At 61.3% G+C, this 115,343-nt stretch carries 97 protein-coding genes and 3 pseudogenes (2 of these 100 cut by a window edge); 45 read left to right on the top strand and 55 right to left on the bottom strand.

The window, feature by feature from the left end:
* The 7 genes from AACU78_RS09265 to aspA all read right to left on the bottom strand — a co-directional run.
* A protein-coding gene (locus AACU78_RS09265; RefSeq protein ID WP_106575914.1) for a dermonecrotic toxin domain-containing protein crosses the window boundary here: on the bottom strand, positions 1-2,506 show its 5' portion. 2,087 nt of this gene lie to the left of the window's left edge; only the first 2,506 of its 4,593 coding nucleotides appear in the window; its start codon is at positions 2,504-2,506; its stop codon lies beyond the left edge, outside the window.
* A gap of 301 nt (positions 2,507-2,807) precedes the next feature.
* Positions 2,808-3,899, bottom strand: coding sequence for a polyamine ABC transporter substrate-binding protein (locus tag AACU78_RS09260; protein WP_106575913.1), 1,092 nt, complete (start codon positions 3,897-3,899; stop codon positions 2,808-2,810).
* The gene (locus AACU78_RS09255) at positions 3,896-4,930 is read right to left on the bottom strand and encodes a histone deacetylase family protein (RefSeq protein WP_106575912.1); all 1,035 of its coding nucleotides are present in this window, start codon (positions 4,928-4,930) and stop codon (positions 3,896-3,898) included. The genes AACU78_RS09260 and AACU78_RS09255 overlap by 4 nt, the downstream gene beginning before the upstream one ends.
* 132 nt (positions 4,931-5,062) lie before the next feature.
* Entirely contained in the window at positions 5,063-6,055 is a 993-nt protein-coding gene (locus AACU78_RS09250; protein WP_106575911.1) for an AraC family transcriptional regulator, read from the bottom strand.
* 50 nt (positions 6,056-6,105) lie between these two features.
* Complete coding sequence (locus AACU78_RS09245; RefSeq protein WP_106575910.1) at positions 6,106-7,083, bottom strand: asparaginase; 978 nt, start codon at positions 7,081-7,083, stop codon at positions 6,106-6,108.
* 86 nt (positions 7,084-7,169) lie between these two features.
* Complete coding sequence (locus AACU78_RS09240; RefSeq protein ID WP_106575909.1) at positions 7,170-8,621, bottom strand: alanine/glycine:cation symporter family protein; 1,452 nt, start codon at positions 8,619-8,621, stop codon at positions 7,170-7,172.
* Between the two features lie 393 nt (positions 8,622-9,014).
* A complete protein-coding gene (gene aspA, locus AACU78_RS09235) occupies positions 9,015-10,439 on the bottom strand; it encodes an aspartate ammonia-lyase (RefSeq protein WP_053258714.1) in 1,425 nt (474 codons plus the stop codon).
* A gap of 182 nt (positions 10,440-10,621) precedes the next feature.
* Between aspA and AACU78_RS09230 the strand changes: the two genes are divergently transcribed.
* The 5 genes from AACU78_RS09230 to AACU78_RS09210 all read left to right on the top strand — a co-directional run bounded on the left by AACU78_RS09230 (position 10,622) and on the right by AACU78_RS09210 (position 14,447).
* Positions 10,622-11,545: a LysR substrate-binding domain-containing protein gene (locus AACU78_RS09230; RefSeq protein WP_106575908.1), complete on the top strand. Its 924-nt coding sequence runs from the start codon at positions 10,622-10,624 to the stop codon at positions 11,543-11,545.
* A gap of 346 nt (positions 11,546-11,891) precedes the next feature.
* Complete coding sequence (purE, locus tag AACU78_RS09225) at positions 11,892-12,383, top strand: 5-(carboxyamino)imidazole ribonucleotide mutase (RefSeq protein ID WP_003195648.1); 492 nt, start codon at positions 11,892-11,894, stop codon at positions 12,381-12,383.
* A gap of 12 nt (positions 12,384-12,395) precedes the next feature.
* Complete coding sequence (locus tag AACU78_RS09220) at positions 12,396-13,481, top strand: 5-(carboxyamino)imidazole ribonucleotide synthase (protein ID WP_106575907.1); 1,086 nt, start codon at positions 12,396-12,398, stop codon at positions 13,479-13,481.
* Positions 13,482-13,587: 106 nt separating this feature from the next.
* Positions 13,588-13,833 carry a GlsB/YeaQ/YmgE family stress response membrane protein gene (locus AACU78_RS09215; RefSeq protein WP_010168336.1) on the top strand — a complete coding sequence of 82 codons (246 nt, stop codon included), beginning with the start codon at positions 13,588-13,590 and terminating at the stop codon, positions 13,831-13,833.
* Positions 13,834-13,910: 77 nt separating this feature from the next.
* Complete coding sequence (locus tag AACU78_RS09210; protein ID WP_106575906.1) at positions 13,911-14,447, top strand: DUF3299 domain-containing protein; 537 nt, start codon at positions 13,911-13,913, stop codon at positions 14,445-14,447.
* A 119-nt stretch (positions 14,448-14,566) separates the two neighbouring features.
* Here AACU78_RS09210 and AACU78_RS09205 read toward each other — a convergent pair whose 3' ends face one another.
* Complete coding sequence (locus AACU78_RS09205) at positions 14,567-15,466, bottom strand: D-hexose-6-phosphate mutarotase (protein ID WP_106575905.1); 900 nt, start codon at positions 15,464-15,466, stop codon at positions 14,567-14,569.
* Positions 15,467-15,523: 57 nt separating this feature from the next.
* Positions 15,524-15,928 (bottom strand): acyl-CoA thioesterase, encoded by a 405-nt coding sequence (locus AACU78_RS09200; protein ID WP_003176975.1) that lies wholly within the window; start codon positions 15,926-15,928, stop codon positions 15,524-15,526.
* A gap of 454 nt (positions 15,929-16,382) precedes the next feature.
* On the opposite strand from AACU78_RS09200, the gene AACU78_RS09195 reads away from it, so the two are divergent.
* The 7 genes from AACU78_RS09195 to AACU78_RS09165 all read left to right on the top strand — a co-directional run bounded on the left by AACU78_RS09195 (position 16,383) and on the right by AACU78_RS09165 (position 26,105).
* Positions 16,383-17,672 carry an MFS transporter gene (locus AACU78_RS09195; RefSeq protein WP_106575904.1) on the top strand — a complete coding sequence of 430 codons (1,290 nt, stop codon included), beginning with the start codon at positions 16,383-16,385 and terminating at the stop codon, positions 17,670-17,672.
* A 263-nt stretch (positions 17,673-17,935) separates the two neighbouring features.
* A complete protein-coding gene (locus AACU78_RS09190; protein WP_106575903.1) occupies positions 17,936-18,922 on the top strand; it encodes a phosphate ABC transporter substrate-binding protein PstS in 987 nt (328 codons plus the stop codon).
* A gap of 485 nt (positions 18,923-19,407) precedes the next feature.
* Complete coding sequence (locus AACU78_RS09185) at positions 19,408-21,441, top strand: ABC transporter permease subunit (protein ID WP_177410060.1); 2,034 nt, start codon at positions 19,408-19,410, stop codon at positions 21,439-21,441.
* 15 nt (positions 21,442-21,456) lie between these two features.
* Positions 21,457-23,127, top strand: a complete 1,671-nt coding sequence (pstA, locus tag AACU78_RS09180) for a phosphate ABC transporter permease PstA (protein WP_106575901.1) — start codon at positions 21,457-21,459, stop codon at positions 23,125-23,127.
* Between the two features lie 206 nt (positions 23,128-23,333).
* The gene (pstB, locus tag AACU78_RS09175) at positions 23,334-24,167 is read left to right on the top strand and encodes a phosphate ABC transporter ATP-binding protein PstB (RefSeq protein WP_056860879.1); all 834 of its coding nucleotides are present in this window, start codon (positions 23,334-23,336) and stop codon (positions 24,165-24,167) included.
* 111 nt (positions 24,168-24,278) lie between these two features.
* Positions 24,279-25,040: a phosphate signaling complex protein PhoU gene (gene phoU, locus AACU78_RS09170; RefSeq protein ID WP_053258703.1), complete on the top strand. Its 762-nt coding sequence runs from the start codon at positions 24,279-24,281 to the stop codon at positions 25,038-25,040.
* 168 nt (positions 25,041-25,208) lie between these two features.
* Complete coding sequence (locus tag AACU78_RS09165) at positions 25,209-26,105, top strand: response regulator (RefSeq protein ID WP_106575900.1); 897 nt, start codon at positions 25,209-25,211, stop codon at positions 26,103-26,105.
* Positions 26,106-26,284: 179 nt separating this feature from the next.
* Here the strand turns inward: AACU78_RS09165 and AACU78_RS09160 are convergent, their stop codons facing one another.
* The 3 genes from AACU78_RS09160 to phoB form a co-directional block, all read right to left on the bottom strand.
* A complete protein-coding gene (locus AACU78_RS09160; RefSeq protein ID WP_010207573.1) occupies positions 26,285-27,625 on the bottom strand; it encodes a hemolysin family protein in 1,341 nt (446 codons plus the stop codon).
* Between the two features lie 269 nt (positions 27,626-27,894).
* Complete coding sequence (phoR, locus tag AACU78_RS09155) at positions 27,895-29,181, bottom strand: phosphate regulon sensor histidine kinase PhoR (protein WP_256586901.1); 1,287 nt, start codon at positions 29,179-29,181, stop codon at positions 27,895-27,897.
* Positions 29,182-29,315: 134 nt separating this feature from the next.
* Entirely contained in the window at positions 29,316-30,005 is a 690-nt protein-coding gene (gene phoB / locus AACU78_RS09150) for a phosphate regulon transcriptional regulator PhoB (protein WP_003195617.1), read from the bottom strand.
* 153 nt (positions 30,006-30,158) lie between these two features.
* Here phoB and AACU78_RS09145 point away from each other — a divergent pair, with 153 nt between their 5' ends.
* Positions 30,159-30,539, top strand: coding sequence for a COG4315 family predicted lipoprotein (locus AACU78_RS09145; RefSeq protein ID WP_106575898.1), 381 nt, complete (start codon positions 30,159-30,161; stop codon positions 30,537-30,539).
* 233 nt (positions 30,540-30,772) lie between these two features.
* Here the strand turns inward: AACU78_RS09145 and ubiA are convergent, their stop codons facing one another.
* Positions 30,773-31,663 carry a 4-hydroxybenzoate octaprenyltransferase gene (gene ubiA, locus AACU78_RS09140; protein WP_106575897.1) on the bottom strand — a complete coding sequence of 297 codons (891 nt, stop codon included), beginning with the start codon at positions 31,661-31,663 and terminating at the stop codon, positions 30,773-30,775.
* Entirely contained in the window at positions 31,663-32,226 is a 564-nt protein-coding gene (locus tag AACU78_RS09135) for a chorismate--pyruvate lyase family protein (RefSeq protein ID WP_106575896.1), read from the bottom strand. The genes ubiA and AACU78_RS09135 overlap by 1 nt, the downstream gene beginning before the upstream one ends.
* A gap of 195 nt (positions 32,227-32,421) precedes the next feature.
* On the opposite strand from AACU78_RS09135, the gene AACU78_RS09130 reads away from it, so the two are divergent.
* The 3 genes from AACU78_RS09130 to AACU78_RS09120 all read left to right on the top strand — a co-directional run bounded on the left by AACU78_RS09130 (position 32,422) and on the right by AACU78_RS09120 (position 34,241).
* The gene (locus AACU78_RS09130) at positions 32,422-32,589 is read left to right on the top strand and encodes a rubredoxin (protein WP_003213373.1); all 168 of its coding nucleotides are present in this window, start codon (positions 32,422-32,424) and stop codon (positions 32,587-32,589) included.
* A gap of 36 nt (positions 32,590-32,625) precedes the next feature.
* Positions 32,626-33,774, top strand: a complete 1,149-nt coding sequence (locus AACU78_RS09125) for an NAD(P)/FAD-dependent oxidoreductase (protein WP_106575895.1) — start codon at positions 32,626-32,628, stop codon at positions 33,772-33,774.
* A 191-nt stretch (positions 33,775-33,965) separates the two neighbouring features.
* Positions 33,966-34,241: an HU family DNA-binding protein gene (locus tag AACU78_RS09120; RefSeq protein WP_003213368.1), complete on the top strand. Its 276-nt coding sequence runs from the start codon at positions 33,966-33,968 to the stop codon at positions 34,239-34,241.
* Between the two features lie 81 nt (positions 34,242-34,322).
* Here AACU78_RS09120 and AACU78_RS09115 read toward each other — a convergent pair whose 3' ends face one another.
* From AACU78_RS09115 to tssA, 17 genes and pseudogenes are all read right to left on the bottom strand, one after another.
* Positions 34,323-34,679 (bottom strand): DUF7716 domain-containing protein, encoded by a 357-nt coding sequence (locus AACU78_RS09115; RefSeq protein WP_106575894.1) that lies wholly within the window; start codon positions 34,677-34,679, stop codon positions 34,323-34,325.
* 396 nt (positions 34,680-35,075) lie between these two features.
* Positions 35,076-36,314: pseudogene (locus AACU78_RS09110) on the bottom strand (RHS repeat-associated core domain-containing protein); the annotation flags it as partial.
* 55 nt (positions 36,315-36,369) lie between these two features.
* Positions 36,370-36,960, bottom strand: coding sequence for a hypothetical protein (locus AACU78_RS09105; RefSeq protein ID WP_106575893.1), 591 nt, complete (start codon positions 36,958-36,960; stop codon positions 36,370-36,372).
* The gene (locus tag AACU78_RS09100) at positions 36,960-41,306 is read right to left on the bottom strand and encodes an RHS repeat-associated core domain-containing protein (RefSeq protein WP_106575892.1); all 4,347 of its coding nucleotides are present in this window, start codon (positions 41,304-41,306) and stop codon (positions 36,960-36,962) included. Before AACU78_RS09100 ends, AACU78_RS09105 begins: the two co-directional genes overlap by 1 nt.
* A gap of 12 nt (positions 41,307-41,318) precedes the next feature.
* A pseudogene (locus tag AACU78_RS09095) lies at positions 41,319-41,459 on the bottom strand (DUF1795 domain-containing protein); the annotation flags it as partial.
* A 39-nt stretch (positions 41,460-41,498) separates the two neighbouring features.
* On the bottom strand, positions 41,499-42,098 hold the full coding sequence (locus AACU78_RS09090; protein WP_106575891.1) for a hypothetical protein: 600 nt from the start codon (positions 42,096-42,098) through the stop codon (positions 41,499-41,501).
* A gap of 18 nt (positions 42,099-42,116) precedes the next feature.
* The gene (locus tag AACU78_RS09085; RefSeq protein ID WP_106575890.1) at positions 42,117-46,583 is read right to left on the bottom strand and encodes an RHS repeat-associated core domain-containing protein; all 4,467 of its coding nucleotides are present in this window, start codon (positions 46,581-46,583) and stop codon (positions 42,117-42,119) included.
* Positions 46,584-46,595: 12 nt separating this feature from the next.
* Complete coding sequence (locus tag AACU78_RS09080; protein ID WP_106575889.1) at positions 46,596-47,030, bottom strand: DcrB-related protein; 435 nt, start codon at positions 47,028-47,030, stop codon at positions 46,596-46,598.
* A 15-nt stretch (positions 47,031-47,045) separates the two neighbouring features.
* Positions 47,046-48,986, bottom strand: coding sequence for a type VI secretion system Vgr family protein (locus tag AACU78_RS09075; RefSeq protein ID WP_106575888.1), 1,941 nt, complete (start codon positions 48,984-48,986; stop codon positions 47,046-47,048).
* A gap of 156 nt (positions 48,987-49,142) precedes the next feature.
* A complete protein-coding gene (tssH, locus tag AACU78_RS09070) occupies positions 49,143-51,806 on the bottom strand; it encodes a type VI secretion system ATPase TssH (protein ID WP_106575887.1) in 2,664 nt (887 codons plus the stop codon).
* Positions 51,799-52,842 (bottom strand): type VI secretion system baseplate subunit TssG, encoded by a 1,044-nt coding sequence (gene tssG / locus AACU78_RS09065; protein ID WP_106575886.1) that lies wholly within the window; start codon positions 52,840-52,842, stop codon positions 51,799-51,801. Before tssG ends, tssH begins: the two co-directional genes overlap by 8 nt.
* Positions 52,806-54,665 carry a type VI secretion system baseplate subunit TssF gene (tssF, locus tag AACU78_RS09060; RefSeq protein ID WP_106575885.1) on the bottom strand — a complete coding sequence of 620 codons (1,860 nt, stop codon included), beginning with the start codon at positions 54,663-54,665 and terminating at the stop codon, positions 52,806-52,808. Before tssF ends, tssG begins: the two co-directional genes overlap by 37 nt.
* On the bottom strand, positions 54,662-55,177 hold the full coding sequence (tssE, locus tag AACU78_RS09055; protein ID WP_106576075.1) for a type VI secretion system baseplate subunit TssE: 516 nt from the start codon (positions 55,175-55,177) through the stop codon (positions 54,662-54,664). Before tssE ends, tssF begins: the two co-directional genes overlap by 4 nt.
* A gap of 93 nt (positions 55,178-55,270) precedes the next feature.
* Positions 55,271-55,759 (bottom strand): Hcp family type VI secretion system effector, encoded by a 489-nt coding sequence (locus AACU78_RS09050; RefSeq protein WP_005792512.1) that lies wholly within the window; start codon positions 55,757-55,759, stop codon positions 55,271-55,273.
* Between the two features lie 169 nt (positions 55,760-55,928).
* Positions 55,929-57,425, bottom strand: a complete 1,497-nt coding sequence (gene tssC, locus AACU78_RS09045; RefSeq protein WP_106575884.1) for a type VI secretion system contractile sheath large subunit — start codon at positions 57,423-57,425, stop codon at positions 55,929-55,931.
* 2 nt (positions 57,426-57,427) lie between these two features.
* Positions 57,428-57,934, bottom strand: a complete 507-nt coding sequence (tssB, locus tag AACU78_RS09040; RefSeq protein ID WP_017135823.1) for a type VI secretion system contractile sheath small subunit — start codon at positions 57,932-57,934, stop codon at positions 57,428-57,430.
* Positions 57,935-57,988: 54 nt separating this feature from the next.
* Positions 57,989-59,008 (bottom strand): type VI secretion system protein TssA, encoded by a 1,020-nt coding sequence (gene tssA, locus AACU78_RS09035; RefSeq protein ID WP_106575883.1) that lies wholly within the window; start codon positions 59,006-59,008, stop codon positions 57,989-57,991.
* 404 nt (positions 59,009-59,412) lie between these two features.
* Here tssA and tagH point away from each other — a divergent pair, with 404 nt between their 5' ends.
* The 13 genes from tagH (at position 59,413) to AACU78_RS08970 (ending at position 76,943) form a co-directional block, all read left to right on the top strand.
* Positions 59,413-60,777, top strand: a complete 1,365-nt coding sequence (gene tagH / locus AACU78_RS09030; RefSeq protein WP_106575882.1) for a type VI secretion system-associated FHA domain protein TagH — start codon at positions 59,413-59,415, stop codon at positions 60,775-60,777.
* A 56-nt stretch (positions 60,778-60,833) separates the two neighbouring features.
* Positions 60,834-61,343 carry a type VI secretion system lipoprotein TssJ gene (gene tssJ / locus AACU78_RS09025; RefSeq protein ID WP_106575881.1) on the top strand — a complete coding sequence of 170 codons (510 nt, stop codon included), beginning with the start codon at positions 60,834-60,836 and terminating at the stop codon, positions 61,341-61,343.
* A gap of 18 nt (positions 61,344-61,361) precedes the next feature.
* The gene (gene tssK, locus AACU78_RS09020) at positions 61,362-62,696 is read left to right on the top strand and encodes a type VI secretion system baseplate subunit TssK (RefSeq protein ID WP_106575880.1); all 1,335 of its coding nucleotides are present in this window, start codon (positions 61,362-61,364) and stop codon (positions 62,694-62,696) included.
* 6 nt (positions 62,697-62,702) lie between these two features.
* A complete protein-coding gene (locus AACU78_RS09015; protein WP_106575879.1) occupies positions 62,703-63,992 on the top strand; it encodes a DotU family type VI secretion system protein in 1,290 nt (429 codons plus the stop codon).
* Positions 63,989-67,489: a type VI secretion system membrane subunit TssM gene (gene tssM / locus AACU78_RS09010; RefSeq protein WP_106575878.1), complete on the top strand. Its 3,501-nt coding sequence runs from the start codon at positions 63,989-63,991 to the stop codon at positions 67,487-67,489. Before AACU78_RS09015 ends, tssM begins: the two co-directional genes overlap by 4 nt.
* On the top strand, positions 67,486-68,139 hold the full coding sequence (tagF, locus tag AACU78_RS09005; RefSeq protein ID WP_106575877.1) for a type VI secretion system-associated protein TagF: 654 nt from the start codon (positions 67,486-67,488) through the stop codon (positions 68,137-68,139). The genes tssM and tagF overlap by 4 nt, the downstream gene beginning before the upstream one ends.
* Entirely contained in the window at positions 68,140-68,859 is a 720-nt protein-coding gene (locus AACU78_RS09000) for a PP2C family protein-serine/threonine phosphatase (RefSeq protein ID WP_106575876.1), read from the top strand.
* The gene (locus AACU78_RS08995; RefSeq protein WP_106575875.1) at positions 68,856-71,843 is read left to right on the top strand and encodes a serine/threonine-protein kinase; all 2,988 of its coding nucleotides are present in this window, start codon (positions 68,856-68,858) and stop codon (positions 71,841-71,843) included. Before AACU78_RS09000 ends, AACU78_RS08995 begins: the two co-directional genes overlap by 4 nt.
* On the top strand, positions 71,843-72,547 hold the full coding sequence (locus AACU78_RS08990; protein ID WP_106575874.1) for an ABC transporter ATP-binding protein: 705 nt from the start codon (positions 71,843-71,845) through the stop codon (positions 72,545-72,547). The genes AACU78_RS08995 and AACU78_RS08990 overlap by 1 nt, the downstream gene beginning before the upstream one ends.
* Positions 72,547-73,731 carry an ABC transporter permease gene (locus AACU78_RS08985; RefSeq protein WP_106575873.1) on the top strand — a complete coding sequence of 395 codons (1,185 nt, stop codon included), beginning with the start codon at positions 72,547-72,549 and terminating at the stop codon, positions 73,729-73,731. Before AACU78_RS08990 ends, AACU78_RS08985 begins: the two co-directional genes overlap by 1 nt.
* Positions 73,724-75,436 carry a formylglycine-generating enzyme family protein gene (locus tag AACU78_RS08980; protein ID WP_106575872.1) on the top strand — a complete coding sequence of 571 codons (1,713 nt, stop codon included), beginning with the start codon at positions 73,724-73,726 and terminating at the stop codon, positions 75,434-75,436. The genes AACU78_RS08985 and AACU78_RS08980 overlap by 8 nt, the downstream gene beginning before the upstream one ends.
* A gap of 84 nt (positions 75,437-75,520) precedes the next feature.
* Entirely contained in the window at positions 75,521-76,444 is a 924-nt protein-coding gene (gene tagQ, locus AACU78_RS08975) for a type VI secretion system-associated lipoprotein TagQ (protein ID WP_106575871.1), read from the top strand.
* A gap of 124 nt (positions 76,445-76,568) precedes the next feature.
* The gene (locus AACU78_RS08970; protein ID WP_106575870.1) at positions 76,569-76,943 is read left to right on the top strand and encodes a helicase; all 375 of its coding nucleotides are present in this window, start codon (positions 76,569-76,571) and stop codon (positions 76,941-76,943) included.
* A 148-nt stretch (positions 76,944-77,091) separates the two neighbouring features.
* Here AACU78_RS08970 and AACU78_RS08965 read toward each other — a convergent pair whose 3' ends face one another.
* The 6 genes from AACU78_RS08965 to exbB form a co-directional block, all read right to left on the bottom strand.
* Complete coding sequence (locus tag AACU78_RS08965; RefSeq protein WP_106575869.1) at positions 77,092-78,486, bottom strand: aminoacyl-tRNA deacylase and HDOD domain-containing protein; 1,395 nt, start codon at positions 78,484-78,486, stop codon at positions 77,092-77,094.
* Between the two features lie 77 nt (positions 78,487-78,563).
* A complete protein-coding gene (recG, locus tag AACU78_RS08960) occupies positions 78,564-80,639 on the bottom strand; it encodes an ATP-dependent DNA helicase RecG (RefSeq protein WP_106575868.1) in 2,076 nt (691 codons plus the stop codon).
* Positions 80,640-80,647: 8 nt separating this feature from the next.
* Entirely contained in the window at positions 80,648-81,568 is a 921-nt protein-coding gene (locus AACU78_RS08955) for a hydrogen peroxide-inducible genes activator (RefSeq protein WP_015886540.1), read from the bottom strand.
* A gap of 246 nt (positions 81,569-81,814) precedes the next feature.
* Complete coding sequence (locus tag AACU78_RS08950; RefSeq protein ID WP_106575867.1) at positions 81,815-82,564, bottom strand: energy transducer TonB family protein; 750 nt, start codon at positions 82,562-82,564, stop codon at positions 81,815-81,817.
* Entirely contained in the window at positions 82,561-82,986 is a 426-nt protein-coding gene (exbD, locus tag AACU78_RS08945) for a TonB system transport protein ExbD (protein WP_003195519.1), read from the bottom strand. The genes AACU78_RS08950 and exbD overlap by 4 nt, the downstream gene beginning before the upstream one ends.
* A 6-nt stretch (positions 82,987-82,992) precedes the next feature.
* Positions 82,993-83,985, bottom strand: a complete 993-nt coding sequence (gene exbB / locus AACU78_RS08940; protein WP_106575866.1) for a tonB-system energizer ExbB — start codon at positions 83,983-83,985, stop codon at positions 82,993-82,995.
* 189 nt (positions 83,986-84,174) lie between these two features.
* Between exbB and AACU78_RS08935 the strand changes: the two genes are divergently transcribed.
* Complete coding sequence (locus AACU78_RS08935) at positions 84,175-85,032, top strand: SDR family oxidoreductase (RefSeq protein WP_106575865.1); 858 nt, start codon at positions 84,175-84,177, stop codon at positions 85,030-85,032.
* A 33-nt stretch (positions 85,033-85,065) separates the two neighbouring features.
* Here AACU78_RS08935 and AACU78_RS08930 read toward each other — a convergent pair whose 3' ends face one another.
* The 7 genes from AACU78_RS08930 to AACU78_RS08900 form a co-directional block, all read right to left on the bottom strand.
* Complete coding sequence (locus tag AACU78_RS08930) at positions 85,066-85,803, bottom strand: hypothetical protein (protein WP_106575864.1); 738 nt, start codon at positions 85,801-85,803, stop codon at positions 85,066-85,068.
* Between the two features lie 77 nt (positions 85,804-85,880).
* A complete protein-coding gene (locus tag AACU78_RS08925) occupies positions 85,881-86,624 on the bottom strand; it encodes a hypothetical protein (protein ID WP_106575863.1) in 744 nt (247 codons plus the stop codon).
* 56 nt (positions 86,625-86,680) lie between these two features.
* Positions 86,681-87,061, bottom strand: a complete 381-nt coding sequence (locus AACU78_RS08920) for a RidA family protein (protein ID WP_003176922.1) — start codon at positions 87,059-87,061, stop codon at positions 86,681-86,683.
* A gap of 24 nt (positions 87,062-87,085) precedes the next feature.
* Complete coding sequence (spoT, locus tag AACU78_RS08915; RefSeq protein ID WP_083356111.1) at positions 87,086-89,191, bottom strand: bifunctional GTP diphosphokinase/guanosine-3',5'-bis pyrophosphate 3'-pyrophosphohydrolase; 2,106 nt, start codon at positions 89,189-89,191, stop codon at positions 87,086-87,088.
* 60 nt (positions 89,192-89,251) lie between these two features.
* Positions 89,252-89,515, bottom strand: a complete 264-nt coding sequence (rpoZ, locus tag AACU78_RS08910; protein WP_003176920.1) for a DNA-directed RNA polymerase subunit omega — start codon at positions 89,513-89,515, stop codon at positions 89,252-89,254.
* A gap of 167 nt (positions 89,516-89,682) precedes the next feature.
* Positions 89,683-90,303 (bottom strand): guanylate kinase, encoded by a 621-nt coding sequence (gene gmk / locus AACU78_RS08905; RefSeq protein ID WP_106575862.1) that lies wholly within the window; start codon positions 90,301-90,303, stop codon positions 89,683-89,685.
* Positions 90,304-90,313: 10 nt separating this feature from the next.
* A complete protein-coding gene (locus AACU78_RS08900) occupies positions 90,314-91,177 on the bottom strand; it encodes a YicC/YloC family endoribonuclease (protein ID WP_106575861.1) in 864 nt (287 codons plus the stop codon).
* Positions 91,178-91,394: 217 nt separating this feature from the next.
* Here AACU78_RS08900 and rph point away from each other — a divergent pair, with 217 nt between their 5' ends.
* Positions 91,395-92,117: a ribonuclease PH gene (rph, locus tag AACU78_RS08895; protein WP_106575860.1), complete on the top strand. Its 723-nt coding sequence runs from the start codon at positions 91,395-91,397 to the stop codon at positions 92,115-92,117.
* 22 nt (positions 92,118-92,139) lie between these two features.
* Entirely contained in the window at positions 92,140-92,508 is a 369-nt protein-coding gene (locus AACU78_RS08890) for a DUF4870 domain-containing protein (RefSeq protein ID WP_106575859.1), read from the top strand.
* 58 nt (positions 92,509-92,566) lie between these two features.
* Here the strand turns inward: AACU78_RS08890 and AACU78_RS08885 are convergent, their stop codons facing one another.
* Positions 92,567-93,346: an exodeoxyribonuclease III gene (locus AACU78_RS08885; RefSeq protein WP_003195493.1), complete on the bottom strand. Its 780-nt coding sequence runs from the start codon at positions 93,344-93,346 to the stop codon at positions 92,567-92,569.
* A gap of 82 nt (positions 93,347-93,428) precedes the next feature.
* Here AACU78_RS08885 and pyrE point away from each other — a divergent pair, with 82 nt between their 5' ends.
* Positions 93,429-94,073 carry an orotate phosphoribosyltransferase gene (gene pyrE, locus AACU78_RS08880; protein ID WP_106575858.1) on the top strand — a complete coding sequence of 215 codons (645 nt, stop codon included), beginning with the start codon at positions 93,429-93,431 and terminating at the stop codon, positions 94,071-94,073.
* Positions 94,074-94,271: 198 nt separating this feature from the next.
* Here pyrE and argB read toward each other — a convergent pair whose 3' ends face one another.
* From argB to coaBC, 4 genes and pseudogenes are all read right to left on the bottom strand, one after another.
* The gene (gene argB / locus AACU78_RS08875; protein WP_015886532.1) at positions 94,272-95,177 is read right to left on the bottom strand and encodes an acetylglutamate kinase; all 906 of its coding nucleotides are present in this window, start codon (positions 95,175-95,177) and stop codon (positions 94,272-94,274) included.
* Positions 95,178-95,196: 19 nt separating this feature from the next.
* Positions 95,197-96,618, bottom strand: a pseudogene (locus AACU78_RS08870) (phosphomannomutase/phosphoglucomutase); the annotation flags it as partial.
* 240 nt (positions 96,619-96,858) lie between these two features.
* Positions 96,859-97,314, bottom strand: coding sequence for a dUTP diphosphatase (dut, locus tag AACU78_RS08865; RefSeq protein WP_106575855.1), 456 nt, complete (start codon positions 97,312-97,314; stop codon positions 96,859-96,861).
* Between the two features lie 5 nt (positions 97,315-97,319).
* Complete coding sequence (gene coaBC, locus AACU78_RS08860; protein WP_010207499.1) at positions 97,320-98,528, bottom strand: bifunctional phosphopantothenoylcysteine decarboxylase/phosphopantothenate--cysteine ligase CoaBC; 1,209 nt, start codon at positions 98,526-98,528, stop codon at positions 97,320-97,322.
* 142 nt (positions 98,529-98,670) lie between these two features.
* Between coaBC and radC the strand changes: the two genes are divergently transcribed.
* Positions 98,671-99,345: a RadC family protein gene (gene radC, locus AACU78_RS08855; RefSeq protein ID WP_106575854.1), complete on the top strand. Its 675-nt coding sequence runs from the start codon at positions 98,671-98,673 to the stop codon at positions 99,343-99,345.
* 27 nt (positions 99,346-99,372) lie between these two features.
* Here radC and AACU78_RS08850 read toward each other — a convergent pair whose 3' ends face one another.
* Complete coding sequence (locus AACU78_RS08850) at positions 99,373-100,965, bottom strand: ABC transporter substrate-binding protein (protein WP_106575853.1); 1,593 nt, start codon at positions 100,963-100,965, stop codon at positions 99,373-99,375.
* 458 nt (positions 100,966-101,423) lie between these two features.
* On the opposite strand from AACU78_RS08850, the gene rpmB reads away from it, so the two are divergent.
* Both rpmB and rpmG read left to right on the top strand, forming a co-directional pair.
* On the top strand, positions 101,424-101,657 hold the full coding sequence (gene rpmB / locus AACU78_RS08845) for a 50S ribosomal protein L28 (protein WP_003176907.1): 234 nt from the start codon (positions 101,424-101,426) through the stop codon (positions 101,655-101,657).
* An 11-nt stretch (positions 101,658-101,668) separates the two neighbouring features.
* Positions 101,669-101,824, top strand: a complete 156-nt coding sequence (gene rpmG / locus AACU78_RS08840) for a 50S ribosomal protein L33 (RefSeq protein WP_003176906.1) — start codon at positions 101,669-101,671, stop codon at positions 101,822-101,824.
* Between the two features lie 71 nt (positions 101,825-101,895).
* Here the strand turns inward: rpmG and AACU78_RS08835 are convergent, their stop codons facing one another.
* A complete protein-coding gene (locus tag AACU78_RS08835; protein WP_106575852.1) occupies positions 101,896-102,258 on the bottom strand; it encodes a cupin domain-containing protein in 363 nt (120 codons plus the stop codon).
* A gap of 230 nt (positions 102,259-102,488) precedes the next feature.
* Here AACU78_RS08835 and AACU78_RS08830 point away from each other — a divergent pair, with 230 nt between their 5' ends.
* Positions 102,489-103,982 (top strand): aldehyde dehydrogenase, encoded by a 1,494-nt coding sequence (locus tag AACU78_RS08830; protein ID WP_106575851.1) that lies wholly within the window; start codon positions 102,489-102,491, stop codon positions 103,980-103,982.
* Positions 103,983-104,169: 187 nt separating this feature from the next.
* Positions 104,170-105,312, top strand: coding sequence for an MFS transporter (locus tag AACU78_RS08825; RefSeq protein WP_106575850.1), 1,143 nt, complete (start codon positions 104,170-104,172; stop codon positions 105,310-105,312).
* Positions 105,313-105,436: 124 nt separating this feature from the next.
* Here the strand turns inward: AACU78_RS08825 and AACU78_RS08820 are convergent, their stop codons facing one another.
* Together AACU78_RS08820 and AACU78_RS08815 are read right to left on the bottom strand one after the other, a co-directional pair.
* Positions 105,437-107,005, bottom strand: coding sequence for a phospholipase D family protein (locus tag AACU78_RS08820; protein WP_106576074.1), 1,569 nt, complete (start codon positions 107,003-107,005; stop codon positions 105,437-105,439).
* Positions 107,006-107,065: 60 nt separating this feature from the next.
* Complete coding sequence (locus tag AACU78_RS08815) at positions 107,066-108,490, bottom strand: aminotransferase-like domain-containing protein (protein ID WP_106575849.1); 1,425 nt, start codon at positions 108,488-108,490, stop codon at positions 107,066-107,068.
* A gap of 165 nt (positions 108,491-108,655) precedes the next feature.
* On the opposite strand from AACU78_RS08815, the gene AACU78_RS08810 reads away from it, so the two are divergent.
* Complete coding sequence (locus AACU78_RS08810) at positions 108,656-108,880, top strand: DUF1127 domain-containing protein (RefSeq protein ID WP_106575848.1); 225 nt, start codon at positions 108,656-108,658, stop codon at positions 108,878-108,880.
* Here the strand turns inward: AACU78_RS08810 and AACU78_RS08805 are convergent, their stop codons facing one another.
* Positions 108,881-110,173, bottom strand: a complete 1,293-nt coding sequence (locus AACU78_RS08805) for an NAD(P)/FAD-dependent oxidoreductase (RefSeq protein WP_106575847.1) — start codon at positions 110,171-110,173, stop codon at positions 108,881-108,883. It lies immediately after the preceding gene.
* A 115-nt stretch (positions 110,174-110,288) separates the two neighbouring features.
* Between AACU78_RS08805 and AACU78_RS08800 the strand changes: the two genes are divergently transcribed.
* The gene (locus AACU78_RS08800) at positions 110,289-110,642 is read left to right on the top strand and encodes a YkgJ family cysteine cluster protein (protein ID WP_106575846.1); all 354 of its coding nucleotides are present in this window, start codon (positions 110,289-110,291) and stop codon (positions 110,640-110,642) included.
* A gap of 109 nt (positions 110,643-110,751) precedes the next feature.
* Here AACU78_RS08800 and AACU78_RS08795 read toward each other — a convergent pair whose 3' ends face one another.
* A complete protein-coding gene (locus tag AACU78_RS08795; RefSeq protein ID WP_003176896.1) occupies positions 110,752-111,240 on the bottom strand; it encodes an Lrp/AsnC ligand binding domain-containing protein in 489 nt (162 codons plus the stop codon).
* A gap of 156 nt (positions 111,241-111,396) precedes the next feature.
* On the opposite strand from AACU78_RS08795, the gene dadA reads away from it, so the two are divergent.
* The 5 genes from dadA to AACU78_RS08770 form a co-directional block, all read left to right on the top strand.
* Entirely contained in the window at positions 111,397-112,698 is a 1,302-nt protein-coding gene (dadA, locus tag AACU78_RS08790; protein ID WP_106575845.1) for a D-amino acid dehydrogenase, read from the top strand.
* Positions 112,670-113,023 (top strand): RidA family protein, encoded by a 354-nt coding sequence (locus AACU78_RS08785; RefSeq protein ID WP_016970573.1) that lies wholly within the window; start codon positions 112,670-112,672, stop codon positions 113,021-113,023. The genes dadA and AACU78_RS08785 overlap by 29 nt, the downstream gene beginning before the upstream one ends.
* 80 nt (positions 113,024-113,103) lie before the next feature.
* A complete protein-coding gene (alr, locus tag AACU78_RS08780) occupies positions 113,104-114,177 on the top strand; it encodes an alanine racemase (RefSeq protein ID WP_106575844.1) in 1,074 nt (357 codons plus the stop codon).
* Positions 114,178-114,293: 116 nt separating this feature from the next.
* Positions 114,294-114,842, top strand: coding sequence for a cupin domain-containing protein (locus AACU78_RS08775; RefSeq protein WP_106575843.1), 549 nt, complete (start codon positions 114,294-114,296; stop codon positions 114,840-114,842).
* Positions 114,843-115,024: 182 nt separating this feature from the next.
* Positions 115,025-115,343 carry the 5' portion of a c-type cytochrome gene (locus tag AACU78_RS08770; protein ID WP_099488297.1) on the top strand. It continues 98 nt past the right edge of the window, so the window shows 319 of its 417 coding nt (coding positions 1-319); its start codon is at positions 115,025-115,027; the stop codon falls past the right edge of the window.

Raw genomic sequence — 115,343 nt, 5'->3', positions numbered from 1 at the left:
CCAGGCTGAAACTGTCCAGTGTCGCGTCCAGGCTGTTGCGGCTATGCGTGAGGGCGCCGCGGGTGTGAAGGTTGATTTCATGCTCAGTCGGCAGATGGGCGGTGTCGAGCGTGGGGTGCTGGATGATCGACGGTTTGGCCGGTAACGGCGGTGCCGGCGGCGGGCTTTTTTCAGGCGCACGCGCCGGCGCGTGCTGCAGACTGATGTGCAGCGCCAGGGCCATGCCCAGGGTCAGAAAAAGGTCCACGGCAGCACTCACGCCCGCCGTTTGATCGCCGCTTTCTCGGGCTTCGATAACCTGCTGCAGGTCATCCATGAGCTGCCAGATCCAGGCTGCGGCGCCCGCTGTGCGGCCCATGAACGGCAGGGCCGCATTCAGAACAATCCAGCCGGCATGCTTGAAGCTTTCCCAGCGAGCCTCGGCATTGGACACCGATTGACGGTCGGCCAGTGTCACCAGGGCGCGGGCGTTGGCGGTGTACAGCACCGCCAGGCTGTCCGCGCCCAGCGCCTGGGTGCCGAATTCAATCGGGCCGCTCATTACCATCGAACTCACCGGCTCGCTGAGCAGCGTCGGCAGGACCCAGGGCGAAGGCAGGCTGCCGGGGAAGACAAACTGGGCATAATCCGGGCGCACAGCGTCGGGCAACCAGGCCAGTACCGACTGGCGTAATGGTGTGTCCTGCTTGATGGCGTAAAGCAGGTTGGCCTGTGAGGGAAACTGCATCAAGGGTTCGTTGGACAGTGGTCGATACAACAGGCAAGGACCATTCGCAGGGTCCTGTGGCCCAATGAGGAACATATTATCGACGCTGTCGGTGGCCCCGCTCGCGCGCCACTTGGGGCGCAGTGCCAGCGGCCGGATCACCACGGTGATGCCGTCCACGCGGCGGTGTTGCGCGTTGCTGGCCATGACCGCGTGCGCGTAGCGATAACCCTGTTCGTCAACGTTGAACAGGCCGCGAATCTTGTACTGCAACGCCAGCAAGGGCAGTTGCAGGCGCAATTGTCCGGCGTACAAGTGTTGGCGCCGCAACGCTTGCTCGGGATTGTCCAGCAGCAGCGTGCTGACCCGCTCGGGGTAGTGCTTGCCGATGTCTGCCTGGGTGATCAGTTGCTCCAGGTAGTCTGCGGTCATCCACGCGGGTGTCGGGCTGGCGTCCTGGTAACTCACCGTCTTGTTGCCCAGCGGCAGCGCGACGAGGTTTTGCAAGGCCAGCTCGACCAGGCTCAAGGTCAGGGTTTGCGTCTGGCCCGGCAGCGCGACGGTTCCCCACACGACTTGGCTGGTGATGGTTATCGTCACGCGGTCGAGGTCCAGCCTGGAGGCCTGCGGCTGATCCTTGATCAGCGCCGTGCGTAAGGCCGTGCGGGTGAAGTCGGTGAGGGTTGGCAACTCGTCCATGAAGGTCTTGCCTTTGCTTTGAAGGCTCAGCGCGGCCAGGTCCATCATGTAGCGCCCGTAGGCTGACTGGTCGGTTTCCGAGGCCTGCAGCAGCCACGCCGGCAACGCCCGTCGCGCGCTGCCAATACGCGACTGATCGAGAAGCGCCAGCTCGACCCCTTGCACGCCGACAGTGCGGGTGGGCAGCAGCGATTTGGGGTCCGCATCGGCAAGGTCGAGATCGCCCATGGCTTCGATTTGCAAGCTGATCAGGCTGAAGGCCTGGTGTTCGAAAAAGTTGCCGTCCGGCTCCAGCAAGCGCCAGTTCAGGGTTTTGCCGGGCAAGTCGGCTATATAGGGCAGCAGTGTCTGGCCGAAGGCCTCCAGGCTGGCAAATTTTGCATAGCCGGTATCAATCGAGTAGCTGAGGATGAGGGTCTGTTCACCGTGACGCGCGATCAGCACGGCCATCGCCATGACGCTGATGTGCTGGGTGCCGCTGCTGTCCTGCGCATCGATGTCCACCAGGTAGGCGCGTGTCGCATACGGGTCGTGGGGCTGGCGCTCGATGAACTCGGGATAGTGAAACACCGCCCGCGCCACGGCGCAGTCGTCGGCGTCCCAGCCATGAACCTCTTGCACGTTCCACACCTCACGCAGCGACTGGGAAAATATCCGCCAGCGTGGGCCGCTGGTGCCTGCGCTCTGGTTCCAGAAATCTATCTGTTGCTCCTGGAAGGCCACGATCAGCAGCGGCGCGAGCTCATTGATGAGTCGGCCTATCGCGTCGATCCTGACGGGCAGGTGCACGTCAGGACCATTGCCTGAGGGGTACGTAAGGTAGTGTTCGCGATCAAGGTAAGTCACGGGCACGCGGGAGATTGCACAGCGTGTCAGGGCGCCGGTGAGGGTGTCCGTCGCCGGCTTGGCGGGGATGATGTCGCCGCCCAGTTCGAGCCATTGCGGGGCGTTGACGATGGCCAGGTCCGGGTTGATATCCAATTCCGGATACAGCTCGCGCAGCGCCGCACGCAAGGTGGTGCAAGCCACTTCACGCAGGGACGGGCCGGTAGCCAGCTGCGCTACTAATCCGCTGTTTTCGGTTGGAACGAGGTCTTTCATGGGCACTCCTTGGCCTTGAGAAATACGCGAGGTCGCCCGTGGGCCTCAGCGCGCAGATCCCTGGCTGTAGCGGCTCCTGGCTGATTTCGCGGCGACAATCGCGCTCACGTTAGGCGCGATGAGGAGGGATCGGGCTTTACTTAGTTAGCGGCGGCGGGGTGTGGGCGTTGCCTGTGGTCGATGGGCCCAGCAACCAGGCGGGCAGGCGTGCAGTGCTGCGCAGGCGGCAGGTTCTCTTGCGAGCAGCTCGGTGGCGGACAGTCAGTCCTGTGGTCACTGACTGTCCGTTGGCGGTGGGGTGTCAGGTGCCCGACTTGATCTTGGTCCAGGCCCGCGTGCGAGCGCGCTCGGCGTCGCGCCCCAGCGGTTTCAAGGTGTAGAGCGTGGCCATGGCCGCTTCGGTCGGGTACAGGTTGGGGTTGTTGCGAATCGATGGGTCCACCTGCTCGGTCGCGTCTTTGTTGGGGTTGGGGTAGCCGACAAAATCGCTGATCGGCGCGATCACCTGCGGTTGCAGCAGGTAGTTGATAAAGGTGTAGGCGTCCTGCGGGTTCTTGGCGCCTTTGGGGATGGCGAGCATGTCGAACCAGATCGGCGCACCTTCCTTGGGCAGGCGCATGTCCACGGTCACACCGTTCTTCGCCTCTTTGGCGCGGTTGGCGGCCTGGGAAAAGCTGCCGGAATATCCAACGGCCACACAGATGTCACCGTTGGCGATATCGGCCATGTACTTGGAGGAGTGAAAGTACGTGATGTAGGGGCGGATTTTCATCAGCAGCGCCTCGGCTTTTTCATAGTCCTTGGGGTTGCTGCTGTTAGGGTCAAGGCCCAGGTGTTGCAGGGCCAGCGGCAGAATCTCTGAAGGCGAGTCCAGCAGGGCGACGCCGCACTGCTTGAGCTTGCTGAGGTTTTCTTCCTTGAAGATCAGGTCCCAGCTGTCCACCGGCGCGTTGTCACCCAGCGCGGCCTTGACCTTGGCCGGGTTGAAGCCGATGAGGATGGTGCCGTACATGTAGGGCACGGCGAATTTATTGCCTGGGTCGTTGGCTTCGATCAGCTTCATCAGCTTGGGATCGAGGTGGTTCCAGTTCGGCAGCTGGCTGCGGTCCAACGGCTGGAATACGCCGGCTTCGATCTGTTTGGCCAGGAACACGTTGGACGGCACCACCACGTCATAGCCGGAGTTGCCGGTAAGCAGCTTGGCTTCCAACGCCTCGTTGGTGTCGAAAATGTCGTACACCAGCTTGATGTCGGAGTGCTGTGCCTTGAAGTCATCCAGCGCTTTGGGCGTGATGTAGTCGAACCAGTTGTAAACCCGCAGGGTTTTCTCTTCGGCCTGCGCCGCGCCGCTGATAACGGCGGCGCAGAGCACGAGTGACTTGAGCATGTTCATTGGGCTGCCCCTTCAAAACCTTCGAGAACGTTGACGGCGTTGATGCCGATTTCTTCCACCGCATAGCCGCCTTCCATCACAAACAGCGTGGGCTTGCCCAGCCGGGCGATACGCGCGCCCATGGCCAGGTAGTCCGGGCTGTCGAGCTTGAACTGCGAGATCGGGTCGTCCTTGAAGGTGTCCACACCCAGGGACACGACGATGATGTCGGCGCCGTAGCGTGTAATTTCCTGGCAGGCCTGCTCCAGCGCGGCGCTCCAGGTGTTCCAGCCGGAGCCGGCGGGCAGCGGATAGTTGAAGTTGAAACCTTGACCCGCGCCGTCGCCCAGCTCATCGGCATAACCCAGGAAAAACGGAAATTCCGCTTCCGGGTGGCCGTGGATCGAGGTGAACAGCACATCGCTGCGCTCATAGAAAATCGATTGGGTGCCGTTGCCGTGGTGGTAATCCACATCGAGAATCGCGACTTTTTTGTGGCCCTGATCCACAAAGGCCTGGGCCGCGATGGCGGCGTTATTGAGGTAGCAATAGCCGCCCATCAAATCGCTGGCGGCGTGATGCCCCGGCGGGCGGCACAGGGCGAAGGCGCTGTGGGCGCCCTGTTGGATGGCGGCCTGGGCGGTGAGGGCGACTTGCGCCGCGCTGTAGGCCGCTTGCCAAGTGCCGGCGGTAATCGGTGCGCCGCCGTCGAAGCTGTAGTAACCGAGCTGCCCGTGCAGGCTGGTGGGCAACACGCGGCGCAAGGTGCGGGCGGGCCAGGTGTAGGGCAGCAGGTCGCCGTCCTGGCCAAACTCGGTCCAGCGCTCCCAGGCACCTTTGAAAAAATCCAGGTAGTCACGGCTGTGAATGCGTTGCAGCGGTGCCAGCCCAAAGTCCTGTGGCGCGTTGACCGGCCCCAGTTCACGGTCCTTGACCCGTTGCAGCACGTGGTCGGCACGCGAGGGCATCTCAAAGCAGGGCATCAATTGCCCGTCCATCAGTTCGCAACGGCCGTGGTGCAGGTGGTGATCGTCCGAGTAGATCGTCAGCATTTGTTGTTCTCCGCAGGCTGTATCGGTGGATGCAGTCTTGCGGCGGACGCGGTTTATGAGAATGGCAGGAGCGGCCAAAAGGGGATGAATATGGCCAAATTGTCTGTCCGAAATTCGCCCCTCAATGGGGCGTCATGGTCGAAATTGGCTCGGCGCCACGCCGCTCCAGCGAACAAACGCATGCCTGAAACTCGCGGTTTCGCTGAAGCCCAAGGCCTCGGCAATCCGATAGATCGGCCATTGGTTTTCAGCCAACAGCTGCTTGGCGCGCTCAAAGCGCAGCTCGTCCAGCAGTTCCTGATAGCTGCAGCCCAGGTCGTGCAGATGCCGACGCAGGGTGCGCGCCGAACAGTTCATCTGCTCGGCCAGGCCTTCCAGGCCAGGTGCTGCGTTGAGTTGGGCGGTGAGCAGCTGGCGAATCCTGCCCAGCCAGGCCTGGCGCCCGGTGAACTCCAGGTTCTGTTTGCGGCAGCGCTCGGCCATGGCCTGGTGGGTAATTGCATCGGCCAGCGGCAGCGGCCGGTCGAGCCAGTGCTTGTCGAAGGCAAAGGCATTGGCGGTGGCCTGAAACTGCAACGGGCAAGGGAAGCGCTCGGTGTAGCGCGGGCGGTAGTCCGGGGCGTCATGTTCAAAGCGCGCGGCGAGCAGCGGCAAGGGCTGGCCGAGCAGGTCATCGCAGATCACCTTGAGCGAGGCCAGGCACAGTTCGACGTTGAACATTTCCAGCGCAGGGTTTTCGCGGTAGTCGCTGGCGGTGAACCAGATGCGATCGCCGTCCTCTTCAAGGCTCAGCTCGAAAAGTGTTCCCAACAGCGCCGGATAACGCAGGGCCAGGCGCAAAGCGTCACCGAAGGTGGCACTGGTGAGCAGGGCGTAACCGAGCATGCCATAGGCCGAAACATGCATTTGGCGACCCAGCTCCAGGCCGACATCCTGGCGCAGGGCCACGGCATTGGCACACACGCGCATCTCCTGATTGGTGGTGATGCGCGTGTCGGAGCGGCTCAGGTCCGCCGCGCAGATGCCACTGCCGGCCAGCAGCGCCTCAAACGGCAAACCTTCGGCCTGGAAGGTGTTGAGCACCAACGAAACCGCATTGAGGGTGGTGAGGTGGGAGTGCAGCATGGGAACTTCCAGCCAGGGGATGGCTGGAAGGGGAGCAAGTTACATGCCGGTCAGCTCAGTTCGCCGCACAGGTCCAGTTCCACCAGGCGGCGGACTTCACTGGTCGCAAGCCCGGCACCAAGCAGGGCCTGCAATTTGCCGAACACCGCCTCGCGGGTCATGCCACCGCCAGACAGGACGCCCACGCCGCGCAAACGGCTGCCGGCTTCGTACACATCCAGCTCCACGCCGCCTTCATGGCATTGGGTAATTGCCACCACGACCACGTTCAGCGCCTGCGCCCGCTCAAGGCTGGCGAGGAACGCCGGGTTATCGCTCGGCCCGGTGCCGCTGCCGAAGCATTCCAGCACCAGTGCCTGAATGCCGCTGTCGATCAGCGCGTCCAGTTGGCCCGCGGCGATGCCCGGCACCAGCGGCAACACACCGACGTTGGCCAGGGCCTTGGGTTGGCGATAATCCAGGGCGGCGGGAATGGCCTGGGCCTTGGCGACGCCACCGTTACGCTGCAGCGCAGCGAACGGGTGACGACCGAAGCTGCGGACCTTTGCGCAACGCGTCGGCGCCATCAGCGCGCCATGGAAATACAGCTGAACGCCCGGCGACAGGCCTTCGCCCAACGCGCGCAGGGCGCCACTGACGTTCTCCCAGGCATCGCTGTCGGGCACGCCGGCGGGCAACATGGAACCGGTGAACACAACCGGCGCCGGCAGGCCGAGCAACTGGAAGCTCATGGCCGCCGCGCTGTAAGCCAGGGTGTCGGTGCCGTGCAGGATCAGTACTGCATCGCAGCCCTCGTCCACGGCTTCAATCACCGCGACGCGCAGGCGCTGCCAGTAGGCCGGGGTCATGTTGGCGCTGTCGATCAGGGGCGACATTTCCCGGAAGCGCCAGGCAGGCAGTGGCAGGGTGGCAAGCTGTTCGCGCATGCGCGCTTCAAAACCGGATGCCGGGGCCAGGCCGTTGGCGCTGGCTTGCATGCCGATGGTGCCGCCGGTGTAGAGCACCATGATGGTGTTAGCTGTGGACATCGAGACTTCTCCTGAACGAAAAACGCCGCCGGGCCCAGAGCATGCCCAAGGCCGGGCGGCGTGTCATCTATCTAGGCTTGCGACGCTCAGCGTTGCGCTTGAGCGTTCAGTTCAGCCGAGGCTTGAGCGCCAGGCTCAGGCTTCACCGGGTTCGCAGGCCAGGCCTTGCGGTCCAGGTCCAGGTCAGGGAACTGGCTGGAGTCGAACACCGGGGTCTTGATGCCCGCCGCGCGCTGGCCGTCGTAGTCGTTCAGGATGCGCATGGCGATCTTGAACAGGAACGCTAGGGCGAACAGGTTGACGAACGCCAGCAGGGTCATGGTGATGTCGGCGAAGGCGAACACGGTGCTCAGGTTCTCGATGGAACCCCAGAAAATCAGCACCAGCACCAGCGCGCGGTAGCCCATCAGCACCTTGCGGTTGTCGCCCACGATGAAGCGCAGGTTGCTCTCGCCGAGGTAGTAGTTGTACATGATCGAGGTGAACACGAACAACGCCAGGGCCACCGAGATGAACATCCGGCCCCAGTCGCCGACTACCGCCGCCAGGGAGTTCTGGGTCAGGGCAATGCCGTCGCCTTCAAAGCCTGGGGTGTAGAAACCGGAGAGCAGGATCAGCAACGCGGTGCAGGTGCAGATTACGAAGGTGTCCAGGAACACGCTGAACGCCTGCACTACACCTTGGGCGATCGGGTGTTCTACCGAGGCCACTGCCGCCACGTTAGGCGCACTGCCCAAACCGGCTTCGTTGGCGAACACGCCGCGCTTCACACCCATGATGATCGCGCTGCCCACCAGGCCACCGAAGGCCTGGTCGAGGCCGAAGGCGCTCTTGACGATAGTCGCGAGCATGGCCGGCACGTGGTCGAATTGCAGCACGATCACATACAGGGTCACGGCGATGTAGACCAGGGTCTTGACTGGCACCAGCAGGTCGGCGATCGAGGCGATACGCTTGATCCCGCCGATGAACACCAGGCCCAGCAATACCGCCAGCGCGAGGCCGGTGTAGGTGGTGTCCAGGCCGAACGCGTTGTTCAGCGAGTGGGTCACAGCGTGGGCTTGCAGGCCGTTGAAGGCGAAACCGAAGGTCACCAGCAACAGGAACGCCATGACCATACCCAGCCAGCGCTTCTGCAGGCCGTGCTGAATGTAGTACGCCGGGCCGCCACGGTAGGTGCCTTCAGCGTCGGTGCGTTTGTACAGCTGGCCGAGGGAGCACTCGATAAAGCTCGAAGACATGCCCACCAGCGCGGTGACCCACATCCAGAACACGGCACCGGGGCCACCCAGCGTCACGGCGATACCGACGCCTGCGATGTTACCGGCACCCACACGGCCGGCCAGGCTGAGCATCAGCGCCTGGAACGAGCTGAGCTGGCCGGAGCTGCTCTTCAGGCTGTCTTTGAACACCGAGAACATGTGGAAAAAGTGGCGCAACTGAACGAAACGCGAGCGAATCGTGAAATAGCCGCCGAGCCCGACAATGAGCACGATCAGTACTTTCCCTGAGAGGAAGTCGTTGATGACTTCGAGCATGGAGTGTTCCTCGCTGATTTTTCTAATGGCAAAAACGCAGGACGGTGCGACGCATCGCTCGGCACCAGGCAGTGCACGACGCTTCGACCCCAATCCTTTTGCGGGTGTTGTTATTCATGCGGTTTCGCGCTGTCCAGGACCTCGTTACCGACGATCTCTGACGCGAAGAGGGGCGGCACTATACCTAGGAGAGCGTGATCCGTCTGCACGGGGCGATTAAAGGTTTCAGCCAAGCTGTTGCAGGCAAGGAGGGTTTGCAGGGCGATATTGGATTTTTTATGGGCGTCATTTCGCAACCTTGAGGCAAAAAAAAGGGCCTGAAGAACGAGCCTTCAGGCCCTCAAAAGGTGAGAGGTGTCTAGTCCCTCAACCTGGTGAGCGGTGCAACAAACGTCAGGCCTTCAGTGGTACCAGACGTGGGGCAATCATGTTTTCGGGGCGCAGGATGTCGTCGAGCATGGCGTCGTCGAGCAAGCCTTCTTCACGCACCAGTTCCAGCACGCCGCGGCCGCTTTCAAGGGCGATACGCGCAATGCGGGTGGCGTTTTCATAGCCGATGTACGGGTTCAGCGCGGTCACCAGGCCGATGGAGTGCTCCACCAGCTCGCGGCAACGGGCTTCGTTGGCGGTGATGCCGACGATGCAGTGCTCGCGCAGCATGTCCATGGCGCGTTGCAGCAGGCGGATCGAGTCGAAGATCTTGAAGGCGATCAGCGGCTCCATCACGTTCAGCTGCAGTTGGCCGCCTTCGGCTGCCATGGTCAGGGCCAAATCGTTGCCGATTACCTGGAACGCCACTTGGTTCACGGCTTCCGGGATAACCGGGTTGACCTTGCCGGGCATGATCGAGCTGCCTGGCTGGCGTGCCGGCAAGTTGATCTCGTTGATGCCGGTGCGTGGGCCGCTGGACAGCAGGCGCAGGTCGTTGCAGATTTTCGACAGCTTCACCGCGGTACGCTTGAGCATGCCGGAGAACAGCACGAACGCGCCCATGTCGGAGGTGGCTTCGATCAAGTCGGCGGCCGGTACCAGCGGCTGGCCGCTGATCAGCGCCAGGCGTTGCACGGCCAGTGCCTGGTAACGCGGGTCGGCGTTGATGCCGGTGCCGATGGCGGTGCCGCCCAGGTTCACTTCGGTCAGCAGCTCTGGCGCCAGGGTTTTCAGGCGGGCCAAGTCTTCACCGAGGGTGGTGGCGAAGGCGCGGAATTCCTGGCCGAGGGTCATCGGCACGGCGTCTTGCAATTGGGTGCGGCCCATTTTCAGCACGTGGCTGAACTCAACACCTTTGGCGGCGAACGCCTGGATCAGGCTGTCGAGGCTGGCCAGCAGCGCGTCATGGCCCAGCAGCAGACCCAAACGGATCGCGGTCGGGTAGGCGTCGTTGGTCGACTGCGCCATGTTCACGTCGTTGTTGGGGTGCAGGTACTGGTATTCGCCCTTGTTGTGGCCCATGGCCTCCAACGCGATGTTGGCGATGACTTCGTTGGCATTCATGTTGGTTGAAGTGCCAGCGCCGCCTTGAATCATGTCCACCACGAACTCTTCGTGGAAATCGCCGCGGATCAGACGGGCACAGGCTTCGCTGATGGCAGCGTGCTTGGCTTCGCTGAGCTGGCCCAACTCGCGGTTGGCGTCAGCAGCCGCTTGCTTGACCATTGCCAGGCCGACCACCAATTTCGGGTAATGCGAAATCGGAACGCCCGAGAGGCGGAAGTTGTTCACCGCTCGCAGGGTCTGGATGCCGTAATACGCTTGAGCCGGTACTTCGAGTACGCCAAGCAGGTCTTTTTCTGTGCGGAATGATGCAGCGGAGGACATGACGGAAATCATCTCGATATGGACCCGGAACTGGCCGGAACGCTGCGAATGCTAGGCTTGTGGGAGTTTTTGGGCCAATGCTGTTAAACACTGGCCTATGCACAAACGGCATAATGTAGGTGTGACCCGGTTATCATGGCGGGCGTGTGTGCCAAAATGGTGCGTACCCGTGGGAGGAAGTGATGAACCTTGAGAGCAAATGGCTGGAAGACTTCAGCGCCTTGGCGGCGACACGCAGCTTTTCCCAGGCGGCGGAGCGGCGCTTTGTCACCCAGCCGGCATTCAGCCGGCGTATTCGCAGCCTTGAAGCCGCGCTGGGCCTGACCCTGGTCAACCGCTCGCGCACGCCAGTCGAACTGACGGCGGCGGGGCAGTTGTTTCTGGTGACCGCGCGCACGGTGGTCGAGCAGCTCGGCGAAGTGCTGCGCCATTTGCATCATCTGGAAGGCGGGCAGGGCGAGGTCATGCAAGTGGCGGCAGCGCATTCCCTGGCGCTGGGCTTCTTCCCGCGCTGGATCGCGCAACTGCGCAACGAAGGCCTGAACATCGCCACGCGGCTGGTTGCCACCAACGTGGGCGACGCGGTGCATGCACTGCGCGAAGGCGGCTGCGATTTGATGCTGGCGTTCTACGACCCTGACGCGGCCATGCAGATGGACCCGGAAATCTTCCCATCGCTGCACCTGGGCAACACCGAAATGCTCCCGGTGTGTGCCGCCGATGCCGACGGCAAGCCGCTGTTCGACCTGGAAGGCGAGGGCAGTGTGCCGTTACTGGCCTACAGCGCCGGAGCGTTTCTGGGGCGCTCGGTAAACCTGCTGCTGCGCCAGCGCTCCCTGCGCTTCACCACCATCTACGAAACCGCCATGGCCGATAGCCTCAAAAGCATGGCGCTGGAAGGGCTGGGCATTGCCTGGGTGCCGCAACTGAGTGTGCGTGCCGAATTGGCGCGGGGCGAACTGGTGGTGTGCGGCGGGCCGCAATGGCATGTGCCGTTGGAGATTCGCCTGTATCGCTGCGCGTTGGTGCGCAAGGCCAACGTACGGTTGTTGTGGCGCAAGTTGGAAGGCGGGGCGGCGCAGTCCCCTCCAGTTGAACGCGGTTAGTGTGGGAGCTGGCTTGTCGGATCGCCGCACCGCTGCGATGCAGACGCCTCGGTACATCAGGCATATTCAGGTGATGCTATCGCAGGCAAGCCAGCTCCCACATTGATCCAGTTTCCATGGTTTATCGGCAGTGTTTTCGCTGACCTGAAAGTCAATAAAACCGCTGGTTTGCGCCACTGGACAGATGGTCATTCCAGGGGCTGTTTATCTGGATTATTACGGTATACTGCGCGGCCTTCGGCCGGTCCAACCGGCCAAATTTCGTACAACAAGCCACGCCGGATTTCCCGCGTGGCTTGTTGTTTTTTGACGCGCCTGCGGGCGCCCAGAGAGAAGAGGCACGACGATGAGTGCATTGGTTGGCGTGATCATGGGCTCCAAGTCCGATTGGTCCACCCTTAGCCACACCGCCGATATGCTGGAAAAACTCGGCATTCCGTATGAAGTGAAAGTGGTCTCTGCCCACCGCACGCCGGATTTGCTGTTCCAGTATGCCGATGAAGCAGAATCCCGTGGCATCGAGGTGATCATCGCCGGTGCCGGCGGTGCGGCGCACCTGCCAGGCATGTGTGCGGCCAAGACCCACCTGCCGGTGCTCGGTGTGCCGGTGCAGTCGTCGATGCTCTCGGGCGTGGATTCGCTGTTGTCCATCGTGCAGATGCCGGCCGGTATCCCGGTGGCCACCCTGGCGATCGGCAAGGCCGGCGCGATCAACGCCGCTTTGCTGTCTGCCAGCATCCTGGGCGCCAAGCATCCGCAGTTCCACGCGGTGCTGAAAAAATTCCGTGCTGAGCAGACAGACAGCGTGCTGGACAATCCAGACCCACGCATCGCCTGAGGTTATTGATTGATGAAAATCGGTGTAATCGGTGGCGGCCAATTGGGTCGCATGCTGGCCCTGGCGGGAACACCGCTGGGGATGAACTTCGCTTTCCTGGACCCGGCGCCGGACGCCTGCGCGGCGGCCCTCGGTGAACACCTGCGGGCTGACTACAGCGACGCGGATCACCTGCGCCAATTGGCCGATGAAGTCGACCTGGTGACCTTCGAATTCGAAAGCGTCCCAGCCGAAACCGTGGCCTTCCTGTCGCAGTTCGTACCGGTTTACCCGAGCGCCGAAGCCTTGCGCATCGCGCGTGATCGCTGGTTCGAAAAGAGCATGTTCAAGGACCTGGGCATTCCGACGCCGGCCTTCGCCGACATCCAGTCCCAGGCGGATCTGGACGCTGCCGTTGCCAGCATCGGCCTGCCGGCTGTGCTGAAAACCCGCACCCTGGGTTATGACGGCAAGGGCCAGAAAGTGCTGCGCACCGCCGCCGATGTGGTCGGCACCTTTGCCGAGCTGGGCAGCGTCGCCTGCCTGCTGGAAGGCTTCGTGCCGTTCACCGGTGAAGTTTCGCTGATCGCCGTGCGTGCCCGCGATGGCGAAACCCGCTTCTACCCGTTGGTGCACAACACCCACGACAGCGGCATCCTCAAGCTGTCCGTGGCCAGCACCGATCACCCGCTGCAGGCCCTGGCCGAAGACTATTCCAGCCGTGTGCTCAAGCAGCTGGATTATGTCGGTGTGATGGCGTTCGAGTTCTTTGAAGTCGACGGTGGCCTCAAGGCCAACGAAATCGCGCCGCGTGTGCACAACTCCGGGCACTGGACCACCGAAGGCGCCGAGTGCAGCCAGTTCGAAAACCACCTGCGCGCGGTGGCGGGCTTGCCATTGGGCTCCACGGCCAAGGTCGGCGAAAGCGCCATGCTCAACTTCATCGGCGTTGTGCCGCCGGTTGAGCGCGTGATCGCGATCGATGATTGCCATCTGCATCACTACGGCAAGGCCTTCAAGGCCGGACGCAAGGTCGGCCACGCTAACCTGCGCTGCAAAGACCGTGCGACGCTGCAGGCCCAGATCCTCAAGGTCGAAGCGCTGATCGCCGAGCAATAACCCGAGGATCGGCGGGAACCATTGGTCACCGCCGTCTCTCTGATTGCAGGATGGCAAAGCCTGACTAGGCTTTGGCATGACTCACATTCAATCAGAGGGAAATGCCATGGGTATCATCGGAACCATCTTTATCGGCTTGATCGTCGGCCTGCTGGCGCGTTTCCTCAAGCCAGGCGACGACAGCATGGGCTGGATCATGACCATCCTGCTGGGTATCGCAGGTTCTCTGGTCGCCACCTACGGTGGTCAGGCCCTGGGCATCTACCAGGCAGGTCAAGGCGCAGGCTTTATCGGTGCGCTGATCGGCGCCATCGTGCTGCTGGTGATCTACGGCCTGCTGCGTAAAAAGTAATTAAGCGACAAAGCCCTCTGCGCTGCGCAGGCGCAGAGGGCTAGAATGCTCGCCACCTGTACTTGCCGAGCCTCACCATGCGCCGTCTTCTGTTGACTCTCCTCTTGCTGGGCTCTGGCCTGGCGCACGCCGGCGAACTGCCGGAAACCGACTGGCTCGACCTGATGCCGCTGTCGGACCAGAAAGCCCTCGAAGCCATGCCCGAGATCGACCACAACTCCCCCGAAGCCCAAGGCACGTTCACCGACAAAGGTGGCCTCAAGCAAAGCAAGGGCTTGCCGGCGGTGATGTATTCGACCAAGACCGTGGCCGCCATGAATGGCAAGAATATCCGCATCGGCGGTTACCCGGTGCCGCTGGAAACCGACGCCAAGGGCCGCAGCACGCTGTTCTTCCTGGTGCCGTACCCAGGCGCCTGCATCCACGTGCCACCGCCGCCGCCCAACCAGTTGGTGCTGGTGCGCTATCCCAAGGGGTTGAAGCTGGATGACATCTACACGCCGTTGTGGGTTACCGGCACGTTGAAAGTCGAGAAGGTTAATAACGATTTGGCGGATGCGGCGTACGCGCTGGACGCGGGCAAGGTGCGGGCGGTCAAAGAGTCCGATCTTTAATTTGCCGCAGAACCCAATGTGGGAGCGGGCTTGCTCGCGAATGCAGGGTGTCAGTCAGCGCATATGTGGCTGACACTCCGTATTCGCGAGCAAGGCCGCTCCCACATTTTTGATTGGGTTTACACGGCGAGAGGGGTGATGCTTACGCCAAGCGTATGGCTTTCACCGGGCGCCAATGCCACCACATCATCCAGCACATTCGCCGTCTCGATGCACAGCATGCCCTGCCAGCCATCATCGGCCATGTCGTCGAACGCCTTGGCGCGTTCGGTCCATGGGTTCCAGATCACGGTCGAGTTCGAGCCTTGGCTGGTGAGCTGGAGACGACGCTGCCAGTCTTTATCGACAATGCTCAACTGCGCCGGAGTGTTCAGGTAGATGCGGTCGGTCTCGGCGGTGAAGTGCAGCAGGCCGGATTGCTGTTTGTGGCTCCAGCCGTCGGCGGTGTCGATATAGCCCAGCCCGTCCAGGCCTTCGACCTGCACATTGCGCACGTCGCTCACGGCGAAATAGGTGTGCAGCGCCTGGCTGAGGGTCACGGTGTCGGTGCCACGGTTGTGGCTGGTCAGGCGGATATGCAGTTGATCGTCCAGCAGCAGGCTCAGCTTCAGGTCGACCTGATGCGGCCAGCCGGGGAAGCCGCCCTCGGGCACCGGCAATACCAGATCGACGCGCAATGCATCGCCTTCGAGTTCGGTCGCGGCCAATTCCCACAGTGCCGTGCGCACAAAACCATGGGCCCCCGCGGGTTGGTCACTTTGGCGCATCGCCTTCACGCTTTGCGGGTTACGGTCGAATACGCCAAACCACGGCCAGCACACCGGCACGCCGGTACGAATGCCTTTGCCCTGTTTAAACACCGCCTCAGGGTTCGGCCAGATCACTGGCTGCTCGCCCTGGCGCTGGTAACTGAAGATGTGCGCGCCCTGTTGGGCCACCATCACTTCGGCGCCGTTGTGGCGGACGCGCCAGCAGTCCAGCTCGTCGATTTTCACGGTTTCAACGTGGGGCGTAGGCATAGCAGTGCTCTCTCATGGCAGGCAATGGGGCAATTGACCGTCAAAACCCGGCGATGTTTAACGCGCGCGCGACGGCACCGAGCGGGTACGGCCGCTGCCGTCGATGGCGACAAACACAAATACCGCCTCGGTCACCTTGCGCCATTCGCTGGACAGCGGGTCGTCGCTCCACACCTCGACCATCATCTGGATCGAGCTGCGGCCGATTTCCAGGGCCTGGGTATAGAAGGACAATTGCGCGCCGACCGCCACCGGCACCAGGAACGCCATGCGATCGATCGCCACCGTGGCGACACGTCCGCCGGCCACTTTGCTGGCCATGGCGGTGCCGGCCAGGTCCATCTGCGCGACCAGCCAGCCGCCGAAGATATCGCCAAAACCGTTGGTTTCACGCGGAAGTGCGGTGATTTGCAGGGCGAGATCGCCTTGCGGGATAGGATCTTCTTGTTCGAGTTCGATCATGCCGAGGGTGCCTCTGACCCGTGACGCTTCATGGGTATTTCAAGTGGATAGCCGTCTCTGGAAAAGCGTTTCAGCACCAACATACACCGCTCGATGCGTTTCTCGTAAGGCGTACTAAAGGGAAACTCTGCCAAATCGGCTGGATGGCACCCAACGACGTTTTGGCACAGCAGCCCCTCAAGACAGCGGGTTTGGCGCTTGCACGGGCCGAGTATATCGAGACGCTGGCGCCACGACGACCTCCCAGCGCTCATTTGGTCGGCAAATCCCGGCTGTAACGCGGCTTTTTCCTGCAACTGTGCTTCTGATGGCTAATAAAGGGAAGAAACGGGGAATAACGCGCGCCTGCGAAGTGTTATTCGGTGGACGCTGTGCTTTTTCAAACGATTTGCTATCTTGCCAGACCCGCCGCAAGTCCCGGGCTTGCCGTCATTACTATAAGAGAACCCTCCCCATGTCCTCCGTGCCCGCAAGCAGCGCGCAACCGTCGCGCCCGCTGACCCGCAACGACTACAAAACCCTGTCGCTGTCTGCCTTGGGCGGGGCGCTGGAATTTTATGACTTCATCATTTTCGTGTTTTTCGCCACCGTGGTCGGAAAACTGTTCTTCCCCCTTGATATGCCGGAATGGCTGCGCATGATGCAGACCTTCGGCATCTTCGCCGCCGGCTACCTGGCTCGTCCGTTGGGCGGCATCATCATGGCGCACTTTGGCGACCTGCTCGGCCGCAAGAAAATGTTCACCCTGAGCATCTTCATGATGGCCGTGCCGACCTTGATCATGGGCCTGCTGCCGACCTACGCGCAGATCGGCCTGTGGGCGCCGCTTCTGCTGCTGTTGATGCGCGTCATCCAGGGCGCGGCCATCGGCGGCGAAGTACCGGGCGCCTGGGTGTTCGTCTCCGAACACGTGCCGCCGCGCCACATCGGCTATGCCTGCGGCACCCTGACCAGCGGCCTCACCGCCGGCATCCTGTTGGGGTCGCTGGTGGCCACCGCCATCAACTCGCTCTACAGCCCGGAACAAGTGTCCGACTACGCCTGGCGTATCCCGTTCCTGCTGGGCGGCGTGTTTGGCCTGCTCTCGGTGTACCTGCGCCGCTGGCTGCATGAGACGCCGATCTTCGCCGAGATGCAGCAACGCAAAACCTTGGCCGCCGAGCTGCCATTGCGCGCGGTGTTGCGCGACCACCGTGGCGCCATCGTGCTGTCGATGCTGTTGACCTGGTTGCTGTCGGCCGGCGTTGTCGTGGTCATCCTGATGACCCCGACCGTGCTGCAAACCGTCTACCACTTCAGCCCGACCATCGCACTGCAAGCCAACAGCCTGGCCATCGTGACCCTGAGCCTGGGCTGCATCGCTTCCGGCGCCCTGGCTGATCGTTTTGGCGCTGGCCGTGTGCTGGTCATCGGTTGCCTGTTGTTGTTGGCAACATCGTGGACGCTGTACCACAGCTTGATCGATCACCCGAACTGGCTCTTCCCGCTGTACACCCTGACCGGCCTGTTTGTCGGGGTGATCGGCGTGGTGCCTTACGTGATGGTGAAAGCCTTCCCGCCAGTGGTGCGTTTCAGCGGGTTGTCGTTCTCCTACAACGTCGCCTACGCCGTGTTTGGTGGTTTGACGCCGCTGGCGGTGTCGCTGCTGATGAAGGAAAGCCCGATGGGCCCTGCCTACTATGTCGCCGTGCTGTGCGTAATGGGGATGCTGGTGGGTGGCTATCTGTGGAAGCGCGGGCGCTAAAACCTTGTGATGACGCTGTGGCGAGGGCACTCGCTCGCCACAGGGTTTATGGTTGGCCAACGATTACAGAGTGTTTCTGAAACACCGCTTCATGCGCTTCAACCTCCTCGCAAGTCCCGGATTTACTGATCTTTCCCCTTCCTGTCAGGTTTTTCACAAATGCTGGCCTTTCATCTAATTGTCACATTGCGGACATAGAGTGTTCACACGGCCTACCGATACTTGGCCCCGATCCAACTATCCCTATCTGCTAGGAGCAAGGCATGAAACTGAAACGTTTGATGGCGGCAATGACTTTTGTCGCTGCTGGCGTTGCCACCGCTAACGCGGTAGCCGCTGGTGTTGACCCGGCAATTCCGGCTTACGCCAAGACCACCGGTGTATCGGGCAACCTGTCCAGCGTTGGTTCCGACACCCTGGCTAACCTGATGACCCTGTGGGCTGAGTCCTATAAAAAGGAATACCCGAACGTCAACATCCAGATTCAGGCTGCCGGCTCCGCCACTGCTCCTCCTGCGCTGACTGAAGGCACCTCCAACCTGGGCCCGATGAGCCGCAAGATGAAGGACACCGAACTGGCGGCCTTCGAGCAGAAGTACGGCTACAAGCCAACCGCGATCCCGGTGGCTGTGGATGCCCTGGCTGTGTTCGTGCACAAGGACAACCCGATCCAGCACCTGACCATGGAACAAGTCGACGCGATCTTCTCCTCGACGCGTCTGTGCGGTGCCAAAGCTGACGTTAAAACCTGGGGCGACCTGGGTGTGACCGGCGACCTGGCCAACAAGCCGGTGCAACTGTTCGGTCGTAACTCGGTATCCGGCACCTACGGCTACTTCAAAGAAGAAGCCCTGTGCAAAGGCGACTACAAGCCAAACGTGAACGAACAACCAGGTTCGGCGTCGGTTGTGCAGTCGATCAGCTCCTCGCTGAACGGCATCGGTTACTCGGGCATCGGTTACAAAACCGCCAGCGTGAAGACCGTGGCCCTGGCCAAGAAAGGCAGCACTGATTTCATCGAAGACAGCGAAGAAAACGCCCTGAACGGCAAATACCCGCTGTCGCGCTTCCTCTACGTGTACGTCAACAAAGCCCCGAACAAGCCTCTGGCGCCGCTGGAAGCTGAGTTCGTGAAGCTGGTTCTGTCCAAACAGGGCCAGGAAGTTGTCGTCAAAGACGGCTATATCCCGCTGCCAGCCAAAGTGGCCGCCAAAGCCCTGGCTGACCTGGGTTTGAAAGAAGGCAACTAAGCCTGCGATACCTGGTGTAGATGCATGCTTTTTTGTGGAGCGGGCCCTGCCCGCGATGCTGGCGACACGGTGTAGCGTTGAAACCGTATTGATGCCATCGCGGGCAAGCCCGCTCCCACATTAACCGTCTACACCCCTAATTTTTTAGTCCGCTGCCAGCTCTGCTCCGCGGCGGATTTCTTGCGTCACTGCATTGTCATCTTTCTGTCATACAGGATCGCTAGGGTGTGCGCATGAATGATCTGGCCAATTCCACCATGACGACGACTTCTCCCCCCAAGCGCATTGATTTCAATACGCCTGAGCTGCAACGCAAGCGCCGCATTCGCGCGCTCAAAGATCGCCTGACCCGTTGGTACGTGTTGATCGGCGGCCTCGCCGTCCTCGGCGCCATCACCCTGATTTTCTTCTTTCTTGCCTACGTCGTCGCGCCACTGTTCCAGGGCGCCTCGCTGACCAAGGAAGATGCACTGACGCCCGCCTGGATGCAGGACGCCGGCAAGCCGTTGATGATCTCCCTCGAAGAGCAGAACCAGGTCGCCATGCGGGTTTCCGACAAGGGCCAGGCGCTGTTCTTTGATGTGGACACCGGCGCCGAGCTCAAGCGTGTCGATTTACCGCTGCCCGCCGGTGCCAGTGTTGCGTCCATTGGTGAAGACCAGCCGGGCAGCCCGCTGGTGATCCTGGGTTTGTCGAATGGCCAGTCCCTGGTGTTCCGCCACACCTATAAGGTGTCTTACCCGGATGGCAAGAAAACCATCACCCCGGCGATTGAATACCCTTACGGCGAAACGCCGATCGTGCTCGACGAGCAGGGTCGCCCGCTGGAGCACGTCGCACTTAATGCCACCGATTCCTCGCTGGTCGTTGCCGGTTCCGCAGGTTCCTACTTGAACGTGCTGAGCCTGAGCCGCGAAGAAAACATGATGACTGGCGAAGTCACCAGCGAGCAGAAGCGTATCGAGCTGCCGCAAATGACCGAGCCGGTAAAGGCGATCTTCATCGACCCACGCCAGCAGTGGCTGTACGTGATCAACGGTCGTGCCCTTGCCGACGTCTTCAGCCTGCGCGACAAGAGCCTCAATGGTCGCTACAAACTGCTCGAAGACGGTAATGCCGAGATCACCGCCAGCACTCAGCTGGTGGGCGGTATCTCGCTGATCGTGGGTAACTCCAAAGGCGGCCTGGCCCAGTGGTTCATGGCCCGTGACCCGGACGGCGAGCAACGCCTGAAGCAGATCCGTACCTTCCAGATGGGCACCGCGCCCATCGTGGAAATCACCGCTGAAGAACGTCGCAAAGGCTTCACCGCCCTCGACGCGTCCGGCAAGTTCGGCGTGTTCCACAGCACCGCGCACCGCACGCTGCTGGTCGACCCGGTGGTCGATGGCCAAGGCGTATTCGGCCTGTCGCCACGCGCCAACCGCGTCATCGTCGAAGCGGGCGGCAAGCTGCAACCGCTGCTGCTGGACAACCCGCACCCGGAAGTGTCCTGGAGCGCGTTGTGGAGCAAGGTCTGGTACGAAAACTACGACGAGCCTAAATACGTCTGGCAATCGACCGCCGCCAACACTGATTTCGAACCCAAGATGAGCCTGGCGCCGCTGACCTTCGGTACCTTGAAGGCCGCGTTCTACGCCATGCTGCTGGCCGCACCGCTGGCCGTTGCTGCGGCGATCTACACCGCCTACTTCATGGCCCCGAGCCTGCGCCGCAAGGTCAAGCCGGTGATCGAACTGATGGAAGCGATGCCGACGGTGATCCTCGGCTTCTTCGCCGGCCTGTTCCTGGCGCCGTATGTCGAAGGGCACCTGCCGGGGATTTTCAGCCTGCTGATGTTGTTGCCGATTGGCATCCTGGTCGCCGGCTTCGTGTTCAGCCGCTTGCCTGAGTCGATCCGCCTGCGCGTTCCGGATGGCTGGGAAAGCGCGATCCTGATCCCGGTGATCCTGTTTGTGGGCTGGCTCTCGCTGTACATGAGCCCGTACCTGGAAACCTGGTTCTTCGGCGGCGACATGCGCATGTGGATCTCCCACGACCTGGGCATCACCTACGACCAGCGCAACGCTCTGGTGGTCGGCCTGGCCATGGGTTTCGCGGTGATCCCGAACATCTACTCCATCGCCGAAGACGCCGTGTTCAGCGTGCCGCGCGGCCTGACCCTGGGCTCCCTGGCCCTGGGCGCCACGCCATGGCAGACCATGACCCGCGTCGTCATCCTGACCGCCAGCCCGGGGATTTTCTCGGCGCTGATGATCGGCATGGGCCGTGCGGTCGGTGAAACCATGATCGTGTTGATGGCCACCGGTAACACGCCGGTGATGGAGATGAACCTGTTCGAAGGCCTGCGCACCCTGGCGGCTAACGTCGCGGTGGAAATGCCCGAGTCGGAAGTCGGCGGCAGCCACTACCGCGTGCTGTTCCTCTCGGCGCTGGTGCTGCTGTTGTTCACCTTCATCATGAACACCCTCGCCGAGCTGATTCGTCAGCGTCTGCGCAAGAAATACTCGTCGCTTTAAGAAAGGTAGAAGTCTGTGAAACAGAACTCCCTGAATGGATGGTTCAAGAGCGGCGCCCCCGGCGTCTGGATCAGCGGTGGCGCGGTGTCCATCGCGGTCATCATGACCATTGGTTTGCTGGCCGTGATTGCCGTGCGTGGCCTGGGCCACTTCTGGCCGGCTGACCTTATCCAGGCCAACTACAACGTGCCGGGCCAGGAAAACCATATCGTCATCGGCGAAGTGGTGCAGAAAGAAGAAGTGCCACGCGAGCGCCTGAAAAGTGCTGGCCTGCCGGTGCCCGACCAAGGCCCGGAATTCATGACCCGCGAGCTGATCAAGGTCGGCAACCGCGACCTGAACGGCAACGACTTTACCTGGATCGTCGGCGAGTGGCTCAAGGACCAGACCAAGCCGGCCAACCTGATGGCCATCGAACGCCGTGAATGGGGCAACTTCTACGGCACCCTGGTCAACGTCAAACAGGACGGCAAGGTCATCGCCGAAGGCGAGGCCGCATGGCCGGAGCTGCAGGCCCGCGTTGACCGCGTGAACAAGCTGGCGGCGCAACTCAAGAGTCTGGAAAAAACCGACATCGGCGCGATCAACGCCGGGCTGGAGCGTATCCGCCTGCACGGTCGCAAGCTGGAGCTGGAAGGCAAGCTCGACGCTACCGCCCAAGCTGATATGGACTCGGACCGCGCAGAACTGAACAACCGCTACAAGGACATCGAAGCGCGCCTGGCGGACCTGCACACGCAGTTCAACCGCGACAGCCTGACGGCGCGCGACGCTAACGGCAAAGAAGTGGAAATCGGCATCGGCAAGGTGGTGCACGCCTACCAGCCGAACGCCATGGGCACGATGACCAAAATCGGCTTCTACTTCAGCAAGGTCTGGGAATTCCTCAGCGATGACCCACGGGAAGCCAACACCGAAGGCGGGATCTTCCCGGCGATTTTCGGCACCGTGATGATGACCCTGATCATGGCGATGATCGTGACGCCGTTCGGCGTACTGGCGGCGGTGTACCTGCGTGAATATGCCAAGCAGAACACCCTGACGCGCATTATCCGCATTGCGGTGAACAACCTGGCGGGCGTACCGGCCATCGTCTACGGCGTGTTCGGCCTGGGCTTCTTCGTGTATGTGCTGGGTGGCTCGGTTGACCGTCTGTTCTTCGCCGAGGCTCTGCCGGCACCCACGTTCGGTACGCCGGGCCTGTTGTGGGCCTCGCTGACGCTGGCGCTGCTGGCGGTGCCGGTCGTGATCGTGGCCACCGAAGAAGGCCTGGCGCGGATTCCCCGCACCGTGCGCGAGGGTTCGTTGGCACTGGGCGCGACCAAGGCAGAAACGCTGTGGAAGATCGTGCTGCCGATGGCCAGCCCGGCGATGATGACCGGCATGATTCTCGCCGTGGCCCGCGCCGCCGGTGAAGTGGCGCCGCTGATGCTGGTGGGTGTGGTGAAACTGGCGCCGTCGCTGCCGGTGGACGGCAACTACCCGTACCTGCACCTGGACCAGAAGATCATGCACCTGGGCTTCCATATCTATGACGTCGGCTTCCAGAGCCCCAACGTCGAAGCTGCGCGGCCGTTGGTGTACGCCACCGCCTTGTTGCTGGTGCTGGTGATCGCCACGCTCAACTTGTCGGCGGTGTGGATCCGTAACCACCTGCGCGAAAAATACAAGGCGCTGGACAGCTAATTGAAGTGAACGCGTACTAAATGTGGGAGCGGGCTTGCTCGCGAATGCGGTGTATCGGAAACACTTGGGCTGGCTGACAGACCGCATTCGCGAGCAAGCCCGCTCCCACACTGAACCGCGCCGGACACAGATTTGAGATAAACCGCCAGGCCCAATCATGGGGCCATCGGTTCAATGAAACGAATTGGTAGCACAGGGAGCATCCCATGCAACACGAAACCCACACCCACGGCATTAACATGTCGGCCCTGGGTCGCGACAAGCAGAGCCTGAGCCTGGCCCAGGAAACCGTGGCCATCGAAGTGCCGGGCCTGAGCCTTTACTACGGTGAGAAGCAGGCGCTGTTCGACGTCAGCATGAACATCCCCAAGCAGCGCGTGACCGCCTTCATCGGCCCGTCCGGCTGCGGCAAGTCGACGTTGCTGCGCACCTTCAACCGCATGAACGACCTGGTCGACGGTTGCCGTGTAGAAGGCGCGATCAACCTCTACGGCACCAACATCTACCGCAAGGGCGAAGACGTGGCCGAACTGCGCCGCCGGGTGGGCATGGTGTTCCAGAAGCCCAACCCGTTCCCCAAGACCATCTACGAAAACGTGGTCTACGGCCTGCGCATCCAGGGCATCAATAAAAAACGCATCCTTGACGAAGCCGTTGAGTGGGCGCTCAAAGGCGCGGCACTGTGGGATGAGGTCAAAGACCGTCTGCACGAGTCGGCCCTCGGTTTGTCCGGCGGCCAGCAGCAACGTCTGGTGATCGCCCGCACCATCGCCGTGGAGCCGGAAGTGCTGCTGCTCGACGAACCGTGCTCGGCACTCGACCCGATCTCCACATTGAAAGTCGAAGAGCTGATCTACGAACTGAAATCCAAGTTCACCATCGTCATCGTGACCCACAACATGCAACAGGCGGCGCGGGTTTCCGACTACACCGCGTTCATGTACATGGGCAAGCTGGTGGAATTTGGCGACACCGATACCCTGTTCACCAACCCGGCGAAGAAGCAGACCGAAGACTACATCACCGGTCGCTATGGCTAGCCCCAGCTGCACGCCGCACGTTTCAAGCGGCAAGTAAAAGCAGTTTGATCAACGACACACATCAGCTTGCAGCTTGTAGCCTGCGGCTTACAGCTTTTGCGGAGCAAACCCATGATTAGCAAAGAAGGCCTTACCCATCACATCTCCGCGCAGTTCAACGCCGAGCTTGAGGAGGTGCGCAGCCACCTCCTGGCGATGGGCGGGCTGGTGGAGAAGCAAGTCAACGACGCCGTCACCGCGCTGATCGAGGCCGACTCGGGCCTGGCCCAGCAAGTGCGTGAGATCGATGACCAGATCAACCAGATGGAACGCAACATCGACGAAGAATGCCTGCGCATTCTGGCGCGGCGCCAGCCGGCGGCGTCTGACCTGCGTTTGATCATCAGCATCTCCAAGTCGGTGATCGACCTGGAGCGCATCGGTGACGAAGCCACCAAGATCGCCCGTCGCGCCATCCAGTTGTGCGAAGAAGGCGAAGCGCCGCGCGGTTACGTGGAAGTGCGCCACATCGGCGACCAGGTGCGCAACATGGTGCGCGACGCCCTCGACGCTTTTGCCCGCTTCGACGCCGAGCTGGCATTGTCGGTAGCGCAGTACGACAAGACCATCGACCGCGAATACAAGACCGCACTGCGCGAGCTGGCGACCTACATGATGGAAGACCCGCGCTCTATCTCGCGGGTCTTGAACATCATCTGGGTGCTGCGTTCGCTGGAGCGTATCGGCGACCACGCGCGCAATATCTCGGAACTGGTGATTTACCTGGTACGCGGTACCGACGTGCGGCACATGGGCCTCAAGCGCATGAAAGCCGAAGTTGAAGGCACAGCCGATCAAATCCCTAATGTTCCGGGCGAATCTGACGATAAGTAAGGTTGCCCGAGAAATTAACGCCCGGCCTTTGGTCGGGCGTTTTCGTTTGCGGCATCTGAATTTTTTGCGCGGCAGGAACAATAAAGTCCTTCTGTGACCCGCGAGTTTTGGCAAAATGCCATCAGTCAGGCGTTTTGCGTGCCGAAGTTTTTATAGGATGAAGGGTCGATGAGTAAAGTCAGTGTATTGGTGGTGGACGATGCCTCGTTTATCCGCGACCTGGTGAAGAAGTGCCTGCGCAACTACTTTCCGGGGATCAAGATCGAAGATGCGGTGAACGGCAAAAAGGCGCAATCCATCCTGATGCGCGAGACCTTCGACCTGGTGCTGTGCGACTGGGAAATGCCCGAGATGTCAGGCCTGGAGTTGCTGACCTGGTGCCGCGAGCAGGCCCATCTCAAAGCCATGCCGTTCGTGATGGTGACCAGCCGTGGCGACAAGGAAAACGTGGTGCAGGCCATTCAGGCCGGCGTCTCCGGCTACGTCAGCAAGCCGTTCACCAACGAGCAATTGCTGAACAAGGTCAAGCAGGCGCTGCACAAGATCGGTCGCCTCGACGCGCTGATCGCCAGTGCGCCGACCAAAATGAATTCAGCTTTTGGCAACGACTCCCTGAGCGCCCTGACCGGCGGCAAGCCTGAAGCCGTGAAACCGGCGCCGGTGGCTGCGCCAAGCAAAGGCCTGCTCAACAGCCCGCCGGTGCAAACGCCAGCGGCATCGCCGGCCGGCGGCCGTGGCCAAGGCCAGCTGCGCCTGTCCAGCGGCACCCAGCAATGCGTGATCAAAGCGCTGAGCATCAAGGAAGCGCTGCTGGTGGTGCGCCGTGGTGAAGTCCTGCCGCAGGTACTGGAAAGCGCGGTGCTCGACCTTGAGCAAGGCGACAACGCCGAAGTGGCACGCCTCAACGGCTACCTGCACGCCGTCGTCGCCTACGAGCCCAAGCCCGACAGCGACTGGCTGCAGCTGACCTTCCGGTTTATCGACCAGGACGCGCAGAAACTCGACTACATCTCCCGCCTGATCGCACGCGGCACGGCGCAGAAGCACTTTGTGCCGGGTGCGTGATGACAGCGCAGACGCTGTCGATAAACATCACACACTAAATGTGGGAGCGGGCTTGCTCGCGAATGCGGACTATCAGTCATTGAATAAATCGACTGAACCAGCGCTTTCGCGAGCAAGCCCGCTCCCACAGGTTGATTTTCATTGTTTGGCCGAAGGTGCACGGCCATCACCTTTGCAGATCAATCCAGCAACAGCACCTTGGCCAGCACGATCTTGGGCCCTTTCATCTTCTTGATGATGATTCGCAAGCCTTCAACCTCCAACACTTCTTCCTCTTCCGGCACGCGTTTGAGGGTGTCGTAGATCAGCCCGGCGAGGGTTTCGGCTTCGATGTGGTCCAGGTCGACGCCCAGCAGGCGTTCCACCTTGAACAGCGGCGTGTCGCCACGTACCAGCAGTTTGCCCGGTTGGTAGGCGAGAATGCCGCGTTCGGCCTTGCGGTGTTCGTCCTGGATATCGCCGACCAGCACTTCCAGCACGTCTTCCATGGTCAGGTAGCCGATGATCTTGCCGTCGGCTTCCTCTACCAGAGCAAAGTGCGCGCCGCCTTTGCGGAACTGCTCCAGCAACTGCGACAACGGCATATGGCGCGATACGCGCTCCAGCGGGCGGGTCAGCTCGGCCAGGTTGAACGACTCGGGGATGTGGTCCAGAGCCGCCAGTTCCAGCAGCAAGTCCTTGATGTGCAGCAGGCCGACAAACTCGTTGCGCACCGCGTCATACACCGGGTAGCGGCTGAATTTGTGGCGGCGGAACAGCGCGAGGATTTCCTTGAGCGGGGCGTTGAAGTCGAGGGTGACCAGGTCTTCGCGAGAGTTGGCCCAGTCCACCACTTCCAGTTCGCCCATTTCCACGGCGGAGGCGAGTACACGCATGCCTTGGTCGCTCGGGTCCTGGCCACGGCTGGAGTGCAGGATCAGCTTCAGTTCTTCACGGCTGTAATGGTGCTCATGGTGCGGGCCAGGCTCGCCTTGGCCGGCAATACGCAAGATGGCGTTTGCGCTGGCGTTGAGCAGGTAAATCGCCGGGTACATCGCCCAGTAGAACAGGTACAACGGCACTGCGGTCCACAGCGACAGCAACTCGGGTTTGCGGATGGCCCAGGATTTAGGCGCCAATTCACCCACCACGATGTGCAGGTAGGAGATCACAAAGAAGGCGGCAAAGAACGACACGCCCTTGATCACTTCCGGCGACTCTACGCCCACCGCGCCCAGCAACGGCTCGAGGATATGCGCAAAAGCCGGCTCACCGACCCAGCCCAGGCCCAGGGAGGCGAGGGTGATACCCAGCTGGCAGGCCGACAGGTAGGCGTCGAGCTGGCTGTGCACGGTGCGCAGGATCTGCCCGCGCCAGCCGTTCTTGTGGGCGATGGCCTCGACCCGGGTGGCGCGCAGTTTGACCATGGCGAATTCCGCCGCAACGAAGAAACCGTTGAGCAGTACCAGGATCAGTGCAAAAAGAATCATGCCGAAGTCGGCGAAGAGTGTAGCGAGGGTGATGCCAGGGGAAGGGTCCATGATGGGGTTTTGCAGGTTCCGTGTGTTCAATAAAGGGTGACAGAAGTGCCTGAAAGGCAGGCGCAAGTCGGCCAATGTAGCGGCTGACGGGGCGCTTGCCTAGTGCCCGCTGCCGGGCGGGGCCTGGAATACGTTCGTCAACACGCTGCATGTCCAATGTGGGAGCGGGCTTGCTCGCGAAGGCGTTGGGTCAGTCAACACGTTCATAACTGACCCACCGCCTTCGCGAGCAAGCCCGCTCCCACACTTAGTTCAGCGTCGCTTTCGGGTTATTCATCTGTGCCGATCACCCGCGAACGCGTCACCTGCGTCGGCGCAAAGTGGCAGGTAAACGTGCTGCCATGCCCCAGCACACTGCTGATTTCCAGCCGTGCGCGATGGCGCAACAGCACATGCTTGACGATGGCCAGGCCCAGCCCGGTGCCGCCGGTATTGGAGTTGCGGCTGGAGTCGACGCGGTAGAAGCGCTCGGTCAGGCGCGGCAAGTGTTTGGCGTCGATGCCGATGCCGGAGTCCTGCACGCTCAGGTGTGCGCCGTGTTCATCGGCCCACCAGCGAATGCGGATATTGCCCTTGTCCTGGGTGTACTTCACGGCGTTGAACACCAGGTTGGAAAACGCGCTGCGCAACTCGCCCTCGCTGCCTTTGAGCAGCACCAGCGGGTCGGCGTCCAGGCTGATCTGCTGCCCACGCTCGCCGGATAGCGCCTGGGCGTCATTCTTGATGGTCTGCAACAGGCTCTGCACGGCGACGGGATGGTTGTCCGACGGGTAATCGGTGGCCTCGAGCTTGGCCAGCAACAGCAGGTCGTTGAGCAGGGTCTGCATGCGCGAGCCCTGTTGCTGCATTTGCTGCAGGGCGCGGCTCCAGCGCGGGTTGATCTCGTCGACGTTGTCCAGCAGCGTCTCCAGGTAGCCGCAGATCACCGTCAACGGCGTGCGCAGTTCGTGGGAGACGTTGGCGACGAAGTCTTTGCGCATCTGTTCCAACTGGTGGATGCGAGTCACGTCGCGCACCAGCATCAGGTGCTCGTTGTTGCCGTAGCGCGTCAGGTACAGCTGGATGCGCACGCGGTCATTGGTGGGCGAGGGGATTTCCAGGGCTTCTTCGTAATTGTCCTGCTCGAAGTATTCCTTGAAGCGCGGGTGGCGCACCAGGTTGGTCACCGGCTGGCCGCTGTCCTGGGGCGTCTTGAGGCCCAGCAGGGTTTCGGCGGCGCGGTTCCACCATTCCAGGTTGCCGTCGCTGTCGAGCATGATCACCGCGTCCTTGAGCGCGGCGGTGGACTCCTGCACCCGGTCGATCACCGCCTGCAGGCGCCCGCGAACCCGTTGGTCACGACGTTGCAAGTGGTAGATGCTGTCGAACACCTCGCCCCACAGGCCGTAGCCGTCAGGCGGTGCTTCGTCGGGTTTGTGCTGGCGCAGCCATTCATGCAGGCGCAGCAGCTGTTTGAGGGTCCAGCCCAGGTACAGACCGATGCCGACGGCCAGGCTCCAGCCGTATTGGCCGCTGACCAGGCCGACCACCAGGCAGCCGGTGATCAATAACAGCATGTGGCGGATCAGGGTGCCATGCCAGTTCTGGTTCACAATCGGTCCTTCGGACAGTGAAAATTTTCAGGCTGCAAGCTTCAAGTCAGAGCGGATGGGCTTCAACTCCGCTTGTAGCTAACTGCTTTTAGCTGCTTTCAACCTTTGGTTGAAAACCGATAGCCGGTGCCGCGCACGGTTTGTACCAGATTCTCGTAGGCGTCGCCCAAGGCTTTGCGCAGGCGGCGGATGTGCACGTCGACGGTGCGCTCTTCCACGTACACATTGCCGCCCCACACCTGGTCCAACAGTTGGCCACGGGTGTAGGCGCGTTCCTGGTGGGTCATGAAAAATTGCAGCAGACGGTATTCGGTCGGGCCCATCTCGGCTGGCTTGCCATCGATGGTCACGCGGTGGCTGATCGGGTCCAGGATCAGGCCGTCGACTTCGATCGGCGCTTCGCCATCGGTAGGGCCAGCACGGCGCAGCACGGCCTTCAGGCGGGCAACCAGCTCGCGTGGGGAAAATGGCTTGGTGATGTAGTCATCGGCGCCGACTTCCAGGCCCTGGATCTTGTTGTCCTCTTCGCCTTTGGCCGTGAGCATGATGATCGGGATGTCCCCGGTCAGCTCGTCACGCTTGAGGCGGCGGGCCAGCTCGATGCCGGAGGTGCCGGGCAGCATCCAGTCCAGCAGGATCAGGTCCGGCTTGCGGTCGACGATAATGGCATGGGCCTGCTGGGAGTTCTCCGCCTCCAGGCAGTCATAGCCGGCCATTTCCAACGCAACGGCGATCATCTCGCGAATGGGCGCTTCGTCGTCAACGATCAGAATGCTCCTGCCAACCATGCCTAAATCCTCTTGTCATTTAACTGTCTTGCGCCGCATTAGATAACGGAATTATTGCAGTCGTGTGACAGTAATTTAGTCGCTTGGGCAATTCTCGGCACTCTGGACTACCCTTTGGGTCCGAATCCTGACAACCACAAAAGGAAGGTTCCGATGACTCACAGTACTTTTTCCTGGAAAGCCCTGCTGGTAACGGCCGCGTTGACGCTGCCGACACTGGCGTTTGCGGCGGAGCCGGCGATGACCAAAGACGGCATGCTGGTGGACCACAAGGGCATGACGCTCTACACCTTTGCCAAGGACTCGGGTGACAAGTCCATGTGCAACGACAAGTGCGCCACCAACTGGCCGCCGTTGATGGCCGAATCCACCGACAAGCCGATGGGCAAGTGGACCGTCATCACCCGTGATGATCAAAAAAGCCAATGGGCCTACAGCGGCAAGCCGCTTTACACCTTCGTGATGGACAAGAAGGCCGGTGACATGACCGGTGACGGCAAAATGGACGGTGCCTGGAAGGTCGCCAAGCCCTGACCACCTGACGGCCAGCGAGCTGGTTGTGGCGAGCAGGCCGGTCAAAGCAACGGGCTTGTCGTGGGCTGAGGACCTGTCGTGGCGAGCGGGCTTGCCCCGCGTTGAGCTGCGAAGCAGCCCTGAAACCTGACGCCTCGGTCTGTGTGACAAAACACAGTGGCCCTGCGAGGGGCCGCTACGCGGCCCAACGCGGGGCAAGCCCGCTCGCCACAACCAGCCCGCTCCCCACAGGGTCAACGAAACGCGTAATCCGCCACGATCCCGACAAAAATTGCCAACCCGGCCCAGTGGTTGTGCAAAAACGCCTTGAAGCATTTCAGCCGGTCCTTGTCGCGGGTGTACCAGAACTCCCAGACAAAGCAGCCTGCCGCCGCCAGCAACCCCAGGTGGAACCAGCCGCCCAACTCGAACCGCATACCCGCCAGCACCAGGCAGACCAGCGACAGGCCTTGCAATGTGAGAATGATCACGCGGTCGGCATCGCCGAACAGAATGGCAGTGGATTTCACGCCGATCTTCAAGTCGTCGTCGCGGTCGGTCATCGCGTAATACGTGTCATAGCCCACCGTCCACAACAGGTTGGCGATGTACAGCAGCCACGCCGTGGCAGGCAGGTGACCGGTCTCAGCGGTGAACGCCATCGGCATGCCCCACGAAAATGCCGCGCCCAGTACCACTTGCGGGTAATAGGTGTAGCGCTTCATGAACGGGTAGCTCGCCGCCAACGCCAGGCCGCCGAGTGACAGCAGGATGGTGGTGGCGTTGGTCAGCAACACCAGCAGGAAGCTGATGCCCATCAGCACCGCAAAAAACACCAGCGCCTCTTTGGAACTGATCTTGCCGCTCACCAATGGGCGTTGTTCGGTGCGTTTCACGTGGCCGTCGACCTTGCGATCGGCCCAGTCATTGATCACACAGCCACCGGCGCGGGTCAGCACCACGCCGAGCACGAAAATCACGATATTGAGCAAGGACGGCGAGCCCTTGCCGGCAATCCACAGCGCCCACAGCGTCGGCCACAACAGCAGGTAAATGCCGATGGGCTTGTCCATGCGGGTCAACTGAATGAAATCCCAGGCCCTGGGGTTCAGGTGGTTCAGGGATTTGAGCAGACGTTGATACATCAGCAGTTCTCCGCACGGTCATGCAACGCCTGCCAGAAGCCCGGCAGGAAAATTTCCGCCACCAGCACGCTCAGCGACCCGCGATCAAAGCGCGAGCGGCGTCCCCACAACCCGTCGGCCTGATCCGCAGTCGGCAGCCATTGCCGTGGGTAGTGGCACACCTCGATGGCCTGGCGGGTGAAGGCGTGGTCGCAAAACAGCAACTCGCCCAGCGAACGGCTGCCCAGTTCGTCCATGTGCAGCCCGTCGCCTTGCAAGGCACTGCGCGCCGCCACGCTGCGCGCGAACACCCACGGCTGACCATGGCCGCGCAGATACACCTCGCGCACCCAACCGACAGTGGCCGGGGCCAGGTTCAGCGCCGCGCATTCATCGTCGCGCAGCGGTTGCCAACCTTCGAACAGCGGCGTCACGCTGAAGCCATCGTCGGACAGGCCCGTCAGCCGGCGCGTCAACGAGCCTTCGTCGAACAGCCAGTCAAGGGTCAAGGGCGCGGGCAGTGGGCTCAGGAGGCTCTGGGTCAGCCATTGGCAAGCATCGGGAGGGGCGATTGAGTGCGGCACGGTGAGTCAGTATTGGCAGCAAAAGAGGCGGCGAGCTTACCATGGCATCCTGAGCTTTTGCCGGGCTGAACCGGCCGTTTGCGCCGAACATGCTTGCATCTGCCGGCTCCGATCAGTACAAAACGCCCTGAGCCGCACGGCAACGTTGGTCTATCGACCGTCGGCCAAGATGCCTGGACCCTGAGGAAGCAAGTAATGAAGAAGTGGCAATGTGTAGTCTGCGGCCTGATCTATGACGAAAAAGACGGCTGGCCGGATGACGGTATCGCACCGGGCACCCTGTGGCAGGACGTTCCGGAAGACTGGCTGTGCCCGGACTGCGGCGTGGGCAAAATGGATTTCGAAATGATCGAAATCGGTTAATCATCGATTTTTGAAACGTACTTCAAGGAGAAAGGAATGAACGCACCTGTCGTGATCATCGGCACAGGATTGGCCGGTTACAACGTGGCCCGGGAGTTTCGCAAGCTCGACAGCGAGACCCCGTTGCTGCTGATCACCGCAGATGACGGGCGCTCCTACTCCAAGCCCATGCTCTCCACCGGCTTTGGCAAGAACAAGGAAGCCGACGGCCTGAGCATGGCCGAACCGGGCGCCATGGCCGAGCAACTCAAGGCCGAAGTGCGCACCCACACCCGCATCAGCGGCATCGACCCGGGCCACAAACGCCTGTGGATCGGCGAGGAAGCGGTGATCTACCGCGACCTGATCCTGGCCTGGGGCGCAGAAACCGTGCGTGTCCCGGTCGAAGGCGACGCGGCTGAGCTGATTTTCCCCATCAACGACCTCGAAGATTACGCACGCTTTCGTGCCGCCGCCGCTGGCAAACGCCGGGTGCTGCTGCTCGGCGCCGGGCTGATCGGCTGTGAGTTCGCCAACGACCTGATCCTTGGCGGCTACGAAATCGACCTGGTGGCGCCGTGCGAGCAGGTCATGCCGACCCTGCTGCACCCGGCGGCAGCCGCCGCCGTGCAGGCCGGGCTGGAAGGCCTTGGCGCGCGTTTCCACCTGGGCCCGGTGCTCAACCGCCTGCAGCGCACGGCTGATGGCCTGGAAGCGCACCTGTCCGACGGTGAAGTGATTCACTGCGACCTGGTGGTTTCGGCTATCGGCCTGCGCCCACGGGTGGACCTGGCCGCCGCCGCCGGCCTGCAAATCAACCGTGGAATCATGGTCGACCGCCACCTCAAGACTTCCCACGCCAACATCTACGCGTTGGGCGACTGCGCCGAGGTCGATGGCCTGAACCTGCTCTATGTGATGCCGCTGATGAGCTGCGCCCGCGCCCTGGCCCAGACCCTGGCCGGCAACGCCACGGCCGTGAGCTACGGGCCGATGCCGATCACCGTGAAAACCCCGATCTGCCCGCTGGTGGTTTCCCCACCGCCACGCGGCACCGAAGGCGTGTGGAGCGTCGAAGGGCAGGGCGCCGACATCAAGGCCTTGTGCCGCGACGCCAGCGGCCGCCTGCTCGGCTACGCGCTGACCGGCAGCGCCGTGATGGAAAAACTGGCCTTGAACAAAGAACTTCCGCCGTTACTGGCGTAAATACCGGTCGTTCTGTCGGAATCAGCACGTTCTTACCTCTATAAAGGTCGCCACGAGACTGGCGGAGCGTGCGAGGGCATGCCATCCTCACTCCCGTCTGCCGCAGAGTAGAGCCTGCGGCGCCTTGGGCGCTGCTCCATAAGAGAGCAGCACGGACATAACAACAAAAAACCGTCAAAGAGGCTTCACTTATGCGTAAACCAGAACTCGCAGCCGCCATCGCTGAAAAAGCGGATCTCACCAAAGAACAGGCCAACCGCGTACTCAACGCCGTTCTCGAAGAAATCACCGGCGCCCTGCACCGCAAGGACAGCGTCACCCTGGTTGGCTTCGGCACCTTCCTGCAACGCCACCGCGGCGCCCGCACCGGCAAAAACCCGCAAACCGGTGAGCCGGTGAAGATCAAGGCGAGCAACACCGTTGCGTTCAAGCCGGGCAAGTCGCTCAAAGACAGCGTCAACCCGTAAGAGCGGTACCGTCTGAAGGGAGGCGGGTTGGAAAAAAATGGGCACGCCGACTGGGTCGGGTGCCCATTTTTTGGATAGGAATCAGGCTTCCATGAAGTAGTCGTATTCCCGATAGTGATTGATTGCTCGGATCAAAATATCACTATCTGGCGCCTTAACCTTCTTTTGAATAACTTCGAATATGGCTTGAAGCGTTTGCACATCCAGCCAGGTTTCGACGTTTTCTTTTTCCAAGGACTTGGGGATAAGCTCGCCGGCAGAATTCTCGACTGTTTTATCGTCTTCCTCGAGATCGTCAATTTCGTCCTCGGAAATGAGGTAGAAAATTGCTTTCTCTGGTTCTTCTTCCCATTTATCCAGGTTGGTATAGACCCAGTCGTTATCGGTATGGGAGTTGACGGTGCTGAACAGGTTGGTGATGCCTTGCATCTTTTTCATCAGTAACTCCTCATTTTCTACAAGATGACCCGCCACCCCAGGTTTTTCTGCCGCCTACTCGTTTTCCGTTACGGCCTTTCGGGTGGTAGTCGCCGTGACGGTTTTTGTGGTCTTCGTGACTGACCAGCTGCAAATTGCCACCTACTACAGGGTGGTGATGCCAGGTCGAGCCCTTCATTGCTGTTGTTCTGAACTTGCCATTTTTCTTCGGCGCAGCCCATTTTGAGATGCCTGGGTGTTTTGCTTCGACACTTGCTTGCAATGCGGGATCGTTCTTCATCGCGTAATGCAGTTGTCTGTTGGATTCGGCGAAATGTACAGAGTCCTTTGAGCGCCAGATTTCTTTGTTGATGTGGGCTTCGTACGATACGTCATAGACCCCGGGATTTGAGCTGGCCCATCCCCAAGGGTCGATCCATGAGACCGGGTTCGGCCCATATTGATAGAAGTTATGACCCCCGGCTAGCCCGATGGGATCCGGCGTCGTAAACCGCCCCACATCCGGATCATAAAACCTGAACGTATTGAAATGCAGCCCCGTCTCCCGGTCCAGATACTGTCCCTGAAAGCGTAGATTTTGTTCCTCGATGTAATAAGGTTCGCGCGCCTCTTCCAGCGTGTTGCCCCACACCCGATAAGTCGCTTGCCAGACGCTGTGTCCGTCAGCTTCGGTCAGTTGCTCCGGCAACCCGTTCAGGTCGTTGTGGTAGTAACGAATCTTCTGCAACGGCCCGGCACCGTCGACGCGAGCCAAAGGTTGGTAGCCTTCGTCTTCATAGACGTAAAGGCTCGTCTGACTGTGTTTGTGCTCCTGCAACAACCGCAGCCCATCCCACATGAACCGGGTTTCCCCCAACGGATACCCATCGCTGCCATGCTCGGTTTTTTCAACCCGCCGCCCCAGCGGGTCGTAGACCATTCTGACCACGCTGCCGCTTTCATTACGCACTTCAACCAACCGGCTTTCTGCGTCATACGCAAACCGCTGCACGCCGCGCTTGGCGCTGCGTTTTTCGATCATCCGTCCAAACGCATCGTAGCGATAACGCTTGTCCTGATAGGTCAGCAGCTTGTTATGCACCACTAACCCGGCGCCCGTCTGCGGGCCGTCGAGCAGGTTGGCGGCGGCGTCGTAGGCGAAGGTTTCGCGCTGGCCGTGCAGGTTGTCCTGGCTTGCGATGATGCGGCCGGTGGCGTCGTAGTGAAGCAGTCGGCGGTGTTGCGCGACGGGTTGCTGGTCGAGTTTGCCGATCAGGTTGTCGGCGGGGTCGTATTCGAACTGCTTTTGCGTCGCCGCAGGCATCAGCGATGGCTGGCTGTTAAGGCGGCGTTGGCGTGAGCGCAGGCGGCCGCTGCGGTCGTATTCGCTGCGGGTGCTGAGCTGGCCTTGGGTGCGCAGCACTTCGCGGTGCAGGCGGTCGCGTTCGAAGTCGCTGATGACCTGGCCGTCGAGGTTTATCTGGTGCAGGTGGCCGCTGCCGTAGTACAGGCGATTGAGCCAGCGCCCGTCCGGCAGTTGGGTCTGGATCAGGTTGCCGAGTTCGTCGTAGTGGTGTTGCAGCTTGCCGCCGGCACTCGCTCGGCGAGCAACTGACCGTGGACGTCGTAGGCGAAGCGCAGGGCTTGGGAATTGCCAAAGGGTAGGGATTTATTTGATTGTAAATTTAAATGTTTCCCACTTAACTGCTCATCAGCAAGCTTGGGTGATGGTATGGAAGGTCTTTTTATCTTCATCAAAAAAAAGGTAAGCCTGTGCGCTGTCGTGGCTCAATTCGCTAATGTCGAGCTGCCCCACGAAAACCATCGGCTTTCCGCTTTCTATTGGCCATTCGGGGCTTTGAAGCCATTTTGGCTGTGTTTTCAAACACCGAAAATCAGTTTTTATTTTTTCCTTCAACCACGACTGCAAATCTTTCGGACTCAGACTTTTTTGCTCTTCGATTAGGTTCGATAGATAGTCGGATGATAGGGACAGCCACTTTGGTTGAACTTTTAGCGTCAGGTTAAATAGATTTTCGTACTTTTTTTCCACCGTGTGAGTAATGCCATGCTTGCTCAGAACACCCGACAGAAGCGTTTGAACATTGTAAATGCACTCAAAATTTCCAAAGTCCTGACTGATTGCATAGGTATAGAGATCAGGTTCACTGACGTACGCTGGCAAGTTTTTCTCATCTTTCAGCAACGCTTCGACAGTTGCATCTGCGTAGACTTTTTCTTCGAATTCCTTGGGTGAAATAGAGCCTTCGACGAATTTTTTAATGATGTCTATAGCGGTCATTACTTGCTTCCTAACTGTCTGAATTCATCCAGTGCTGCGTGCTGCTCGCGAGTGACCTCACGCAGGTTTCGAGGATGGTTCACATCCCTACCACCGTTTCTTTGAGGGTTGTGGTGATGCAATTCCATTGAGTTGCCGTTGGCGTCCAGGGGTGCCGAACCACGCTTCATACGGCTCATGTTAGACGGACTGAATTCGCCAGATGTTTTTGAAGCTTCATAGCGGTTTTTCCAATACCGATTTCTTACCACATCCCAAGCCGGAGCTTTGCCGTTAGGCAACGGTTTGTCTATGGCTTGGCCGCGTTTCCAGCGTTTGAACTGAACGCAACTCCAACCCCAAGGATCGATCCAGCCGACGGGATTTGGGCTGTATTGATAGAAATTCAGTCCTCCCGCCAACCCAATCGGATCCGGCGTCGTAAACCGCCCCACATCCGGATCATAAAACCTGAACGTATTGAAATGCAGCCCCGTCTCCCGGTCCAGATACTGGCCCTGAAACCGTAGATTTTGTTCCTCAATGTAATAAGGCTCGCGCGCCTCTTCCAGCGTGTTGCCCCACACCCGATAAGTCGCTTGCCAGACGCTGTGTCCGTCAGCTTCAGTCAGTTGCTCCGGCAACCCGTTCAGGTCGTTGTGGTAGTAACGAATTTTCTGCAGTGGGCCGTCACCGTCGACGCGGGCCAACGGTTGATAGCCGCCGTCGTCTTCATACACATAAAGACTGGTTTGACTGTGCTTGTGCTCTTGCAACAACCGCAGCCCATCCCACGTGAACCGGGTTTCCCCCAACGGATACCCATCGCTGCCATGCTCGGTTTTTTCAACCCGCCGCCCCAGCGGGTCGTAGACCATCCTGACCACGCTGCCGCTTTCATTACGCACTTCAACCAACCGGCTTTCTGCGTCATACGCAAACCGCTGCACGCCGCGCTTGGCGCTGCGTTTTTCGATCATCCGTCCAAACGCATCGTAGCGATAACGCTTGTCCTGATAGGTCAGCAGCTTGTTATGCACCACTAACCCGGCGCCCGTCTGCGGGCCGTCGAGCAGGTTGGCGGCGGCGTCGTAGGCGAAGGTTTCGCGCTGGCCGTGCAGGTTGTCCTGGCTTGCGATGATGCGGCCGGTGGCGTCGTAGTGAAGCAGTCGGCGGTGTTGCGCGACGGGTTGCTGGTCGAGTTTGCCGATCAGGTTGTCGGCGGGGTCGTATTCGAACTGCTTTTGCGTCGCCGCAGGCATCAGCGATGGCTGGCTGTTAAGGCGGCGTTGGCGTGAGCGCAGGCGGCCGCTGCGGTCGTATTCGCTGCGGGTGCTGAGCTGGCCTTGGGTGCGCAGCACTTCGCGGTGCAGGCGGTCGCGTTCGAAGTCGCTGATGACCTGGCCGTCGAGGTTTATCTGGTGCAGGTGGCCGCTGCCGTAGTACAGGCGATTGAGCCAGCGCCCGTCCGGCAGTTGGGTCTGGATCAGGTTGCCGAGTTCGTCGTAGTGATGTTGCAGCTTGCCGCCGGCACTTTGTTCGGCAAGCAACTGGCCGACAGCGTCGTAGGCGAAAGCCAACGCCTGGGCATTGCCTTGCAGATCAGTGAAGGTGACCGCCGTGAGCTGATCCACCGCATCGTAGCTGTACTCAGTGCGGCCATCGTCGGTGGTCTTGGCGACCAGTCGGCCGACCGCATCACGCTCCAGCCGATGAACGATGGGCGCTGGCGGCGTTTCGGGGACCACCGCCAAGCCATTGCCATAAGGCGCCGGAACGGCAGTCACCGCTGTGATGTTGTCCAGCCGGTCGTAGTCGTAGCGCTTGGCGCTGCCGTCGAGGTCTTGCTGTTCAGCCAGCCGATCGCCGGCATCCCACGCAAACCGATAGCTTTCACCGTTTTCATTGACCAACGCTTGCAGACGCCCGTAGCTGTCGTAGCCGAACTGCACCTGGCGACCATGGGCGTCGGTGCGCTGGCGCACCTGGCCGCGCCGGTTATGTTGATAGAGCGTGGTGTGCCCGGCGGGATCGGTATAGCCCACCAACTGCCCGCTGGCATCGCGCTGGAAATGTTCGGTGCGGCCGTCCGGCAGTTGGCTGCTGAGCAATCGGCCCTGGGCGTCGTAGCTGAATTGGGTACGTTCACCGAGGGCATCGGTGATGAGCTGCAAATAACCGCGCTCGTCGTAGCTGAAGCGCGTTGGGTAGCCCGAGCAATCAATATGCTCGACCAGTTGCCCGAACGGGTTCCAGCGCAGTTGTTTGCTTTTGCCGGTGGCATCGATGATTTCCACGACCTGGCCGTGGGCATCATAACGATAGCGGGTGATGTAACCCAGCGGATCGGTCTCGGCGATGCAGTTACCGCGTGGGTCGTAGCGATACTGCCAACTGTTGTCGGCGGCGTCGGTCTCCACCAGCGGTAACGCCCAATGTTCCAGCCATAAGGTGGAGTCGCTGCGCCCGAGCGGGTCGGTTTCGCCGATCAGGTTGCCGCTCTCATCGTAGCTGTACTCATAGCGGCCGCCTTGCGGGTCGGTGGCGCTGAGTAACTGGCGTTCGTCGTTCCATTCGAACAGCCAGGTCTGACCGAGATTGTCGCTGTATTGAATGATCTGGTACTGAGTGTTCCAGTGCCGAGTGCTGACACGTTGCAAACCGTCGGTGATGCAGGTCAGGCCCGCCTGCAAGTCGTAGTCGAACTGGTAGGCGTCGCCCTCATCGGTCCAGTGCCGGACCACGCGCCATTCCAGGCCTTCAACCAACGCCCACTCATAGAAGCAGCGCAAGCCGGTGGGCAATTGATGCTCCACCATGCGGCGCCCGGCGTCGTAGGCGAAGCGCCGCTGCACCTGGCCGGTGGCGTCGCGCACCTGTGCCAGATTGCCCTCGGCGTCATAGCCGTAGCTCACGAGCACTTCGCGACGTTGATCCGGGTAGAGGCGCTCAATATGAGCCACATGACCCTGATCACGGATCAGCTCAACCTGAACCAGATCGAACGTATCGCGCAGTCGCACCAAGTGGCCGGTTTCGTCATAGTCGAGGTAGATGCGGTTGTCGTTACGATCACCCAGTTGGGTCAGACGCAGTCGCGACGGGTCTGCTGGAGCAGCTTCGAACAAGCGGTACACGCCGTCGTCGCTTTCGATCAGCAATTGCCCGTTGAGGTGTCGCCGCACCGCAAGCCCTTCACCGGCGCTGAACACCGCGCCGCCCAACGGAATCGAACCCATGTCGATGGGCCGGCCCTGCTCGTCGGTATACACGAGCGTTTCGCCGCCCTCGGGATGCGGCTGAATGTCGACGCACACTTCGTAGGCCACGCTCCAGCCGACGCCAAACAGGCTGCCCTGGCGTTCATCGCGGCTGTTGTAAAAGCGCTGCCAGTCAATCGGGAGGATACCCGGCAGCACGAAATCCAGTTCCTCGACATCGCCGAGTATCTTCGCGCCCGTTGCAGCATGCACCGGGTTCGACGAGCCCATCGCGGCGTTGGCCGCAGCGCCCATCGCGCTGCTGATGGCCATCGACGTCGCGCCGCTGACCAACATGCACGGCAACTTGCTGAAGAACTTGCCCTTGCTGCCCTTGAGCATCAACAGTGCCGTGACCGCCAGCCCGACGCCTGGCGTCTTGCCGCTGCGAATTTCACGCACCACCACCGAACCGCCGCCGATGGCCACGTTGGATGAGATCAAGCCGGACGACACCACCGTCGCATCGCAGGTGCTGCGATCACCACTGCGCACGGCGGGTTGGCCGTTGATCGTGACCTTTTCCGAACCTTCGGCAAGAAACTGCGGCGGCATTGGCGGGTGCTTCATGCACACGACCAGGTCCAGCGGCTTCGGCACAGCGCCCGGTGCGGGCGTCGCGACGGTGGGGCGCCACATCTGCGAGAAGAAACCTTCGGCCATGTCCAGGTAGCTGGGTTCTGGTTCAGGCTTGGACGCTTCCAGCTCGGTGCCGGCCGGTGTGACATGGGAGCTGATCGCCCCGGCCGCGCGGGCGGCAGGCAGGTTATTGGTGAGGGTATCGGTGGAACCGGTGAGAATGTTCGCCTGCACCGAGGGAGGAAACAGGGCGTTGCTAAAGGCATCGCATATCTTGGTCAGGCCTTTGTCCGCGCCACTCTTGCTCATGGCAAGGCCGACAATCGTGCCCACTACCGCGCCCAGCACGAAGCAGCCGAGGCCGCCGGTGGCCACAGTAATGCCGGTGGCTGCCACCACGGCAGCGGTCGCCACCGCAGTGAGCGCGATATTGGCCGCCACTTCCAACACACCACCGAGGATGTCCGCCATCATCGAGGTGTGGGACAGCGCATCGCCCATTCGGGCCGCCCATAACGCGTCAGACATGCAGGCTGCTCATCAAGAAATAGCGTCGAACGACAGTGAGTTCTTAATCGTCGCCCAATGCGCCGCCTCGGCATCCCCAAGCGTGTCCGCCTTCACATAACTCAAGGCGAGCATCTTGCGTGTGCTCGGCAGCACTGGAACACCCTGGTATTGCCCAGCTGGACTTATCAGCGCCATAGCCTTGGGCAACCCTTAGCCATAGAAGTAATCAAAAAAGCGTTCGAAATTTTCCGTTCCGAGCAAAGGGCTGACCTCCTCAATCAACCGCTCTCTAAAGGCCGTCGATAGCGTATCGTCATCGTTATAGATACCAAAAATATCGTACTCGCCATGGACGATCTCAATCAGTTTGGCAAACGCCAAAAAGAAATCGGCCAGTGTATCGGCGATCTTGAAAGGGTCGACCGCGTCGTAGCTCGCCCACACGGGTGTACCAATGGTGCTCGTGATTGCAATGATGGGTTTACCGCCACCCATATCATCCATAAGCACTAAGTAATCATCGAGCCAGTCCTCGTTGATTTCTGTTTTGTTCGAATCGCCCATCCATTTATAGCCAACCTGGGCATCTTCTATCTTGCTCAAATCGAAGAAGCAGATTGGCGTGGTACCGGTTTCAATCTCCACGTCGACCGGTTCGCAATTATCGTAGAAATAGTCGATCTCGGCAGAGTGGGCCAGTGTCTTTGGCCATTTGGCGTTTGCCTGTCGGTTGGTTTCAAAGCTGCCCTCAAGATCAAATTTCTTGTGGACCCGGCGCAGTTCATTGAGTGAATTATCCAGTGCGCTCATGTCTTCTCCAGCAGAAAATTATTTACCACAGCCCGGCTTTCCGGGAGTGTTAACACGGTCGATCAATCGTCCCTTGCTTGCCCTGGTATAGCTCTTACGGTGTCCTTGAGGGCTATTCATATGCTCGTCTACACCACTGGGGTGTTTGGCGTTCTGCAAGAATACGATGTTCCTCGGGTCACCTTTCCACGCTGGGCCCAATGCACCATTGCCCTTGACGCTATTGATATGGTGTCCGGTATACCCTGCTTTTGACATCTTAGAATTGAGTTGAGCGTTGTTCGTGGTGTTCTTGATCATATCGCGTTCGGGGGCTGTCCAATTTCTTGATCCGCCACCACGTGCTACCAACTCTCGTTCCTGCCCCCATGCCCGGTTGATCGCCGTTGCACGATCACCGGCTTCCGGTGTGATAGATGCCTTGGGTTTGTAACGCATCAAGTCTTCGGGACTTAATCCGTAAGGGTCGATCCAGGTCTGTGGATTGGTTGAGTACAGGTAAAGGTTTAGCCCCCCTGCGAGCCCGATGGGATCGGGAGTAGTGAAGCGGCCGATATCCGGGTCATAGAAGCGGAATATGTTGTGATGCAGGCCGGTTTCTCTGTCCAGGTACTGGCCTTGGAACCTCAGGTTTTGTTCTTCGATATAGTAGGGTTCACGTGTTTCCTGAACTGTATTTCCCCAAATCTGATAGCTGGCATGCCAGACGGTCTGACCTTCTGCTTCCGAGAGCAGCTCGGGCAGGCCATTGAGGTCATTGTGGTAATAGCGGACTTTCTGCTGGGCGCCGCTACCATCAACGCGTGCCAGCGGTTCGTGGCCTTCGTCCTTGTAGATGTAAAGGCTGGTCTGGGCATGCTTGTGTTCCTGGAGCAAGCGCAGTCCGTCCCAGGTGAAGCGGGTCTCGCTCAACAAATAGCCATTCCCATCGTGGGTGGCCTTGGCTGTTCGTCTTCCTAAGGGGTCATAGGTCATCCTGACGACTGACCGCTGCCCGCCGTGCTCGTTGTGCACTTCAATCAAGCGATGTTCGGCGTCATAGGTGAAGCGCTGGACACCACGATTGGCGCTGCGTTTTTCGATCATTCGACCGAAACCGTCGTAACGATAACGTTTGTCCTGAAACGTCAGGAGTTTGTTGTGCTGCACCAGCCCCGCCCCAGGTCGCGGGCCGTCGAGAAGGTTCGCGGCTGCATCGTAGGAATAGGTTTCGCGCTGGCCCACGAGATTGTCTTGGCTGGCGACTACCCGGTCGGTGGCGTCGTAGTGCAGCAGTTGTCTGCGCTGGCCGCTAGACTGTTGCTCAAGTTTGCCAATTAAATTATCGGCGGGGTCGTACTCGAACTGCTTCTGTACCGCTGCAGGAAGTACGGATCCCCGAGTGATCTGGCCTCGCTCACGAGCGCGCAAGCGCCCACAGCGGTCATAATGGTGACGAGTGCTGAGGTGGCCCTGGGTACGCAGTACTTCGCGGTGCAGGCGGTCGCGCTCGAAGTCGCTGATGACCTGCCCGTCGAGGTTGATCTGATGGAGGTGCCCACTGCCGTAGTGCAGCCGATTGAGCCAGCGTCCGTCAGGCAAGTGAGTTTGGCTCAGGTTTCCAAGTTCGTCGTAATGATGCTGAAGTACTCCTGCGGCGCTCTTCTCTTCGATCAGTTGACCAACCGTGTCGTAGCCGAAGTTGATCGTTTGGTGCTCACCGGCATTGTCGGTAAACGTGATGGCCTTGAGTTGGTCCAGCGAGTCGTAGGTGTATTCCGTTCGTCCATCATCGGTGACCTTTGCCACCAGACGCCCTGACGCGTCGCGCTCAAAGCAATGCACGATAGGTGCTTCGGGCGTTGTTGAGACCAGTGCCATCCCGCTACCGTGAGGTGCTGGAATAGCTTCCATCCGTGTGATGTTGTTCAGTGCGTCATAGTGATAGCGGCGCACGCTACCATCCAAGTCTTGCTGTTCAGCTACGCGGTCGTTGGCATCCCAGGCGATGCGATATCGCTCACCGTTTTCGTTGGTCAGGGTTTGAAGGCGGCCATAGCTGTCGTAGGCAAAGTTAACTTGGCGCCCGTGCGCATCGAGGCGTTGGCAAACCTGCCCCTGGCGATTCCGTTGATAGTACGTAGAGTGCCCGGCGAAGTCGGTATGGGCGATCAATTGACCGCTGCCATCGCGTTGGAAATGTTCAACGCGGCCGTCAGGCAGCTCGGTACTCAGCACCAGGCCCCGCACATCGCAAACAAAGGTCGTTCGTTCACCCAGTGCATCGGTGATGGCTTGCAAATAGCCTCTTTCGTCGTAATTGAAACGAGTCGGGTAACCGGAGCAGTCAATATGCTCAATGAGCTGGCCGAAGGGGTTCCAACGCAGCTTTTTACTTTTTCCGGCCGCATCGATGATCTCCACCAATTGCCCGCAATTGTCATAACGATATTGCGTGACGTGGCCCTGAGGGTCCGTCTCAGCGATGCAGTTACCTCGTTGGTCGTAGCGCAACTGCCAGGAGTTTCCCTCACTGTCAGTGCCTGATACCGGCAACGCCCAATGTTCCAGCCAGGTTGTGGACTCGTTGCGCCCCAGTGGATCGAGGCTGCCAGTCAAGTTACCGGTATCGTCATAACTGAGTTCGTAGCACCCACCTTGGGGATCCGTTGCACCGATGAACTGGCGTTCTTCGTTCCAATCGAAAAGCCAGGTCTGATCGAGCGCATCGGTGAACTGGATAATTTGAAACTGACGATTCCATTTGCGCGTACTGACCCGGCCAAGGCCGTCGGTGATACGGGTAGTTCCCGACTTCAGGTCATAGTCGAAGCGATAGAGGTCGCCATCCTCTGTCCAATGCTGGACAACCCGCCACTCCAAGTCGTCTATGCAGGCCCATTGGTAAAAACAGCGTAGGCCAGCTGGCAGTTGATGCTCAATCATCCGTCGCCCGGTGTCGTAGGCAAAGCGGCGCTGGACCTGGCCGCTCGCATCACGGACTTCAGCCAAATCCGTGCTGGTAGTGTAGGAATAGTTAACCAACACCTCGCGTCGTTGATCGCTATAGAGGCGTTCGACTTGGCTCAGGCGGCCCAGGTGATAGCTCAACTCGATACGAACTTGGTCCAGCGTGTCACGAAGGTGTTTCAGTCGACCGCTATTGTCATAGTCCAGGTAAATACGGTTGTCGTTGCGGTCGCCCAGTTGCGCCAGCCGCAGCCGTGCAGGCGCCTGCGGGGTGGGTTCGAACAGGCGATACACACCATCGGCGCTTTCAATCAGCAATTGACCATTGCTATTCCTTCGTACGGCAAGCCCCTCACCTGTGCTGAATACTGCACTTCCAAGAACAATTGAGCCCATGTCGATGCGGCGTCCCTGCTCATCAATGTAGAGCAATCGGTCGCCACCATCCGGATGCTCAAGAACCTGCACGCTGATTTCGTAGGCAACGCTCCAGCCTGCGCCAAACAAACCGTCTCGTCGCTCGTCGCGACTGTTGTAGACGCGCTGCCACTCAATGGGCAGTGTTCCCGGCAAGACAAAGTCCAGTTCATCTTCGGCGCCGAGAACTTTGGCGCCTGTTGCCGCATGAACAGGATTGGGTGAGCCAATGGCGGCATTGGCCACGGCGTTGACTGCCTGGCTGACTGCATAGGAACTCACGCCACCAAGCAACATGCAGGGTAGGTTGCTGAGAAACTTGCCTTTGCTACCTTTAAGCATCATTAGCGCGGTAACAGCCAGACCGACACCTGGCGTCTTACCACTGCGTATTTCACGCACAACGACTGAACCGCCGCCGATGGTCACGTTTGGCGATATAAGACCGGACGATACGACGGTCGCATCGCATGTACTGCGGTCGCCGCTACGTACGGCGGGCTGGCTATTGACCGTAACCTTTTCTGAGCCCTCGGCGAGGAGCTGCGGTGGCATCGGCGGATGCTTCATGCAGGTCACCAGGTCCAGCGGTTTTGGTACAGCACCGGGTGCAGGAGTTGCGACCGTGGGGCGCCACATCTGCGAGAAAAAACCCTTGGCCATATCCAGATAGCTCGGATCTTCGGGGTTCTCCTGAGCGGCTGGCGGTTGCTCACTTTCCGTGCCCGAGGGGGAGACATGGGACGGCACCGCTCCAGCCGCTCTGGCAGCGGGTGTCGAATTGATCAACGTATCGGTAGAACCGCTAAGTATCGTGGCCATGACCATGGGGGGAAACAGCGCGTTAGCGATGCCCTCGCACATGTTACTTAGACCTTTGTCAGCCCCTGTCTTACTCATGGCAAGGCCAACCACCACACCAACCACTGCGCCAAGTAGGCAGGCACCCAGGCCTCCCGTCGCGACGGTGATACCGGTAGCGGCCACCACGGCAGCCGTCGCCACCGCAGTGATCGCGATATTGGCCGCCACTTCCAGCACACCGCCGAGGATGTCCGCCATCATCGAGGTGTGGGACAGCGCATCGCCCATTCGGGCCGCCCATAACGCGTCAGACATGCAGGCCGCTCATCAAGAAATAGCGTCGAACGACAGCGAATTTTTTATCAATGCCCAATGCGCCGCTTCCGCATCACCAAGCGTGTCAGCCTTCACATAACTCAAGGCGAGCATCTTGCGCGTACCCGGCAGCACCAGCGCCAGCTGGTACTGGAACACCTTGTCATTGCCCTTGTTGAACTGGCTGCGCAGCTCAATACCTTCCACCTCTTGGGTGGCGCCCAAACGCACGGTCACGCTCGGTTGGCAGCGCAAGTCCTGCACCTGTTTTTCCAGGCGCTTGAGCTGGTCGTCGAAATTGCTGTGCAGGGTTTCGCCGTCGGTGAGGAAGCTGCGGCTGATGATCAAGGACGTGCCCAGCTCAGGGAACTTGAGGATGTTGATCGACGCGTCTTGCAGCTCGCCGGCAGGCAGTTGGAACTGGAATTCATTGATTCGGTACGTCATGGCAAACGGGTCTCGTCAGGAGCTTTTAGGCGCGGGGAAGACGGCTTCAATATTGGCGTCGATGCTTTTTTTGATGCCCTGGCCATCGGGCGTGGCGCCGGGGCCGTGGTCGTTGTTCAGATGCAGTACGCCGCCGGTGTTGAACTCGGCATCGCCGCTGGCATAAAAGCTGATATTCACGCCGGTGAGGTTGATCTGCCCACTGGCGTTCAGCTCCAGGATGCTTTTGCCGCAGACCAGGCGCAGGTTTTCACCCACTTCGATGATGTAGCTCTGGCTGATGCTGTCGGTCTTCCTCTGACCGACCAAGAGGACGTCCTGCTGCTTGACGATGCGCGTACGGTTATTCCCGATGGTCACCGTCTCGTTATGCCCGATGCTCTTGTTGCGGTCATGCCCCACCGAGTGGCTTTCATCCACCTCCACCACGATGTCCTGATTGCGCTCGGCATGGATGTACAACTGCTCCAGACCCTTCTTGTCCTCCATGCGGATTTCATTGAAGTTGGCCGGCGTGCCGCCCTTGCTCGAACGGCTTTTCATGCCGCTCTGTGTGGCGTTTTCCGGCAGGTCGTAAGGCACCGTCTGCTCGGCGTTGTACACCCGGCCGGTGATGATCGGCCGGTCCGGGTCTCCTTCCAGAAAGCTCACGATCACTTCCTGGCCGATGCGCGGGATCTGCATCGAGCCCCAGTTTTTACCGGCCCAGGATTGCGAGACACGAATCCAGCACGAGCTGTTTTCGTTGGATTGGTCGTGGCGGTCCCAGTAGAAGTGCACCTTCACGCGGCCGTATTGGTCGGTCCAGATTTCTTCGCCTTTGGGGCCAACCACCAACGCGGTTTGCGGGCCTTTGACGATGGGTCTGTGGGTGTTTGCCAGCGGGCGGAAGCTTTGCTGGGCGTCGATGCACGTCAGGCTGCTTTCGAATTGCGCCGAACCCGAGCCGCCGCCGCTTTCCAGGCTTTCCTGAACGATGTAATAGCGACAGCCGACGATCAGGTATTCGCGGTTCTGGTCCTGGCGGCTGAAGCCGGTCAGGCTGAACAGGTGGCCTGAGCCGAGGCCACGCGCGTTGCCGCTGAACTCGATCTGTTCATGCAGGGTTTGCAAGGCTTCGATGCGAGTGCGCGCATAGTGCTCGCCGTCTTCGCTTTGCACATAGGTGCCGGGGTAGTCGTACAGCGGATAGTCGCCGGCAGTGTGCGGGCGCGGCATCGCCGAGCGCACGTCGATGCTGGCGCTGGGGCGCTGGAAGTCATAGTCATTGAGCTCCAGCGAGCCCGGTTGCACTTCGTGCGCCAGGTGCCAGTTGTGCATGTGGTCGCGTTCGCGCTGCTGCTCGTCCTTGGGGTAATACGGAATCGACGCGTAGCCCGGCACCGTGGTGTGGGCGCCATAGGCGTCGGCCAGCACCAGCACATGGCGGTCCGGTTCATGCCGGAAGAAGTAGTAAATGCCTTCCTGTTCCATCAAGCGGCTGACGAAATCGAAGCTGGTCTCGCGGTACTGCACGCAGTATTCCCACTCGCGGTACGGCCGGCTCAGGGCGTCTTCGAAGTCGGAAAAACCCAAGTCGCGAAACACCTGCTTGATGATCTGCGGGATGCTCAGGTTCTGGAAAATCCGGCAGTCCGAGGTGCGGCTGAGCAACCAGAACCACGGGCGCAGCGTCACCTGATAACTGGCGAACTGGCCTTGGTCGATGTTCTGACTGCACCGTGCGACGATGCCGTGGAAGTGCCGCTCGCCACCGTCCGCCAGTTGCAGGCCGACGCTCATCGGCTTGCCCAGCAACTGATTGAGGTCGATGTTGGCGTCCAGCGAGGTCAGTTGCAGCTCATAGTTGAACAGCCGCCCCAGCTCTTCGCCGCCGCCCATTTCATTGAGCAGCAGCACATCCGGCCCGAGAGGGCTGGTGACTTTGGCCAGGCGTGAGGCTTGGTTGAATAACATCGGTTAACCCGTAAATTGCCTAGTAACTGAAGAAATCAGCTCTAAATGTGGGAGGGGGCTTGCCCCCGATAGCAGTGTGTCAGTTGATGCATGCAGTGACTGATTCACCGCCATCGGGGGCAAGCCCCTCCCACATTTGGACTGCCTCTCGTCAGGTCAATCGGCGTCGCTGAAGTCGTAGTGCAATTCATTATCCCGGGTGCTGATACGCACACCCGCCAGTGCCTTGCCTTCGAGCATGCGCGTGAGGAACTCACGGCTCATGTCCGGCAGCAGGCTGTTGGTGAGGAGGGTGTCGATCATGCGCCCGCCACTTTCGGTTTCGGTGCAGCGCGAGACGATCAAATCGACCACCGCGTCGTCGTAGTCGAAGGCGACTTTGTGCGTCGTCTCCACACGCTTTTTGATGCGGTTGAGTTGCAGGCGGGTAATAGCCTTGAGCATCTCGTCGCTCAGCGGGTAGTAAGGAATCGTCACCAAACGGCCGAGCAGCGCCGGCGGGAAAATTTCCAGCAATGGCTGGCGCAACGCCTTGGCGATTTCTTCCGGCTCGGGAATATTCGCCGGGTCTTTGCACACCTGAGAAATCAACTCGGTGCCGGCGTTGGTGGTCAGCAGGATCAGGGTGTTCTTGAAGTCGATCACCCGACCTTCGCCGTCTTCCATCACGCCCTTGTCGAACACCTGGAAGAAGATCTCGTGCACGTCCGGGTGGGCTTTTTCCACCTCGTCCAGCAGCACCACACTGTAGGGTTTGCGCCGCACCGCTTCGGTCAGCACACCGCCTTCGCCGTAGCCGATATAGCCCGGTGGCGCGCCCTTGAGGGTCGACACGGTGTGGGCTTCCTGGAACTCGCTCATGTTGATGGTGATGACGTTCTGCTCACCGCCGTACATGGCTTCAGCCAGCGCCAGCGCGGTCTCGGTCTTGCCCACACCCGAGGTGCCGGCCAGCATGAACACACCAATTGGCTTGCTCGGGTTGTCGAGGCCGGCGCGGGAAGTCTGGATGCGCTTGGCGATCATCTGCAGGGCGTGGTCCTGGCCGATGATGCGTTTTTTCAGGTGCTGGTCGAGGTTGAGCACCGTCTCCAGTTCGTTGCGCGCCATGCGGCCCACCGGGATGCCGGTCCAGTCGGCGACCACCGAGGCCACGGCCTGGTAATCCACGGTCGGCAGGATCAGCGGGGTTTCGCCTTGCAGGGCGGTGAGGCGTTGTTGCAGGTCCACCAGCTGTGCGCGCAACTCATCGTTGCCGCTGTCAACAACACCGGCTTTCTCGCGCAAGGTTGCACGGGTGGCGAGCAGCTCATCGACCAGGGTTTTCTCTTCGGCCCAGCGGCTTTCCAACGTCGCGAGGCGTTCACGTTCAGCGCTCAGCAAGGCTTCGCTGTTGCTCTGGCGTGCGCCGATGGCGATGCCGATGGCATGCTCGCGGGCGATGATTTGCAGCTCGGTTTCCAGCGCTTCGATGCGACGGCGGCTGTCGTCGACTTCGGCCGGCACGGCATGCAGGCTGATGGCGACGCGAGCGCAGGCGGTGTCCAGCAGGCTCACGGATTTATCCGGCAGCTGGCGCGCCGGAATGTAGCGGTGCGACAGCTTCACCGAAGCTTCCAGGGCTTCATCGAGGATCTGCACCTGATGGTGTTTTTCCATGGTCGAGGCCACGCCGCGCATCATCAACAGCGCCTTGTCTTCCGACGGCTCGGCCACCTGTACCACTTGGAAACGGCGAGTCAGGGCCGGGTCTTTTTCGATGTGTTTTTTGTACTCGGCCCAGGTCGTGGCGGCCACGGTACGCAAGGTGCCGCGGGCGAGGGCGGGCTTGAGCAGGTTGGCGGCGTCACCGGTCCCGGCAGCGCCACCGGCACCCACCAGCGTGTGGGCTTCGTCGATGAACAGGATGATCGGCTTGGGCGAGGCCTGGACGTCTTCGATGACCTGGCGCAGGCGCTGTTCGAACTCGCCTTTCATGCTGGCGCCGGCTTGCAGCAGGCCCACGTCGAGGCTGCGCAGCTCCACGTCTTTGAGCGCGGGCGGCACGTCACCGGCGACGATGCGCAGGGCGAAGCCTTCGACCACGGCGGTCTTGCCTACACCGGCCTCGCCAGTGAGGATCGGGTTGTTCTGGCGCCGACGCATGAGGATATCCACCAGTTGGCGGATCTCTTCATCACGCCCGACGATAGGGTCGAGCTTGCCGCTACGCGCTTGTTCGGTCAGGTCCACGGTAAAGCGCTTGAGCGCCTCCTGCTTGCCCATCGCGCTCGGTGCCATGGCACCGCTGGCTTCGCCCGGTACAGCGCCGGCATTGAAGCCGTCGCTGGCACTCAATGCATTTTCGGGCGAGTCGCCGACGTATTCGTCGAAGCGTTCGCTCAGTGCTTCAGCTTTGATTTTGTCGAACTCGGACGACAAGCCCAGCAGTGCGTGGCGCAGACTTGGGGTCTTCAAAATGCCGAGCACCAGGTAACCGGTGCGCACCTGGCTTTCGCCGAACATCAGGCTGCCGTAGACCCAACCGCGTTCCACCGCTTCTTCCACGTGAGACGACAGGTCGGTGATCGACGTCGAGCCCCTTGGCAGGCGGTCCAGTGCTTCGGTCAGGTCACGGGCCAGGCGGGCGGGCTCGACGTTGAACTGGCGAATGATACGGTGCAGGTCCGAGTCCTGCAGTTGCAGCAACTGGTGAAACCAGTGGGCCAGTTCCACGTACGGGTTGCCCCGCAGTTTGCAGAACACAGTGGCGGCTTCGATGGCCTTGTAGGCCACGCTGTTGAGTTTGCCGAACAGTGCGGCGCGACTGATTTCACCCATGCTCTGGATTCCTTGAGGTGGTGGCGTGGTCGGCGTAATGCCGAGCCAGGATTAGGTCGTTGGCGTCATGCTCGGGTCGGCCGAGCCAGGTGTTGAAGCCCAGGCGGAACTGGCCATTGAGCTGCAGCGCCGGTACTTCGGGTTGTTGCAAAATCAGGTTCAGGTCCCAGTCCAGTTCATGGCCCAGGTACTCGGCCACCCACGCCACCAGCTCGTTGAACGGCTGGCTGCCGGGCAGCATGCCCATGTAGTCATCCAGCGTGAGCGGGCCGAGGCGGATGCGGAATTTATGCTGGCGGTCCCACACGTGGCTGCCCAGGCAAAAATCCACGCCCAACTGGTTGGCGCTGACGCTGACGCGGCTGCGCTCGGGCAATTCCAGCCATTGGCCGACGTATTCTTCGATCTCCACCGGCAGGCCGAAATACTCGCTCAGAATCGCCTTCAGCCCATCCGGGTAGCGGGTTTGCGCTGACAGGTGGCCGCTGTAATGCAGCTTCGCCGTGTCGGGAATCAGCCCCTGATTCAGCAGGCTCGGCATTCCTCGGCCGCTCAGCGCCGCCAGGCGTGCCGACCAGTAATCATCGTCCGGGCGGTCGTGGCTGACCGTTGGCCGCGCCTCAGCCCAGGCCCGGTAAAACAGGCTGAGCAGGCGATGGTGGAACACGTCCAAAAACTGCTTGCTGGTGCTGTCGGCGTTGTTGCGCTGGCGCTCGCGCACGTACTCGGTGATGTGCAGCGGCAACGGGCCGTTGGGGCCGCCGAGGCCGAAGAAGAACTGCTCAAGCCGCGCTGGTTTGCCGTCGCCACCGGGATCGACCGAGGCCAAAGTGGCCGGGGCGAAGGTGCAATCGGCCTGTTGCCCTAGGCGCAACGGGTCATCCGCCAGGCGCAGGGAATGGCCCAGGCGCGGCAGCTGCGGCGATTCGCACTCGATACGCCGCAGCGCCTGGAAGAAATCGTATTCCCAGGGCTCCTGATGCATCGCATCCAGTGTGTTCACAGGGTCGGACGCCGCCCAGGCTTGGCTTTCCATCGCATGATCTCGCCGCGTTCGGTGGTACGGATCACCGTCTCGGTAAAACTGTTGATCGACACGTAGCGTGCCAGGAAGCGCTCCAGCACCGCACCGAGCAGAAACACGCCGGTGCCGCGAAACGCGTTTTCATCGAATTCCAGGGTGATTTCCAACCCACGGCCAAACACGATCGGGCCAGGCATCGGCAAGCGCCGGGTCACGGCTTTGCTGCTGACTTCGCGCAGGCCTTCGATTTGCAGTTGCAGCGCCGCGTCGTTGCTGTCGCCATACAGGCGCAGCAGTTCACGCAAAGCGCCGGCGCCCTGGCCCTGTTCGCTCAGCGACAGGTAGTTGAGCGACAACTGGCTGATCAGGCGCCAGGCCTTGGCGTCATGCGCGTGGCTGGCGCGTGGGCGGCTCGGGCCGGCGACGCAGCGCACCGACATCACGGGCGCGCTGTCGGCCAAAGTAAAGTCGGTCTTGCCGTTGCCCACGCTCATGAACAACGGCAGATCGCGGTTGGTGCACAGCGCGGTCACGCCGAGTTGGCGCAGGTCGTGGCGGTAGGGCGCTTGCTGGCTGTCGACCAGGCTGACAAAGGTTTCGCTGCCCACGTAGGTAGAGCGCGGGCCGTTGCGGCGCTGGTCGCTGGACAACACCCGTGGCTCGCGGCGCAGCGTGTAGTAAGCCTGATCGCGCCCATAGCGTGACGGGTCGCGCACCGCGTAGAACGGCAGGAACGGCTGCTCCGGCCCGGTGCCGTGGCCGGTGATGCCGCTCAGCGAGTGAATCTCGAAATCCATTGGCCGCGTGCGGTCGGCAATCACGTGGTGTTCGTTAACGCGGTCAGACAAATGAATACGGTCCACGCGTTTGGGGAACAGGTTGATCGCCGGCGTGCAGAACGGCATGAACTGCGCCGCGCCGACACTGCCTTCCAGGCTCGGCTCGTGGCGGTCGAACAGCACGATCAGTTCCAGCTCCTGGCCGTCGCAGCGTTTGACCGCGCGGCTCAGTTCAGCAAATTCGACGAACAGGAAACGGTGGGGCAGGGCGAAGTACTCCTGCAACAGGCGATAGCCCTGGAATGCGCGGGCCACCACCGGCATGGCCGCATCGGCGTCGTCAAAGCCGCGCGAACGCAACGCGTCGTGCGGCAGGCGTTCGACCCAATCACCGCCGGGTTTGCGCGCAAACACCGCGCAGGCGTTGCCCAGCAGTTGTTCGTAGAGGCGAAACGGCTGCTCGTCGGCGCCGCTGAGGTACAGCGGCAGGTTGTCGAGGTCGAGGCTGTTGAACGGCAATTCGGCGCCGGTGCGCAGGGTCAGGCGCAAACCGGCCTTGGCCTTCGGCTCGCTGGCGGCCAGGCGGCCGAGCACGGCGGCAGGGTTGCCGAAGTATTCGGCGCCGCTGACCTGCAACGGCCACAGCGTCACCGGGTGCGCGGTGCGGTACTCGCAGCAGGTCTGGGTTTCGCGGCCCAGCGCGGCACGCAGCACGGTGTCGCGCGGCAACGGGAAACCGCTGGCCAGCGAGCCTTCGTCCGGGTCGGTCTGCAATTGCACCACGGTCATCGACGGCGTCGGCGCCAGGTAGTGCGGGTAGGCGATTTCCAGCAGGTTGTGGGTGAAAGTCGGGTACTCGGCGTCGAGCTTGAGTTGCACGCGGGCGGTGAGGTAGGCAAAACCTTCGAGCAGGCGTTCGACGTACGGGTCGGCGCAGTCCATACCGGACAGGGTCAGCCGACTGGCGATCTTCGGGTATTCCTTGGCGAACTCGGCGGCGCTTTCGCGCACGTGGTGCAGTTCCTGGTTGTACAGCTCCAGCAGGCGCGGGTTCATGGGCGCCTCCGCTGGTCGGCATTCACCACGCGCACATGGCCGGATTCCAGGTCGAGGTCGGTTTGCAGCAGCAAGCGCAATGGCACCGGCTGCGCCCACAGGTCGCCTTCAATCTCGAAGCTCAGCGCGTTGTGGTTCATTTCGCCGTGGCCGACACGGGCTTTGACGCGCAGGGTGTGGCGCAGAATACGCGGTTCAAAGGTGGCGATGGCCTGGTAGATCAGGCCTTCCAGGGCTTTGATATCGACACTGGAAACGCTGTTGCCCGCCAGTGCCGGCAAACCGTAATTGACCACCGACGTACCGGCCGGGGTGTGCAGCGTGGCATCGGCGTCCAGCAACGACGTGGTGTTGAGCAGCCACGCCAGGTCGCGCAGCACCGAGGCTTTCAATTGGGTCAGGGAGAGCACGCGTTTGTCGGCGCTTTCCTTGGGATTGGTTGGGTCGTCGTCGGTCAACCGGTCCAGCAGGGACGGTTGCAGACGGTCGCGGGAAGCGATTTCAGTTACCACCAAAGCAGCTCCACGGACGGGTTGTGAGAGGGACGGTTTCTGCGAGGGGCCGATGCCTGGGGCCGTGGCGGCGAGCCACGGCCACCGGGTTTATCAGCGCTTGGTGTTGGAACGGATGTTCCAGCCAAACTTGATCGCGCCGCCGTCTTTGGTGCCGTCGGCTTTCTGCGGCTGGTAGTCGACCATCACTTGGGCGAAGTTCAGGGTGACGTTTTCGGTCAGGCGATCATCGGTGCCCGAGCCGCCGGTGCTCAGGGACGTGACCAGCACTTCTTCCAGGTTGATCACCATGTACTCGACCTGGCTTTCGCCACCGGCCTTGCGCACGGTCAGCTTGACCTTGTCGATGTGCTTGCCGCTGGCGCAGTGCATCATCAGGTTGGGCGAAGCCTTGTCGACGTACTTGGTCAGCGACAGGTCCTGGATATTCACCTTGCCCGCACCGCCGCCACCGCCAACGTGCATGTTGCCGGACTGAGCCATGCCCCAGCTCCAGTTCAGCACGTCGATTTCGTCCTTGTGGGCCTTGTCCATGGACTCGCCCTTGATGTCGCCGATCTTGATGAAAATATCAACAGCCATGTTTTCTCCCTGTGTGGACTCAGCCACGATATTTGTTTAGGCCCAATGGGCAGTGCTTTCTGGGGGAGCTGGCTTGCCTGCGATTGCATCAACGCGGTCTGACTGGCAGACCGTGTCGCCTGCATCGCGGGCAAGCCCGGCTCCCACAGAAGAGCCGGCTCATTCGTGGTTACGCGCTTTTCGCCGAAGGCAGCTTCGATACCAGACGCAACGACACGGTCAGCCCTTCAAGCTGATAGTGCGGGCGCAGGTAGAACTTGGAGTTGTAGTAACCCGGGTTGCCTTCGACGTCTTCCACGATCACTTCGGCGGCAGCCAATGGGTGCTGGGCCTTGGTGGTTTCGGTGGAGTGCGCCGGGTCGCCGTCGACGTAGTTGAGGATCCAGTCCTGCAACCAGCGCTGCATCTCGTCCTTCTCTTTGAAGGAACCGATCTTGTCGCGCACGATGCACTTCAAGTAGTGCGCGAAACGGCAGGTGGCGAACAGGTACGGCAGACGCGCGGCCAGGTTGGCGTTGGCGGTGGCATCCGGGTCGTCGTATTCAGCCGGTTTCTGCAACGACTGGGCACCGATGAAGGCGGCAAAGTCGGTGTTTTTCTTGTGCAGCAGCGGCATGAAACCGTTCTTCGCCAGTTCCGCTTCACGGCGGTCGCTGATGGCGATTTCGGTCGGGCACTTCATGTCCACGCCACCGTCATCGGTCGGGAACGTGTGGGCTGGCAGGTTTTCCACTTCACCGCCGGACTCTACGCCACGGATGCGCGAGCACCAGCCGTAGTGTTTGAACGAGCGGTTGATGTTCACCGCCATCGCGTAGGCGGCGTTGGCCCAGGTGTACTTGGAGCTGTCGGCGCCGTCGGTGTTTTCTTCGAAGGCGAAGGCTTCCACCGGATCGGTCTTGGCGCCATAGGGCAGGCGCGCCAGGAAGCGCGGCATGGTCAGGCCGATGTAGCGCGAATCTTCCGATTCACGCAGCGAGCGCCAGCCGGCGTATTCCGGCGTGGTGAAGATTTTGGTCAGGTCGCGCGGGTTCGACAGTTCCTGCCACGAGCCCATGCCCATCACGGTCGGCGACGCCGCAGCGATGAACGGGGCGTGCATAGCGGCGCAGACTTTCGACAGCTCGCCCAGCAGTTCCACGTCGGGTGGCGACTGGTCGAAGTAGTAGTCGCCGACCAGGCAGCCGTACGGTTCGCCGCCAAACTGGCCGTATTCTTCTTCGTACATCTTCTTGAAGATCGGGCTCTGGTCCCACGCGGTGCCCTTGAATTTCTTCAGGGTCTTGTGCAGGTCCGGCTTGGAGATGTTGAGCACGCGAATCTTCAGTTGCTCGTCGCTCTCGGTGTTGTTGACCAGGTAGTGCAGGCCACGCCAGGCGCTTTCCAGTTGTTGGAAATCCGGGTGATGGATGATCTGGTTGACCTGAGCGGTGAGCTTGGCGTCGATGGCGGCGATGATCGACTCAATCGACTTGATCGCGTCGTTGGACACCAGGTCCGTCTGTGCCAAAGCCTGTTCGGCCAGGGTGCGCACAGCGGTTTCCACGGCTTCGCGGGCACGCTCGGTCTTGGGTTTGAATTCTTGCAGCAGCAGGTTGGCGAACTCGCTGGCTTCTTCGGTGGCACCCAGGATCTGGGAGCCTTCGCGGGCGGTATTGTCAGTCATGATTACTGGTCCCCTGCAGGCTTAGGCGCGCTGGCAAGTGCCTGAAGCAGTGCCGGGTCCTTGATCGCCTTCATGATGATTTCTTCAGCGCCAGTCTTGCCGTCCATGTAGGTCAGCAGGTTGGCCAGCTGGGTGCGGGCTTCGAGCAGTTGCTTGAGCGAATCGACCTTGCGGGCCACGGCGGCCGGGCTGAAGTCGTCCATGCTTTCGAAAGTGATGTCCAGGCTCAGGTTGCCTTCGCCGGTCAGCTCGTTCGGTACGTGGAACGCTACGCGTGGCTGCATGGCCTTGAGGCGCGAGTCGAAGTTGTCGACGTCCACTTCAAGGAACTTGCGGTCGGCCACGGGTGCGAGCGGTTCGGCAGGCTTGCCGGCGAGGTCGGCCATCACACCCATCACGAAGGGCAGCTGGACCTTTTTCTCGGCGCCGTAAAGCTCGACGTCGTACTCGATCTGCACTCGAGGCGCACGGTTGCGCGCGATGAATTTCTGAGAACTTTGCTTCGCCACGTTGCTGCTCCTGGTCGCTTGAGCGACGGTGTTGTTACTGCACAGCCGGGCGGCTTACTCGCCGTCCGGGCCGCGCAGGTTTTCAAATTGGGACATGCCGTCGGGAATCAGATTGCGCACGATGGCCGCGAAGTCGGCGTGCACCAGATTCTTCGCCCGGTTCAACAGCACCGGCAGCGGGCTCGAAGGCTCGTGACGGGTGTAGTACGCAAGGATCTTGTCGAGGCTGCGCAGCACGTCATCGCGGCTGGCGATGTCGCCAGTGGGGCGCGGTGCGGCGGGGGCAGCGGCGAAATCGACCGAGGGGGCATTGTCGTCACTGACGGCCTCGGGTTCGCTGCTGGTATCGCTGTTCGGTACGAATTGGTTGAGGACTTGCAGCGCCTGCTTGAGCGGTTGCTTCAACAGGCTGAGGTCCACGCCCTGGGCCGAACCGACCTGGTCGCTGACCTGTTGTTCGATGGCTTCGCAGGCGGCGCGCGCGGCGCTCAAGGCATCGCGCGTGGCTTGCAGTTGTTCGGGATCGCTGTCCAGAAATGCCGCGTTGAGTTGCTGGGCACCGAGCTGTTCATCGGGGAAGCTCATCAGGCCGCTGGCGTTCAGCGCGGCACGCAGGCTCACCGGCCCGAACGTGCGCGAGCGCGTGAGGATGCTTTCGCGCAGCAGACGAATGGTTGCGTCGCTGGTCAGGCCGGATAAGGCATTGATGCGTACGGTGGGGTCGTTATCGTCGTCGGCATCCAGGCGCGGGTGCAGGTCGGCCCAGTACTCGCGCAGCAGCGCATTGATCAACGTGAGGACTTCGGCCAGTCCGGCCACACCCTGAAGGGCGAGGGAGCTTTGCAACAGAAAGTGGGTGATGCGCAGGTCTTTGCTGCGCTGCAACAAGTCGAGGCTTTGCTGCTGGATGCTGCGCCATTCCGGTGGCTCAGCGGGCAGGATAGAGTCGCCCATGCTGCGCTCGGGTTGGCCCTTGGCGTCACGCTCCAGTTGGAGAAATTGCGCGTCATATTCCATGTCTTCGCCACAGGGCGAAGTCGCGGAAACGGCGGCGAGCAGCAACGGCACATCCACTTGATTCGATCTCCCTATCAGCCCGTTAGATGCCGGGCAATGCATGCATTAGTTGCGCGATGAACTGTGCATGTTTTCTTGGTCATACAGTCAGAGTGCCACTACGGTGCCATCACTGATGTTCAAGAAGTTGTGCATTTTTGGTGTAGTAGTTACGCCTTGTCAAGGTAAGCTATTCGCCCTCTGTGACAGATGTGCGGTGCTTAACACCCTGCGCGACTGGCGGGTCGAACGGCGCACCGGGACAGGATTTTTGTCATAGAGGCCAGTTAAGATCAGCGATCATGCTGGTAAAAGCATATTTTTACGGTCGTTAACGCGACTGGCGGTATCTCTCGGGAAGTCTGGCTCCTTCAGGTAGACCCTTGGATAGACCGCGCGCGATGTATCAGCAAGGAGGCAAGATGTCGCTGTGTTTGACTATCACTAGTTATCACAAGATCACCCCTGGGCAATGCCCTGAAAAGTCCATGAATCAGGGCGTGATGGCTATTGGCCGCAGTTCTGATAATGACTGGGTATTGCCTGATCCAGAGCGCCTTGTCTCCTCGCAACACTGCGTTATTCAATACAAAGATGGCCGTTATTATTTAACCGATAACAGCACCAACGGCGTTGAATTGGTTAACGCCGGTATTCGTATGCGCCGAGGGAGCAGCGAACCGTTGCAAGACGGTGAATTGATCCGCATCGGCGACTACGAAATCCAGGCGCGTATCGACTTCAACGTGCAAACCATCGATAGCCAGCCGTTTGCCGGCGATTCGCCGAACAGCTTCGAGGCGTTGATGGGCGCGGTGGTGAACGCGCCCGCGCCGACGCCGGTGATCGCGCCGCAGTTTCATGGCGCTTCGTCGATGGACACGCTACCTGACCTGTTCGATTTCCTCACGCCCACCGCCGTGCCACCACCGACCGTGGCGGACCACGTGCCGTCCGAGCAACACGACTTTCGCCCGCCGACCCCCGTTGCCGTGCCGGTGGTGGAGAAGCCGGCGGTGTCAGGTTCGGTGATTCCCGAAGACTGGGACGTGTTTGGCGACACACCCACGCCTGTGGCCAGTACCCCGACGCCCGTTGCACCGCCTCCCGCGCCGTCGGTCATCCAGTCGCCACCCGCGCCGCCAGTCATCCAGTCGCCGCCCGTGGTCGAGCCCGCGCTCCCCGTGGCTGACAGCCAACAGCCCGACCTGTTGCAAGCCTTCCTGCGCGGCGCCGGCCTCGACCAGCTGCGCCTGGACAAGGCTGACGCCTGCGCGCAGATGGAGAGCATCGGGCGCAGCTACCGGTTGATGGTCGAAGGCCTGATCGACGTATTGCGCGCCCGCGCCAGCCTCAAGGGCGAGTTCCGTATGCAGCAGACGATGATCCGGCCCGCCGAAAACAATCCGTTGAAGTTCGCGCCCAACGCCGACGAAGCCTTACTGCTGCTGCTTCGGCATGGAAACCAAGCGTTCATGGCGCCGGATATCGCTGTGCGCGACAGTTTCGACGACCTGCGCGCCCATCAACTGGCGGTGATGGCCGGTGTAGAAGCAGCCATCAAGCACTTGCTCGCGCGCTTTGAACCGGCGCAACTCGAAGAGCGCATGGGCAAGCCCGGCGGGTTGTCGAGCATTTTCAACGGCTCGCGCCAGGCCCAGTACTGGCAGCAGTTCACCGAGCTTTACAGCAATATTTCGCGCGAAGCCCAGGAAGATTTCCAGGACCTGTTCGGTCGCGAATTCAGCCGAGCCTACGAAGAACACAGCGCACGACAGCGTCGCTAAACCGCAACGCAGTAATGGATAAAACGGATAGCTAAGTACGTCATTGAGGACGCAGGATGATTCCCAGGTTTTTACTCGCAGCCGCCACGGCGCTGCTGCTGACGGCGTGTGCCAAGGATGCCGCCAAGCCCGAGGCGGCCACTGAAGCCGAAGCGGACACCGCCGCCATCGAACTGCATTTTCACGCCATTGCCGGGCTCAACCCCGGCGCCAACGGCCAGGCCGCGCCGGTTCGCGTACGCATTTTTGAACTGAAAAACGCCGCCACCTTCAGCCGCTCCGATTACTTCGCGCTGGCTGATCGCGCGCAATCCACGCTCGGCCTCGATCTGCTGGACCAGGACGAAGTGATGGTGCAACCCGGCCAGCAACTGAGTATCCAGCGCAACCTCGACCCGTCCACGCGGCAGATCGGCCTGCTGGTGGGTTATCGCGAGTTGGACCGCGCGCAATGGCGCACGGTGCTTACCGTCCCGGCACGCCAATACACCGAATACCAGATCAGCCTCGATGTGCGTGCCGTACGCGCCGACGTCGTGGTTCCCCCATCCAGCCCTGCCCAATAAGAAGCAAACGGAGCTCCCATGTCCTGGAACAATCGCGTGGTCTGGTCGGAAGGCATGTTCATCGGAACGCAGCACTTCCAGCAGCATGACCGTTACCTGGAAAACCTGATTGACGCCCGCAGCCGCCCGTTGTCCGCCGGTGCCTGGGGTTTCTCCGAATTGCTCATCGACCAGGGCCTGCTGGCCCAGGGCAAGCTGGCGATTGTGTCGGCACGTGGCCTGTTGCCGGATGGCACGCCGTTCAATATTCCCCAGGATGACCTGGCGCCGAGCCCTTTGAATATCGACGACAACCTGCGCGATGGCCTGGTGTACCTGGCCTTGCCGCTCAAGCGTGCAGGCGCGCGCGACACCGTCGATGACGGCGAAGACCTCGGCGCTGCGCGTTACGTCAGCCAGGTGCGCGAAGTGCGAGATGACAACGCCCCGTTCGAAAACCGCGCGCCCGTGGCCGTGGGTTCCCGTGCGTTGCGCCTGCTGACTGCGCAGGATGGCATCAGCGACTACGCCGCCATCGGCCTGGTGCGCATCAAGGAAAAACGCGCCGACCGCGCGCTGGTGCTGGATGACACCTACATCCCGCCCGTGCTGGACGTGGCCGCAAGCAAACCGCTGACGGCCTTTCGCAGCGAATTGCTGGGCCTGCTGCACCAGCGCGGCGAAGCCCTGGCCGGCCGCGTGGTCGCCTCGGGCGCCGGTGGCGCGTCAGAGATTGCCGACTTCATGCTGCTGCAACTGGTCAACCGCGCGCAGCCGCTGCTCCAGCATTTCAGCCAGTTGAGCCCGCTGCACCCGGAGCGTTTTTTCAGCGAACTGGTGAGCCTGGCCGGTGAGTTTTCCACCTTCTCGACGTCGGGCCGTCGCCCCCAGGAATACCCGCAATACCAGCACGACGACCTGGCCCTGAGCTTCACTCCGGTGATGGCAGCGTTGCGTGAGGCGCTGTCGATGCTGATCGACAGCAAAGCCACACCGATCCCGATTGTGGAAAAAGCCTACGGCATCCACGTGGCGATGCTCGCCGACAAAACCCTGCTCGACAGCGCCAGCTTCATCCTCGTGGTGCGCGCCGATGTGCCCGGCGAAACCTTGCGCGCGCGTTTCGGCCAGCAGAGCAAAGTCGGCTCGGTGGAGCACATCCGCGACATGGTCAACCTGCAACTGCCGGGCATCGGCCTGCTGCCGCTGCCGGTGGCGCCACGCCAGATTCCGTACCACGCAGGCAGTACCTATTACGAGCTGGACCGTGGCAGCGAGCACTGGCAACAACTGAATAACTCCGGCGGCTTTGCCTTCCACATCGCCGGGCAATTCCCGGGTTTGAACCTGGCCTTCTGGGCGATCCGAGGATAATCCGCGATGCATCCCAATGATGATGACCGCACCCAGTTCATGCCGCGCCCGGGTGGCCGTGCGCCGGAACCTGCGCGTGCAGAGCCGGCGCCGCTGTCGGTGCCGGCCGCGCCGATCCTGACCGGTAAAAGCCAGGGCCTCAACCCGCTGGAAAGCGCCGCCGGCCCGCTGTTGGCGCTGTTGACGCGCCTGCGCAACACCATCGCGCACCCGGCACCGGCCAGCCTGCGTGCGCAGTTGCTGGCTTACCTGCGCCAGTTCGAAGAGCGCGCCGAAGCCGCTGGCGTGGCGCGCAACGAAGTGCTGCTGGCACGTTACGCGCTGTGCACCGCACTCGATGAAGCGGTGCTCAGTACGCCGTGGGGCAGCACCAGCGACTGGGGCAAGCAGAGCCTGTTGATCACGGTGCACAACGAAGCCTGGGGCGGCGAAAAGGTCTTCCAGTTGCTCGACCACTGCCTGCAAAGCCCGCGCGAGCGCCTGTACCTGCTGGAGCTGTTGTACCTGTGCATTTGCCTGGGTTTCGAGGGCCGTTACCGCGTGATGAACGACGGTCGCAGCCAGCTCGAAGCCTTGCGTGAACGCACCGCCGCCGCCATTCGCAGTGCGCGTGGCGAGCACGAGCGCGAGCTGTCGCCGCACTGGCGCGGCGTGACCGTGGCGCGTGATCGCCTGGCGCAATTCATGCCGCCGTGGATCGCCGTGGCCATCGGCCTGGCGCTGCTGCTGGCGTTGCTGTTCGGCTTGCGCATGAAACTGGCGTCGGATGCCGAGCCGGTGTTCAAGAATATTCATGCGCTGGGCGAGATCCCGGTGCAGGCCATCGACCGTCCGGTGGCGCAGCCCAAAGTCATCGAGCGGCCACGCCTGGCCGGTTTCCTGGCGGAGGACATCAAGGCTGGCCGCGTGGCGGTGGAAGACAAGGTCGACCGCTCCGTGGTGACGATCCGGGGCGATGAGTTGTTCGCCTCGGCCAGCTCCAGCATCGTCGATGACTATCAGCCGCTGATGCTGCGCATTGCCGATGCCATCCGCAAGGTCAAGGGGCAGGTGCGCGTCACCGGGCACAGCGATAACCGCCCGATTGCCACGCTGCGCTTCCCGTCCAACTGGGCGCTGTCCGAAGCCCGCGCCAAGTCGGTGCTGGAGATCCTGGCAGCCAAGACCGGCCAGGCGGATCGCTTCAGCGCCGAAGGCAGAAGTGACACCGAGCCTGTGGCGACCAACGCCACCGCAGAAGGCCGTGCCCGCAATCGTCGGGTTGAAATCACCGTATTGGCGGAGGGCGTCGAGTGAAGGCGTTTTTCAGTTTCATGATTCGCTGGGTGATTCCCGTGCTGGGCCTGATCGCCCTGAGCCTGATCATCTGGTTTGTGGGGCCGCTGCTCGATGTGCTGGTGCCGGAAGGGCGGCGCTGGGCGCTGATCATTCTGGTGTTTGCGGTGTGGATTGCGTATCGCGTGTTCCGCATTATCCAGGCCCGCCGCCAGGCCGCCGAAGTGATGCGCAGCCTGGCCGCGGAAACCCCGGTCGACCCCAACAGTGTCGCCACCGCCGAAGAACTCACTACCTTGCGCCAGCGCATGGACGAGGCCCTGGCGCTGCTGAAAAAGGCCAAGCTCGGTGGCGATGAACGCCGCAACCTCTACGAGCTGCCGTGGTACGTGATCATCGGCCCACCGGGGTCGGGCAAGACCACGGCGCTGGTCAATTCCGGTCTGCATTTTCCACTGGCTGCGCAATTGGGCGCGGGTGCGGTGCGGGGCGTCGGTGGCACGCGCAATTGCGATTGGTGGTTTACCGACCAAGCCGTTTTGCTCGACACCGCGGGCCGCTACACCACCCAGGACAGCAACTCGACGGTGGACAAGGCGGCATGGCTGGGCTTTCTCGACCTGCTGAAAAATCAGCGCTCGCGCCGCCCGATTGACGGTGCCTTTATCGCCATCAGCCTCTCGGATTTGCTGCTTGGCACAGACGCCGAACGGGCCGCCCATGCGGCGGCGATTCGCTTGCGTATTCAGGAGCTGTACACCCAGTTGGGCGTGCGTTTCCCGATTTACCTGATGCTGACCAAGCTCGACCTGGTGCCGGGCTTCATGGAGTTCTTTGACAACCTGAGCAAGGAAGAGCGCGCTCAGGTGTGGGGCATGACCTTTGCGCTCGATGACGGCAAGCACAGCGACAGCCCGTTGGCGACGCTGCAAAGCGAGTTCGCCGGCCTTGAGCAGCGCCTCAACGAACGGTTGGTGGAGCGTCTGCAACAAGAGCGCGACCCGGCGCGGCGCGACCTGATCTACGGCTTCCCGCAGCAGTTCGGCGCGTTGAAAGATTGCCTGCAAAGCTTTCTCGAAGGCGTGTTCAAACCCAATGCCTTTGAAGAGCGCGTGCTGCTGCGCGGCGTGTACTTCACCAGCGGCACCCAGGAAGGCAGCCCGATTGATCGCCTGATCGGTGCCATGGCCCAAAGCATGAACCTGGACCGCCAGCACCTGGCGCGCCAGAGCGGCACCGGGCGCAGTTACTTCATCGAAAAACTCTTCACCGTCGTGGCCTTCGCCGAGCGCGGCCTGGTGGGCGTGAACCCCAAGGTCGAGCGTCGGCGCAAGTGGATCGCACGCGGCGTGCTGGCAGCCACCGTCGCTTTGGTGGTGGTGGTCAGTGGTTTGTGGTGGGTGAGTTATCGCGCCAACCAGGCGTATATCGCCCAGGTGGATCAGAAGGTCGCGCCGTTGGGCCAGGCCGTACAGAACCTCAGCCCGGCGCAACGCGAAGTGCTCGCCGTGCTGCCGTTGCTCAATGCGGTGAAGAGCCTCGCGGGTGATTCGCCAAGCTGGTCCGAAGGGCTGGGCCTGTATCAGGGCGACATGCTTGAAGCCGAATCCGCCAGCGTTTACCGCAAGCTGTTGATCGCCGTGTTTGCGCCTCGCCTGGTGACGCGCATCGAAGAGCAACTGCACGGTGGCGGCAATTCCGATTTCCTGTACGAAGGCCTCAAGGCCTACCTGATGCTCGCCGACGCCGAGCACTACGACCCGGACTTCATCAAGGCCTGGATCGCTCTCGATTGGGACCGCAACCTGCCGCGCGACCTGCCGGCCGATCAGCGTCAGGCGCTGACCGGGCACTTGCAGGCGTTGTTCGAGCGCCACCCGCCGAATGCACGCCTGGACCCACGCCTGATCGACGACCTGCGTCGCCAGTTGCAACAACTGCCGGTGGCGCAACGCGTCTACGACCGGGTCAAGCGCCAGAAGCTGCCCGATGGCATCCCGGACTTTCGCATCAACGAAGCCGCTGGCCGCGATGCTGCGCTGGTGTTCAGCCGCAAAAGTGGCAAGCCGCTGGGTGAGCCGCTGAGTGGGTTCTTCACCGCCAAGGGGTATCGCCAGGCGTTCTTGCTGAGCAGCCTGAACCAGACCGGCACCCTCGCCGAAGAACAATGGGTGCTGGGCCGTGAACAGGCCGACCAGCAGAACGTGGTCAGCCTCGCTGCGGACGTGCGCCGCTTGTACTTCCAGGACTACCAGCGCCAATGGGATGCCTTGCTCGCCGACATCGACTTCGTGCCGATCACCAGCGTGGCCCAGGCGGCCGATGTACTGCGGGTGATTTCCGGCCCGACCTCGCCGCTGAAAAAACTGCTGGTGGCCGTGTCCAAGGAAACCGATCTGCAAGCTGAAGAGCGCCAATTGGCCGCTAAAGGCGTGCCGGTGGAAGGCGGCGTCGACAAGCTCAAGGAGCGCCTCGGCAGCCTGCTCGGCCAGGAACAACCGACCGCCAACGCGCCGGCTGCTGGGGATGACCCGGTCACCGCGCACTTCGCCGCACTCAACAGCATCGTCAGCAAGAATGAAGGCGAACCCGCCGCCATCGATGGCCTGTTGGCAGACATGAACGCGCTGTACGTGCAGGTCAGTGCCATGGTGGGCGCCAGTGGCGATGCCTTGCTTGGCGAGGCCAAGAACCAGGCGGCGGCTGCGGCCACGCGGGTCAGCCTGAATGCCGAACGCCAGCCGCCGCTGGTACAGGGCATGGTCAAGTCGGTGGTCAATTCCACCACCAACAGCATGATGGGCGGCGTGCGTAACCAACTGAACGCGGCGTGGGTCAGCGAAGTGGTCAACGTCTACCGTCAGTCGCTGGCCGGGCGTTATCCGATGTCGCCGGGCAGCGCTCGCGACGCCACGCTGGATGACTTCGGTCAGTTCTTCGGCGTGGGCGGGGTGATGGACAACTATTTCCGCAAGTACCTGCAGCCTTACGTGGACACATCCGCGCAGACCTGGCGCTGGCAACCGGGCGCCGCGCAGAAGCTCGGGATTGCGCCAGGCGTGTTGCAGACGTTCCAGCGTGCGGCAGCGATCCGTGATGCGTTTTTCCGCGCCGGTGGTACGCAGCCCATTGTGCGTTTCGAACTCAAACCGGTGTCGATGGACCCGACCATCACCCAGTTCCTGCTTGATCTGGACGGCCAGCAATTGAGCTACGACCACGGCCCAAGTCGCCCGGTCGCCATGCAATGGCCGAACCCCGGCAGCATCGGCGTGGTGCGTATTTCGATCATGCCGCCATCGGCCAGCGGCCGTTCGGGCGTCACCCTGGACGGCCCGTGGGCCTGGTTCCGCTTGCTGGAACAGTCGGACCTCACCGCCGGCAATTCGCCGGACCGTTTCAACCTGCGCCTGCGGGTGGACGGGGCGAGCATCGCCTACGAGTTGCGCGCCAACAGTGCCTTCAACCCGTTCAAGAGCCGCGTACTCAGTGGCTTCAGCCTGCCGGAGCGGTTATGACGACGCTGGGTTTCTACGGCAAGTTGGCCAGCCGCGGTGACTTTGTCAGCCGCGCCTTGCCCCAGAGTTTTATCGGCCCCTGGGACAGCTGGCTGGCGGCAGGACTGCTCGCCAGCCAGAACAGCCTGGGCGGCGACTGGCTCAATGTGTACCTGGTCAGCCCGTTGTGGCGCTTTGTGCTGGCGCCGGGTGTGTGCGGGCCGGACGCGGCGGCGGGTGTGGTCATGCCGAGCATTGACCGTGTCGGCCGGTATTTTCCGTTGGCGGTGGTGGCGTTGCTCGATCACGACACCAACCCCGCATCGCTGGTGGGCGGGCCGGACACCTGGTTTGAGCAGGCCGAAGAGCTGCTGCTCAGCACACTGGATGCCGGCGCGACCTTTGAAGGCTTCAACGATGGCGTCGACAAACTCGGCATCCCGGCCAGTGAGCAACGCGCCGTGGACAGCCGCTTTGCCGGGCTGCAACGCGTTGCCGCCACCGTGCCCCACAGCCGCATGACCGCGCTCGCCGAACAGGCCTGCGAGGGCGCGAGCCTGTGGTGGGGGCGTGGCTCGCAGGTGATTTCCCCAGGTTTATTGCGGTGTCAGGGTTTGCCTGCCGCCGGCGATTTTGCGCAGTTTTTGCTCGGACAAGAAGGTGTGGTGTAGATGGGGGCGACGTTCAAATCCGCGAGCAAAAGCCATGTGGGCATGGTCCGTCAGGTCAATGAAGACGCCTGCCTGGACCTGCCGGAAAACCGTCTGTGGGTGGTGGCCGACGGGATGGGCGGGCATGCGGCGGGCGACTACGTCAGCAGCCTGATCGTCGACAGCCTGCGCGCTGTGCCGGTGGGGCGTTCCCTCGACGAATATTCGGCGGCCCTGCGCAATGACCTGATCCGCATCAACGCAACCGTGCGCGAAGAAACCGCCAACCGTGGCGTGACCATGATGGGCAGCACCGTGGTGGTCCTGGCCGCACGCGGCTTGCGCGGTGTGTGTTTGTGGGCCGGTGACAGCCGCCTGTACCGCCTGCGCGACGGCGTGTTGGAAGGCATTTCCCGCGACCACAGCTACGTGCAGGACCTGCAAGACAGCGGCTTGCTCAGTGAAGCCGATGCCCGTGTGCACCCTCGCGCCAATATCGTCACCCGTGCGATTGGCGTGGAGGCGCAGCTGGAGGTGGCGGTGGTCGACCTGCTGATCGCTCCCGGTGACAGCTACCTGCTGTGCAGCGACGGCCTGAACAAGACCGTCGAGGATCATGAAATCCGCGAAGTGCTGGGCCACGACGCGCCGGATGAAATCGTGCGCAGCCTGGTGCACCTGGGCCTCAACCGGGGCGCGCCGGACAACATCACCGCCATTGTCGTGAAGGTTTCGCCATGAACATCGTGATTCCGGGTTATGACATCGAAGGCGAGATCGGCGAAGGCGCCATGGCCAGCGTGTACCTGGCGACCCAGCGTTCGCTGGAGCGCAAGGTGGCGTTAAAAGTGATGGCGGCGGCGCTGGCGGCGGACCCGAGTTTTTGCGAGCGTTTCCTGCGCGAGGGCAAGACCCTGGCGCGCCTGTCGCACCCCCACACGGTGACCATCCATGACATCGGCAACGTCGGTGAGCTGTATTACATGGCCATGGAATACCTGCCCAACGGCACGCTCAAAGAGCGCATTGCCGCCGGCCTGACACCGGAGCAGGGCGTGACGTTGATCCGCCAGATCGCCTCGGCGCTGGGCTATGCGCATGCCCAGGGCCTGGTCCACCGTGACGTCAAGCCGGCGAACATTCTGTTCCGCGCTGACGGCACCGCCGTGCTGTCGGACTTCGGCATCGCCAAGTCGCTGGATGACCGTACCCAGTTCACTCAAGCCGGGTTTGCCGTGGGCACGCCGAGCTACATGAGCCCGGAGCAGGCGCGGGGCCAGGAGATTGATGGCCGCGCTGACCTCTACGCACTCGGCGTGGTGCTCTATGAAATTCTCGTCGGCGAGTTGCCTTACACCGGCACCGATGCACTGTCCACGGCGCTGGCGCACCTGACCGAACCGCTGCCGGAACTGCCGGTGCACCACGGCCGTTATCAGGAGGTGCTGCGCAAGCTGTTGGCCAAGGACCCGGCGGAGCGTTTCCCGGACGCGGCGGCGTTGCTGCGCGCGCTGGACCAACTGCCGGCGGACTCGCCGGAAGCCACGCTGGTGCGGCCGCTGCCGATTCCGCTGAGCTTCGACCTGGCGGGCATGACGCCGGTGTCTATCGACATTCCGACCGACAAACCCCAGCCGCAGCCGGTGCGCCAACCGGTGGTGACGCCGACCCAACACAGCAATGTGTCCGAGCAGCGTCGCGGGCCGGTATTGGCCTTGGCTGCAGTCGCCGTGGCTGTCGCCCTTGCCATCGGTGGCGCGAGCTACTGGTGGTTGAGCCGCGGCGATACACCCGCGGCGCCGCCCGCTGCGGTGGTGCCGAAAACGCCCGCGCCTCCTGAAGCAAAAACGGTTGTGGCCGATGCGGACGGCGGTCAGCGTCCCTTGCTGATGGCGGGCAAGAAGACCCTGTTCCAGCGTGTGCTGAGCAAGCCGGGCGCCAAGCTGTCCCACGATGCCGGCGGCGCCCCCGACGAGGGGCTGCCGGCGTTTTCCGTGCTTTACGTTTACCAGCGCAAAGACGTCGATAGCAGCCCGTGGCTGCGTGTCGGTGCCGCCACCGATGGGCGCAGCGACGGCTGGTTGCCGGCCGCCCAGGTCAGCGACTGGAAACAAAGCCTGGTGCTCAAATTCACCGAGCGCTCGGGCCGGGCGCCGGTGATGTTCCTGCGCCAATCCAGCGAAGTGGAAAAACTGCTGGCCGATCCTGCGGCCGCCAAAGGCGTTCTGGCCAAGGCGCAGAAGAACAGCGAAGACAATCAACAGGTGTTGGCGCTGGAGCCGACGGCCAGTGCGGTGCCACAGGACCAGTTCTACCTGCTGCCGATTTTCGACTCCAAAGAGAGCTTCGACGAAAACGGCCAGCCGGTGCAGTTGCTCAATGTGGCCTCTATCGACCCCGGCAGCAGCGCGGCTGCCAAGCCGGCCGCCCGAGCGATCAACACCAACGCCGACGCCTTCCGCACCGCCGTGGTGCTGGTGGTGGACACCACGGTGTCGATGCAGCCTTACATCGACCAGGTCCGCGACGTGGTGCACGAGCTGCAAACCCGCATCGCCGAGCGTGGTGAGCTGGACAGCGTCAGCTTCGGCCTGGTGGGTTTTCGCAACAGCATCAAGAAAACCCCAGGGCTTGAGTACGTCGCCAAGACGCTGATCAGCCTTGATCAGGGCCGCGACCCAGAGCGCTTCCTCGACATGGCGCGGCAGGTCAAAGCCTCCACCGTGTCCAGTCACTCGTTCAACGAAGACGCGTTTGCCGGGGTGATGCAGGCCGTGGATGGCATGGACTGGTCCGGCTACGGTGGGCGCATCATCCTGCTGGTCACCGACGCCGGCGCACTGCGCAAGAACGACCCGTTTGCCGCCACCCAGATGAACGAAGCCGAGGTGCGCCAGGCCGCGCTGGGCAAGCAGATCAAGATCTACGCCCTGCACCTGCGCACCGACGCCGGCAAGAAAACCCATGCCGGTGCCGAAACCCAATACCGCGTGCTCACCGCTGACGCCAACCCGCAGATCGGCGACCTCTACACGCCGGTGCCAGGGGGGGATGTGCGCAAGCTGGGTGAGCGTGTCGATGAGATCGGCAGCGTGTTCGCCAACCTTGTGCACCAGGTGCGCAGCAACACGCCGCAGCCGGTGCCGCTGCTGAGTGCCGCGCCGACCTTGGCCGACAAGTCCGCGGCCGTCGGCTACGCCATGCACATGGATTTCCTCGGCCGCAAAACCGCGAGCCAGGCGCCGCAACTGGTCAGCGCCTGGACCGCCGACCGCGACCTGACCAACCCGGCGCTGCCGGCGTTCCAGGTGTGCGTGATGCTGACCAAATTGCAGCTCAACGACCTGCAGCAGTCGCTGAAACTGATCGTCGATGCGGCGCGCAAGACCCAGACCTCGCCCAAGGATTTTTTCCAGGAAATCGCCAGCGCCTCGGCCTACATGAGCCGCGACCCGCAGGCCCTGCGCAAGGGCGGCAACCTGGCCGACGGCGGCATCCTCGGTGAGTACCTGGAAGGCCTGCCGTACCGCAGCAAGTCGCTGAACATGACCCAGGACTTGTGGTTGTCGTTGAGCGTGGCCGAGCAGGAAGACTTTATCGACGAGCTGGATTCGAAAATCCGCCTCTACGAAACCTTTCACAATGATGTGGCCAACTGGGTCCGTTTCGGCGATGCCGAGCCGGGCGATGCGTTGTACCGCGTGCCCTTGTCGACGCTGCCGTGATGCTGAACTTGAGCGCAGTGCACAAAAGCCGCGGCGTTGGCAGCCAGCGCTATAGCCTGGTGATTCCGGCGCTGGCGCTGCGCGCGGGTGAGCAGTTGGCAATCGTCGGGCCGAGCGGCTGTGGCAAAAGCACCTTGCTCGATCTGCTGGCGCTGGTGTTGGCGCCGGATCAGGTTGGCCGGTTTGAATTTGATCAGGTCGATGTCGGCGCTCTGTGGCGTGCCGATCAGCAGTCGACGTTGGCCGCGTTGCGCAGCACGCACTTGGGCTACGTGCTGCAAACCGGCGGCCTGCTGGGTTTTCTCGATGTGCGCAGCAATATCGCCTTGTCCCGCCAACTGCTGGGGCTCAAGGACGACGGCAGCGTCGCGCGTCTGGCCGAACAGTTGGAGATCAGCGATCAGTTGGGCAAAAAACCGACTGCGCTGTCGGTGGGCCAACGCCAACGCGTGAGCTGCGCCCGTGCACTGGCCCACGCGCCGCAACTGGTGCTGGCGGATGAGCCGACGGCGTCGCTTGACCCGCTGAACGCCGAACGCGTGATGCAGGCGCTGCTGGCCCAGGCCCGCGAACATCGCGCGGCCTGCGTGATCGCCACCCATGACGAGCCGCTGGCCCGCGCCAGTGGTTTGCAGGTGCGGCGCATCAGTTGCCGCCGTGACACCGACGGCGGCGTCACGGCCACCCTCGGGGAGGCGTGCTGATGCGCATCGGTCTGGTGGCGTCCCTGGCCTGGCAGGATTACCGCAACGACGCCTGGCTGTCGGCCTGTTCGGTGCTGGCATTGGTGGCCGTGATCGTGCCGTTGCTGGTGTTATTCGGCCTGAAATTTGGACTGGTTAGCAGTTTGACCGAACGCCTGGAGACCGACCCCGCAACCCGTGAAATTATTCCGTTGGGCGGCGGTCGATTCAACGCAGCGTTTATCGAGCAACTTGCCCGGCGTGGTGATGTGGCCTTTGCCGTGCCGCGTACACGCCAGATTGCGGCGACCGCGCAGGTGGGCACGCTGACCCTGGAAATGCTGCCGACTGCAGCGGGTGACCCGCTGCTCGTGGGGTTGCCGATGCCTCGGGGCCTGGACCAGATCGTGCTGAGCCACACCGCCGCGGAAAAACTCGCGGCGCGGCCTGGCGATTGGCTGGAGACCAGCTTTGCGCGGCAAGTGGCAGGGCGTGTCGAAGCCCAACGCACGCGGTTGCAGGTGCTGGCGGTGCTGCCGTTGGAAGCGTTTGCGCGGGACGGTGTGTTTGCCGATTTGCGCCTGCTGGAAGCGGCGGAAGATTACCGCGACGGCCGCGCGGTGCCGGCGTTGAGTTGGGACGGTGACGCGGTCGGCGCGACCGAGCAGCGGGTTTATCCGGCGTTTCGTCTGTATGCCCGCCACCTCGCCGATGTGGAGCGGTTGCGGGTGTTTTTCGCCGGGCAGAACCTGTTGGTGTCGACCCAGGCGAACGCCATTGCCCAGGTGCAGTCGTTGAGTCGCAACCTGTCGATCGTGTTCTGGATCATTGCCGGGTTGGCCTTGGCGGGCGCATTTGCGGCGATCTTCGCCGGCGTGTTGGCCGCCGTGGCGCGCAAGCGTCGGGAATTGTCGGTGTTGCGCCTGCTGGGGTTTTCCACTGCCGGGCTGTTGCTGTTTGTGGTGGTGCAGGCGCTGTACAGCGCAGGGTTTGCCGCAGTGCTCAGTGCCGGGTTGTATGGCCTGGCCGAGGCGGGTTTGAATAAATTATTCGTGCAGGTGCCGGGCGAATACGCCAGTCGCCTGTTGGCGCCTCATTACGGCCTGGCCCTGGCTGCAGTCCTCGGCGTCAGCGCCGTGGCGGCGGCCTGTGGCGGTTGGCGCGTGGCGCGTATCCAGGCTTCTGAAGGAATCAGAGATGTATAAGTTACTGGGCGCCGCCATGGCGCTGAGCTTGGCTTCAATGGCGTGGGCGGATGAGGCGAGCGACAAACTCGACAACCCCAAACCGTTGCCCGATGACGTGAGCCTGCCGCTGCCATGCGAAGGCAACATGGTGTTCCGCTACGCCTATGTGCTGGCCCAAGGCACCCTGGATGACCGCGAGATCAGCCTCGGTTACCCCTTTGCCGAGGGTGAGGCGGGTTATCAGCAGTCGTTTATTTCCGGCTACCGGCGCGACTTCATCAACGGCCAGTTCACGCTCAAGGATTTGCCCAAGGACTGGAACGCGGTCATTGCGCCCTTGATGCCGAAGACCGACGCCAAAACCCCGCTCAAGCCGATGCTGTACTTCATCGGCAAGTACGAAGTCACGGCACGCCAGTATGCCCAAGTGATGTCCCAGGCACAGTCGCTCGCCAGTGGTGAGCCGGCGCCAGCGTGCGATGCGCCGACCGGCATGGCTGCACGCTTGCCCAAGGTGAAACTCTCGCGCTTTGAAGCCGAGCGCTTCTCGGCGGTGTACAGCGCCTGGTTGATGAAGTACCACCGCGACGTGCTGCCGGTCAGTGGTCGTGGGTCATCGGCCGAAGACGGTGGCCTCAGTTTTGTGCGCTTGCCCACCGAAGTGGAGTGGGAATTCGCCGCGCGTGGTGGCCAGGCAGTGAGCCGGCAGGACCTCGAGGGGCGGCTGTTTCCGCGGCGTGTCGAAGGCAGTGAAAGCGACGGGCCGCTGGGTGATTACGCGGTGTTTAACCAAGTCGCCGGCGGTACAGGCCAGGCGGCACGCCTGATGCCCATCGGCACCAAATTGCCCAACCCGATCGGCATGTTCGATGTGATTGGCAATGCGGCGGAAATGGTCCAGGAGTCGTTCCAACTGGTGCACGCCGGGCGCCGCCAGGGCACCTACGGCGGCTTTGTGGTCAAGGGCGGCAACTACCTGGAAGGCGAGGGCACGCTGTTCACGGGCATGCGCCGCGAGTACCCGCTGTTTGCCGCCGACGGCACCGAGCAGAGCAACGAGACCACCGGTTTTCGCGTGGCGATAGGTGCGTTGTCTGCGCCGCGTTCGCGCTACAAGGAGCTGTTCGCGCAGTGGCAGAAAGAAGGCCGCCTGGCCTCGCTGACCGACGCCATCGACGACGCCCAGGACCCGACCAAGCGCCTGGACAGCATCATCGCCGCCAGCGTCGATCCCAAGCTGCAAGCCGAACTGGGCCTGGTCAACGAAGAACTCAAGCGCAACGTTTCGCTGATCGCCCAGCAACGCGAAGAGGCGGCGGGCAACCTGATTCAATCGGCCGCGCTGGTGGCCGAGACCATCAGCAACTACAACATCCGCCTGATGAACTTGCAGAAGAGTCGCCAGCAGGCTCTGGACAACAAGGACGCGGCCAGCGCGCAGCTGTTTGCCACGGCCATCGACAATGGCCGCAGCGCGCTCGACGGCGCGGTGGCGATCTACATCGACAACCTGGCCACCGGCACGCGCTACACCGACGCGGTGATCCAGGCGCAGTTTCAACGAATCAAGGAAGAGTTGGATCGCAAGCCAGTGCTCGGCAAGAGCCTGGTGACGCGCGCGACACTGTTCGTTCGCCATGTCGGCAACTACCGCAAACAACAGCGGGCCGACCCGGCAACGATTTTGAAGGAATTGCTCGCAGCGAGCGGTCAGCGGTCTTGATCGCTGGTTGTATGGCGAGCTTGGAAGGGACTCAGGCGGCGGTGGGCCGTGCTGGGCAAGTCAAACTTAACAGAGAACACACCTATGCTTTTTTCCCGTAAGGCGGTTTCCAAGCGTCACTTGCTGCTGATCGCGGCTGGTTTCAGCACCGTGTTGACTGGCTGCGCCACGTCGCCGGCGTCCAAGGTCGCGTCGAGCACCAAGGTCGAGTACTACCCCAACTGCTACGAGCCAGTGCAGCACCTGCGCGCGACCGACTCGGACATGACCAAGTCGGTTGTCACCGGTGCGGCCATCGGCGCTGCCGGCGGTGCTCTGCTGGGCGCGCTGACCGGCGACTCCGACAAGCGCGGCCGTAACGCTGCCATCGGTGCCGCGGGCGGCGCCCTGGCGGGTGGCGCGGCGGGTTACTACACCGAGCGTCAGAAGCAGATCAGCGATGACAACCAACGCATTGCGTCCTACGCGGCTGACGTAAACAAAAGCGCTTCCGACATCGACCGCAGCACCGCATACGCCAAGGCGTCCCAGCAGTGCTACCAGAGCGCATTCACCAAGCTGGTGGCTGACCGTAAAGCCAAGACCGTCAACGACACTGAAGGCCGCAAGCGCCTGGCGGAAATCGTTTCCGGCCTCAAGGAGTCCAATGACCTGATCGTCGCGGTCAACGGCAAAGCCAGCGAAGACCTGAACAACTACACCCAGGCGTACGAGCAAGACCTGCAACAAGTGGGTGTGCAGCGTGCCGACGTCGTGACCGTGGCCACCGCTGATACCACGCCGGTGGTGACGCCGGCCAAAGGCAAAAAAGCCGTCAAGCCGGCGAAAAAAGCAGCGCTGCCGACCGTGCCGAAAGAAGCGGTCGCCACCGAAAAAACCATCCAGACCGCGCAGACCAAGCAAGCTGAAAGCAAGCAGGTCGCCAGCGCTGGCAAGGCGCAGATCGAAGGCACTTGCCGCGATCCAAACCTGGCCGACTGGGCGCCGGTGCCTTGCCCTAACGTTTAAGTAACATGTTGCTATAAGCGTTAAACGCCAGCCGATCTCCCGCTAAAGCGCGAGATCGGTGGCGTTCCTCCAACAAATCGTTACACTGCTGCGGCCACTTAATAATGATACCGAGGCCGTGTGCATGAAATTTCGTCTTCTGCTGTGGGTGCTTGGCCTGATGATGGGCAAAGCCAGCCGCACCAATCCTGCTTTCCAGCAACAGCTGGGTGACAAAGACCTGGCGTTCCAGTTGCAGACCCTCGACGGCAAGGTTGCCCGTCACTTCATCGTCAAAGACCAGCGCATCACCAGCCGCTCAGGGGTTCACCCGCAACCTGCGTTTGCTATCGCCTTCAAAGATGCCGCCTACGGCTTCGCTACGATGCAGGCGAAGAACAAGCAATTGGCGTTCATGACGGGGATTCAGGACAAGTCGATCCAGATCAAGGGCAACCCGGCGCTGGTGATCTGGTTCCAGGGGCTGACCAAGTATTTGAAGCCGAAGAAAAAGAAGTAAGTCTGAAAGGTTTCTTCAGTTGTACCAAGTCGGCTGCATTCGCGAGCAAGCCCGCTCCCACATTTGACCGAGTTCCACCTTTGGAATGCAGTCGAATGTGGGAGCGGGCTTGCTCGCGAATACGGCGTAATAGACGCCGAATTTATCCCTAACTGAACTGGGATGCCAGTTCACGCAACAGCACCTCGGCATCCAGTACTTTGCCGACCACTTCCTCGGCCTTGTCACGGCTCAAGCCCAAACGCTCAAGCAGTGCATCCGGAATCGCCTCATCCGGCCCGGAGCCAATGCCACGGCTGCGCAACAAGCGCACCGCCAGGCACACCAGGTTCGGGTATTCGGCATATTGCCCGTCGTAGGTCGGGTCGTGCTGGAAGCGCAGGGCGGTGGACAGTTCGTCCGGCATGTCCCAGTAGCGCATCAGCCAGGCACCGATCTGCTCGCGGCTGATGCCCAGCAAGTGTTGCTCGACATAGCTGTGGCACAGGTGCGGGTTGACCTCCAAGTGACGGCAGATCAGCGAGAAGTGCGGCGGAAACACGTGGGCCAGCAGCAGATAACCGAAGTTATGCAGCAGGCCGGCGAGGTAGGTCAGGCCGGCTTCCGGGCGCTGGGCGCGTGGCATGGCGCGGGTCAGGCCTTCGATCACGGCGGCGGTGTAGATCGACTGGTGCCAGTACGGCGTGGACTGATGCGGGTGGTCTTTGGGCAGGCTCAAGGTTTTACCCAAGGCCAGGCCCAACGCCAGGTTGATCACCAGATCAAAGCCCAGTACGCGCACGATGGCGTCTTCAACTGAACGAATTTTGCCTGGCGAGGCGTAGTACGGCGACGCGGCCCAGCTCACCACTTGGGCGGCCAGGGCGGGGTCGGTTTCCACTACGCCAGTGATGTCATCGATGGTGGCGTTGGGGTCGACGCGCAGCTTGATGATCTTTTGCGCGGTATCGGCCAGCGGTGGAATTTCGATGGTCGCTTCCAGGCGTTGCTGGATGCGGCGGGCGGTGAACGCCTGCATCGCCTGGGTGATTTCCTCGCGGTCATCATTGGGGCGGTCGAGGTTCGGGCGAATGTTGCTCAACGGCTCGCCGAACTGCCCGGCGCTGGCTTTGGTGAGCATGGTCTTGAAGTCGCTGCTGGCAATTTCCAGCAGCAGCCCGGCTTCGCCTGAATGCACCAGCAGGCTCGGTTCGCTCAGCAGGCTGCCTTCGTACAGGCAGGGCGAACTGGTCAGGGCCGGCAGGCCTGGCAGCAGGCTCAACTCGTGCTTGGCCAACATGCGCTCGATGCGATCCGGCGATACTGCGGTAAGGCGGCGGCCGGTGAGTTCGGCGAGTCGGTTGAGGTCAAGCAATTGGCTCTGCGGGAACAGCACCATGAGGGCGCCAACGGCATCTTCCAGCAAGACCGCCTGGACCTTTTGCGCGGGATTCAGGCCAGCCTGTTCGGCGACTTCCGTATAAGGAATGGCGAGCTTTGCGAGCAGAGCCCGAATGACCGGCGGGGCGGTCAGTGGGGCTGTGGCGAGGGCTACTTCTGACATGGCCTGATCCAATTTCTTACAGTCACCGAAGTATAACCAGCTTGATACAACTGTTGGTTGGATAAGTGAGTCAGGCGTCACACTTGGCCGTATTGCTGCCCATGCCGTAGCCAGCGATCGAGCAACGGGCTGACGTGATCCGGCCAGCGCTCGAGCAGCGCTTGCGCCGCATCACGCACGGCCGGCAGCAGGTCAGCGTCGCGCATCAGGTCGGCGACCTTGAATTGCAGCAGGCCAGTCTGGCGGGTGCCGAGCATTTCACCGGGGCCGCGCAGCTCGAGGTCTTTTTCGGCGATGACAAAGCCGTCGTTGGTTTCGCGCATGATGCCCAGGCGCTGACGACCGATCTGTGACAACGGTGGATGGTAGAGCAGCACGCAATGGCTGGCAGCGCTGCCCCGGCCGACGCGACCACGTAATTGGTGCAATTGGGCCAGGCCCAGGCGCTCGGGGTTTTCGATGATCATCAAGCTGGCATTGGGCACGTCCACACCCACTTCGATCACCGTGGTGGCCACCAGCAATTGGAGGTTGCCCGCTTTGAACTCGGCCATCACCGCAGCTTTTTCCGCAGGCTTCATGCGGCCGTGGATCAGCCCGACCTTGAGTTCGCCCAAGGCACTGGTGAGGTCTTCATAGGTGGTTTCGGCGGCCTGGCACGTCAGCTCCTCGGACTCTTCGATCAGCGTGCACACCCAGTACGCCTGACGGCCTTCGGCGCAGGCACCGCGCACGCGCTCGATCACTTCCACGCGGCGGGTGTCGGTGACCAGCACGGTGTTGACCGGGGTACGGCCGGGCGGCAGTTCGTCGAGGATCGAGGTGTCGAGGTCGGCGTAGGCGCTCATGGCCAGGGTGCGTGGGATCGGTGTTGCGGTCATGATCAACTGGTGCGGGCTCATGCGCCCGCCCACGCCTTTCTGGCGCAGGGCCAGGCGCTGCTGCACGCCGAAGCGGTGCTGTTCGTCGATGATCACCAGCGCGAGGTTCTTGAATTTCACTTCGTCCTGGAACAGCGCATGGGTACCCACCACCATCGGTGCGCCATTGGCGATCTGTTCCAGCGCCGCCGCGCGCACCTTGCCCTTGAGTTTGCCGGCCAGCCACGCCACTTCCAGGCCCAGTGGTTCGAGCCAGCGCTTGAAGGTGATGAAGTGCTGCTCGGCGAGAATCTCGGTGGGCGCCATCAGCGCCACTTGGTAACCGGCTTCCAGTGCCTGCAAGGCGGCGAGGGCGGCGACCACGGTCTTGCCAGCGCCCACGTCACCCTGGATCAGGCGCAGCATTGGTTCTTTCTGGCTGAGGTCGTAGGCGATTTCATTGCCAACCCGTTGCTGGGCGCCGGTTGGCGCGAAGCCCAGGTTCGCCAGGTATCGCGCAGGCAGGCGCGTGGCCTTGGGCATTGCGGGCGCGCGCAGGGAGCGCATGCTTTCGCGCAGGCGCTGCTGGGACAACTGGTGAGTCAGCAGCTCTTCAAAGGCCAGGCGATGTTGCGCCCAGTGATGACCCAGGGCCAGTTCGTCGACATCGGCATCGGCGGGCGGGTGGTGCAGATAGCGGATGGCATCGTCCAGCGGCGCCAGTTGGTAGTCGCGGGCCAGTTCCACCGGCAGCCAGTCGGGCAGGCTTTTGGGGCCGAGCATGGTCAGGGTCTGCATGCACAGTTGGCGCAGGCGTTGTTGGGTCAGGCCTTCGGTCAGCGGGTAGATCGGCGTGAGGGTGGTATCCACCGGCGGCGGCTCGTCGCCGGTAATGGCGCGGTATTCGGGGTGGTAGATTTCCAGGCCCGACGCGCCAGGCCGTGCCTCGCCGTAGCAGCGCACGCGGGTGCCGCGCTTGAGGCCTTCCTTCTGGGCATTGCTGAAATGGTAGAAGCGCAGGCTGAGGCCACCGGTGCCGTCCTGCAGGCGTACGACCAGACTGCGGCGCTTGCCCATCACCACATCCGCGCCACTGACGGTGCCTTCGACGACCGCGTCCTGCCCTGGGCGCAAATGGCCGATGGGCACGACGCGCGTGCGGTCCTGATAGCGCAGGGGCAAGTGGAACAGCACGTCCTGGAGGTTCTCCAGGCCGACCTTGGCCAACTTCTCGGCCATGGCTTCACCGACACCCTTGAGTGCGGTGACCGACACGTGCGACAGCTCAGTCATACCCTTGCTTAGCTCGCAGCAGGCGGCTTGGCCACCGAGCACAAACGGATCGAGTCGGCGAGGATCTCAATGGCTTTCGGGCGTGGGAAGCTGGCGCGCCAGGCGATCGCCACGGTCCGGAATGGCACCGGCGGCGTGAGTGGGCGCACTTCGATTACGCCAGGGGCGTAGTGATGACTGTCCACTGCCGACAGCGGCAAGATCGAAATACCCAGGCCGGACGCGACCATATGGCGGATGGTTTCCAGCGAGCTGGATTCCACGGTGGTGTGCTTGGCGCCGTCGTTGCCCTTGGTCAGGGTCGGGCAGGCTTCGAGTACCTGGTCGCGGAAGCAGTGGCCTTCGCCGAGCAGCAACAGGCTCTTGTCGTTGAGCAGGCCGGCGTCGATGGTGTCTTTTTGCGTCCACGGGTGGGAGGCCGGCATCAACACGTAGAACGGCTCGTCGTAGAGCGGCAAGGTCAACACGTCCGCTTCGTTGAACGGCAGGGCGATGATGATCGCGTCCAGCTCACCGTTGCGCAGTTTGTCGCGCAGCACGTGGGTGAAATTTTCTTCGATATACAGCGGCATCTGCGGCGCGACGCGGTGCAGTTGCGGAATCAAATGCGGGAACAGGTACGGGCCAACGGTGTAGATGGCGCCGACTTTGAGCGGTGCAGTCAGCTGGTTCTTGCCGGCCTGGGCCAGCTCGCGAATGCTTTGGGCTTGTTCCAGCACCTTTTGGGCCTGGGCGACAATGCCTTCGCCCACTGGCGTGAGGCGCACGGCGCTCTTGCTGCGCTCGAAAATCAGCACACCGAGTTCGTCTTCAAGCTTTTTCACACCCACCGACAGCGTCGGCTGGCTGACATGGCAACGCTCGGCCGCGTGGCCGAAGTGCTGCTCTTGGGCGAGGGTCACGATGTAGCGTAATTCTGTAAGAGTCATAGCGGGCGTCCATGAGGTTGCGAGCCAAGCATACCGGCTGCAATCGATAGACGCACGTTATCAGAACTTTGCTGGGGATTGAGCGGGGAGCGGCTCGGATTTAACTGAAAAATGGATTTTTAGCTTCAACAAACAAAATGTGGGAGCGCACTGGCTCGTGAATGCGCGGTGTCAGTGAAGAATGTATCGACTGACACTGCGCTTTCGCGAGCAAGCTCGCTCCCGCATTGGCCTGCTTCGCAATCCTTAGCGGCGACGCTTCTCGATGTTGTAAACAAACGGCGCGACGATCTCGACGCTGCCGCCTTTCAACATGTCGGCCGGCGGCTTGGGCAATGGCTGAGCACGACGAATCATGTCCAGGGTCGCGCGGTCCAGGTCGGCGTTGCCGGAGCGGCCCACCAACTCGTAGGACAACACATTGCCTTCGGCATCGACCACGAAGCGCAGGCGGTTAAGCCCCTCTTTGCCACGCTGTTGAGCGCCTGGCGGGTACTTCTTGTACTTCTGCAAGTGCGCCAGCAGGGTGCCTTCCCAGGACGCTTTTGCTGCTACCTGGGCTGGCGACGGGCCGGGCACGGGTTGAGCGGATTTTTCCGCCGGCGCATTGGTCGGTGGGGTTTCGCTCGGCGGCTCTTCGGAAGGTTTCTCCTTGGGCGGCTCGGGCTTTTTCTCCACTGGCTTGGGCGGCTGGGGTTTGGGCTTGGGCTTGACCGGCTTGGGCACCTGGATCGTTGGCTTGGGCGCTTCGGCCAGTTTCGGCAAAGGCAGCTCTTCCACCGGCGCCGGCGGCTGTGGCGGCGTGACCACCTTGGGCGGCGCGGGAGGCGGTGGTGCCGGCATCGGCGCCAAGTCGATGACCATGGCGGCCGGTGGCAGCGTCACCGGATGCGGCGCGGACCATTGAAGCGCGATGATGATCGCGACGGCATGCACGCCCAGCACGACGGCGAGGCTGGTGCCATAACGCGTCAGTTTGTGGCGCGTCGTGATCATTTCTTGGCTGCCGTCTCAAGTCCGACCAGGCCGACCTTGAGGTAGCCGGCTGCCCGCAGGGCATCCATTACGCTCATCAGGTCGCCGTAGTCCACGCCCTTGTCGGCCTGGAAGAAGATCGTCGTGTCTTTCTTGCCTTGGGTCTTGGCGTCGAGCACCGGGCCCAGGGTTTCAGCTTTGACTTCTTCTTCACCCAGGAACAGGCGTTGGTCCGCCTTGACGCTGAGGAAGATCGGCTTCTCTGGACGCGGCGCAGGCTTGGCGCTGGAGGCCGGCAGATCGACCTTGATGTCCACGGTGGCCAACGGTGCCGCCACCATGAAGATGATCAGCAGCACCAGCATCACGTCAATAAACGGGGTGACGTTGATTTCGTGGTTCTCGACGAGTTCATCGTCGCCTTGATTCAAATGCAGGCCCATGGCCGATTACCCCACTTTCACCATGTGCGGTTGCGAGCTGCGCTCGGTAGGGGCGTGATCGAGGTCGCGGCTGACCAGCAGCAGGACTTCTGCCGACGCGTCCGATACCTGAGCCTTGTACCCGGCAATGGAACGGGCGAAGACGTTGTAGATCACCACCGCAGGAATCGCTGCAACCAGGCCCAGTGCGGTTGCCAGCAGGGCTTCGGCGATGCCTGGGGCAACGACGGCGAGGTTGGTGGTTTGGGTTTTGGCGATGCCGATGAAGCTGTTCATGATGCCCCACACGGTACCGAACAGACCCACGAACGGCGCGGTGGAACCGATAGTGGCGAGCACGCCGGTGCCGCTGCTCATGTTACGACCGCAGGCCGCGACCAGGCGCTCGAGGCGGAAGCTGACGCGTTCCTTGATGCCTTCTTTTTCGCGGGTGTTGACCGACAAGCGCATTTCTTCGAGCGCGTCGTGGACCAGCAGGTTGGCCAGGGTGCCCTTCTTGGTAGCGGTGTCGCTGGCTTCCTTGAGGGTGGTGGCTTTTTTCAGGTGGACGATTTCAGTGCGCAGGCGACGCTTGGCGCCCAGCAGCTCGAAGCCCTTGGCGATCCAGATGGTCCAGGTAATGATCGAGGCGATGGCCAGGCCGATCATGACGGCTTTTACCACCACGTCAGCGTTCTGGTACATGCCCCACGGGGACAGGTCATGAGCCATGCCCAGGCTGTTGTCTTCTTCCAGGACAACACCGGAGTCGTCGGCAGGCGCAGGGGCTGCGGCCTGGGCCGGGTCGGTGGCCACAGGTGCTGCGGCAGGGGCTGCGGCAGGGGCTGGCGGCGTGGTTGCGTTCTGCTGGGCCGCGGCCGGAGTGGCTGGGGCGGTTGCGTCAGCGAAAGCGGCGGTCGGTGCCAGCAGAACGCTGAACAGCAGCGCAGCAATCGCACGCCAGGCGCGAGATGGGCTGAGAGGCTTGGTTGGCGAAGCGGGGTTTGTATTACGTGTCATGCTGGCCGGACCTAAGAGAAAAAAATGAGTGATCGTCCTGCCAGACCCTGATGGGTCGAGGACAAATGGGCGGTTATTATTGCAAGTAATTCTTGTTAACAAAAGTAATACAGTTACTTAATTTGTCGTTTTGCTGGCCGCTGGTCATCTTCGGCGGCTAATCTGCGCCTTTAAGAATGGAGTTTTGTGATGTCTGCGCCTTCTGTTGTGATTGCCGGTTGCGGCGATGTGGGTAGTCGGCTGGCTAGCCAATTGCTGGCCTCGGAATGGGAGGTTCATGGCCTGCGACGTGATATTTCACGCCTGCCAGAGGGTGTCATCGGCATCGCCGGTGACCTGTTCAAAAAGGATTGCCCTGACACCTGGCCGATCGGCGCAGTGGATTATCTGGTGTATTGCGCCGCTGCGACCGACCACGATGAGGCCGGCTATCGTGCGGCGTACGTGCAAGGGCTGCAGCATGTGTTGGAGTGGCTGAACGACTACGGCCAGGAGCCCAAGCATTTGCTGTTTGTGTCGAGCAGCAGTGTGTACGGCCAGCAGAAGGGTGAGTGGGTCGACGAAACGTCCGACACTCAAGCGAAAGGGTATTCCGGCCAGGTAATGCTGGAAGCTGAGCAAGTGGCGCTCAATAGCGGTATTCCGGCGAGCATCGTGCGGTTGACCGGTATCTATGGGCCCGGCCGCGAATGGCTGCTGACCCAAGTGCGCCAAGGCTATCGCGTGGCGGTTGATCCCCCTTTATATGGCAACCGGATTCATGCGGATGACGCTGCCGGATTGCTGGCCTTCCTGCTGCGGCATGTGGAGCAGGGCGGTTCGCTGGACAGCATTTACATCGGCGTTGACGATGCGCCCGCGCCCTTGGCAGAAGTGGTGAGTTGGTTGCGCGACTACCTGGGCGTGACCGAATGGGCTGACGACGCCAGTGTGCGCCGCGCTGGCAGCAAACAATGCAGCAACGCCCGAGCCAAGGCGTTGGGCTGGGTGCCGACCTACCCGACTTATCGCGAAGGGTACGCGGCGATCCTTGAAGGTAAGTGCTAGATGTGAAAAAGGAGCCGTGAGGCTCCTTTTTTGTTACTGCTTTTCCAGCAGCCATTGGCGTGGCCCGGGGCTGAGCTGGGGGATTTCATCTGGCTGGGAAAGGTTGATCGCCTGCAGAATTTCCAACTGTTTGCCGTAGCGCACGAAAATCCAGCCGTCGCCGACCGCTCCTTTGCCCAGATAGACGACGTCATTGCCGGCACCTTGAGTGGCGCAGTCGCCTCCCAGGCACAGTTCATAGCGGTCATTGTTGCCCAGGCCGGACAGGCTGCCATCGGCGCTGAACCTCACAAGGTTGCCTGTGCCTTGGCCTTCAATAATTTTCCACTGACCGCCCATGTAGGCTGAGTTCAGGGCTTGCCTGAACGCCGTGCCCCACTTGGCACCTGCGGCAGCGGGTGGAATGGGGCGGCTAAACGTTTGCCCTGCGTAAATCTTGCCGGTCTGTTGGACAAGTTGCTCGCCGTTCAATTGCAATTCGTCGCTGCCATGGCCGTTGTAATCCACCGACCAAATGCCAGGCGCCTTCTGCAGCAGTTGGCCTTCACCCTCCTCGAACGCATTGCTGAATTGCGCTTTGCCGGTACGGGTGTCGATGTTCCATTCCAGGTTCATGCCGTTGGCGTCCAGGGCTTTAAGCAGCGGCCGCCCCTGGGCGGCGGTATCGATAGCGGCCTGGTTGATCCATAGCCCGCTGATGTCCGCGGTTTGCTGCTGCAGGTGTGTGCAGCCGCCCAGCAGGATCAAGCTGATGAGGAGTAGCGTGTGCATGGAGTGGTCCGTCTGCTGGTGAAAAAACCATGGCGCAGACTAAAGAAAAAGGAGCCGGTAGGCTCCTTTGTTCTGTATCACTGTTTTTCGAACAACCACTGCCGTGGCCCCGGCGTAAACGAAGGCACTTCATCCGCCTGCGCAGTGTTCACGGCCTGGAAGATTTCCAGCTGCTTGCCTTTGCGCGCGAAGATCCACGGGTTGCCCTGGCCGTTGAGTTGCAGCCAGATACTGTCGTAGCCGCCGCTCATTGAGGCGCAGTCACCCGCCAGGCACAGCGAGTACCGATCGACACCGGGCAAACCGGCGACTTTGCCGTCGGCCTGGAACTGCACTGTGGCGCCGTCGCCGTTCCCGTCGGTGATCTTCCAGTCGCCACCCATATAGGCGGCATACAGGGCGCGCTCGAAGTTGGCGCCCAGTGGCGCGCCTTCGGGGGCTGGGTCATTGGCACGGGCGAACAGCTGCTCAGGCTCATTGTCGTTGGCCACTTGCAGCAGTTGTTTGCCTTTGCGCTTGAGTTCGGTGGCGGAGCTGCCGTAGAAATCGACGCTCCAGGCACCGGGTTTTTCACTGAGCAGCTTGCCTTCGGCGACTTCAAAACCGTTGTAGTAACGCGCCTGCGAAGCCTTGGTGTTGACCTCCCATTCGAGGTTCGGACCATAGGTTTGCAGCGCTTCACGCAAAGGGCCGCCCTTGGCTGCCGCGTTGATGGCGGCCTGGTTGATCCAGGTGCCGCTCACATCCAGGTCGGCGGGGTTGCTGGCGCAGCCGCCGAGCAACAAGGCGAGCAACGAAGAGGCTACAAGCGCTTTGCGCATCACGAAATCCTTCTGAAACGAAGTCGGCGCAGCCTGTGGAGGCTGCGCCGGGTGTTTTACTCGATGACCAGAATCGCGTCCATCTCGACTTGTGCGCCCTTTGGCAGGGCGGCAACGCCAATAGCGGCGCGGGCTGGGTACGGCTGTTCGAAGTACTTGCCCATGATCTCGTTGACCTTGGCGAAGTGGCTCAGGTCAGTGAGGAAGATGTTCAGCTTGACGATGTCTTTGAACGAGCCGCCAGCGGCTTCGGCCACCGACTTGAGGTTTTCGAAGACCTGGACGGTTTGTGCTTCAAAGCCTTCAACCAGCTCCATGGTCTTTGGGTCCAGTGGAATCTGGCCGGACATGTAGACGGTGTTGCCCGCCTTGATCGCCTGGGAGTAAGTGCCGATGGCGGCAGGGGCTTTGTCGCTGGTGATAACAGTCTTGGTCATGAGTGACTCCTTGTAAGAGATCGGCTATGCGCGCATGCGGGTGATGCGAATCACCCCGGTCAGGGCGCGCAGTTTCTTGATCACGCGGGCCAGGTGCACGCGGTCGTGCACGCTGACCACCAGCTGGACCACGCTGATGCGGCCATCGCGCTCATCCATGCTGATTTTCTCGATATTGCCGTCGGCTGCGTTGACGCTGCTGGCCAGCAGGGCGATCAGGCCGCGCTGGTGCTCCAGCTCAACGCGCAGCTCGACGTTGAATTCGCCGGTGACGTCCTTGGCCCACGAGAGCTGGATGCATTTCTCGGGGTTGTGACGGATTTCAGTGATGTTGCGGCAGTTGTCCAAGTGCACGACCATGCCTTTACCAGCCGACAAGTGGCCGACAATCGGGTCGCCCGGGATCGGCGTGCAACATTTGGCGTAGCTGAGCACCAGGCCTTCCGTGCCGCGAATCGCCAGCGGGCCTTCGGGGCTTGGCAGCTGTTCGCCTTCGCCGAGCAGGCGACGGGCGACCACATACGCCATGCGGTTGCCCAGGCCGATGTCTTCCAGCAGGTCTTCGATGGTTTCCTGACGATACTCGTGGAGCATCGCTTGCACGCGCTCGGCCGGGATCTTCTCCAGGGCGCTGTCGAAACCATTGAGCACCTTGTTCAGCAGGCGTTCGCCGAGGCTGATGGATTCGGAGCGGCGTTGCAATTTGAGCGCGTGGCGAATGTGTGTGCGCGCTTTACCGGTGACCACGAAGTTGAGCCAGGCCGGGTTCGGGCGCGCGCCGGGTGCGCTGACGATCTCGACCGTGGAGCCGCTTTGCAGCGGCTCGGACAGCGGCGCGAGACGACGGTTGATCCGGCAGGCAATGCAGCTGTTGCCCACGTCGGTGTGTACCGCGTAGGCAAAGTCGACCGCTGTGGAGCCTTTGGGCAGCTCCATGATCCGGCCTTTGGGCGTGAAGACGTAGACCTCGTCCGGGAACAGGTCGATCTTCACACTTTCGATAAATTCCAGGGAGTTGCCGGCCCGTTGCTGCATTTCCAGCACGCCTTTGACCCACTGGCGGGCGCGGGCATGCGTGCCTTTAGGCTGTTCGTCGCCGCTGGACTTGTACAGCCAATGCGCGGCGATGCCGTTGTTGGCCATCTCTTCCATTTCACGGGTACGGATCTGGATCTCGATCGGTACCCCGTGCATACCAAACAACGTGGTGTGCAGCGACTGATAGCCGTTTGCCTTGGGAATCGCGATGTAATCTTTGAAGCGGCCTGGCAGGGGTTTGTACAAATTATGTACAGCACCGAGCACGCGGTAGCAGGTATCGACCTTGTCGACGATGATCCGGAACGCGTACACGTCCATGATCTCGTTGAAGGCCCGACGCTTGCCGCGCATTTTTTTGTAGATGCCGTAGATGTGTTTCTGCCGGCCGCTGACTTCGCCTTCAATTTCGTCGATCGCCAGGCAATGGCTCAGCGACTCTTCGATCTTGTTGACGATTTCCTTGCGGTTGCCCCGGGCGCGCTTGACGGCCTGATAAATGCGCGCGGAACGCATCGGGTGCATGGCCTTGAAGCCGAGGTCTTCGAATTCGATACGAATGGCATGCATGCCCAGCCGGTTGGCGATGGGCGCATAGATTTCCAGGGTTTCCTTGGCGATGCGCCGGCGTTTTTCGCCGGACAGCACTTCCAGCGTGCGCATGTTGTGCAGCCGGTCGGCCAGCTTCACCAGGATTACCCGAATGTCTCGGGCCATGGCCATGGCCATCTTCTGGAAGTTTTCCGCCTGGGCTTCGGCCTTGGTTTCGAAGTTCATCTGGGTCAGTTTGCTGACCCCATCGACCAGTTCGGCCACGGTCTCGCCAAATTGCGCACTGAGCGCTTCCTTGGCGATGCCGGTGTCTTCGATCACGTCATGCAGCATCGCAGCCATCAGGCTCTGATGGTCCATGTGCATGTCGGCAAGAATATTGGCCACGGCAAGAGGATGCGTGACATACGCCTCACCACTGCGGCGGCGTTGGCCGTCGTGGGCTTGTTCGGCGTAGAAATACGCTCGGCGGACCAGGTTGACCTGGTCTGGGCCGAGGTAGGTCGATAAGCGATCGGCGAGGGCGTCTATGCTCGGCAAAGTATTAACTCCTGCCGTTGGCTGTGACCCCGCGCCGTGCTACGTCGACCAGGCATAGGCTTAGACGGCCTCGTTGGACTCGTCCTCGAACGCTGCAAACAGCGGTTCGTCTTCAACGATTTCGGCGTTGGCGATGAACTCGTAGCTCATCAGGCCTTCAGCGATTTCACGCAGGGCTACAACGGTAGGCTTGTCGTTTTCCCACTGGACCAGGGGCTCTTTGCCGCCAGTGGCCAGTTGACGGGCACGCTTGGTAGAGAGCATGACCAGCTCAAAGCGGTTATCCACGTGTTCTAGGCAGTCTTCAACGGTTACGCGGGCCATGGTATTCCTCGGAGCGAATGCAAGATGCGCGCTGCCCGGTTGGGCGAGCGGACTGAACAGTTTAAAAAATCACCAGCGTTTAGGGAAGCGCTGATTTTTCCCGCGGCCTCGCAAAACGGCTACAAGTGCCAATGTAAAGCCCTTGCAGCGGTTTTGGGAAGAGCCAATCAGCCAAGCAGTTCGGCGAGTAATTTGCCGAAACGCTGCTGTTGGCGTTTCTGCTGGAGCTGATTGGCGCGGAAAATTGCCTTCAAATCGTCCAGGGCGCTGGCGAAATCGTCATTGATGATCAGGTAGTCGTAGTCGACGTAGTGGCTCATTTCGCTGACGGCTTCACGCATGCGGCCTTCGATGATCTCGTCACTGTCCTGGCCACGGTTGGTCAGGCGCTGGTGCAAGGCTTCGAGCGACGGCGGCAGGATAAAGATCGAACGCGCCTTCGGCATCAGTTGGCGCACTTGCTCGGCACCCTGCCAGTCGATTTCAAGGATCAGGTCGTGGCCTTCGTCCAGGGTCTGCTGCAGGTGGCTTTGCGAGGTGCCGTAGAGGTTGCCGAACACTTCGGCGCGCTCCAGGAAGTCGCCGTGCTCGATCATCTTGACGAACTCGGTACGCTCGACGAAGTGGTAGTGCACGCCGTTCACTTCACCCGGACGCATGGCGCGGGTGGTGTGCGAGACCGAGATGCGGATCTGCTCGTCAGCGTCGGTCAAGGCCTTGACCAGGCTGCTCTTGCCCGCGCCCGAAGGGGCGGAAATGATGTAAAGGGTGCCGGTGCTGTGGGTCATGGAAGTTGCCTTACTCAATATTCTGTACTTGTTCGCGCATCTGCTCGATCAACACTTTGAGGTTGACCGCAGCTTGGGTGCTGCGCGGATCAAACGCTTTGGAGCCCAGTGTATTGGCTTCGCGGTTGAGTTCCTGCATCAGGAAGTCCAGGCGCCGACCAGCGGCACCGGCAGACTTGAGCACGCGGCGCACCTCGAGGATGTGGGTGCTCAGGCGGTCGAGCTCTTCGGCCACGTCACTTTTCTGCGCCAGCAGCACCATTTCCTGTTCCAGGCGCGTTGGGTCGAGGTCGGCCTTCATGTCGGTGAAACGGTCCAGAACCTTCTGGCGCTGGGTGGCGAGCATCTGCGGCACCAACTCGCGCAGGGTGACCACGTCTTCCTCGATCGCGCTCAGGCGCTCGCTGATCAGGCGCGCCAGTTCGGCGCCCTCACGCTCGCGGCCGGCTTTGAGCTCCTTCAAACCCTGATTGAACAGGGCGAGGGCTTCGGCATTGAGGGCCTGCGGGTCGGTGGCGTCGGCCACCAGTACGCCGGGCCAGGCCAGCACTTCCAGCGGGTTCAGCGCGGCGGGTTGCTTGATCAGGCCGGCGATGGTTTCAGCGGCAGCGACCAGTTGCGCGGCGCGGTCGCGGTCGATCTGCAGCGGCTTGCCGGTAGTTACTTCGGTAAAACGCAGGGTGCATTCCAGCTTGCCGCGGGAAATACCCTGGCGCAGCGCTTCACGCACGGCGCCTTCGAGGTCGCGCAAGGATTCCGGCAGACGCAGGTGCGGCTCCAGGTAACGGCTGTTGACCGAGCGCAGTTCCCAGCTCAGGGTGCCTTGGGCGCCGGCTTTTTCGACACGGGCGAAGGCGGTCATGCTGTGCACCATGGAGGTACCTCGCGATGCAGTCCCGCAAATACGGGCTGATGGGTGAATTGAAGCCGACAGGCTGCGAAGGCGCAGGATTGTAGCGCAGTGAGGCGAACGCGCCCAAACAATGGGCGCCAGGTCAGCCATTCGTAACCGAATTTTTTAGAAGTGCCCCGAATCGGCTGGCGGCTCTATAATGCTCGGCAGTTTTTCGTCCTCCGTACAGGTATCCCCTATGAAACGTCCAAGTGGTCGCGCTGCCGATCAGCTCCGCTCGATCCGCATCACCCGCAACTACACCAAACACGCCGAGGGATCTGTACTGGTCGAGTTTGGCGATACCAAGGTGATCTGCACCGTCAGCGTCGAAAACGGCGTTCCGCGCTTCCTCAAGGGCCAGGGCCAGGGTTGGTTGACCGCCGAGTACGGCATGCTGCCGCGCGCCACCGGCGAGCGTAACCAGCGTGAAGCCAGCCGTGGCAAGCAAGGCGGCCGCACCCTCGAAATCCAGCGCCTGATCGGCCGTTCGCTGCGCGCAGCCCTGGACATGTCCAAGCTGGGCGACGTGACCCTGTACGTCGATTGCGACGTGATCCAGGCCGACGGCGGCACCCGCACTGCCTCCATCACCGGCGCCATGGTGGCCTTGGTTGATGCGCTGAAAGTGATCAAGAAGCGTGGCGGCCTGAAAGCCGGCGACCCGCTCAAGCAGATGATCGCTGCCGTATCGGTGGGCATGTACCAGGGCGAGCCAGTGCTGGATCTCGACTATCTGGAAGACTCGGCTGCCGAGACTGACCTGAACGTGGTAATGACCAGCAGCGGTGGTTTCATCGAAGTGCAGGGCACCGCCGAAGGCGCGCCATTCCAGCCGGCCGACCTGAACGCCATGCTGGCCCTGGCCCAGAAAGGCATGACCGAAATCTTCGAACTGCAGAACGCCGCACTGGCTGACTGAAACGGCCGCAAGGAGCAACGCCATGAGTGACCACCAACTGCCTGTACCCACGCCTCCTTACGAAGTGCGTCAGGGAGCAATGTTGTGTCACCTCTCGGCGTTCCTGGGGTTTGTGTTTCCCTTCGGCAGTGTCGTCGGGCCGCTGATCCTGTGGCAGATGAAGAAGGAAGTGGACCCGTTCATTGATGATCAGGGCAAGGAGGCCTTGAACTTCCAGATCACCGTGGCCATTGCCTGGCTGGTTTGCATCGTGCTGGCGTTTGCGGTGATTGGTTTTCTCCTGATGACTGCCCTGGCGATCGCCACGGTGGTGCTGACGATCATCGGCGCAATCAAAGCCAGCAAGGGGATTGCCTATCGCTATCCCTTTACCTGGCGATTGGTCAAATAATGAGCGCCCACAAAAAAACCGACAGCGATGTCGGTTTTTTTGTGCCAGGGAAAAGACTTTAGATGGTCAATGTCCAGTCGTAGTCCACGATCAGCGGCGCGTGCTGCGAAAAGCGTGGCTGACGCGGCAGGCGTGCGCTGCGAACAAAGCGGCGAAGCCCCGGGGTCAGCAGCTGGTAGTCGAAACGCCAGCCCAGGTTAAGCATCTCGGCCTGTTCGTTATCCGGCCACCAGCTGTACTGGTCGCCTTCGCGGCTGACTTCGCGCAGCGCGTCAACATAGCCCATGTTGCCGACAATCTCGTCCATCCAGGCACGTTCCGGCGCCAGGAAGCCCGGGGATTGTTGGCTGTCGCGCCAGTTCTTGATATCCAGCTTCTGTTGCGCCACGTACAGCGAGCCACAGTAAATGTACTCGCGACGTTTGCGTCGCTGTTTATCCAGATAACGGGCGAAATCGTCCATTAGCTTGAACTTCTGGTTCAAGTCTTCATCGCCGTTCTGCCCCGAAGGGAGCAGCAAGGTCGCGATGCTGACCTTGTCGAAATCGGCCTGCAGGTAGCGCCCGTAGCGGTCGGCTGTCTCGAAGCCGAGGCCGCTGATGACCGCCTTGGGTTGCAACCGCGAGTACAAAGCCACGCCACCTTGGGTGGGCACTTCGGCATCGCAGGCATAAAGGAAGTAGCCATCCAGTTGGAAGGCTGGGTCGTCCAGTTCAAAGGCGGAGGCGCGGGTGTCCTGCAGGCAGATGACGTCGGCATTCTGTGCTTGCAGCCAACTGAGCAAACCACGCTCGACTGCAGCCTGAATACCATTGACGTTCACACTGATGATCCGCATAAATGGCCCCAAAAATCGCGTGCGTGTATGATACACGCCGTCTACCTAATTAGCTAAATCCGTGGTATCTGAGGCTTTTTTCATGCAGGCGTATCAACGCGATTTCATTCGTTTTGCCATCGATCGCGGCGTTTTACGCTTCGGTGAGTTCACTTTGAAGTCCGGGCGCACCAGCCCGTACTTCTTCAATGCAGGCCTGTTCAACTCGGGTTCGGCCCTGGCTCAGCTGGGTCGTTTCTACGCGGCAGCCATCGTTGAAAGCGGCATTTCCTTCGACGTTTTGTTTGGCCCAGCCTACAAGGGCATCCCGCTGGCGGCCGCGACTGCCGTGGCGTTGGCTGAACATCACGGGCTGGATCTGCCGTGGTGCTTCAACCGCAAAGAGGCCAAGGCACATGGCGAAGGCGGTAGCCTGGTTGGGGCTCCGCTCAAGGGCGACGTGCTGATCATCGATGACGTGATCACCGCCGGTACCGCCATCCGTGAGGTGATGCAGATCATCGCGTCCCAAGATGGCGCCAAGGCCGCCGGCGTGCTGATCGCGCTGAATCGTCAGGAGCGCGGCAACGGTGAGTTGTCGGCAATTCAGGAAGTGGAACGTGATTTCGGCATTCCGGTGGTGAGCATTGTGTCGCTGAACCAGGTGTTGCAGTTCCTGGAAGACGATCCGCAGCTCAAGCAGCACTTGCCGGCGGTGCGTGCGTACCGCGAGCAGTTCGGCGTCTGAGGCGATCCAAAGGCGTCGCAAACCCCTTGGGGGAGCAGGCTTGCTCGCGAATGCAGTCGGTCATTCAGCAGAAGTATTGACTGACGCTCCGCATTCGCGAGCAAGCCCGCTCCCACATTGGATTGCATTCCACCTTGAAGACCTCATAAAAAAGGCCCCGCTCAATGTGATTGAGCGGGGCCTTTTGTTTTCTGAAGCTTAAGGACGCTTGCGATTACTGATCAGCGTGCCCACACCGGTATCGGTGAAGATTTCCAGCAGGATTGCATTAGGCACGCGGCCATCCAGAATCAGCGAGCTACCCACGCCGCCTTGTACGGCTTCCAGCGCGCAACGGATCTTCGGCAGCATGCCGCCGTAGATGGTGCCGTCGGCGATCAGCTCGTCCACCTGCTGGGTGGTCAAACCCGTCAGCACCTTGCCTTCCTTGTCCATCAGGCCGGCAATGTTGGTCAGCAGCATCAGCTTTTCAGCCTTCAGCGCTTCGGCCACTTTACCGGCTACCAGGTCGGCGTTGATGTTGTAGGACTCACCGTTGGCGCCCACGCCGATTGGCGCGATCACCGGGATGAAGTCACCCTTGACCAGCAGGTTCAGCAGGTCGGTGTTGATGCCGATCACTTCACCGACCTGGCCGATGTCGATGATTTCCGGCTGGGTCATCTCTGGCGTCTGACGAGTAACTGTCAGTTTTTTCGCGCGGATCAGCTCCGCGTCCTTGCCGGTCAGGCCGATGGCGCTGCCACCATGACGGTTGATCAGGTTGACGATGTCTTTGTTGACCTGGCCACCAAGGACCATCTCCACCACGTCCATGGTCTGCGCGTCTGTGACGCGCATGCCATCAATGAAGTGACTCTCGATCGACAAGCGCTTGAGCAGGTCGCCGATTTGCGGGCCGCCACCGTGCACCACCACCGGGTTGATCCCGACAGCTTTCATCAACACGATGTCGCGGGCAAAGCCGGTTTTCAGCTCGTCGCTTTCCATGGCATTGCCGCCGTACTTGATCACCAGCGTCTTGCCGACGTAGCGTCGAATGTAAGGCAACGCTTCGGACAGGACCTTGGCAGTATTGGCAGCGGCTTCGCGTTCGAGGGTCATTCAGGGCTCCGGTAAAAAATCAGAACGGTAATTGGAGATCAGGGGCAACACGTTTCAACTGGGCGTGGAACACGTCCTTGATGCGCTGCAACTCAGCCTCGGTATCCGCCTCGAAACGCAGGACCAGCACCGGTGTGGTGTTGGACGCACGAACCAGGCCCCAGCCTTTGGCGTAATCGACGCGCACACCATCAATGGTGGTCAGGTTGGCGCCTTCGCCCCATTGCGCATCGTGCAGTGCGTCAATGATGCTGAATTTGCTCTCCTCGGTCACATGGATATTGATCTCTGGCGTAGAAATATCATTCGGGAAGGTCTGAAACAGCTCCTGCGCCGTGGATTTTTCCTTGCTGAGGATCTCCAGCAGACGGGCGGCGCTGTAAATGCCGTCGTCGAACCCGAACCAGCGCTCTTTGAAGAACACGTGGCCGCTCATTTCGCCGGCCAACAGCGCGCCGGTTTCCTTCATTTTCTTTTTGATCAACGAGTGGCCGGTCTTCCACATTAGTGGGCGACCGCCGTATTCCTTGATCAGCGGGGTGAGGCGGCGGGTGCACTTCACGTCGAAGATGATTTCGGCGTTGGGGTTACGGGCCACCACGTCGCGGGCAAACAACATCAGCAGGCGGTCGGCGAACACGTTCTCGCCGGTGTTGGTCACCACGCCGACGCGGTCGCCGTCACCGTCGAACGCCAGGCCCACGTCGGCGCCGGTTTCCTTGACCTTGGCGATCAGGTCCACCAGGTTTTCAGGCTTGCCCGGGTCCGGGTGGTGGTTCGGGAAGTTGCCGTCGACGTCGCAGAACAACGGGATCACTTCGCAGTTCAGGGCTTCGAGCAGTTGCGGGGCAATCACGCCGGCCGCGCCGTTGCCGCAGTCCACCACTACTTTCAGGCGGCGGGCGAGTTTGACGTCGCCAGTGATCTGGTCAGAGTAGCGTTGAAGAATATCGACTTTGGTGATGCTGCCGGTGCCGGTGGTCAGATCGTTGGTCTTCAGGCGCTCGTGCAGCGCCTGAATCTGTTCGTTGGCGAGGGTGTCACCGGCGATGACGATCTTGAAGCCGTTGTAGTCCGACGGATTATGGCTGCCGGTGAGCATAACGCCGGACTTGCCAGCCAGTACGTTGGCTGCGTAGTACAACGCAGGGGTCGGCACCAGGCCCACATCGCTGACGTGGCAGCCGCTGTCGGCCAGGCCCTGGATCAGTTGTTCCACCAGCTCCGGGCCGGACAAGCGGCCATCGCGGCCTACCGATACATTGGGTTCGCCCTGAGCCAGGCTTTGGGAGCCGATGGCACGGCCGATCCAATAGGCGGTTTCGGCGGTCAGGGTCTTGGGCACGACGCCACGGATGTCATAGGCGCGAAAGATGCTGTCGGGAAATGTCGGGGCTACTCGGGCTGCGGTACTCATCGCGGGGGGAAACTCCATCTGAAGGGGGCAAAGCTGGCCTTAAAGTGGCTGACCGGCAGGCTCAAACTGAAGGGTATGACGGCGTTTTCGGCAGAGAGTTCGTGGTGCAAAAGTGCCATCGGAGCTGGCACTCCGTGCTTATGGCTGCGTAATGCATTGATTTCAATGATGAAATCTCGCTGATTAATTCCGCGCATTCTTCGTCCTGAAAAGCCTTGCGGTGGCATCGGGCCGGACAAAAGCGTCCGGCCTGATTCAGCTTAGTCAGTGGCTGCCGGAATGCCCAAAACCGCCTGCGCCGCGTTGAGTCTCATCAAACTCTTGAACCAGTTCGAAGTGCGCTTGCACCACCGGCACCAGCACCAGTTGCGCGATACGCTCGCCAACAGCAATGTTGAAGGCGGTCTGGCCGCGGTTCCAGCACGACACCATTAGCTCGCCCTGGTAGTCGGAGTCGATCAGGCCGACCAGGTTGCCCAGCACGATGCCGTGTTTGTGGCCCAGGCCGGAGCGCGGCAGGATCAGTGCGGCCAGGCCCGGATCGCCAACGTAAATCGACAGGCCGGTAGGGATCAGGAGGGTCTGGCCCGGTTCAAGAACGGTGTCTTGCTTGAGCATGGCGCGCAGGTCCAACCCGGCGGAGCCTGGGGTGGCATAGGCCGGCAGTGGGAATTCGTTGCCGATGCGTGGGTCGAGAATCTTGGCTTGCAAAGCGTGCATGTCAATTAAACCTGGTTCAGCCGTTGGGCGATAAATGAGATCAGTTGGCGGGCAATCTTGCCTTTGCTGGTCTGGGCGAAAACGGTGGCGTGCAACTCGCGGTCGATCACGCTGATGGCATTTTCCTCGCTGTTGAAGCCGATGCTCGGGTTGGCGACATCATTGGCAACGATCAGATCGAGGTTTTTGTCTTTCAATTTGCGTGCCGCGTAGTCCAGCAGGTGCTCGGTTTCGGCGGCAAAGCCGACGCTGAAAGGGCGGTCCGCGCGCGTGGCGATGGTTGCCAGGATGTCGGGGTTACGCACCATTTGCAGGAGCAGGCCGTCGCCGCTTGTAGGGTCTTTCTTAAGCTTTTGCGGGGCTACGACTTCCGGGCGGTAGTCTGCAACCGCCGCCGAGGCGATAAACAGGTCGCACGGAATGGCTGCCTCGCAAGCCGCCAGCATGTCCCGGGCGCTGACTACGTCGATTCGCGTGACCCGATCAGGCGTCGGCAAATGCACCGGGCCGGTGATCAAGGTGACACGTGCGCCTGCCTCAACCGCCGCTTCGGCCAATGCAAAGCCCATTTTTCCTGAGCTATGGTTGGTGATGTAGCGCACCGGGTCGATGTTTTCCTGAGTCGGGCCGGCGGTGATCAGCACGTGTTTGCCGGTAAGGGCCAGGTGCTGGAAACACTCGGCGGCGCACAGCGCCAGGTCGGTGGCTTCGAGCATGCGGCCCATGCCGACGTCGCCGCAGGCCTGGCTGCCGGACGCCGGGCCGAACACCTTGAGGCCTCGGCTTTGCAGGAGCTGGGTGTTGGCCTGGGTCGCCGGGTCGCGCCACATGGCCTGGTTCATGGCCGGGGCGATGGCGACGGTGGCGTCGGTGGCCAGCACCAGCGTGGTCAGCAGGTCATCGGCGATGCCTTGGGCCAGGCGGGCGATCAAGTCGGCGGTTGCCGGGGCGATCAGTACCAGATCGGCCCATTTGGCCAGCTCGATATGGCCCATCGCGGCTTCGGCCGCCGGGTCCAGCAGGTCCAGATGAACCGGGTGGCCGGACAAAGCTTGCATGGTGAGCGGGGTGATGAACTCGCTGCCGCCGCGGGTCATGACTACGCGCACTTCGGCGCCCTGGTCCAGGAGCCTGCGAACCAGCTCTGCGCTCTTGTAGGCGGCAATGCCGCCGCCGACGCCGAGAACGATGCGTTTCCGATACAGACGCTGCATTGGTTTGCCTTTCCAGTTCAGTGATGCCAGTCAGTGACGCCTGCGATGCCCCCTCCCCAGGAGAAATCGCACGCAAAAAAGAGGGCTTAAGATAACACAGCGTCCGCCGGGCAACAGCGGCGCACATGCACACGGAGGTGGGATGAGTATTCGCGATTGGCCTGTGGCGGAACGTCCGCGGGAGAAACTTTTGGAAGGGGGCGCGGCAACGCTGTCGGATGCCGAACTGCTGGCAATCTTCCTGCGCACCGGGGTGTCGGGCAGAAGCGCGGTCGACCTGGCGCGCCATTTACTGGCGCAATTTGGCGGCCTTCGCCCGCTGTTGGAGGCCAACCAGACGCTGTTCAGCCAGCATTTGGGGTTAGGGCCGGCAAAGTTTGCCCAGTTGCAGGCTGTGCTGGAGATGTCCCGACGGCACATGGCCGAACGCCTGCGCGCGGACTCGGTGCTGGAAAGCCCGCTGGCAGTGCGTGACTACCTCAAGGCGCTGCTGCGTCATGAGCCTCACGAGATCTTTGGCTGTCTGTTTCTCGACTCAAAGCACCGCGTTCTGGGCTTTGAGGCGCTGTCCCAGGGCACCATCGACACTGCCCTTGTTTACCCGCGGCAAGTGGTCAAGCGTGCGTTGGCGTACAACGCGGCAGCATTGATTCTGTGTCACAACCATCCTTCCGGGAGTGTCGAGCCGAGTGCGGCTGATCGAAAATTGACCAAGTTGCTGCAAAAGGCGTTGGAGGTGGTGGATGTGCGGGTGCTGGATCACATCATCGTCGGTGATGGTGATCCGTTGTCGATGGCGGAATACGGGTGGATGTAGCCCCGCCCGCAAGGGCGGGGCAGGTCATCAGGGCTTGACGCTGACTTTCGAGAAGTCCTGGCGCCCGAACGGGCTCACCTGATAGCCCTCGACATTCTTGCGTGTCAGGGCAAACGCGGTCGGATGCGCCAGCGGCAGCCACAACGCCTGCTGCTGGATCTGCGCCTGGGCCTGTTGATACAACTTGGTGCGTACGCCTTGCTCGCTGGTGGTCTTGCCAGCGCTGATCAGTTTGTCCAGCGCGGGGTCGCAGTAGCGGGCAAAGTTGGTGCCGGATTTCACCGCCGCGCAAGAGAACTGCGGGGTGAGGAAGTTATCCGGGTCGCCGTTATCGCCGGCCCAGCCCATGAACAGCAGGTCATGTTCACCGGCCTTGGCGCGGCGAATCAGTTCGCCCCATTCGATCACGCGGATCTCTGCCTGGATGCCGATCTTGGCCAGGTCTGCCTGCAACAGTTGTGCACCCAGGTTGGGGTTGGGGTTCAGCAAGCTGCCGGTTGGGCGTGTCCAAAGGGTGGTCTTGAAACCGTCCTTGAGCCCCGCGCGGTCGAGCAGCGTCCTGGCCTTGGCGATGTCCTGTGGATAACCCGGCAGGTCTTTGGCATAGCTCCAGGTATTGGGTGGGTAAATGCCATTGGCCGCCTCGGCGGTGCCTTCAAACACGGCCTTGAGGTAGCTGTTCTTGTCGAACGCCAAGTTGATTGCCTGGCGCACTTCCGGCTTGTCCAGCGGCGGATGCTGGCTGTTGATGGCTACGAATGCAGTCATGAAGGCGGCGGTTTTCTCCACCTTCAATGCCGGGTCTTTTTCGGCCTCGCCCACATCCAGCGGCTTGGGCGAGAGGGCGATCTGGCATTCGTCGCGATGCAATTTCTGCAGGCGCACGTTGGCGTCCGGGGTAATGGCGAACAGCAAGTTATCCACAGCCGGTTTGCCGGCGAAATAGTCCGGGTTGGCTTTGTAGCGAACCACGGCATCTTTCTGGAACCGGACGAAAACAAACGGGCCGGTGCCGATAGGTTGGCTATTAAGCTTCTCCGGAGTGCCGGCCTTGAGCAGCTTGTCGGCGTATTCGGCCGGGTAGATCGAGGCAAAGCCCATGCTCAACGCGGCGAGGAAGGTCGAGTCGGCATGATCGAGCGTGAAGCGCACGGTCAGCGGGTCGAGGGCGTCGATCTTCTTGACCAGCGTCGGCAACTGTAGCGACTGGGCATGGGGGAAGCCGCTTTGGGCGATCTTGTGCCATGGGTTGGCCGGGTCGAGCATGCGCTCGAAACTGAAGCGCACATCTTCGGCGGTGAGGGTGCGGCTTGGGGTGAAGTATTCGGTGCGGTGGAATTTCACATCCGGGTGCAGCTTGAAAGTGTACGTCAGGCCATCTGGCGAAACGTCCCAACTGTCTGCGAGGCTCGGCACCAGCTTGCCGCTGGCGGCGTCGTAGTCCACGAGGCGGTTCATCAGGACGTCGGCCGAGGCATTTGTAGTGGTGAGCGAGTTGTATTGCACCACATCGAACCCTTCAGGGCTGGCTTCGGTACACACGCTTAAACTGGTAGCAGCCAGGGCCGCCGGCGCAATAAATAGAGGGGCTAGCAATAGCGGTAGGGCAGCGAGGCGCATGTTCGGTTTCCTTTGCAGATCGAAGGCCCATCTGCGAGTGCAGTCTGGAAAAAGCCTACCGTAGTGGTCTGATTGATAAATGACTAGTCCATTTTTGCCTGTGCTTTTGGCGCAAATGCTGTTTTGATGGCGCCTCAGCGCGTTTCGCCGTGCACTTCATCGTGCGTGCGAGCGCTGTAAATCATTCTGTGCGACGAGCGGTCGGCTGTTGCAGCGGCCACTCCTGACAACGGTTCAGGCGTCTGTCGCCAAGATTTACGCCGGTAAAAACACACGGGCTGTTGTTGCACCTTGGTCTTTCTGGTATAAAGCAGCGCTCTTTTCTAGGGGCCCGGTTCCTTCACTGTAGGTGTAGCCGGTAAGACCCTTAAAGAAACGCGGCGCCTGGCGCCAAATGACTGAGAGATTAAGCGGCCAACCCATGCCGGGTTGGGCATGTGGTTTTAGAGGGCTGAGGCATGTCGAGAGTCTGTCAAGTTACCGGTAAGGGTCCGGTGACTGGGAATAACATTTCCCACGCAAATAACAAAACCCGTCGTCGTTTCCTGCCGAACCTGCAGCATCACCGCTTCTGGGTTGAAGAAGAGAAACGTTTTGTTCGCCTGCGTGTATCTGCCAAAGGCATGCGTATCATCGACAAGCGCGGCATCACTGTCGTGCTGGCCGAAATCCGCGCCGCTGGCAAGATCTAAGGAGCTTTATCATGCGTGAATTGATTCGAATGATCTCTAGCGCCGGTACTGGTCACTTCTACACTACCGACAAGAACAAGCGTACTACCCCGGACAAGCTCGAAAAGAAAATGTTCGACCCGCGCGTTCGCAAGCACGTGATCTACAAAGAAGGCAAAATCAAGTAATTGATTTTCTTCCTTGTGAAAAAAAGCCCGTCTCTCACGAGTCGGGCTTTTTTTTGCCTGTGATTTGCTGATCAGGCTTTCTGTTCAAACACCACGTAGATCTTGCGGCACGGTTCCAGCACTTCCCAGGTGCCGCTGAAACCCGCGGGGATCACGAAGCGGTCGCCCGCACGCAAGGTCTTGGCGTTACCGTCGGCATCGCGCAGCACCGAAACGCCCTGCACGATCTCGCAGTATTCATGCTCGCTGTAGTTGACCCTCCATTGCCCGACTTCACCTTCCCAGACCCCGGCGCTCATCTGGCCGCACGGGCTGTTGTAGTGGTTGTAGAGGGTTTGCTCGGGATCGCCCTTGAGGACTTTTTCGGCAGCCGGCCGGTAGCGTTCGGGGGCGGTATTGGCTTGGCTGAAGTCGACGATGTCCTGGATGCTCATGTGCGTGTCCCGTCTGGCCTGCGGTTGGAGAGTCCAAAGTCTATGTTTATTAAAATGAACATCGCAAGGGCGTTTACCGGCGTTGTGTCAAATATATTGAAACACCCCCAGCCGCTGGTTTAGGGTGGCAGCTGCCTTGAGCCGAACAGCAGGCTGGCCGGGCAAGAATTCTTTGAGGCTGCCGGGGGACATCACCTGGCCCTTGTATTCAATAAGAGGAGGACACTCGCATGACCACCCTGACCCGTGCCGACTGGGAACAACGCGCCAAGGATCTGAAGATCGAAGGCCGCGCCTACATCAATGGCGAATACACCGCCGCTGTTTCCGGTGACACATTCGAATGCATCAGCCCGGTCGATGGCCGCCTGCTGGCAACTGTCGCCAGCTGCGACGTCGCCGACGCCCAGCGCGCTGTAGAAAATGCCCGCGCCACCTTTAATTCCGGCGTCTGGTCACGTCTGGCACCGGCCAAGCGCAAGTCCGCCATGATCCGTTTCGCCGCGCTGCTCAAGGCCAATGCCGAAGAGCTGGCCCTGCTCGAAACCCTGGACATGGGCAAGCCGATCAGCGACTCCCTGGGCATTGACGTGCCTGGCGCAGCCAACGCGCTGAGCTGGAGCGGCGAGGCCATCGACAAGATCTACGACGAAGTTGCCGCTACTCCGCACGATCAATTGGGCCTGGTGACCCGCGAGCCGGTCGGCGTTGTCGGCGCGATCGTACCGTGGAACTTCCCGCTGATGATGGCCTGCTGGAAACTCGGCCCGGCGCTGTCTACCGGTAACTCGGTGATCCTCAAGCCGTCCGAAAAATCCCCGCTGACCGCCATCCGCATCGCGGCCCTGGCCGTTGAAGCCGGTATTCCAAAAGGCGTGTTCAACGTGCTGCCGGGCTACGGCCACACCGTGGGCAATGCCCTGGCGCTGCACATGGACGTCGACACCCTGGTGTTCACCGGTTCCACCAAAATCGCCAAGCAGCTGTTGATTCGCTCCGGCGAGTCCAACATGAAGCGCGTGTGGCTGGAAGCGGGCGGCAAGAGCCCGAACATCGTGTTCGCCGATGCCCCGGACCTGCAAGCGGCGGCCGAATCCGCCGCTGGCGCCATCGCCTTCAACCAGGGCGAAGTCTGCACCGCCGGTTCGCGTCTGCTGGTGGAGCGCTCCATCAAGGATAAATTCCTGCCGCTGGTGATCGAGGCCCTCAAAGGCTGGAAGCCAGGCAACCCGCTGGACCCGGCGACCAACGTCGGTGCGCTGGTGGACACCCAGCAGATGAACACCGTGCTGTCGTACATCGAAGCTGGCCACGCCGACGGCGCCAAGCTGGTTGCGGGCGGCAAGCGCACCCTGGAAGAAACCGGTGGCACTTACGTTGAACCGACGATTTTCGACGGCGTGACCAACGCCATGAAGATTGCCCAGGAAGAAATCTTTGGCCCGGTTCTGTCGGTGATCACCTTCGACAGCGCCGAAGAAGCCATCGCCATCGCCAACGACACCCAATACGGCCTGGCCGCAGCGGTGTGGACGGCGGATATCTCCAAGGCGCACCTGACGGCCAAGGCCTTGCGCGCCGGTAGCGTGTGGGTCAACCAGTACGATGGCGGTGACATGACCGCGCCGTTTGGTGGCTTCAAGCAGTCCGGTAACGGTCGCGACAAGTCGCTGCACGCGTTCGACAAGTACACCGAACTGAAGGCAACCTGGATCAAGCTGTAACCCTGTAGGAAACACCGCAGGCCAAATGTGGGAGCTGGCTTTTGTGGGAGCTGGCTTGCCTGCGATAGCATCACCGAGGTGTGACTGACACACCAAGGTGCTTGCATCGCAGGCAAGCCCGGCTCCCACATAGGCTCGCTCCTGCAGTTCGTTTGAAACCCTGAAAATTATCCACAGGAGCGTGGACATGCGTTGGGCGACTTACTTCGCCGTCCTGGCCTCGGTACTCAGCGTCGGTCTGGCCCTCGGGGTCAGCATGCCGCTCGTGTCCCTGCGCCTTGAAGGCTGGGGCTACGGCAGTTTCGCGATTGGGGTGATGGCGGCCATGCCAGCCTTCGGCGTACTACTGGGCGCCAAGGTCTCCAGCCGCATGGCCTCATGGCTGGGCACCGCCAACCTGATGCGCCTGTGCCTGTGGGCCGGTGCAGTGTCCATCGGCCTGCTGGCAATCCTGCCCAGCTATCCGGTCTGGCTGGTGCTGCGGCTGATGATCGGGGTGATCCTGACCATCGTGTTTATCCTCGGTGAAAGCTGGATCAACCAGTTGGTGGTGGAGCAGTGGCGGGGCCGCTTGGTGGCGCTGTATGGCTGCAGTTACGCCTTGAGCCAACTGTCGGGGCCGCTGCTGCTGGGTGTGATTGGCACCGACCATGATTACGGCTTCTGGGTGGGCGTAGGCCTGCTGATGGTCGCGCCACTGCTGTTGCTGGGGCGCTCCGGCGCGCCGACGGCTGAGTCCTTCAGTGTCACCTTTGGCGACTTATGGCGCTTTTGCTTGAGCCTGCCGGCGATTGCCTGGGCGGTGGCTTTATTCGCGGCGTTCGAAGCGATGATTCTGACGCTGCTGCCGGTGTATTGCCTGCAACAGGGTTTTACGGCCGAGGTCGCCTTGGCCATGGTCAGCACGGTGGTGGTGGGTGATGCGCTGTTGCAATTGCCTATCGGTGCATTGGCTGACTACCTGCCGCGTCGCACGCTGTTCTTGAGCTGTGCGGTGCTGTTGCTGATCTCGAGCCTGGCGATTCCACTGCTGATGCACACTCCGCTCATCTGGCCGGTGTGGGTGGTCTTCGGCGCCAGTGCCGGCGGGTTGTTCACCTTGTCGCTGATCCTGATCGGCGAGCGTTACCGCGACGATGCGCTGGTGCGCGCGAATGCTCACGTGGCGCAGTTGTGGGGCATCGGTTGCTTGATAGGGCCATTGGTGGCCGGGGCGGGCAGCCAGTGGATCAGCGGGCATGCGTTGCCGTTGCTGATGGCCGCCGGCGCGTTGGGGCTGGTGGTGCTGTTGTTGCGTCAGGGTGCATTTGGCGTCGCACAGCCCGCCTGATTTGAAACGGGAGCGAAGGTGGGAGCGGGCTTGCTCGCGAATGCGGTGTGTCAGTTAACGGCAATATTGACTGATCCACCGCATTCGCGAGCAAGCCCGCTCCCACACTGGATCTTCATTGTTCCTATAGCATCCGCTCCAGACCGACTGAAGTGGCAAACCAGGCATTAAACCTGCGCCACCAATTGCCGGGCTCCTCGGTCAGCGTATGCAGTTGGCCGTTATCCTCAGTGACCCATACCACCTGGCCATCCTGCAATTTCGCCTGGTAGCTCAACGCCGGCGCCATACCTTGCAGCGCCAGGTTGCGCACGTGTTCCGCCAGCTCGGGGCTGTCCACCAGCACGCCGACTTCGGTGTTCCACAGCACCGAGCGCGGGTCAAAATTGAACGAGCCGATAAACGACTTTTCCCGATCAAAGATCATCGCCTTGCTGTGCAGGCTGGAGTCCGAGCCGTGCAGCGAGCCCCGGCGAAACAGGTGCGGGCCGCTGCCTGCACTGGGGTCGCCGGGTTGGCGGCGCAACTCGTAGAGTTTTACGCCGTGCTCCAGCAGGGCCTTGCGGTATGGCGCATAGCCGCCATGCACCGCCGGTACATCGGTGGCTTCGAGCGAATTGGTCAGCAGGCTCACCGACACCCCTGCGTCGGCTCGGCCGGTCAGGTACACGAGCCCAGGCTGGCCGGGGACGAAATACGCCGAAATCATGATCAGCTCATGGTTGACGCCTTCAAGCTCCGGCGCCAGTTGGGTGGTGAGCAGCAACTGCGGGTCCGGGTCGGTCTTGGCCAGCACCTTGCTCGGCGCATCCCACAGTGCCTGGTTCCAGGCCCAGATCAACTCGCGGCGCCAGATGTCCATGCGGGGTTGGGTCTGGTAGGTGCGCAAGCGGTTGTACAGCGCATGGTTTTGCTGACGGGACTCGGCGAGCGAATCTTGCAGGCGCACGCGGGCGGCGGCCAGGTCACGTTTGGAGGGGCTGTTGGAGACGAAGTCATCAATCGGTTTGCTCAGTGCGCTGTTCCAGTACTGATCAAAACTGTGCCCGAGTTGCTCGGCCACCGGGCCCACGCTGAGCATATCGATATCGGTGAAATTCAAGTTGGGCTCGGCGTCGAAATACTCGTCGCCCAGGTTGCGCCCGCCGACGATGGCGACACTGTTGTCCGCCAGCCACAACTTGTTGTGCATGCGCCGATGTTGCAGCGACAAGTTGAACAGCCGCCCCATGGCCCGAGTGACGCCGGTGCTGCGGCCCAGGTGCAGCGGGTTGAACAGGCGAATTTCGATCTGCGGGTGGGCGGCGAGGGTGGCGATGACTTGGTCGAGACCGTCGCTGGTGGTGTCGTCCAGCAGGATGCGCACGCGCACGCCGCGGTCGGCTGCCTTGAGCAATTCGTCCACAAGCATGCGTGTGCTGATGCCGTCGTGGACGATGTAGTACTGCAGGTCGAGGCTGCTCTGGGCGTTGCGGATCAGTTCGGCGCGGGCCATGAAGGCTTCGCTGCTGTTGGGCAGCAAACGAAAACCCGAGCGGCCTTGATGCGGCGCCGCTTGCGCCTGGATCGAACGGCCGAATGAGGATTGCGCGGCGGGCAGGGCGTCGCTGGGGATGCGCGGCGTGTCGACTGTTGCGCAGCCGCCCAGCGCCAGGGCGCCCAGCAGGAAAAACGGTAAAAGCCGTTGGATCATCAAGGGCGCTGCTTCCAGGTCAGGGCGATTGGGCATATGACGGCTAATTCCGGCGAAAGGTCAGTCTGGCGTCTCGGCGAGCATCTTGATCGCGGCGGCGCCGACTTTGCGTACGGCGTCTTCAATTTGCGGGGTCGGCTTGGCAGCGTAGTTCATGCGCAGGCAGTTCCGGTATTTGCCCGAAGCGGAAAAGATACTGCCTACCGCCACCTGTACGCCTTGCTCCACCAACACGCGGTTGAGCTTGAGCGTGTCGAAGCCTTCCGGCAGCTCGACCCACAACATGAAGCTGCCTTGAGGTCGGCTGGCTCGTGTGCCGGCCGGGAAATAGCGGCTGACCCAGTCGAGTATCAGGTCGCGATTGCGCTGGTATTGAGTGCGCATCCGCCGCAAATGCGGTTCGAAATGGCCATTTTTCAAGAACTCCGCAATCGCGATCTGTGGTTGGGTCGCGGTGGAACCGGTGCTGATGTATTTCATGTGCAGCACCCGCTCCAGGTAGCGACCGGGTGCTACCCAGCCAATGCGCAAACCGGGCGCCAGGGTTTTCGAGAACGAGCTGCACAGCAGCACGCGGCCGTCTTCATCGAAGGATTTGATCGTGCGCGGGCGAGGGTAGCTGTAGGCCAATTCGCCATACACATCGTCTTCAATGATCGCCACGTCAAAGCGCTGGGCCAGGGTCAGCAACCCACGTTTGCGTGCCTCCGGCATGATGTAGCCCAAGGGGTTGTTGCAGTTTGGCGTTAGCTGGATGACCTTGATCGGCCACTGTTCCAGCGCCAGTTCCAGCGCTTCAAGGCTGATGCCGGTGATTGGGTCCGTGGGGATTTCCAGGGCCTTCATGCCCAGGCCTTTCAGGGTCTGCATGGCACCGTGAAAGCTTGGCGAGTCCACCGCGACGATATCGCCCGGCTCACAGATCGCGTGAATGCTGGCGGACAGCGCCTCATGGCAACCGGTGGTGATCACAATGTCTTCGGCCGTCAGCTGGCAGCCGGAATCCAATGACAGGCGTGCAATTTGCTCACGCAATTCCATACAGCCGAGGATGTTGTCGTAATACAGCCCCGGCAGATCCTGGCGGCGACTCACACGCGCCAGGCTGCGCAGCAAGGGTTTCAGGGTCGGCGACAATACATCCGGCATGCCTCGGCCCATCTGTATGACATCTTTGCGTGGCACCGCGCGAATCAGTTCCAGCACCTGGTCCCACTGTGAAATTTCCACCGGCCGCTGGGCCGGGCGGCCTACCTCGGGCAGCGCCGGCAGCTCGCGCCCAACCGGTACAAAGTAGCCGGACTTGGGCTTTGGCATCGCCAGGCCGTTGTCTTCCAGCAACCGGTAGGCCTGTTGCACGGTGCTCAGGCTAACCCCATGTTCAACGCTCAACGCGCGCACAGACGGCAAGCGATCGCCGGGACGATAGAAGCCCTGTTCGATGCGAGTGCCCAGTAATTCGGCAAGGTTGACGTAAAGGGTCATGGCGGTCGCTCCCGAGGACCAGTACAGATAGGCGGAAAATACAGGATTCAGGCGGTCATGGGCAGTATCTGTATGGATTTAATAAAGGTGCGTTGAATCTGTCATGGTTTTGCCGTTGCGCTCAGGCTAGTCACTCATGGCAACAAGCAACTGAGGGGCAGCAAAATGAGCGGCATGAGCGATGTGCGTCTGATGTTACACAGTCAGGAACTGCAGGCAGGGCAAGAGCGCGCGACGGCGCCACGGGAGATCAACCGCTGGCGTTTGTTCTGGCACCGCCGTCACACGCGCAAAGCCTTGCTGCACCTGACTCGCGAGCAACTGCGCGACGTCGGGCTGACCGCCGAACAAGCGCGCCAGGAAGGCCTGAAGCCGTTCTGGCGTGATTGATCAGACCAGCTCTTTGAGGCGGTGCCAGAGCATCCCAAGTGCCAGCAACGGCGAGCGCAAGTGTTGGCCGCCGGGGAAGGTGATGTGCGGTACTTGGGCGAACAGATCGAAACGGCCCTGCTGCTGGCCACTGATCGCCTCGGCCAGCAGCTTACCCGCCAAGTGCGTGGCATTCAGACCATGCCCCGAGTAGGCCTGGGCGTAATACACGTTGGGTTGATCCGCCAACCGGCCAATCTGCGGCAACCGGTTGGCGCCAATGCCGATCATGCCGCCCCACTGGTAGTCGATTTTCACGTCGGCCAGTTGTGGGAACACTTTGAGCATTTTTGGGCGCATATAGGCGCCGATGTCTTGCGGATCACGTCCGGAATAGTGACAGGCGCCACCGAACAACAGGCGGCGGTCGGCGGACAGCCGGAAGTAATCCACCGTTACCCGTTGATCACAGACGGCCATGTTCTGGGGCAGCAGGTGGGCAGCTTGGGCTTCGCTCAACGGCTCGGTGGCGATGATGTAGCTGCCGGCGGGCAGCACTTTGCCGCTCAGGTAGGGGTTGAGGCCATTGAGGTAGGCGTTGCACGCCAACACCAGGGTCTTGGCGCGCACATTGCCAAGGGCGGTGTGCACGTTCACTTCAGGGCCGTAGTCGATGCGTGTCACTTCGGACTGCTCGAACAGCTTCACGCCCAGCTTCTGCGCGGCGGCGGCTTCGCCGAGGGCCAGATTCAGCGGGTGCAAATGGCCGGAGCCCATGTCGATCATGCCGCCCACGTAGCGGTCGGAACCGATCACGCTGCTCATCTCGTTGGCTTGCAGCAGGCGTACTTCATGGCGATAGCCGAGGCTGCGCAGTTCTTCGGCATCTTCGGCCAGGTCGTGCAGGTGCTGAGGTTTATTCGCCAGGTCGCAGTAACCCCAGGTCAGGTCGCAGGGGATTTGATAGCGCTCGACGCGCTCGCGCACGATCTCCACGGCTTCCAGGCCCATCAACTTCATCTGGCGCACGCCGTCGGTGCCGATCACGTTGGCAAACTGGTCCAGGCCATGGCCGACGCCGCGAATCAGCTGGCCGCCGTTACGACCACTGGCGCCCCAGCCAATCCTGCGCGCCTCCAGCAGCACCACGCTGTAACCGCGTTCGGCCAGTTCCAGGGCGGTGTTGAGCCCGGAGTAACCGCCGCCAATTACGCACACATCGGCGCTGACTTCGCCCGTCAACGCCGGGTAATCGGGTTGTGGGACGCTGCTGGCGGCGTAGTAGGAAGCGGTGTGCCGGGCGCTGGCGGTCATGGGGAGCATCCCTGTTTGGAAAATTTGACGCAGGATACAGCGGTCGGACGAAGCTGTCTGCGCAGGGCGTTTTGCGTCAGAATCCACGCCTATTCGCCGTCCGGTATGTGTTTCGATGAGTTGCAACAGTCAGAAAATCAGCGCGCTGCGCAGGCAGATTCCTTCGTTCGAGTGTGTTCCGGGTTGCCACGACTGCTGTGGGCCGGTGACGACCTCGCCCGAGGAAATGTCGCGCCTGCCACGCAAGACCGCAGCCGAGCAGGACGCCGCCATGGACGAGCTGAACTGCGTGCACCTTGGGCCCGATGGCTGCACGGTGTACGACGAACGCCCGCTGATCTGCCGGTTGTTTGGTACCACCAAGACCTTGCCATGCCCCAACGGGCGGGGGCCGGTGGAGCTAATTCATCCGCGGGTTGAGAAGCAAATCCATGAATACATGGCCAGCACCCGGCAAGTCTTGGTCTAGGGATGTACTCGGTCAAAAATGTGGGAGCTGGCTTGCCTGCGATAGCGGTGTATCAATCACACCGCTATCGCAGGCAAGCCAGCTCCCACCTTTGCGCACGTTGAATCAGTTAATCCGGGATCGGCAGGTTCAAGCTCTCCTTCACCTCTTCCATCACGATATAGCTCTTTGATTCGCGCACATGGGGCAACTTGAGCAAGATGTCGCCGAGCAATTTGCGGTACGAGGCCATCTCGGAAATCCGTGCCTTCACCAGGTAGTCGAAGTCTCCCGACACCAAATGGCATTCCAGCACATGGGGCAGTTTGAGCACGGCGCGGCGGAATTCTTCAAAGGTGTCGCCGGACTTGTAATCGAGGCTGATCTCGACAAATACCAGCAAACTGCCCTTCAAATGCTGCGGATTGAGCCGTGCGTTGTAGCCCATGATGATGCCTTCGCGTTCCAGTCGGCGTACGCGCTCGGTGCACGGCGTGGTCGACAGCCCGACTTTTTCTCCCAGCTCCGTGAACGAAATGCGCCCGTCGGTTTGCAGGATGCGCAGGATATTGCGGTCGATCTTGTCCAGCTCCCGCTTGGTCTGGGTGTTGGTACGCATAGGGGATACGCCTCTGTGAAAAGGGTTTTTGCCGAGAATTGTCGCCAAATATAGGCATTTATATAGTGAAATGCACTGGCAATAGCTTTTTATACTGCGCTGATCATTGCTCGAATAACACACGTCAGCGGCCAAGCCCGCGATGAGGATATAAAAATGCGCGTTCTGGTCTTGGGTAGCGGCGTCATTGGTGTGACCAGTGCGTACTATTTGGCGCGGGCCGGCTTTGAAGTCGTCGTGGTCGACCGTCAGCCAGCCGCTGCCATGGAAACCAGTTTCGCCAACGCCGGCCAGGTGTCGCCTGGTTATGCCTCGCCCTGGGCCGCCCCAGGCGTTCCGCTCAAGGCGATCAAGTGGCTGCTGCAGCGCCACGCGCCGCTGGCGATCAAGGCCACCGCCGATATCGACCAATACCTGTGGATGGCGCAGATGCTGCGCAACTGCACCGCCAGCCGCTATGCAGTGAACAAAGAGCGCATGGTGCGCCTGTCCGAGTACAGCCGCGACTGCCTCGACGAACTGCGTGCTGAAACCGGCATTGCCTACGAAGGCCGCAGCCTCGGCACGACGCAATTGTTCCGCACCCAGGCGCAACTGGACGGCGCGGCCAAAGACATCGCCGTGCTCAAAGAGTCTGGCGTGCCGTTCGAGCTGCTCGACCGCGCCGGTATCGCCCGCGTCGAGCCGGCCCTGGCCAGCGTCACGGATATTCTTGCTGGCGCGCTGCGCCTGCCGAACGATCAGACGGGCGACTGCCAGATGTTCACCACGCGCCTGGTCGACATGTGCAAGCAGCTGGGTGTTGAGTTCCGCTTCGACCAGGATATCCAGCGCCTCGACTCCGCAGGCGACCGCATCAATGGCGTGTGGATCGACGGCAAGCTGGAAACCGCGGACCGTTATGTACTGGCCCTCGGCAGCTACTCGCCAAAACTGCTCAAACCGCTGGGGATCAAGGCACCGGTGTACCCGCTCAAGGGTTACTCGCTGACCGTGCCGATCACCAATCCGGCGATGGCACCGACTTCGACCATTCTGGACGAGACTTACAAGGTTGCGATCACCCGTTTCGACAATCGCATCCGCGTCGGCGGTATGGCTGAAATCGCCGGTTTTGACCTGTCGCTGAACCCGCGCCGGCGTGAAACCCTGGAGATGATCGTCAACGACCTTTATCCTCAGGGCGGCGATTTGACCGAAGCCACGTTCTGGACCGGCCTGCGCCCGACCACGCCCGACGGCACGCCGATTGTCGGCGCCACGCCTTTCAAGAATCTGTTCCTCAATACCGGGCACGGCACACTTGGCTGGACCATGGCCTGTGGCTCTGGTCGTTTGCTGGCCGACCTGATGGCGAAGAAAACCCCGCAGATCAGCGCCGAAGGCCTCGATATTTCCCGTTACGGCAACCACCAGGAGTCCGCAAAACATGTCAATCCAGCGCCAGCTCACCAATGAGCGCATGAGCCAGATCGTTGTTCACAGCGGCACCGTGTATCTGGCAGGGCAAGTCGGCGACGACATGAGTGCCGGGATTGAAAAGCAGACCCGTGAAACCCTGGCCAATATCGAGCGTTTGCTGGACTTGGCCGGCACCGACAAATCCAAGCTGCTGTCGGTGACGATCTACTTGAAAGACATCGACGCCGATTTCGCCGGCATGAACGCGGTGTGGGACAAGTGGCTGCCTAAAGGTGTCGCCCCGGCCCGTGCCACGGTTGAAGCCAAGCTGTGCGAACCGGAAATCCTGGTAGAGCTGTCCGTCGTGGCCGCGCTGCCCTAAACAACGATCCCTCTCCCGGTGCCGACGCTGTTGGTCGGTGCCGGTTTTTTCTTCACTCTGCCGCCTAGAAGCCTGCCGCCATGCGTCCTGCCCGTGCCCTGATCGACCTCCAAGCCCTGCGCCACAATTACCAACTGGCCCGTGAAGTCACGGGGGCCAAGGCCCTCGCCGTGGTCAAGGCCGATGCCTATGGCCATGGCGCCGTGCGCGTGGCCCAGGCGCTGGAAGCCGAGGCCGACGGGTTTGCCGTGGCTTGCATCGAAGAGGCACTGGAGCTGCGGGCCGCCGGGATTCGCGCGCCGGTATTGCTGCTGGAAGGCTTTTTTGAAGCTGACGAACTGCCGCTGATCATCGAGCACGATATGTGGTGCGTGGTGCATTCGCTGTGGCAGTTGGACGCGATTGAGCAGGCCCGGTTGAGCAAGCCGCTGACCATCTGGCTCAAATTGGATTCGGGCATGCATCGTGTCGGCCTGCATCCCAAGGATTACCACGAGGCTTATCAGCGCCTGCTGGCCAGCGGTAAAGTGGCGAAAATCGTATTGATGAGCCACTTCGCCCGTGCCGACGAGCTCGACTGTGTACGCAGCAATGAACAAGTGGCGGTGTTTGAAGCGGCGCGCCAAGGTTTTTCGGCCGAAGTCAGCCTGCGCAACTCGCCTTCCGTGATGGGCTGGCCGAACGTGTCCAGCGACTGGGTGCGCCCAGGCATCATGCTCTACGGCGCCACGCCGTTTGGTGAAGACCAGGCCATCGCCGCGCGCTTGCAGCCGGTGATGACGCTGGAATCCAAGGTCATCTGCGTGCGCGAACTGCCGGCCGGCGAGCCGGTTGGCTACGGCGCCAAGTTCATCACACCCAAACCGATGCGGATCGGCGTGGTCGCCATGGGCTACGCCGATGGCTATCCACGTCACGCGCCAACCGGCACGCCGGTGTTGGTGGCGGGCCAGCGCAGCCAGTTGCTGGGCCGCGTATCCATGGACATGCTGTGTGTCGACCTCACCGACGTGCCGCAGGCCGGGCTCGGTTCCACCGTGGAGCTGTGGGGCAAAACTATTCTCGCCAGCGACGTTGCGACTGCTGCCGAGACCATTCCCTACCAGATCTTCTGCAACCTGCGCCGCGTGCCAAGGCTCTATTGCGGGGCCTAAGCGCTGCCTACGAGTGAAGCCGGCCGGGATTTAGGCCCAAGTGTTGTAAATACTGAACGCTGTCGCCATGATAACGCTCAATTACAACAAAGCCTGAATCCTAGGAGGCTCCTGCATTGGACGTCGGCGAACGACTGCAATCCATCCGTAAACTGAAGGGTCTTTCCCAGCGCGAGCTCGCCAAGCGCGCGGGTGTCACCAACAGCACCATTTCGATGATCGAAAAAAACAGTGTCAGCCCCTCGATCAGCTCCTTGCGCAAGGTGCTGGGCGGCATTCCCATGTCGATGGTCGAATTCTTTTCCGAGGAGATCCTCCAGGAAAAACCGACCCAGGTCGTCTATAAAGCCAATGAGCTGATCGACATATCGGACGGCGCCGTCACCATGAAACTCGTGGGCCGCGCACACCCGAGCCGGGCGATTGCGTTTCTTAACGAGATTTACCCGCCGGGCGCCGACACTGGCGAAGAAATGCTCACCCACGAAGGCGAGGAAACCGGGATTCTGGTGGAAGGTCGCCTGGAATTGGTGGTCGGTCTTGAAACTTTTGTGCTCGAAGCCGGCGATAGCTACTACTTTGAAAGCACCAAGCCCCATCGTTTTCGCAACCCGTTCGATGTGCCGGCGCGACTAATCAGCGCAGCCACACCCGCGAACTTTTGACACAAGAGGCGTGCTGCCAGCGTTGCAGACACACCCGTAGCTGTATTCCGCAGGGCTGAATCTCCCTTTATTTAATAGGGTTGTTTCGGCCGGACGGGCTAACCGTTATACTTTCGCCGCCTGCGAAACCGTGGCCGCAGGCGTGAATAGCCACCATTGAGGGTGAACGCGTGAACCTAATTATGAAAATGCTGGCTGCACCAGCAACCGTACTGGCCCTATGGGCTGTCAGCGCTCAAGCTGCGACCAATGATGAAATTGCCAAGCGCCTGGAGCCTGTCGGCCAAGTCTGTGTTCAGGGCCAGGAATGCAAAGGCATGGAAGTGGCGGTGGCAGCCGGTGGCGGCGGCGGTGCAAAAACACCGGATGACGTGATCGCCAAGCACTGCAACGCCTGCCACGGCACCGGCCTGTTGGGCGCACCGAAAATTGGTGACACCGCGGCGTGGAAAGACCGTGCCGACCACCAAGGCGGCCTCGATGGCCTGCTGGCCAAGGCGA

Source organism: Pseudomonas sp. R9.37 (genome assembly GCF_963878885.1).
Taxonomy (GTDB): domain Bacteria; phylum Pseudomonadota; class Gammaproteobacteria; order Pseudomonadales; family Pseudomonadaceae; genus Aquipseudomonas.
The sequence above is the reverse complement of the archived record's forward strand: the minus strand, read 5'-3'. Positions and strand labels throughout refer to the sequence as shown.

What these genes read in the sequence shown, in the direction of transcription:
- AACU78_RS08950 (WP_106575867.1), bottom strand. Translation starts at nt 82,564, where the DNA reads ATGATCACGACGCGCCACAAACTGACGCGTTATGGCACCAGCCTCGCC.
- AACU78_RS09100 (WP_106575892.1), bottom strand. Translation starts at nt 41,306, where the DNA reads ATGTCTGACGCGTTATGGGCGGCCCGAATGGGCGATGCGCTGTCCCAC.
- pyrE (WP_106575858.1), top strand. Translation starts at nt 93,429, where the DNA reads ATGCAGGCGTATCAACGCGATTTCATTCGTTTTGCCATCGATCGCGGC.
- AACU78_RS09130 (WP_003213373.1), top strand. Translation starts at nt 32,422, where the DNA reads ATGAAGAAGTGGCAATGTGTAGTCTGCGGCCTGATCTATGACGAAAAA.
- AACU78_RS09015 (WP_106575879.1), top strand. Translation starts at nt 62,703, where the DNA reads ATGCATCCCAATGATGATGACCGCACCCAGTTCATGCCGCGCCCGGGT.
- AACU78_RS08850 (WP_106575853.1), bottom strand. Translation starts at nt 100,965, where the DNA reads ATGCGCCTCGCTGCCCTACCGCTATTGCTAGCCCCTCTATTTATTGCG.
- exbB (WP_106575866.1), bottom strand. Translation starts at nt 83,985, where the DNA reads ATGACACGTAATACAAACCCCGCTTCGCCAACCAAGCCTCTCAGCCCA.
- phoU (WP_053258703.1), top strand. Translation starts at nt 24,279, where the DNA reads ATGATTAGCAAAGAAGGCCTTACCCATCACATCTCCGCGCAGTTCAAC.
- tagQ (WP_106575871.1), top strand. Translation starts at nt 75,521, where the DNA reads ATGCTTTTTTCCCGTAAGGCGGTTTCCAAGCGTCACTTGCTGCTGATC.
- rpmB (WP_003176907.1), top strand. Translation starts at nt 101,424, where the DNA reads ATGTCGAGAGTCTGTCAAGTTACCGGTAAGGGTCCGGTGACTGGGAAT.
- AACU78_RS09115 (WP_106575894.1), bottom strand. Translation starts at nt 34,679, where the DNA reads ATGAAAAAGATGCAAGGCATCACCAACCTGTTCAGCACCGTCAACTCC.
- AACU78_RS09050 (WP_005792512.1), bottom strand. Translation starts at nt 55,759, where the DNA reads ATGGCTGTTGATATTTTCATCAAGATCGGCGACATCAAGGGCGAGTCC.
- AACU78_RS08805 (WP_106575847.1), bottom strand. Translation starts at nt 110,173, where the DNA reads ATGACCGCCAGCGCCCGGCACACCGCTTCCTACTACGCCGCCAGCAGC.
- AACU78_RS09195 (WP_106575904.1), top strand. Translation starts at nt 16,383, where the DNA reads ATGTCCTCCGTGCCCGCAAGCAGCGCGCAACCGTCGCGCCCGCTGACC.
- AACU78_RS09105 (WP_106575893.1), bottom strand. Translation starts at nt 36,960, where the DNA reads ATGACCGCTATAGACATCATTAAAAAATTCGTCGAAGGCTCTATTTCA.
- dut (WP_106575855.1), bottom strand. Translation starts at nt 97,314, where the DNA reads ATGCACGCTTTGCAAGCCAAGATTCTCGACCCACGCATCGGCAACGAA.
- AACU78_RS08995 (WP_106575875.1), top strand. Translation starts at nt 68,856, where the DNA reads ATGAACATCGTGATTCCGGGTTATGACATCGAAGGCGAGATCGGCGAA.
- rph (WP_106575860.1), top strand. Translation starts at nt 91,395, where the DNA reads ATGAAACGTCCAAGTGGTCGCGCTGCCGATCAGCTCCGCTCGATCCGC.
- aspA (WP_053258714.1), bottom strand. Translation starts at nt 10,439, where the DNA reads ATGTCCTCCGCTGCATCATTCCGCACAGAAAAAGACCTGCTTGGCGTA.
- AACU78_RS09220 (WP_106575907.1), top strand. Translation starts at nt 12,396, where the DNA reads ATGAAAATCGGTGTAATCGGTGGCGGCCAATTGGGTCGCATGCTGGCC.
- AACU78_RS09090 (WP_106575891.1), bottom strand. Translation starts at nt 42,098, where the DNA reads ATGAGCGCACTGGATAATTCACTCAATGAACTGCGCCGGGTCCACAAG.
- AACU78_RS08810 (WP_106575848.1), top strand. Translation starts at nt 108,656, where the DNA reads ATGAGCGGCATGAGCGATGTGCGTCTGATGTTACACAGTCAGGAACTG.
- AACU78_RS09230 (WP_106575908.1), top strand. Translation starts at nt 10,622, where the DNA reads ATGAACCTTGAGAGCAAATGGCTGGAAGACTTCAGCGCCTTGGCGGCG.
- AACU78_RS09205 (WP_106575905.1), bottom strand. Translation starts at nt 15,466, where the DNA reads ATGCCTACGCCCCACGTTGAAACCGTGAAAATCGACGAGCTGGACTGC.
- AACU78_RS08785 (WP_016970573.1), top strand. Translation starts at nt 112,670, where the DNA reads ATGTCAATCCAGCGCCAGCTCACCAATGAGCGCATGAGCCAGATCGTT.
- AACU78_RS08795 (WP_003176896.1), bottom strand. Translation starts at nt 111,240, where the DNA reads ATGCGTACCAACACCCAGACCAAGCGGGAGCTGGACAAGATCGACCGC.
- AACU78_RS09190 (WP_106575903.1), top strand. Translation starts at nt 17,936, where the DNA reads ATGAAACTGAAACGTTTGATGGCGGCAATGACTTTTGTCGCTGCTGGC.
- AACU78_RS08970 (WP_106575870.1), top strand. Translation starts at nt 76,569, where the DNA reads ATGAAATTTCGTCTTCTGCTGTGGGTGCTTGGCCTGATGATGGGCAAA.
- alr (WP_106575844.1), top strand. Translation starts at nt 113,104, where the DNA reads ATGCGTCCTGCCCGTGCCCTGATCGACCTCCAAGCCCTGCGCCACAAT.
- tssC (WP_106575884.1), bottom strand. Translation starts at nt 57,425, where the DNA reads ATGACTGACAATACCGCCCGCGAAGGCTCCCAGATCCTGGGTGCCACC.
- tssF (WP_106575885.1), bottom strand. Translation starts at nt 54,665, where the DNA reads ATGAACCCGCGCCTGCTGGAGCTGTACAACCAGGAACTGCACCACGTG.
- AACU78_RS09085 (WP_106575890.1), bottom strand. Translation starts at nt 46,583, where the DNA reads ATGTCTGACGCGTTATGGGCGGCCCGAATGGGCGATGCGCTGTCCCAC.
- tssJ (WP_106575881.1), top strand. Translation starts at nt 60,834, where the DNA reads ATGATTCCCAGGTTTTTACTCGCAGCCGCCACGGCGCTGCTGCTGACG.
- phoB (WP_003195617.1), bottom strand. Translation starts at nt 30,005, where the DNA reads ATGGTTGGCAGGAGCATTCTGATCGTTGACGACGAAGCGCCCATTCGC.
- AACU78_RS09125 (WP_106575895.1), top strand. Translation starts at nt 32,626, where the DNA reads ATGAACGCACCTGTCGTGATCATCGGCACAGGATTGGCCGGTTACAAC.
- AACU78_RS09145 (WP_106575898.1), top strand. Translation starts at nt 30,159, where the DNA reads ATGACTCACAGTACTTTTTCCTGGAAAGCCCTGCTGGTAACGGCCGCG.
- AACU78_RS09215 (WP_010168336.1), top strand. Translation starts at nt 13,588, where the DNA reads ATGGGTATCATCGGAACCATCTTTATCGGCTTGATCGTCGGCCTGCTG.
- AACU78_RS09120 (WP_003213368.1), top strand. Translation starts at nt 33,966, where the DNA reads ATGCGTAAACCAGAACTCGCAGCCGCCATCGCTGAAAAAGCGGATCTC.
- tagF (WP_106575877.1), top strand. Translation starts at nt 67,486, where the DNA reads ATGACGACGCTGGGTTTCTACGGCAAGTTGGCCAGCCGCGGTGACTTT.
- AACU78_RS08935 (WP_106575865.1), top strand. Translation starts at nt 84,175, where the DNA reads ATGTCTGCGCCTTCTGTTGTGATTGCCGGTTGCGGCGATGTGGGTAGT.
- AACU78_RS09210 (WP_106575906.1), top strand. Translation starts at nt 13,911, where the DNA reads ATGCGCCGTCTTCTGTTGACTCTCCTCTTGCTGGGCTCTGGCCTGGCG.
- AACU78_RS08930 (WP_106575864.1), bottom strand. Translation starts at nt 85,803, where the DNA reads ATGCACACGCTACTCCTCATCAGCTTGATCCTGCTGGGCGGCTGCACA.
- AACU78_RS09260 (WP_106575913.1), bottom strand. Translation starts at nt 3,899, where the DNA reads ATGAACATGCTCAAGTCACTCGTGCTCTGCGCCGCCGTTATCAGCGGC.
- tssH (WP_106575887.1), bottom strand. Translation starts at nt 51,806, where the DNA reads ATGGGTGAAATCAGTCGCGCCGCACTGTTCGGCAAACTCAACAGCGTG.
- recG (WP_106575868.1), bottom strand. Translation starts at nt 80,639, where the DNA reads ATGACTGAGCTGTCGCACGTGTCGGTCACCGCACTCAAGGGTGTCGGT.
- AACU78_RS09075 (WP_106575888.1), bottom strand. Translation starts at nt 48,986, where the DNA reads ATGTTATTCAACCAAGCCTCACGCCTGGCCAAAGTCACCAGCCCTCTC.
- AACU78_RS08965 (WP_106575869.1), bottom strand. Translation starts at nt 78,486, where the DNA reads ATGTCAGAAGTAGCCCTCGCCACAGCCCCACTGACCGCCCCGCCGGTC.
- AACU78_RS08820 (WP_106576074.1), bottom strand. Translation starts at nt 107,005, where the DNA reads ATGATCCAACGGCTTTTACCGTTTTTCCTGCTGGGCGCCCTGGCGCTG.
- AACU78_RS09250 (WP_106575911.1), bottom strand. Translation starts at nt 6,055, where the DNA reads ATGCTGCACTCCCACCTCACCACCCTCAATGCGGTTTCGTTGGTGCTC.
- rpoZ (WP_003176920.1), bottom strand. Translation starts at nt 89,515, where the DNA reads ATGGCCCGCGTAACCGTTGAAGACTGCCTAGAACACGTGGATAACCGC.
- AACU78_RS08800 (WP_106575846.1), top strand. Translation starts at nt 110,289, where the DNA reads ATGAGTTGCAACAGTCAGAAAATCAGCGCGCTGCGCAGGCAGATTCCT.
- AACU78_RS08980 (WP_106575872.1), top strand. Translation starts at nt 73,724, where the DNA reads ATGTATAAGTTACTGGGCGCCGCCATGGCGCTGAGCTTGGCTTCAATG.
- argB (WP_015886532.1), bottom strand. Translation starts at nt 95,177, where the DNA reads ATGACCCTCGAACGCGAAGCCGCTGCCAATACTGCCAAGGTCCTGTCC.
- AACU78_RS08830 (WP_106575851.1), top strand. Translation starts at nt 102,489, where the DNA reads ATGACCACCCTGACCCGTGCCGACTGGGAACAACGCGCCAAGGATCTG.
- AACU78_RS08835 (WP_106575852.1), bottom strand. Translation starts at nt 102,258, where the DNA reads ATGAGCATCCAGGACATCGTCGACTTCAGCCAAGCCAATACCGCCCCC.
- AACU78_RS08985 (WP_106575873.1), top strand. Translation starts at nt 72,547, where the DNA reads ATGCGCATCGGTCTGGTGGCGTCCCTGGCCTGGCAGGATTACCGCAAC.
- AACU78_RS09245 (WP_106575910.1), bottom strand. Translation starts at nt 7,083, where the DNA reads ATGTCCACAGCTAACACCATCATGGTGCTCTACACCGGCGGCACCATC.
- AACU78_RS08890 (WP_106575859.1), top strand. Translation starts at nt 92,140, where the DNA reads ATGAGTGACCACCAACTGCCTGTACCCACGCCTCCTTACGAAGTGCGT.
- coaBC (WP_010207499.1), bottom strand. Translation starts at nt 98,528, where the DNA reads ATGCAGCGTCTGTATCGGAAACGCATCGTTCTCGGCGTCGGCGGCGGC.
- AACU78_RS08990 (WP_106575874.1), top strand. Translation starts at nt 71,843, where the DNA reads ATGCTGAACTTGAGCGCAGTGCACAAAAGCCGCGGCGTTGGCAGCCAG.
- AACU78_RS09255 (WP_106575912.1), bottom strand. Translation starts at nt 4,930, where the DNA reads ATGCTGACGATCTACTCGGACGATCACCACCTGCACCACGGCCGTTGC.
- exbD (WP_003195519.1), bottom strand. Translation starts at nt 82,986, where the DNA reads ATGGGCCTGCATTTGAATCAAGGCGACGATGAACTCGTCGAGAACCAC.
- AACU78_RS09240 (WP_106575909.1), bottom strand. Translation starts at nt 8,621, where the DNA reads ATGCTCGAAGTCATCAACGACTTCCTCTCAGGGAAAGTACTGATCGTG.
- tssK (WP_106575880.1), top strand. Translation starts at nt 61,362, where the DNA reads ATGTCCTGGAACAATCGCGTGGTCTGGTCGGAAGGCATGTTCATCGGA.
- rpmG (WP_003176906.1), top strand. Translation starts at nt 101,669, where the DNA reads ATGCGTGAATTGATTCGAATGATCTCTAGCGCCGGTACTGGTCACTTC.
- AACU78_RS09185 (WP_177410060.1), top strand. Translation starts at nt 19,408, where the DNA reads ATGCAGGACGCCGGCAAGCCGTTGATGATCTCCCTCGAAGAGCAGAAC.
- AACU78_RS08920 (WP_003176922.1), bottom strand. Translation starts at nt 87,061, where the DNA reads ATGACCAAGACTGTTATCACCAGCGACAAAGCCCCTGCCGCCATCGGC.
- AACU78_RS09165 (WP_106575900.1), top strand. Translation starts at nt 25,209, where the DNA reads ATGAGTAAAGTCAGTGTATTGGTGGTGGACGATGCCTCGTTTATCCGC.
- AACU78_RS08900 (WP_106575861.1), bottom strand. Translation starts at nt 91,177, where the DNA reads ATGGTGCACAGCATGACCGCCTTCGCCCGTGTCGAAAAAGCCGGCGCC.
- phoR (WP_256586901.1), bottom strand. Translation starts at nt 29,181, where the DNA reads ATGCTGTTATTGATCACCGGCTGCCTGGTGGTCGGCCTGGTCAGCGGC.
- pstB (WP_056860879.1), top strand. Translation starts at nt 23,334, where the DNA reads ATGCAACACGAAACCCACACCCACGGCATTAACATGTCGGCCCTGGGT.
- AACU78_RS09160 (WP_010207573.1), bottom strand. Translation starts at nt 27,625, where the DNA reads ATGGACCCTTCCCCTGGCATCACCCTCGCTACACTCTTCGCCGACTTC.
- AACU78_RS08925 (WP_106575863.1), bottom strand. Translation starts at nt 86,624, where the DNA reads ATGCGCAAAGCGCTTGTAGCCTCTTCGTTGCTCGCCTTGTTGCTCGGC.
- AACU78_RS09200 (WP_003176975.1), bottom strand. Translation starts at nt 15,928, where the DNA reads ATGATCGAACTCGAACAAGAAGATCCTATCCCGCAAGGCGATCTCGCC.
- gmk (WP_106575862.1), bottom strand. Translation starts at nt 90,303, where the DNA reads ATGACCCACAGCACCGGCACCCTTTACATCATTTCCGCCCCTTCGGGC.
- radC (WP_106575854.1), top strand. Translation starts at nt 98,671, where the DNA reads ATGAGTATTCGCGATTGGCCTGTGGCGGAACGTCCGCGGGAGAAACTT.
- tssG (WP_106575886.1), bottom strand. Translation starts at nt 52,842, where the DNA reads ATGGAAAGCCAAGCCTGGGCGGCGTCCGACCCTGTGAACACACTGGAT.
- tagH (WP_106575882.1), top strand. Translation starts at nt 59,413, where the DNA reads ATGTCGCTGTGTTTGACTATCACTAGTTATCACAAGATCACCCCTGGG.
- ubiA (WP_106575897.1), bottom strand. Translation starts at nt 31,663, where the DNA reads ATGTATCAACGTCTGCTCAAATCCCTGAACCACCTGAACCCCAGGGCC.
- AACU78_RS08955 (WP_015886540.1), bottom strand. Translation starts at nt 81,568, where the DNA reads ATGACTCTTACAGAATTACGCTACATCGTGACCCTCGCCCAAGAGCAG.
- AACU78_RS08825 (WP_106575850.1), top strand. Translation starts at nt 104,170, where the DNA reads ATGCGTTGGGCGACTTACTTCGCCGTCCTGGCCTCGGTACTCAGCGTC.
- purE (WP_003195648.1), top strand. Translation starts at nt 11,892, where the DNA reads ATGAGTGCATTGGTTGGCGTGATCATGGGCTCCAAGTCCGATTGGTCC.
- AACU78_RS09080 (WP_106575889.1), bottom strand. Translation starts at nt 47,030, where the DNA reads ATGACGTACCGAATCAATGAATTCCAGTTCCAACTGCCTGCCGGCGAG.
- AACU78_RS08815 (WP_106575849.1), bottom strand. Translation starts at nt 108,490, where the DNA reads ATGACCCTTTACGTCAACCTTGCCGAATTACTGGGCACTCGCATCGAA.
- AACU78_RS08885 (WP_003195493.1), bottom strand. Translation starts at nt 93,346, where the DNA reads ATGCGGATCATCAGTGTGAACGTCAATGGTATTCAGGCTGCAGTCGAG.
- dadA (WP_106575845.1), top strand. Translation starts at nt 111,397, where the DNA reads ATGCGCGTTCTGGTCTTGGGTAGCGGCGTCATTGGTGTGACCAGTGCG.
- AACU78_RS09000 (WP_106575876.1), top strand. Translation starts at nt 68,140, where the DNA reads ATGGGGGCGACGTTCAAATCCGCGAGCAAAAGCCATGTGGGCATGGTC.